Consider the following 112,885-nt stretch of genomic DNA (forward strand, 5'->3'; position numbering starts at 1 on the left):
CGGCTCGGCGCGCGGGGAGGGCAGAGCCGTGCAGGCCGCGCAGAAGGCGATCAACTCGCCGCTGCTGGAGGCCTCGATGGAGGGCGCGCACGGCGTGCTGCTGGCCATCGCGGGCGGCTCCGACCTCGGCCTGTTCGAGATCAACGAGTCGGCCTCGCTGGTGCAGGAGTCCGCGCACCCCGAAGCGAACATCATCTTCGGCACGGTGATCGACGACTCGCTCGGCGACGAGGTGCGGGTCACCGTGATCGCCGCCGGTTTCGACGCGGGTGCGCCGACCCACAAGAAGCTGGAGCCGACCAGGGTCGGCGGCAGAGACGCCGTCGCGGGCGGTGAAGCGGGTCAGGTCACGGAGGGACAGGTCGTCGACAGCACGGCCGAGGCCGCTCCCGAGCAGCCCGCCGCGCCGCAGCAGCAGGCCCCCGCGGAGCAGGCACCGCCCGCTCCGGCCCCGCAGCCCGAGCCGTACACCCCGCCGCAGAGCTACGAGCCGCAGGCCCAGAGCTACGAGCGGCGTCCCGCGTACGGCGAGGGCGGCACGCCCGGAGTCTCGGTGCCGACCCGCTCCGGCGGCGGCTACCCGACGCACACCGGCACCCAGGGCATGAGCGGTCAGCTGCCGTCGCGGCCGGTGCCGGTCTCCGACGACAACGACGACGACGTGGACATTCCTCCGTTCATGCGACGCTGATCGCCTTTGAGCGTGAGCCAGAATGGGCACCGGGACGGACTTCGTCCCGGTGCCCGCTCATGTGCGGGCACCGGTGCTCCGGGACGCCGCCCCGCCAGTCGGCAACGACCCTTCGAGATCGGGAGTGATGGAGTGCGGATCCGGCGCGTGATCACCACGCGGGAAGGCGGCAGCTCGAAGCCGCCGTTCGACTCGTTCAACCTCGGCGGCCGGGTCGGCGACGACCCCGAGGCGCTCGCGGCCAACGAGCGCAAGCTCGCCGCCGGCATCGGGCTGGACCCGTCGCGGCTGGTGTGGATGGAGCAGATCCACGGCAAGAACGCCGAACTCGTCGACGGCCCGCGCCCGGAACCGGTGGAGGCCACCGACGCCCTGGTGAGCGCGCAGCCCGGGCTGGCGCTGGCGGTGCTCACCGCGGACTGCGTGCCGGTGCTGCTCGGCGACCCGGTGACCGGCGTGGTGGCCGCGGTGCACGCGGGCCGGGTCGGCGCCCGGGTCGGCGTCCTCGTCGAGGCGCTGAAGGCGATGCGCGGCGCGGGCGCCCGCATCGACGACATCGAGGCGCTGCTGGGACCCGCCGCCTGCGGCCAGTGCTACGAGGTGCCCGAGTCGATGCGCGACGACGTCGAGGAGTACCTGCCCGGCAGCGCCTGCCGCACCCGCAAGGGCACGCCGGGGCTGGACCTGCGCGCGGGGCTGTGGGAGCAGCTGGCGGGCGCCGGGATCGCGAAGATCGGCATCGATCCGCGCTGCACGATGGAGAGCCGCGAGCTGTTCAGCCACCGCCGTGACGGGCCCCGCACGGGCCGGTTCGCCGCCGTGGTGTGGGCGGAGCGGGAGGAGTCGTGAGCGAGGACGACGAGCGCCGCGCGGAGCTCGCCGAGTCCCTGAGCTCGATCCGGCAGCGCCTCGCGGCGGCCTGTGCGGCCGCTGGGCGGCCGGTGGCGGACGTGCAGCTGCTGGCGGTGACCAAGACCTTCCCGGCGCGGGACGTGGCGCTGCTGGCCGATCTGGGCCTGGTCTCGTTCGCGGAGAACCGCGAGCAGGAGGCCCGGCCGAAGGTCGCCGAGCTGGCCGCCCTGCGCCCCGCCGCGGAGGCGCGCTGGCACATGGTCGGGCAGCTGCAGCGGAACAAGGCGCGCTCGGTCGCCCGCTGGGCGGACGTCGTGGAGTCCGCGGACAGCCCGCGGCTGGTGGAGGCGCTGGCCGGTGCCGTGCGCAACGCGCTCGACGCGGGAGAGCGGACACGCCCGCTCGAAGTTCTCGTTCAGGTGAACCTGGACGAGGCGGCCGGCCGGGGTGGCTGCCCCGCCGCCGAGGTGCCCGCGCTCGCCGCCGACATCGCCGCGCGGGATGAGCTCAGGTTGCGCGGAGTCATGGCCGTGGCGCCTCAGAACACCGCGCCGGACGTGGCCTTCGACACACTTTCGGCGATCTCCGCCCGGCTCCGCCGGGACCACCCCGAAGCTGGGGAGATCTCGGCGGGGATGAGCGGCGATCTGGAGAGTGCTGTGGCCCACGGCTCCACCAGGGTGCGTGTCGGAACAGCGCTGCTGGGAGGGCGGCGGTTAATCTCGCCGTAGCCTGGGCGGAGGGTCGAACGCCGGTCGAACCGCGCTCGGCTCCGGAGGAGTCGCGGAGGAAGGGCACGCCGATGAGCACGATGCACAAGCTGAAGGCCTACTTCGGCATGGTGCCCGCCGACGAGGTCGACGACTTCGACGACGAGCCCTACGGCGACCGGTACGGCGATGCGGGCGAGTACGACGCGCCGGCCGACCGGGTCGGACGGCGGCGCGTCGGAGTGCGCGGCGGCTACCAGGACGAGGCGGCCGCCGACGAGGGATTCGACGATCACGGGCACCGCGAGGCCGCGCACCGGGACACCGGTCACCGCGGCGAGGAGTACCGCGACGTCAAGCCGTCGCGCAGGCAGTGGACACCGGAGACCGCGGCGCGCACGGCCGCCGAGCGGGAGTCCGTCTCCCGGTTGCGGGCCGTCACCGACACCGGCAGCCACTTCAACTTGAGCAAGATCACAACTCTGCATCCTCGCAGCTACAGCGAGGCCCGCACGATCGGGGAGCAGTACCGGGACGGCACTCCGGTGATCATGAACCTGACGGAGATGGACGAAGCGGATGCCAAGCGTCTGGTCGACTTCGCCGCAGGTCTGGCCTTCGCGATGCGCGGTTCGATCGAGAAGGTCACCAACCGGGTGTTCTTGCTCTCACCCCCGAACGTGGACGTCGCAGCCGAGGACAAGCGCCGCTTGGCCGAGGGTGCCTTTTTCAACTACGGGTGACCGGTGGCAGAGTTGAGCTGTGGAACTGGCGCTGATCGTCCTTTACTACGCGGTCTTCTTCTTCTGGCTGCTGCTCACGGCCCGTATCGTGATCGAGCTCGTCCGGGTGTTCGCCCGCGACTGGCGCCCCGCTGGAGGGGTTGCAATCGCGTTGGAGAGCATCTACACAGTGACCGACCCGCCGATCCGGCTGCTGCGTCGGGTGATCCCGACGGTCCGGATCGGCGGTGTAGGGCTGGACCTATCCATTATGGTGCTGCTGCTGGTTGTGTTCATACTGATGCAGCTGCTGTTGAGACTATGGGCGCAGTCCGGGTAACGGGGAACCCGGGTGACCCGCAGCCGAAGAGTGCGTGAGGTGATCTTGTGGGCTTGACCCCCGCCGACGTGCATAACGTCGCGTTCAGTAAACCGCCGATCGGGAAGCGCGGTTACAACGAGGACGAGGTGGATGCTTTCCTCGACCTGGTTGAAGCCGAGCTCGCCCGGTTGGTGGAGGAGAACAACGACCTGCGGAGCCAGATGGAGCAGCTGGAGGGCCAGCTGCAGACCGCGCAGGTCGATCTCGACGATGCGCGCAGTCAGGCGTCCGCGGTTCCCGCCGCCCCCGCTCCGGTGGAGGAACCGCGTCGGCTCGCGCCGGTCCCGGCTCCCACCGCGGCCGAGCAGACCTCGCCGGGTGGTGACCACCACGTGCAGGCCGCCAAGGTCCTCGGGCTCGCCCAGGAGATGGCGGACCGGCTGACCGGCGAGGCGAAGGCCGAAGCCGACGGCATGCTCTCGGAGGCCCGGACCAAGTCCGAGCAGTTGCTCTCCGACGCCCGGTCGAAGTCGGACAGCATGGTCAACGAGGCGCGCACCCGCGCCGAGACGATGCTCAACGACGCCCGGACCAGGGCCGAGACGCTGGAGCGGCAGGCCAGGGAGAAGGCCGCCGGTCTGGAACGCGACGCGCAGCGCAAGCACGCCGAGGTGATGGGCAACATCACCCAGGAGAAGAACGCGCTGGAGAAGAAGATCGACACCTTGCGCACCTTCGAGCGCGAGTACCGCACCCGGTTGCAGACCTACCTGGAATCGCAGCTGCGTGAACTGCAGGACCGCGGATCGGCGGCACCCGCCGAGAGCGGGAGCCGCGCTGCCGGCCAGCAGAACACCTACAGCTTCGGAGCTCGGGCCGCCGAAGCCGGCTGAGCGGGCCGGTGACCGGATCCGCCGGTCGTGAGCCATCGCGCGGCCCCAGGGGCCGCCGGTGGTCGGCTGCGGAGGGGACAAGGGGGTCCCCGCACGGTGCGGTGAAGGGAAGTTCGGCGTGTTGTTGGTAGTGCTGTTCCTGGTCCTGGCGGCCGGTGGCGTGCTGGTGACGTCGGTGCTGGTCCAACGCCCGGAATGGGCGTGGTTGTCGGTGCTGCTCAGCGTGCTGGCCGCGGCACTGCTCGTGGTGGAACGGTTGCGGCGGCGGAGGGAAGCGAGCTCACCGCCGCGGCAACCGGTCTCCGCGGGCGAGGCGGGGCAGGACCCGGCGGCACCGGCCGGCGAGGTCGACGTCGACGAGGAACCGGACGAGGAGGACACCGACGCGGCGGACGCGCTGCTGGTGTCCGAATCGGACGACGAGGTCGTGGTCGTCGACGAACGCCCCCGGTACCACTTGGCGAGCTGCGACTGGCTCGGCGAGCGGGAGGTGCAGGGACTGCCGGCGAAGGAGGCCCGGGAACTGGGCTTCACGGCCTGCTCCCGCTGCACCCCGGACGCGGTGCTGGCGGGACGGGCGCGCGCCGCGCGCTAGCACGGCCACCGGGAACGCGGAGTCCACCGCGGAGCGCTCAGGGCCCTGGGCGCGGACCGCGGTGGCCGCGGAAATCCGGTGGCGTCGAATGGTTATGCTGAATGCGGGCTGGTCGCCGGGGAGCGACCGGCCCGCATCGGCGTTGATCCGGCCATCACCGGGGAGCCTCCGGAAGAACGGGCGCCGCGCTCCAGCAGGAGCAGCGTCCCAGTAGAACCGGACGGGTCCGGCCCGTGACAGCCGGCAACGAGTGGCCGTCGCGTTCTGCGGTGGCAAGCGGGGTGGTACCGCGGGACGCGGGCGGCCGGATCGGTCGCGCGCCGTGTCGTCCCCGTGTGGGCATCGAGTCCGGATGCCCGTGCGGCTGCTGACGACACACCGGCGAGGAGAACACCCGCGATGGCTTACCCGAAGGTCCGATTCGGCGGAACGACCGCCCCGGAGGGCGCGGATCGAGAGGCCCCCCAGGAGCGCGGGGTGGCCGCGCAACCGTCGTTCCCGCAGGTCGAGCGGGAAGTGCTGGACTTCTGGTCCGCGGACGGGACGTTCCGGGAGAGCGTGCAGGCCAGGGACGCGGGCGTCAACGGCTCGAACGAGTTCGTCTTCTACGACGGGCCGCCGTTCGCGAACGGCCTGCCGCACTACGGCCACCTGCTCACCGGGTACGTCAAGGACGCGGTGCCGCGCTACCAGACGATGCGCGGCCGCCGGGTGGAGCGCCGCTTCGGCTGGGACTGCCACGGGCTGCCCGCCGAGGTGCAGGCGGAGAAGCAGCTCGGCATCACCTCGAAGTCCGAGATCGAGTCGATGGGCGTCGCCGAGTTCAACGACGCCTGCCGCGCCTCGGTGCTGCGCTACACGCGGGAGTGGGAGGACTACGTCACCCGCCAGGCCCGCTGGGTGGACTTCGAGAACGACTACAAGACGCTCGACGTGGACTACATGGAGAGCGTGATGTGGGCGTTCAAGACCTTGTGGGACAAGGGCTTGGTCTACGAGGGCTTCCGGGTGCTCTGGTACTGCTGGCGCTGCGAGACGCCGCTGTCCAACACCGAGACGCGGATGGACGACACCTACCGCCAGCGGCAGGACCCGGCGGTGACGGTGGGCCTGCGGCTCGTCGCGCCGGGCAAGGCGTTCGACGGGGCGCTGGCCCTGGTGTGGACGACGACCCCGTGGACGCTGCCGTCGAACCTCGCGGCCGCCGTGCACCCCGAGGTGGACTACGCGCTGGTCGAGCCCGGCGAGGGCGGCGAGCGCTACCTGCTGGCCGAGGCCCGGCTGGGCGCGTACGCGCGGGAGCTCGGCGAGGACGTCGCGGACCGCGTCGTCGCCCGGTTCACCGGCGCCGAGCTGGTCGGCACGAGCTACCGGCCGCCGTTCGACTTCTTCGCCGGGCGGCCCAACGCCCACCAGGTGCTGCCCGCCGACTACGTCACCACCGAGGACGGCACCGGTGTCGTGCACATCGCGCCCGCCTTCGGCGAGGACGACAAGGCCGTCACCGACGCGCACGACATCGAACCGGTCGTCCCGGTCGACGCGCGCGGCCGGTTCACCGCCGAGGTCGCGCCGTACGAGGGCCAGCAGGTCTTCGAGGCGAACAAGCAGATCATCCGGGACCTCAAGGAATCGGGCCTGCTGCTGCGGCACGAGACCTACGACCACCCGTACCCGCACTGCTGGCGCTGCGACAACGCGCTGATCCAGCGGGCCCTGTCGTCCTGGTTCGTGGCCGTCACCCGGTTCCGGGACCGCATGGTCGAGCTCAACCAGCAGATCAACTGGGTGCCGGGGCACATCCGGGACGGCCAGTTCGGCAAGTGGCTGTCCAACGCCCGCGACTGGAACATCTCGCGGAACCGGTTCTGGGGTTCGCCGATCCCGGTGTGGACCTCGGACGACCCGGCGTACCCGCGCACCGACGTGTACGGCTCGCTGGACGAGCTGGAGCACGACTTCGGGGTGCGGCCCGCCGACCTGCACCGCCCGAACATCGACGAGCTGACCCGGCCGAACCCGGACGACCCGACCGGCGCGTCCACGATGCGGCGGGTGCCGGAGGTGCTGGACTGCTGGTTCGAGTCCGGGGCGATGCCGTTCGCGCAGGTCCACTACCCGTTCGAGAACTCCGACTGGTTCGAGCACCACTACCCGGGCGACTTCATCGTTGAGTACAACGGCCAGTCCCGCGGCTGGTTCTACCTGCTGCACGTGCTGGCCACCGCGCTGTTCGACCGGCCCGCGTTCTCCAACGTGGTCGCGCACGGCATCGTGCTCGGCGACGACGGCATGAAGATGTCGAAGTCGAAGAACAACTACCCGGACGTGAACGAGGTCTTCGACCGCGACGGTTCGGACGCGATGCGCTGGTTCCTGATGGCGAGCCCGATCCTGCGCGGCGGGGACCTGGTGGTCACCGAGCGCGGCATCCGGGACGCGGTGCGCCAGGCGGTGCTGCCGCTGTGGAACTCCTGGTACTTCCTGGCGTTGTACGCCAACGCCGAAGGAGTCGAGGGCCGGTTCCGGGTGGACAGCGAGCACGTGCTGGACCGCTACGTGCTCGCCAAGGCGCACGAGCTGGTCGGCGACGTGCAGGCCGCGATGGACGTGTTCGACCCGGCCGGGGCGTGCGCCGCTGTCCGCGACTTCCTGGAGGTGCTGACCAACTGGTACGTGCGCCGCTCCCGGGACCGGTTCTGGGCCGGGGACGCCGATGCCATCGACACCCTGCACACCGTGCTGGAGGTGACCTGCCGGGTGGTGGCGCCGCTGCTGCCGCTGACCGCGGAAGCGGTGTGGCGCGGGCTCACCGGCGGCCGCTCGGTGCACCTGGCGGACTGGCCGCTGGTCGACGAGCTGCCTGCCGACGCGGCGCTGGTCTCCGCGATGGACCGGGTGCGGCAGGTGTGCTCCTCGGCGCTGGCGCTGCGGAAGTCGAACTCGCGCCGCGTCCGGCTGCCGCTGGCGAAGCTGGTCGTGGCCATGCCGGAGGCCGAGTCGCTGCGGCCGTTCGTCGACCTGGTCCGGGACGAGGTGAACGTCAAGGAGGTCGAGCTGACCACCGACGTCGCCGCGCACGGCCGGTTCGAGATCGCGGTGAACGCCCGCGCCGCCGGACCTCGGCTGGGCAAGGACGTGCAGCGGGTGATCAAGGCCGTGAAGTCCGGTGACTGGACCCGCAACGCGGCCGGGGGCGTGGTCGCCGACGGCACCGAACTGCAGGAGGGCGAGTTCACCGAGCGGCTGGTGTCCACCGACTCCGGTGCCGCGGCCGCGTTGCCGGGCGGCGCCGGGATGGTGGTGCTGGACTGCGACGTCACGCCGGAGCTGGCCGCCGAAGGCGTGGCCCGCGACCTGGTGCGCGTCGTGCAGCAGGCGCGCCGGGACGCCGGTTTCGAGATCTCCGACCGCATCCGCGTCGAGGTCTCCGCGCCGGCCGAGGTGCTGGCGGCCGTGGACGCGCACCGCGAGTTCATCGCCGCCGAAACCCTCGCGGACGCCGTGTCCGAGGGCGCGGCCGCGGGTGGTTCCGCGGGCAGCGTCGGGGACGGCGTGGACGTCTCGGTCGCCGTCGAACGGGTCTGATCGGCCGCCGCCGGGCGGGTCCGCGGGAACCACCGCGGATCCGCCCGGACGGGCGTGGCGCACCTCCCACTTCGCGCGGGGTGGTTGCGCGCGGCGGGGGCGATCCCTAGTCTTCTCCGTCGAAGGTCATGAGTGCCAGCGGGAAACCCCGGTTTGCTGGCCGGCAACCCTCCTACCGCGGTGGGGTGCCCCGGGTGAGGACCTGGCCGATCGCGCAGGGCGATCGGCAAGCGCGGGCCCCGAATGCTCCGGGCCCGGTGAGGCCCCAGGAGGCATCGTGTCGTCAGCCGTCCGCTCCGCCACCGGCGAGATCGCCGAAACCCCGATCTGGTCCGTCGTGGACTCCGTTCCCGCGGTCCCCGCGGTCGTCGGCGCGCAGCTGCGGGTTCCGCTGGTCACCGGCGGTTCCGCCGAGTACGCCAACCTGGACCACGGGGCCAGCGCGCCTTGCCTGAACGCGGTGCGGGACGCCGTGAACGAGCTGCTGCCCTGGTACGCCAGCGTGCACCGCGGCGCCGGGTTCGCCTCCCAGGTGTGCACCCGGGTCTACGAGGGGGCGCGGGAGACGCTGCGCCGGTTCGTCGGCGCCCGCCGCACCGATTCGGTGATCTTCACCCGGAACACCACCGACGCGCTGAACCTGCTGGCCGCCGCGCTTCCCGCGGACACCTCGGTGGTCGTGTTCGACACCGAGCACCACGCGGCGCTGCTGCCGTGGGCGGGGGAGCGGGTGCACCACCTCGGCATCCCGGAGAGCCCGCAGGAGGCGGTGCGGCTGCTCGACGCCGCGCTCGCCGAGTGCGCCGACGGGCCGAAGCTGGCCGTGCTCACCGGGGCGTCCAACGTGACCGGCGAGCTGTGGCCGGTCGCCGAGCTCGCCCGCGTCGCCCGCGAGCACGGCGCCCGCACCGTGCTCGACGCCGCCCAGCTCGCCCCGCACCGCCCGGTGCGCATCGCCGACCTCGGCGTGGACCACGCCGTGCTGTCCGGGCACAAGCTCTACGCCCCGTTCGGCGCGGGAGCGCTCATCGGCCGCGACGACTGGCTGGACCGGGCCGAGCCGTACCTGGCCGGCGGCGGCGCCACCCGATCGGTCCCCGACGCGGGCGAGATCGACTGGAACACCGGTCCGGAGCGGCACGAGGCCGGTTCGCCGAACACCGTCGGGGTGCACGCGCTCGCCAAGGCCTGCGAGGTGCTCGCCGAGCACGCCGAGGCGATCGAGGGGCACGAGGACCTGCTGCTGCGCAGGCTCCGCGCCGGGCTCGCCACCGTGCCCGGGCTGCGCGAGCTGGGCCTGTTCGGCCCCGAGCACGACCGGGTCGGCGTGGTCAGCTTCACCGTGGACGGCCAGGACCCCGGGCTGCTGGCGGCGGCGCTGTCCGCGGAGCACGGCATCGGCGTGCGGGACGGGCTGTTCTGCGCCCACCGGGCCGTGCGGCACCTGCTGGCGGGCACCGACGCGCAGCGCGCCGTGCGGATCAGCCTCGGTCTCGGCACCACCGTCGAGCACGTGGACCGGATCGTCACCGCGCTGCGCGGGCTCGTCGCCCACGGTCCGCAGTGGAGCTACGAACTGGACGGCGGCCGCTGGGTGCCCGTCGACGACCCGCGCGAGTTCCCCGCCGCGTTGGCGTGAGCCGCTGCGAACGACCGATCGGCGGTCGGGGAGAATGGGCCGGGTGAACACCGAGCAGTCCGACTCCGAGCAGCCCGGATCGAACCCCGCGACCGGCGAGGGCTCGTCCTCAGAACCGGAAGCGCGACCCGCCGCGAGCGGGGACGGCGGTACCGCCGCGAGCGAGCCGGACCCGGGTTCGGACGGCGACGGTTCGACCGCGGTCGGGGCGGCCGGTGGCCGTGCCTCGCGGAAGCTGCTGGCGCTGCTGTTCGGGGTGGCCGCGCTGCTGCTCGCCGCGGACGTGGTGACCAAGATCGCCGCGGTCGCGCGGCTCGACGGGCAGCCGCCGCTGGAACTGTTCGGCGGGGCGGTGTACCTGGTGCTGGTGCGCAACCCGGGGGCGGCGTTCTCGCTGGCCACCGGCATGACCTGGCTGCTGGCGCTGCTGGCGATCGTCGTGGTCGGCGTCATCGTGTGGCTGGCGCCGAAGCTGCGCTCCACCGGGTGGGCCGTCGGGCTCGGCCTGGTGCTGGGCGGGGCGTGCGGGAACCTGGTCGACCGGTTGTTCCGGGAGCCCGGGCCGCTGCGCGGCCACGTCGTGGACTTCGTGTCGCTGTTCGCGCCGGACGGCAGCGTGTGGCCGGTGTTCAACGTCGCCGACTCGTCCATCGTGTGCGGCGGGATCCTCGTGGTGCTGCTGTCGCTGCTCGGCCGCGACTACGACGGCACCGTGCACACCCGGAAGAAGCGCGAGGACCGGGCATGAGCGATCTGCGGATGCTCCCGGTCCCCGACGGCCTCGAAGGGATGCGGGTCGACGCGGGCCTGGCGAAGTTGCTCGGGTTGTCCCGGAACACGGTGGCGGGGCTCGCCGAATCCGGCGAGGTGCTGCTCGACGGCGCTCCCGTCGGCAAGTCGGACCGGCTGATCGCGGGCGGGCTGGTGGAAGTGACGCTGCCCGACGCGCGGCCCGAACCGGAAGTGGTCGCGGTGCCCGTGGAGGGCCTGCGGATCCTGCACCAGGACGACGACATCGTCGTGGTCGACAAGCCCATCGGCGTCGCCGTGCACCCCAGCCCCGGTTGGGAGGGCCCCACCGTGATCGGCGGGCTCGCCGCCGCGGGCGTGCGCATCGCGACCTCGGGCGCCGCGGAGCGCCAGGGCGTGGTGCACCGGCTCGACGCGGGCACCACCGGCGTCATGGTCGCCGCGAAGAGCGAACACGCCTACACCGCGCTGAAGCGGGCGTTCAAGGAGCGCACCGTGGAGAAGCGCTACCACGCGCTGGTGCAGGGCCACCCCGATCCGAGCAGCGGCACCATCGACGCGCCGATCGACCGCCACCCCAAGCACGACTACAAGTTCGCCGTGGTCAGCGGCGGCAAGCCCAGCATCACCCACTACGAGACGGTGGAGGCGTTCCGCGCCGCGTCCCTGGTGGACGTGAAGCTGGAGACCGGGCGCACGCACCAGATCCGGGTGCACTTCTCCGCGGTCCGGCATCCGTGCGCGGGCGACCTCACCTACGGCGCGGATCCGGTGCTGGCGCGGAGGTTGCAGCTCGGCAGGCAGTGGCTGCACGCGCGGATGCTCGGCTTCGAGCACCCCGCCGACGGGCAGTGGGTGACGTTCACCAGCGACTACCCGGACGACCTGCAGCACGCACTGGACACCCTCCGCGAACAGGACTCCTGAGCCGCCGGCCGCCCGCTCCCGCCGCCGGGACGCGCGTTGCGGCGATCGTCGTCCGGACGGGTCCGGCCGGTCGCGTAGCGTGGTCGTGCTGATCCAGGAACAGCGGGGGGAGTGGCCGATGACCCAGGCCGGAGCGAGCGGGACGTTCGACGGGCGTCGCGCGGAGTTCACCGACGACACGCCGACGCCGCCGACGGGTCTGCCGCTGGGCGGTGCACCGCCGTCCGCGCCCGCGCGGCGGGACGAGCGCGCGGAGGTCGAGGAGCGGTGGCCCACCACCGACGCGGAGCGGACCGATCCCGGCCAGCAGGGGCTCGCGGAGCTGCTGGCGGCGGAGGACGTCGGCCGCGCGGGCCCGGCGGTGCTCGGCGCCGATCCGGAACCCGGCCCGTCCGCGGACGCGGGTGACTGGCCGACCCTGCAACGCCGCGAACGCCGCCCGGAGCGCCCTCGCGGCGGTCCCCTCGACTGGGTTCGCCGCCGCGGCAACTGAGAGTCCGAAGTGGACGGACCGGCTGCGGGCTCCCGCGGCGGGTCCGGTGTCTTCCCGTCACCGGCGACCACCTGGGCAAGCCGCCCCGCGCGAGTCCTCGGCCGTCTTCCAGCGAGGACGGCGCTCTCCCGGTGGCGCAGAGCCACCGGTGCGAACGATCCCCCTCGGCGAGCGGGCGGCCGAGGCCCCACCACCGCCCCGCTCAGCAGCGCGAGCGCGGAATCAGAGATCGGTGATGTCCCAGTGGAGGGTGCGCTGGTCGTCCCCGGGGCGCATGGCCCAGCGGACCGTGGACAGCTCGGTGTCCTCCGGCAGCACGTACACGGTGTGCCCGCCCGCGGTCTCGCCGGGCGGCACGCCGATGCGGTGCGGCGGCCGGGAGGACAGGGCGACCGGTGCCTTGCCCACGGTGGACCCGTCCTCGGCGACCAGGACCAGGTAGAGGTCGGGCAGCGAGGTGAACGGCATCGGGCTGCGGTTGGTGAGCTCGGTGTGCACGACGACCGAGCGCTCGCCCTCCTGCAGCTGGTAACCGGCCGCGGTGAACAGGAAGTCGGCCGGGTCGACGACCTCGACGAGCTGGATGGTGATCCGCTCGCCTTCGGGGCCGTCCACGTCGAGCTTGCTGCCGACCTTGCCGGTGCGGGCCGCGGCGGGCACCGGGGTCTTGGCGGTCGGCGCGTGCGGGTTCGCCGGCTGCTGCGCCGGTTGCGGCCCGGACTGCGGTCCGCTCGCGGGCTGGCCGGGCTGCGGGGGCCGCTGCTGGTCGCCGCGCGCCCACGCGGCTGATCCGGGCGGGCCCCACGGGTTCGGCTGCGCCTGCTGCGGTGCGGGCGGCGGCGCGGGCCTGGCCTGCTGCGGCTGGCCGAAGGAGGCGGGCGGGCCCGCGGGGGTGAACGGTTGCGGGCCGCTGGGCGGGTTGGGCACCTGGTAGCCGCCGCTGGCCTGGGTCCAGGCGTTCGCGGCGGCGACCGCGTTGCGGATGCCCACCGGGTCGCACTCGACGCCGACGACCATGGGCAGCCCGGTGGTGGAGAGCACCGCGAGCCGGGCGGCCACGTCGCGGACGTCCATCCCGAGCCGCGACGCGATCTCGTGCACCGCGGCGCGCCCGGATTCGGCGACGGCGGTGAGCAGACGTACGTCCACGGGATCAGGTGCGGTCACGTCAGGCCACGCTACCCCCTAGGGACGATCACCGTCCGCAAGGGCGGGATGTTCGCCGGAACCCGGTCCGCCGAGCTCGTCGAGCTCGGGATCGATCCGGCCGGGCGCGGATCCGCGGCACGTCCGGGAGGGTCGCCGACGGCGCCGGGTAGTGGCGTCAGGCCGTCCCGGCCCGGCACCGCCGCGGCCGCCCCTTCGCACCGAGAACGGGAGGTGCGGGGCGAGCCGACGGGCCTGGCACCTGCTGATCGGATGAGCGGAGCGGGGCCGTTCGGGCGGCCCCTCCCGCGTCCGCGGCGGTACCCGCGGAGCACCTCGGATGGTGGTCTCGGGACCGCCCTGGGAGCTGAGAATCCTCTCAGACAGCGGCGAGTTGACTGTCCCGCGACAGCCTCCGACCCGAGAGGACGCGATGCCCGCCACCACGGAGGACGCCGAGCCGACCGTCCTCGACGACGCGTTCATGCAAGATCCCTACCTGCGCTACGCGCGGCTGCGCGCCGACGCCCCCGCGCAGCGGGTGATCAGCCGGTCAGGCATCCCGGTGTGGGTCGTGACCCGCTACGCCGAAGCACGGCAGGCGCTCTCCGACCCGAGGCTGCAGAAGAACGTCGAAGGCACCAAGAAGGCCATCGACAACCAGCTGGGGGAGGGCGCGCACCGCGCCGAGTTCATCGACGACCTCAACGCGCACCTGCTCAACACGGATCCGCCGGACCACTCCCGGCTGCGCAAGCTCGTGCTCAAGGGCTTCACCCCGCGCCGCGTCGAAGACCTCCGGCCCCGCGTCGAGCAGCTCACCGGCGAACTCCTCGACGAGCTCGCCGGCCGCGGCGAGATCGACCTGCTGCACGAGTTCGCGTTCCCGCTGCCCATCACCGTGATCTCCGAGATGCTCGGCGTGGAGCAGGAACGGCACGAGGACTTCAAGCGGTGGACCACGGCGCTGGTCAACGGCGCCGACGCCGAGACGATCAACTCGGCCGGGGCCGCCATCGGCGAGTACATCACCCGGCTCGTCGCCCGCAAGCGCGAAGAACCGGGCGACGACCTGATCAGCGCGCTCATCGCGGCCGCCGACGGCGCGGACCGGCTCAGCGAACCCGAACTGATCTCGATGGCGTTCCTGCTGCTCGCAGCCGGGCACGAGACGACGGTGAACCTCATCGGCAACTGCGTCCACGACCTGCTCGGCAACCCGGAGCGGCTGGCCCAGGTGCGCGCCGACCCGGACCTCGTCGACGACGCCGTCGAGGAGACGCTGCGGCACGAGAGCCCGGTGAACCTGGCGACCATGCGGCACACCGCCGAACCGGTCCGGCTCGGCGACGTGGACATCCCGGCGGGGGAGCTGGTGCTGGTATCGCTGGGTTCGGCGAACCGGGACGAGCGGCGCTTCGACCGGCCCGACGAGTTCGACCTGAGCCGCCCCAGCACCGGGCACCTCGGCTTCGGGCACGGCATCCACTTCTGCCTCGGCGCCTCGCTCGCCCGGCTCGAAGCGCGGATCGCGGTGCGCGGACTGCTGGAGCGCTTCCCGGAGCTGAGCCTGGCCGTGGACCCGGCGGAACTGCGGTGGCGGCCCAGCACCCTCGTGCACGGGCTGGAAGAACTGCCGATCAGGTTGTCCTGAAACGCACCGCGCCCCCGGGGCGATCCCGGGGGCGCGGTGGTCGTGCGGGTCAGCGCGCGTCGCGCAGCGCGATCACCGTGTACGGGCCGACCTCGCGGCGCTCGAACCGCGGGTCGTCGAACGCGGCCGGGTCGAAGAACACGTCGTAGTCCCGCACGTTCGGCAGCTGCGGGAACGCGTCGCCCTTGAGGTTCAGCGCCAGCTTCCGGCCGTTCTCGTCCGACGGGTCCGCGGCGCGTTCCTGGTCCGCTTCCGAGGCGACCGGGCTGTCCTGGTTGCGCAGGACGAACACGTTCGGCGTGGTGAACGGGCTGCGCTGCAGCATGTCCAGCAGTTCCTGGCCGCTGCGGGCCTTCGTCCAGCGCTCGATCTCCGCGGTCCGCCCGTCGTAGTCCGCCAGCGGGTTCGCGTAGTGCGGCGTCTCCTGCTGGAAGCTCCAGTACGGCTGGAACGACAGCAGCTTGTAGTCGGTGGTCAGCAGCAGGTTCCGCTGCGGCGGGCGGCCGGTCAGCTGCGACACCGCCCGGTACACGTCGTCGGCCCACGAACCCGTCTGCTCCGGGTCGCGGGCGCCCTTCGCGTTGTCGCCCGTCGGGTAGTAGTCCTCGTAGGCCTGCGTCGCGGACGGTGCCAGCGCGCTGCCGATCGCGCCCTGCGTCAACGTGATCGCGCCGAGCAGCCCCAGCGCGCAGGACAGCACCGTGATCCGCGCGGCGTAGGCGGCGTCCACCCGTTCCCGCAGCCAGCCGATGAACTCCAGCACCGCGAACACCCCGGCGACCGCCAGCACCACGCCCAGGATCACGTTCAGCCGGAACGCGAGCAGCGTCGTCTTCGCGACCAGCGCCAGCGTCGAGAGGCCGAACCAGGTGTAGATCGCGACCACCACGGTCAGCATCGCCGCCGCGACCTCGCTGCGCCGCGCGCGCAGCACCAGCCAGGCGAACCCGGCCAGGCACAGCGCGCCGACCGGGCTCGCGTCCGTCATCGGCACCGGCAGGAACGAACCGTCCTCCGGCAGGTAGTGCAGCGCCGCGCTGCGCGGGTTGTCGGTGAACACGTGCGTGGCCAGCACGTACGGCAGCCACACCAGCAGCGAGATCAGCCCGCTGACCACGCCGATCGGCAGCAGCCGGAAGAACATGCGCTGGACCGTCGGCCACACCCGCTCGCCGCGGCGGACCCGGAACACGCCGACCACCACGGCCATCGCCACGATCAGCAGCACCGCGAAGCCGAAGTGCAGCGTGTAGGTGATCGCCGCGAAACCGACGTACCCGCCGACGCACACCAGCGTCCAGCGCGGGGCGCGCTCCTCGCGGCGCAGGGCGTGCCAGGCCAGCACGGCGATCGGCGCCAGCCACGCCGCCGACGGCCACGCGTAGGGCTCCTCGATGCCGTGCAGCATCCCCGCCAGCGAGGTCGCGATGGCCGCCAGCAGCGCCAGCCGCCTGCGCACCACGACGCTCCACAACGTGAACGCGACGACGCTCGTCACCGCCACCCAGATCAAGGCGTACGGCTTGTAGGCGGCCCAGCCCTCCCAGCCGAGCAGGTTCGCGAACCTGCCCCCCAGCCAGAACCAGCCGCCCGGGTAGTACGGCGCGACACCCGCGTAGTTCATGTCGGACAGGCCCCACGTGGAGGCCGCCCGCGTCATGTACTGCAGGCGGAACGCGTTGTCCGTCGAGGAACCGCCGAAGTAGTACCGCGTCGCCTGCAGCGGGATCGCCAGCGCCAGCGTGGTGAACGTGGACAGCGCGGCCCACGTCCCCGCCAGCCGCACCGGCCGCGGCAACCGCGTGGGGCCGACCGCCAGCAGCACGAACGTGATCAACAACACCAGCGCGGCGCCGAGCGAGGCCAGCGCCTCCGGCGCGAAGCTCGGTTCGCTGATGCCCAGCCGCGCCGCCGCGAACTGCAGGACGAGGCTCACCGCGGCGGCGACGACCGATCCCGCGACCAGCTCGGAAACGGTGCTGCGCAGCGGAAGTCGCACGGCGGAACTCCGGCGCGGCGCATCGATCGATCGGGGCCCGGTGAGCACCGGACTCGGCAAGGTTCCCGCCACGTGGGTTCGATCCTTCGGAAGTGGGGGACAGGACGCCCGCGCAGAATAGAGGATGGCCACCCGGCGCCCGCGCCGCGCCTGGGCGGGTGCCGACGATCACCCGCTAGGGTGCTGGAGGCGTCGACTTCGTGCTCCTGCCGCGAGGGGCCGATGGCGGGACCCCGGCGTCCCCCCCGCTGCGGAACCGCTCGGTGCACGGGACGAGCCGTCCCCGCGAGGAGCCGCCGCCGGTGGCGTGCGCGGCGGCCCCGCCGCCGACGGAACCGACGAACAACCCACCGCGCAGGCCCCGAGGCGGGCCAGTGCCTGCCACACCACCGAGGAGGGTCGGCTGTTGCCACCAGGAGCGGTCGAGACCAGCGGAACACCCGAACCCGCAGGTGCGGTGCGCGTGCCCGGACCGGAGGAGCGGACCGGGCGGCCGGCGGTGCGCGCCGACCTGCTGCCCGCGCTGAGCGCGCTGTCCCTGGTGGCGCTGCTCGGGATGCCGCTGGGGTGGGTGTGGTCCCGGATCGCGCCGCCGCAGGCGAGCCTGCTCGGCCGCACCGGGACCCCGGTGCCCGCGCAGATCGTGGAGAGCTACCACGACTTCGACGCGCTGGCGCTGTTCCTGCTGCTGTCGTTCGCGACCGGCATCGTCACCGCGGCCGTGCTGTGGACGTTGCGCAGGCGGCGCGGGCCGGTGCTGCTGGTCGCCGCCGCGCTCGGCTCGCTGGTCTCGGCGTGGCTGGCGATGCGGATGGGGGCGACGTTCGCGTCCGAGCTGTACCCGTGGCCGGCGGACCTGGGCTTCGGCTCCGCGCTCACCGTCCCGCCCGCGGTCGGCACGCCGTGGGCCGTGCTGGTGCAGCCGTTGGGGTTGGCGCTCGGCTACGGCCTGGCCGCTTCCTGGAACGGCTTCGACGACCTGGGCCGCCGCAGCTGATCGGCTCGGTCGCCCGGCGGCACCGCTCAGCCCGCGGGCCGGTTGGGGGTCGTTCGGCCCGCGGGGCGGGGCGGGCTCCGCTCAGCCCGCGGGGCGCACCGAGGCCGTGATGCCGTCGAGGACGTCGGGGGTCACGGCGCCGGGCACCTCCTGGTCGGCACCGACGACGTGCACCACCGAGCTCTCCCCGTTCCCGTTGGTGGCGAGCACGTTGACCACCGCGCTCGGCGCGCCGCACGCCGCGGGCGCGGGGAACGCGGTGGCGACCACCTTGGTCCCCGGCAGACCACCGGGAAGCACCACCGGCTGCGGCGGCCCGAGCTCGATCCGGGCGTCGGCGCCGTAGGCGAGTTCGGCGAACCGGCGGGCCGTGTCGGTGGCGACCGTCGCGTCGTCCGGGCCGCGCCGCGCGGTGGCGCCCGCGAGCGCGCGGAAGCTGCCGCCGCGGTCCGGGCAGTAGCCGCGCTGGTAGATCGCGACCCCGGTCATGGTCACCGGGTCGTCCTGCTCCCCGAAGCCGATCACGTTGTCCGGGGTCTCCAGCCGCCACTCCGGCGGGACGTCGTAGGCGGCCTGCCGCTTCGGCACCGCCACCGCCTGCCAGCCCGGTACCAGCGGTGCGGGCGCGGGTGCGGTGGGCGGGGACGAGCCGGGGGAGGTCTCGGCGGAGGTCTGCGGCGCCGCGAGCGACTCCGAGGCGGGGGCGGGTGCCGTCCCGGCCTGCGCGTCGTCGTCCCCGCCCGAGCCGCCGAAGAGAACCGCGGTGATCACCACGACCAGCACGACGGCCACCGCGGCGGACAGCGCGACCAGCGGGCCGCGGTTGCGCTTCGGCGGCGGCGGGGAAGGAGGCGGTGGTGGCGCGGCGGCCGGTTGCGGCGCGCGGTCGAAGGTGCCGAAGCCCTGGTAGCGCATGCCGCCCTGGTACGGCGGTCCGCCGACGTGCTGCCCGGGCTGCGCGCCCCAGTTCTCGCGCCTGCCCCAGGCGTCCCCGTTCTCCGGGGAACCCCAGGTTCCCGGCCCGCCAGGTGATGACATGGGCGAGATCCTAGCGAGTGATCGCGGCGCTCCGGACGGCGTTGCGCGCAGTGGTCAGTTCACGCTGGTCTGCTCGGCGAACTCCGCGAACGGTGCCGGGACGGCCCGCAGTTCCCGCAGGAACTGCGCCTCCCGCGCCAGCAGCCGCCGCACGAGCCGCAGCCGGGCCAGCGGATCGGTCTCGGCGAGCAGCGCCTGGCGGTCCTCGGTGCTGAGCACGCAGTCCTCCGCCAGCGCGTAGGAGAGCTCGCCGGGTTCGAGGTCGGCCGCCGCGGGTTCGTAGTGGTCGCCGCGGAGGCCGGTGCCGTGGTAGCGCTCGTGGGCTTCGCGGGCGGCTTCGTCGAGCCTGCTGACGAGCCGCGGGTCCTCGTCGGGTTCGTCGTCGGGGAGCCATTCCACGCGGGCCATCAGGTACGGCGCGGCCTCCCGGTCGATCTGCAGCAGCCGGAACCGGGCCCCGCCCTCCGCGGTGATGTCGTACCGGCCCTGCGGCAGCTGCTGCACCTGCCGCAACCGCGCCGAGCACCCCACGTCGTACATCGAGTCGACGTTGTCGTCGCCGACCTCCCAGCCCTGGCGGATGCCGACGACGCCGAACCGGCGGTCCGGGACGACCTCGTCGACCAGGTCGAGGACCAGCTGCCGGTAGCGCGCTTCGAAGACGTGCAGCGGCAGGTCGGCGCCGGGGAGCAGCACGGTGCTCAGCGGGAACAGCGGGAGCGTGTCGGTCACGACCGCCAACCTACGTCCCGGCCCCGCCGATCGGCCACCACGGCGCACCGGTGAGCTCGGTCGGCGGGGCCGCCGGTCAGGTCCGCTCGGCCGGCGGGCGCAGCACCGCGAACGGATCGGTGATCTCCAGGTCGGGTTGGGTGAAGCGGAACAGCGCGGGCGGCCGACCCCCGGCGGGTCCGGCGGGCAGGGTGCGGCCGGTGGGTCGCAGCGCGCCGCGGCGGGTGAGGACCCGCTGCAGGTTGGTGGCCGCGACCTCGTAGCCGAGCGCTGCGGAGTAGATGCGGCGCAGTTCGGAGATGGTGAACTCGGCGGGCGCCAGCGCGAACCCGATGTTGGTGTAGGAAAGCTTGGCGCGCAGCCGGTCCCGCGCGGCGCGGGTGATGCGCTCGTGGTCGAAGGCGGTGTCGGGGAGGCCGTCGAGCGGGTGCCAGGCGGTGTCGTCGGGGATCTCCGGGTCGACGTCGGCGGGGACCAGCCCGAGGAAGGCGGTCGCGACCGTCCGCCGCCCGGGCACGCGCGCCGGCTCGCTGAACACGGAGAGCTGCTCGACGTGGCTCAGCTTGTGCACGTCGACCTTCTCGGCGAGCTGGCGGCGGATGGAGGTCTCCACGTCCTCGTCGTCGCGGAGCCTGCCGCCGGGCAGCGACCAGCGGTTCCGGTGCGGTTCCCGGGCGCGCTGCCACAGCAGCACGTGGAGCACGCCGTCCTGCGCGCGCAGCACTCCGGCGAGGACTTCGTGAGCGGTATCTCTCCCGTCCGCATGACCTGCGGTGTTACGATGAGGCACGTTTTCGACCTTAAGGCGAAAACTGCTGGGGAGCAAACGGGGGCGCGCGCGCCGCGGCGCGCACCGCCGGTGAGGAGGAGAAATGGTGGCCGCCGAACAGCTCGCGCCGTACGCGGGCGTCGAACCGGACCAGGCGTGGGCGCAGGAGGTCCGCAGGCTCGCCGACGAACGCGGCGCCGTCCTGCTCGCGCACAACTACCAGCTGCCCGCGATCCAGGACATCGCCGACCACACCGGGGATTCCCTGGCGCTGAGCCGCATCGCGGCCTCCAGCGACGCCTCGACGATCGTGTTCTGCGGCGTGCACTTCATGGCCGAGACCGCGAAGATCCTCAGCCCTGAGAAGAAGATCCTCATCCCGGACGAACGGGCCGGCTGCTCGCTCGCCGACTCGATCACCGCCGAGCAGCTCCGCGCCTGGAAGGCCGAGCACCCCGGCGCCGTCGTGGTCTCCTACGTCAACACCACCGCCGAGGTGAAGGCGGAGACCGACATCTGCTGCACCTCCTCGAACGCGGTGGACGTGGTGCGCTCCATCCCCGCGGACACCGAGGTGCTGTTCTGCCCCGACCAGTTCCTCGGCGCGCACGTCCGCCGCGAGACCGGGCGGGAGAACGTGCACGTGTGGGCGGGGGAGTGCCACGTGCACGCGGGCATCAACGGCGCCGAGCTCGCCGACCGCGCCGCGGCGAACCCGGACGCCGACCTGTTCATCCACCCGGAGTGCGGCTGCGCGACCTCCGCGCTGTACCTCGCGGGGGAGGGCACGTTGCCGCCGGAGCGGGTCAAGATCCTCTCCACCGGCGGGATGCTGGACGCCGCGCGCGGCACCGGTGCCGAGTCGGTGCTCGTGGCCACCGAGGTCGGGATGCTGCACCAGCTGCGCCGCGCCGCCCCCGAGATCGACTTCCGGGCGGTGAACGACCGCGCCTCCTGCCGCTACATGAAGATGATCACTCCGGCCGCGCTGCTGCGCTGCCTGCGCGAGGAGGCCGACGAGGTGCACGTGCCCGCCGACGTCGCCGAACGGGCCCGCGCCTCGGTGCAGCGGATGATCGGCATCGGCAAGCCCGGAGGCGGCGAATGACCTGGGAGGCGCGCGCCGACCTCGTCGTCGTCGGTACCGGGGTCGCGGGGCTCACCGCCGCGCTGCGCGCCCGCGAGCTCGGCCTGCGCACCCTCGTGATCACCAAGGACGCCGCGGCGGCGGGCGGTACCGGCTGGGCGCAGGGCGGCGTCGCGGTCGTGCGCCCCGACGAGCACGACGAGGGCGACAGCGTGCAGCGCCACGTCACCGACACGCTCACCGCGGGCGCCGGGCTCTGCGACGAGCGTGCGGTGCGGGAGATCCTCGCCGACGGGGCGGCCGCCGTGGCGCGGCTGCGCGCGGCGGGCGCGCGGTTCGACGGCACCGGCGGCGCGCTGGCCCGCACCCGGGAGGGCGGGCACACCGCGTTCCGCGTGATCCACGCGGGCGGGGACGCCACCGGCGCCGAGGTGCAGCGGGCGCTGTCCGAGGCGGTCGGCACCGGCGGGATCCCCGTGCTGGAGCGGCATTGCGCGGCGGAACCGGTGCGCGGCGACGGCGGCACCCTCGCCGGGGTCCTCGCGCTCGACCCGCACGGCAACCCCGGAGTGGTGCGCGCCCCCGCCGTGCTGCTCGCCACCGGCGGGCTCGGCAGGCTCTACGCCGCGACCACGAACCCCGAGGTGGCCACCGCCGACGGGATCGCGTTCGCGCTGCGGGCCGGGGCCACCGCGGCCGACCTCGAATTCGTCCAGTTCCACCCGACGGCGCTGCACGTGCCCGGCGCTCGCGGCCGCCGCCCGCTGGTCACCGAGGCGGTGCGCGGCGAGGGCGCGGTGCTGCTGGACGCCCGCGGCGACCGGATCATGGCCGGGGTGCACCCGCTGGCCGACCTGGCGCCGCGGGACGTGGTCGCCGCGGAGATCGACCGGCGCATCGCCGAGACCGGTGCCGAGTGCGCCTACCTGGACGCCACCGGCATCCCGGAGTTCGCCGCCCGGTTCCCCACCGTCTTCGGGTCCTGCCGCGCCGTCGGGGTCGACCCGCGCCGCGAACCGATCCCGGTGACCAGCGCCGCGCACTACTCCTGCGGCGGCGTGGTGACCGATGTGGACGGTCGGACCGGGGTGGCCGGGCTCTACGCGGCGGGCGAGGTGGCGCGCACCGGCCTGCACGGGGCGAACCGGCTCGCGTCGAACAGCCTGCTCGAAGGCCTGGTCGTGGGCGGCAGGGCCGCCGAGGCGGTGGCCCGCGACCTGCGCGGCGGGCTGATCGCGGCCCGCAGGCCGGTGCTGCCGCCGGTCCCGGCCGCCGCCGTCGTGGACCGCGAGCTGCTGCAGCGCACCATGACCGCGCACGCGGGGATCGGCCGCACCGCGGACGGTCTCGCGGCGGCCCGCGCGACGCTGGACAAGGCGGGCATCGTCCGTCCACTGCGGACTCGCGAGGCGGTGGAGGACGCCGCTCTGGCGCTCACCGCGCAGGCGCTGCTCGCCGCCGCCGAGGCCCGCACCGAATCCCGCGGCAGCCATCGCAGGCGTGATCATCCGGCGCGCGACGACGTACGCTGGCGGCGCAGCGTCGCGCTGCGCCTGGACGTGTCCGGCTGGCTGTTCCGCACCGACCGAGAACCCCCGAGGAGCGTGGCATGACCCTGTCCGAGGTGACCACCGGCCACCTGCGCGCCGCCGGACTCGACCCGCAGGAGGTCCGGACCCTGGTGCGGGCCGCGCTCGCCGAAGACCTGCGCTACGGGCTCGACGTCACCACCGAGGCCACCGTGCTCGTCGACGCCATCGCCGAAGCCGCCTTCCGGGCGCGCCCCGCCGGCGTCGTCGCCGGGATCCCCGTCGCCCGCGCCGTGCTCGACGAGGTGCTCGGCGCGGACGGCTACAAGGTGCTGCACAGCCGCGGCGACGGGGACATGATCATGCCGGGGGAGAGCGCGCTGAGCGTGCACGCGCCGGTGCGCGGGCTGCTCACCGCCGAGCGCACCGCGCTGAACCTGCTCTGCCACCTCTCCGGCATCGCCACCGCCACCGCCGAGTGGGTCCGCGCCGTGGAGGGCACCGGTTGCCGCATCCGGGACAGCCGCAAGACCCTGCCCGGGCTGCGGGTGCTGCAGAAGTACGCGGTGCGCTGCGGCGGCGGGGTGAACCACCGGATGGGCCTCGGCGACGCCATGCTGATCAAGGACAACCACGTGGTGGCCGCCGGATCGGTGGTGGAGGCGCTGCGGGCCTGCCGCGACCACGCGCCGGAACTGCCCCTCGAAGTCGAGGTGTCCACGCTGGAGGAGCTGGACGAGGTGCTGGAGGAGGGCGCCGAACTCGTCCTGCTCGACAACTTCACGCCGCAGGACTGCGCCGACGCGGTGCGCCGCACCGAGGAGATCTCGCCCGGCACCGAGCTGGAGGCCTCCGGCGGGCTCACCCTCGACGTGGCCCGCACCTACGCCGAGACCGGGGTGCACTTCCTCGCCGTCGGCGCGCTCACCCACTCCTCGCCCGCGCTGGACATCGGCCTGGACATGTGACCGGCCGGGCCGCCCCCGGCGCGCCGATCAGCACCGCCGGGCGGCCCCGGGACCTGATCGGAACCGCCGGGGCGGTCCGCGGCCGATCAGCACCGCCGGGCCGCCCCGCGGCCGATCAGCACCGCCGGTGCGGCCTGCAACCGGTCAGCACCGCCGGTGCGGCCCGAGCCGGTCAGAACCGCCGGTTCGCCAGCACCGGGATGCTGGCCCGCGCCTGCTCGACCGCGGCCGGGTCCAATTCGGCGACCAGCACGTCCGGGGCGTCGCCGAGCTGCGCGTGCACCGTCCCGACCGGCGTGGCCACGGTGCTGAACCCGATGCCGGTCGGCGCCTTGCCGCTGGGCTCGACCCCCGCGGTGCGCGGATCGCCCTGGCCGCACGCCACCACCCAGGAGGTGCTGTCCAGCGCGCGGGCCCGCACCAGCAGCTCCCACTGCTCGCGCTTGCCCTCGCCGGCGCCCCAGGAGGCCGCGGTGACGATCACCGAGGCACCCCGGTCGGCCAGCGCCGCGTACAGCCCGGGGAAGCGCACGTCGTAGCAGGTCGTCACACCCACACCGGTGCCGCCGATGTCGACCACCAGCGGCTCCGCGCCGGGCGCGACCGTGCGCGACTCGGCGAAGCCGAACGCGTCGTAGAGGTGGATCTTGTCGTAGTGCGCGTCCACGCCCGGCCCGGTGACCAGCAAGGTGTTCGCCACCCGCCCGTCGTCGGCCGGGGTGAACATGCCCGCGACCACGACGAGGCCGGCGTCCGCGGCCAGCCGGCGCACCTCGGTGGCCCACGGGCCGTCCAACGGCTCCGCGATCGGCCCCAGCGGGATGCCGAAGCAGGCCATGGTGGCCTCCGGGAAGACCGCGAGCTCCGCGCCCGCCTCCGCCGCCCGGCGGACGCCGTCGGCGACCAGCTCCAGGTTCGCCGCCGGATCAGGGGTGGACACGATCTGGCACAGCGCGACGCGCATGGGTTCCGCCTCTCTTCGCCTCTGCCTGGTTGTATACCAAGGATATGCAAGACTGGGACGGCATCGTCCCGCCGCGCAAGGAGCCGCCGTGACCTCGGGCCGCCAGCTCGCCTACGACCACCTCAAGGACACCGTGCTCAGCGACCCCGCGATGCAGGGCAGCTTCGTCAACGAGCAGTCCCTCGCCGACGCCATCGGCGTCTCCCGCACCCCGATCCGGGAGGCCCTGCTGCTGCTCGCCGCCGAGGAGCTCGTGCAGCTGGTCCCCAAGCGCGGCGCCTACATCGCGCCCGTCGCCGGGCGGGAGATCCGCGAGCTGTTCGAACTGCGCGGGATGATGGAGCGCTACGCCGCGCAGCGCACCCTCGAACTCGGCACCGCCCCGGTCCAGGAGATGAGCGGCGAACTCGACCGGCAGCGCGAGCTGCGCGCCGCCGAGGACGCCAGGGCCTTCATCGACCTCGACCACCGCTTCCACGCCGCGCTGGTGCGGGCCGTCGGCAACGAGATGCTCACCAAGAACTACGACGGGCTGCGCGCCCGCCAGGTCCGCGCGGGCATCGTGGCGCTGTTCTCCGCGCGGAACCGGCGCGAGGCCGTCGTCGACGAGCACGACGCGATCCTCGCCGCGCTCGCCGACGGCGACACCGCGGCCGCGCACGCCGCGATCACCGCGCACCTGGACGCTACGCAGCACGTGCTGCTCGCGGGCTGATCGCCAACCCGAGCAAGGTCACCGCGCAGGTCGCGAACAGGTAGCAGGCGGGCGCGACCCAGCTGTCGAAGTACGCGAACAACGAGGTGAACAGCAGCGGCGCCAGCGCACCGCCGATCACCCCGGCCAGCGTGTACGCCAGCGAGCAGCCGGTGTAGCGCAGCCGGGTGCTGAACTGCTCCGACACGAACGCCGCCTGCGGCCCGTACATCAGCGAGTGCCACAGCAGGCCGACGACCACGCCCAGCACCAGCAGCGGCGCCGAACCGCCGCCGATCAGCGGGAAGAAGGCGAACGGCCACACCGCGCCGCCGATCGCGCCGATCGCGTACACCCGCCGCCTGCCCCAGTGGTCCGACAGCCACCCCGCGGCCGGGATCAGCGCCAGCTGGCAGGTCGACCCGAGCATCACGCCGGTGACCGCCCAGCTCTGCGGGAGCCCGAGCTCCTTCGTCACGTAGGTCAGCACGAACACGGTGAACAGCGCGTAGAGCACGTCCGGGCCGACCCGGGACAGGATCGCGGAGATCAGCGCTCGCGGTTCCTCGGTGAACACCTCGCGCAGCGGCGCCGAGGCCTGGTCGCCGGAGCGCTGCAGCTCGCGGAACACCGGCGTCTCCTCCAGCTTCACCCGGATCCACAGGCCGAAGACCACCAGCACCGCGGAGAGCAGGAACGCGACCCGCCAGCCCCAGGACAGGAACTGCTCCGAGGTGAGGGTGGCGGCCAGCACCGCCAGCACCCCGTTGGCCAGCAGGTTGCCCGCGGGCGGTCCGACCTGGGCGGCGGAGGCCCAGAATCCGCGCCGCTTGTCGTCGCCGAACTCGCTGGACAGCAGCACGGCGCCGCCCCACTCGCCGCCGATGCCGACGCCCTGGGCGAAGCGCAGCACCACCAGCAGCACGGCACCCCACGCACCGACCTGGCCGTGCGTGGGCAGCAACCCGATGAGCACGGTCGCGATCCCGGTGAGCAGCAGCGTCGTGACCAGCACCTGCTTGCGGCCGAGGACGTCGCCGAGCCTGCCGAACACGAACCCGCCCAGCGGCCGGGACAGGTACCCGACGGCGTAGGTGGAGAACGCCAGCAGCGTGCCGGACAGCGGGTCGTGGCTGGGGAAGAACAGGTCGCCGAACACCAGCGCGGAGGCCACCGAGTAGGCGGCGAAGTCGTACCACTCCAGGGAGGTCCCGGACAGCGCGGCGATGAACGCCTTGGCCAGGTCCTTGCGCGGTGGGCGGGCGGGTGCGTCGGGGAGCGCTTGACTCATCGGCGGTCCTTGTCGAGGGGGTTCGTCACATCGGTCGTGTCGTCCGGCGAATCGGTGATACGAACTGTATACAAGACGTATGCTGATCGGGAGGGTCTGATGTTTCCGCTTCGTTTCGATGTGGCAGGCACGTCCGTCGAGGTGCCGGTGCGCACCCTGCTCAACGCCGGGTACGCCGGGCGCAGCCAGGACGACGTGGCCGCGCACGTCGCCGAACTCGCCGAGCTCGGCGTGCCCGCGCCCACCCGCACGCCCTGCCTCTACCCGGTCGCGCCGTACCTCGCCATGCAGACCGGCGAGGTGCCCGCGCAGCACGGCCGCACCTCCGGCGAGGCGGAGTGGGCGCTGGTCATCGCCGGTCCCCGCGAGGAGGACGTGCTGCTCACCGCCGCCTGCGACCACACCGACCGGGCGCTCGAAGTGCACGGCGTGGCCTGGAGCAAGCAGGCGGGGCCGGACGTGCTCGGGTCCCGGGCCTGGCGGCTCGTGGACGTCGCCGACCGGATCGACTCGCTGACCCTCAGCGCGCACGTCGGCGGGCGGCGCCTCCAGCACGGCTCGCTCGGCGAGCTGCTCACGCCCGCGTACTGGCTGGACGAGCTGCGCGGGCTCGGCCTGGCCGAGGAGGGCACGGTGCTGCTGTCCGGCACCATCCCGATGGACGCCGAAGTGGACCAGTTCGCGGACCCGTGGCGCGTCGAACTGGCGGACCCGGCGACCGGTGACGTGCTGACCTGCGAGTACACCGTCCGGCAGCTGCCGGAGCCGATCGCCTAGCGCGCCACTCCCGAGCGCGGTCGCACGATCGTGCCCGATCTCGCGGACCGGCCGGCCGGTGCCGCCGCCCGGTCGCCGCGGGAGCCCCGCCGGGTGCGCTGGCTGCTTGCCCTGCGGGGGTGTCCGCCGTCATGCTCGGCGGCACCGCGGCGGCCCGGGGCCGGTGAAGCCCGAGGTGCCGCGGAGCCGGGCCGCCACCGGGCACGTGGTCGGAATGTGATCCGGCCGATGTGGCATCGTGACTCCCTGCAAGTTCACGACGCCCCGTCGTGAACGGTGCCAGGAGCAGCACACGAAGAGGGAGACAGACGTGAGCGACAGCGGCGAGGGCACCACTTTCATGCAGTGGCGCGAGCGGGCGCAGTCGGAGGTCCAGGAGGAGCGGCCGCAGCTGCGGGCCGTGCTGATCACGGCCGCGGTCGTGGTCCTGGTCGGCATCCTCGTGGGTGTCGTCGTGCTTCTGCTGTCCTGATCGTTCGTCCGGGCGTTTCGGGGGCGCCCGGATGGTCGGAGCCGGTGTGGGCGCGGTTCTCGGAACCCGCCCGCCGGTCTCGATGGGCCGGGAGGCCGCCTCCGATGCTCGGATGCCGTGAGAATTCTTGGCGGTCGTGGCTGATTCCCACTGGATGCAGCCCGATCAAGTGATGACGAACCCGTGTTCGAATCGGAACACTGGGTGTCATGGAATCCACGATCTCGCCCTCGGCGGTCGGCCACCGGCCCGCACCGCGCTCTTCCGCGCTGCCCGGGCTCCGCGGGTCCGGTTCCGCCTGCCGGTCCGCCGCGCTCAGATCCGCCGCGCTCGTGTCGGCCGCACTGCTGTCGGCCGCGTTCCGGGCCGCCGCCCTCCACACCGCGATGCCCCGGTGCACGGCGTGCCGACGTGGCGCCGTGCGGCTCGTGCCGCCCGCCGGACCGGACCGGATGAGCGGAAGCGGCGGTCTCCCGCCGCCCGGATCACGACCGTGCCGACGGTCGCACGCCCACCGCGGACCAGCCGCTGCCGACGGCGGCGCGGACCTCCGCGCCCACCGGGACGTCCGGTCGCCAGTCGACCACCGGCACCACTCCCGGCGGGACCAGCGCCCAACCGGCCATCAGCTCCCCGGCCTGCTCCGCGGGCCGCAGGCTCAGCGGGGTCGGGGTCCGGTCGTAGATGCGCAGCCCCTCCACCACCTGCGTCGAGGTCAAGCCCGCGCCGGAGGCGTGGCTGACCGCCAGCACGCTGCCCGGGGCGCAGGCGTCCCGGTAGGTCGCGAGCACCCCGGTCGGGCCGGACTCGTCCGGGATGAAGTGCAGCACCGACAGCGCCAGCACCGCCACCGGCTCGCGCAGGTCCAGCAGCCGCCGCACCCCGGCGGCGGCGAGCACGTCCGCCGGGTGTGCCAGGTCGGCCTGCGTGACGCTCACCCGCGGCTCCGCCTGCAACAGCCGACGCGCGTGTGCGACGGCCACCGGCTCGTGGTCCACGTAGGCGATCACCGCGTCCGGATCCCCCTGGTGCGCGACCTCGTGCACGTTGCCGACCGTCGGGATCCCGGAACCCAAGTCCAGGAACTGGCGGATGCCGCGCTCCACGCAGAACCGCACGACCCGGCGCAGGAAGGACCGGTTCTCGAGGACTCCGACGCGGGTCTCGGGGAGCAGTTCCAGCTGCTTGCGGGCGGCCCCGCGGTCGGCGGGGAAGTTCTGCGTCCCGCCGAGGAAGTAGTCGTACATGCGTGCCGCGTTCGGCCGATGCAGGTCGAGCTCGCCGTGGATGTCGGCCAGCTCCCCGCCGCGTTCGTCCTCGGTGATCGCGAACTCCTTCCCGGCCGGGCCGGTGCTCGTGCGCGTACCGCTCGGCCCCTCGAACGGGAAGAGCCCGGACGCCCCACGGGCATCCGGGCTCTCCAGCACCGTGCGAACCGCGGCTCAGACGCCGGCTTCGCGGAGCACGATGTCCACGGCGCCGTCGTTGCGGGCGGTCTCCCGCTCGATCACGTCACCCGGCGGGTAGAACCCGTCGAGGCCACCGTCGGAGGGGTACATCTCCAGGGTGAACGCGAGGATCTTGTGCTTGCCCCACATCCAGTCGAGGCTGTCGCCGTCGGTGGTGTAGAGGTCGCTGGACTGCTGCGGGGTGTAGCCGTTGGTCTCCGCCATCTCGGTGCCGACCTTCTCGAACCGGTCGAACTCCTCCTGGGTCATCCCCTCGGTCACGTCGTCCTGGGTGTGCCCGAACGGCCACAGCACCAGCTCCGAGAAGGTGTGGAAGTCGATCGCCGACTTGATCTGCTGCTCACCGCCGATCACGCGGGAGTCGATGAAATCGGCCAGCGCCTTCGTCTCCGGCGCGGAGAACGCCTCGGTGCCGCGGTAGGTCTCGTCCTGCGGGTCGTCGCTGGCACCGCCGCAGCAGCCCCACAGGTAACCCCAGTTGCGGTTCAGGTCGGTACCGCTGTCCTGCCGGTTCTTCCGCCAGCCCTGGTACTCGCCGGACTCCACGTCGTAGGTGGAACCGTCCACGTTCACCGACGGGACGATCCACACCTCGCGGCTGTCCACGTTCTCCTTGACCGCGGGGTCGTCGGCGTAGCCGTCGGTGAGCCGGTTCGCGATCTGCAGGCACATCTCGGTGGTGAGGTGCTCGCGCGCGTGCTGGTTGCAGTCGAACAGGACCTCCGGCTCGTCCTCGTCCTCCGCGACGTTGCCGCTGATCTTGAGCAGCGGGATGTCCCGGCCCTCGAAGCTCTCGCCGAGGCTGGACTTGGCGGCGATGTCCGGGTGGTCCGCGACGATCGCGTCGAGCTCGGCGACCATCTCGTCGTAGTTGTGGTACGCCTCGTCGCCGGGCGGGAAGTCCCGCGGCGTCGCCTTCTGCCGCAGCTCGAAGCCCTGCGCGCGCAGCTGTTCCGCCTGCGCCGCGGTGGCCTCCACCGTCGCCACGCCGTCCTTCGCACCGAGGACCTGGGCGCCGGAGGCGTTGATGTCGGTACGGGTCCGGCTGTCGGTGTTCGGTACCGAGTACACCCCGCTCGCCGCCGCGGCCGCGGATGCGGGGCCCGAAGCGGGTGCGGCGACGCTCGCCTGGACGGGAAGGAGCAGGGCCAGGGATGCGGCGGCGGCCACCGCCGTTGCTCTGCGCCGTGCGCTGGACATCGGGCCTCCCGATCGATCACGGATGGTGATCACGCGAGCCTCCCCGAGTCACGCACGGTTGGCAACCCACTTACGTCGGAAGCGGCGGATCACCGTTTACCGTTCGTCCGCGGACGTGCGTCGGACGTCGCCGAACAGGGCGATTACCCTGGTGACCGAGCTAGTAGCCGACATCCGCCCGCACTGAGAGGACGCCCATGCTCACCCGTACCGACCTGCGCGGTCGTGTTCCGTCCACCGCCGAGCTGCGCGCCACGCTGCCGCGTGCCGACACGGACGTGGAGCACGTGCTGCACCAGGTTCGGCCGGTGGTCGAGGCGGTCCGCGAGCGCGGTGTCGACGCCGTGCTGGAGTACGCCGAGAAGTTCGACGGCGTGCGGCCCGAGCAGGTGCGGGTGCCCGCCGCCGAGCTGGCCGATGCGCTGGAGCGGCTCGACCCGGCGGTGCGCGAGGCGCTGCAGGAGTCCATCGACCGCGCGCGCCGCGTGCACGGCGACCAGCGGCGCACCGACGTCACCACCCAGGTCGTGCCGGGCGGCACCGTCACCGAGCGCTGGGTGCCGGTCGCCCGCGTCGGGCTGTACGCGCCGGGCGGTCTCGCGGTGTACCCGTCGAGCGTCGTGATGAACGTGGTGCCCGCGCAGGCCGCCGGGGTGGAGTCGCTGGTGGTGTGCTCGCCGCCGCAGGCCGAGTTCGGCGGGCTGCCGCACCCCACCATCCTCGCCGCGGCCGCGCTGCTGGAGGTCGACGAGGTGTGGGCGGTCGGTGGTGCCCAGGCGGTGGCGCTGCTCGCCTACGGCGGGCGGGACACCGACGGGGCCGAGCTGCTGCCCGCGGACCTGGTGACCGGGCCCGGCAACGTCTACGTCACCGCCGCGAAGCGGCACCTGCGCAGCGTCATCGGCATCGACGCGGAAGCCGGGCCGACCGAGATCGCGGTGCTGGCCGACGGCACCGCCGACCCGGTGCACGTGGCCGCCGACCTGATCAGCCAGGCCGAGCACGACACGCTGGCGGCGAGCGTGCTGGTCACGACCTCGCCGGAGCTCGCCGACGCGGTGGACGCGGAACTGGACCGCCAGGTGCCGCTGACCAAGCACACCGAGCGGATCCGCACCGCGCTCACCGGTGAGCAGTCCGGCTGCGTGCTGGTCGGCACCCTCGACGAAGGCCTCACCGTCGTCGACGCCTACGCGGCCGAGCACCTGGAGATCCAGACCGCGGACGCCGAGGCGGTGGCCGCGCGGGTGCGCAACGCGGGCGCGATCTTCGTCGGGCCGCACGCTCCGGTGTCGCTCGGCGACTACTGCGCGGGTTCGAACCACGTGCTGCCCACCGGCGGCTGCGCGCGGCACTCCTCCGGGCTGAGCGTGCAGAGCTTCCTGCGCGGCATCCACGTCATCTCCTACGACGAGCGGGCGCTGCGGGAGGTCGCCGGCAAGGTCGTCGCCCTGGCCGACGCCGAAGACCTGCCCGCGCACGGACAGGCCGTCACGGCCCGCTTCCCGTCCGGACTCGACCGCTGATCCACACCGCGAAGAGAGAACCATGAGCGACGTGCTCGGCGCCGACGTGGCGCTGACCGACCTTCCGCTGCGCGATGACCTGCGCGGCCGCAGCCCGTACGGCGCCCCGCAGCTGGACGTGCCGGTGCGGCTGAACACCAACGAGAACCCGTACCCGCCGCCGCCCGAGCTGGTGGCCGACGTGGCCGAAGCGGTCCGGGAGGCGGCCGGGACGCTGCACCGCTACCCGGATCGGGACGCGGTGGCGCTGCGGGAGGACCTGGCCGCGTACCTCAGCGGTGCCACCGGCGTCGCGGTCTCGCACCGCAACGTGTGGGCCGCGAACGGCTCCAACGAGGTGCTGCAGCAGGTGCTGCAGGCGTTCGGCGGGCCGGGGCGCAGCGCGCTCGGCTTCGAACCGTCGTACTCGATGCACCCGATCCTGGCCGCGGGCACCCGCACCGACTGGTTGCCCGCACCGCGCCGCGCCGACTTCGGCCTGGACGCGGCGCGGGCCGCCGCGATCGTGGCCGAGCGGCGTCCGGACGTGGTGTTCGTGACGAGCCCGAACAACCCGACCGGCCAGGTGGTCCCGCAGCAGGACCTGCGCGCGGTGCTCGACGCGGCCCCGGGGATCGTGGTGGTCGACGAGGCCTACGTCGAGTTCTGCACCGAACCGAGCGCGATCGAGCTGATCGACGAGTACCCGGCGAAGATCATCGTCAGCCGGACCATGAGCAAGGCGTTCGCGTTCGCCGGCGGCAGGCTCGGCTACCTGGCGGCGGCGCCCGCGATGATCGACGCGTTGCTGCTGGTGCGGCTGCCGTACCACCTCTCGGCGCCGACCCAGGCCGCCGCCCGCGCCGCGCTGCGGCACGCGAAGGCGACGCTCGGTTCGGTGCGGGCGCTGGCGGACGAGCGCGACCGCGTCGTCGCGCGGCTGCGCGAACTCGGGTTCGGCCCGGTGCGCAGCGACGCGAACTTCGTGCTGTTCGGCCGGTTCTCGGACGCGCACGCCGCGTGGCAGCGCTACCTGGACGCGGGCGTGCTGATCCGCGACGTCGGCATCGAAGGGCACCTGCGGGTCACCATCGGCACCCCCGAGGAGAACGACGCGTTCCTGGCCGCGAGCAAGGGCCTGGTGGACGCGGTGAACGAGGAGAACACGCGATGACGGCGACCGAGGCGGCGTTCGCGCCGGGCACCCGCACCGGCAAGGTGGAACGCACCACGAAGGAATCCTCCGTGCTGGTCGAGCTGGACCTCGACGGCACCGGGCAGGTCGACATCGACACCACGGTGCCGTTCTACGACCACATGCTCACCGCGCTCGGCACGCACGCCGCGTTCGACCTGACGGTGAAGGCGTCCGGTGACATCGACATCGACGCCCACCACACCGTCGAGGACACCGCGATCGTGCTCGGGCAGGCGTTGCGCCAGGCGCTCGGCGACAAGAAGGGCATCCGCCGCTTCGGCGACGCCTGGATCCCGATGGACGAGACGCTCGCGCACGCGGCGGTGGACGTCTCCGGCCGCTCGTACTGCGTGCTGACCGGGGAACCGGAGCAGTACAACAGCTTCACCATCGGCGGGAACTACCCGTTCGTGCTGAACCGGCACGTGTTCGAATCGCTGGCGTTCCACTCGCAGATCAACCTGCACGTGCGGGTGATCCACGGGCGGGACCCGCACCACATCGCCGAAGCCCAGTACAAGGCGATCGCCCGGGCGCTGCGCGCGGCGGTGGAACCCGATCCGCGGTTCGCCGGCGTCGTGCCCTCCACGAAGGGCGCGCTGTAGATGCAGGCCCTCGGCCCGATCGTGCTGCTGGCCGTCGCGGGTTTCCTCGTCGGCGGCGTCGCCGCGACCTGGAAGACCGCACGCCTGGCGGCGGTGGTGCTCGGCGTGCTGGCCGCGCTGGCGGCGGCGGGCGGGATCGCCTGGTTGCTGTGACGGGGACGTGAACAGCAACCAGGCGAAGACTGTGGCCGCATCGGCTTGCTCGGGGGTGGGGTGGCGGAACCTCAGCGGTTCCCTCGCTGCGGGATCCTCCGCCACAGGAGAAATCGCTGTCCTCGCGAGGGAACCGCTGAGAACCCGCGGGTGGTTCTGTTGCTCTGGTGGTCGGCGGTTCAGCGGTTTCGCCGCTGACGGGACGACATCGGACTCCGCCGCCGGGTTCTGGTTCTTGTTCAGGCGTTCAGCGGGTGCTGCTGAAAGAACTTCCAGATCAGCGGGGTCGCTTCGATGACGGTCGGATCGTCGGAGTCCGGATTGGACGAACGGCTCGGCCAGTCGTGCCCCAGCTCGTCGATGCGGTAGTGCACCAGCGCGCCCCGGTCGGCGCAGCCCTCCCAGCGCTGCTGGGTGACCAGGTCCTGCGGGTGCTCGGTGACCGGGTCGGGCGAGCACTCGTCGCGCTCGGCCCACCCGTCGAGCCAGTCGGGGATGGCGGGCAGGCCCTTCTCCGGGTTCCCGTCGTAGGGGATCGTGTCGTCGGCGGTGCCGTGGAAGGAGATCATCGGCACCGGCTCGGACGGCGAGCACTTCCCGCCCTGCGGGTAGTAGGCCCCGGCCACCGGGGCGAATGCGGCGATGCGGTCACCCAGGCGGCAGGCCAGCACGTTGGTGAAGCCACCGCCGTTCGACTTCCCGGCCGCGTACACCCGGTCGGTGTCCACGCAGAAGTCGTCCTCGACCCGGTCGAGCAGGTCCTCGGTGAACCGGACGTCGTCGGCGTCCGCCGAGTACGGGGCGCCCTGCCACGCGGTGCCGCCGTCGGTGCCGACGAGGCCCTGCGGGTAGACGGCGATCGTGTCCAGCTCGGAGAACCGGGACAGCCGCTCCTGGTACTCGGCCGTGCGGTTGTGGCCGTGGAAGGACAGCACCACCGGCGTGGCGCGGTCCGGGTCGTAGTTCTCCGGGACGTGCACCAGGAACTCCCGGGTGCGGCCGCCGGAGGTGAGTTCCCGGTGCTCGGTGGTCCCCGGTTCGACATCGGGGGTGGTGCCGCAGCCGCCGCGCGGCGCGGGCCGCTCCGGCGCGGCGAGGGCGGGTGCGCCGGTGGCGGCGACCGCGCCGAGGGCGATCAGCAGGCTCAGCACTGCTCTGTGCATCGTCGACTCCTGTCTCGGCGCGGCCCGCCGCTGCGCGGCCGCGCGGTCCTCACTTCGCGGCGACGGGTTCCTTCCCGGAATCGCCGCCGGCCGCGGAGGATTCTTCCTCGTCGAGGAAGCTCTGCTCGTTGAACGGGTCCTCCTTGGCGAAGACCCGCTGCATCTGCTCGCGGTCGATCTCCTTGGTCCAGGAGCCGATGATGACCGTGGCGATCGCGTTGCCCGCGAAGTTGGTGAGCGCGCGGGCCTCGGACATGAACCGGTCGATGCCGACGATGAGGCCGACGCCGTCGACGAGCTCGGGGCGGTGCGACTGGAGGCCGCCCGCGAGGGTGGCGAGCCCGGCGCCGCTGACGCCCGCGGCACCCTTCGACGCGATGATCATGAAGACGAGCAGCGAGATCTGCTCGCCGAGCGCCAGCGGTTCACCCATCGCGGAGGCGATGAACAGCGAGGCCATCGTCAGGTAGATCGCGGTGCCGTCCAGGTTGAACGAGTACCCGGTGGGCACGGTGATGCCGACGACGGGCTTGCTGACGCCGAGGTGCTCCATCTTCGCGATCAGCCGCGGCAGCGCCGCCTCCGACGAGGACGTCGACAGGATCAGCAGGAACTCCCGGCCTAGGTAGCCGAGCAGCTTGAACACGCTGACCCGCGCGAACGCCCACAGCAGCGGCCCCAGCACCAGGAAGATGAACAGCAAGCAGGTGATGTAGAAGCCGGCCATGATGACGCCGAGGCCCTTGAGCGCGTCGACCCCGGTGGCGCCGACGACGGCGGCGATCGCGCCGAACGCGCCGATCGGGGCCACCCACATCACCATCGCGAGGATCTTGAACACGAGCCGCTGGATGTGCTCGATGCCGCGCAGGATCGGCGTGCCCTTGTCGCCCAGTGCCTGCAGCGCGAACCCGGCGAGCAGCGCCACCAGCAGCGTCTGCAGCACTTCACCTTCGGTGAGGGCGGAGACCAGGGTGTTCGGGATGATGCCCATGAGGAACCCGGACAGGCCCTCCGCCTCGCCCGGCGCCTGGTCGCTGCCGCTGGCGCGCAGCTCGTCGGTGAGCTGCAGGCCCTCGCCCGGGTGCAGCACGTTGCCGACGAGCAGCCCGACGACGAGCGCGACGAACGACATCACGAGGAAGTAGCCCAGTGCCAGGCCGCCGACCTTGCCGACCTTCGCGGCCTGCCGCACGCCGCCGACGCCGAGCACGATGGTGCAGAAGATGACCGGGGAGATCATCATCTTGATCAGGTTGACGAACCCGGTGCCCAGCGGTTTCAGTGCGGTGGCGAAGTCGGGGAACGCGAACCCGACGGCGATGCCCGCCAGGACCGCGACGATGACGAAGATGTACAGGAAGTGGGTGCGGTCCCGCTTCTTCGGCGGTGCACCGGCGGCCTCGGGTGCAGCGTCTTTGCTTGCCACGGGTCAACTCCTACGGGAAGTACCGATCACGCGGGTCGGCGCTCACTCATTCGGTCGTGTCTCAGGTCACGAGTATGTCGGGGGAGACTATCGGACTCACTGGTGGTGACCGTCACGGTTGTGTTCATTGAGTTCATGCGGGAGCAACAGCAACGTCATGTCCTATTTCCGGCGGATCGGCCGCGCCAGCCTCGCGGCCAGGTTGTTCGTGCTGCAAGTGGTCGTGGTCGCGGTGGTGGTGCTCAGCGGGGTGGCGTTGGGCTACGTCGAGGCGGAGCGCCGCACCGAGGAGGCCGCCGCGGACGAGGTCGCCGCGGTGGCGAACACCCTGGCGGTGGACCCCGGAGTGCTGGCGGCCGTCACCGGTGGCGATCCGCCGCGCACCTTGCAGCCGTGGGCGGAGCGGGTGCGGACGGCGACCGGCGTCGGGTTCATCACGATCATGGATCCCTCGGGGATGCGCTACACGCACCCGAACCCGGAGCTGATCGGGAAGCGGTTCGTCGGCAACATCGGTGCGGCTCAGCACGGCAGGCCGCTCACCGAGACCTACGAGGGCACCCTCGGCCCGTCGGTGCGGGTGGTGGTCCCGGTGCTCGACGACTCGGGCCGGGTGCGGGCGCTGGTGTCGGTGGGCATCACGGTGCGGGTGCTCACCGCCGAGCTGAGCGGGCAGCTGCTGGTGCTGGCCGGGGTGGGCGCGGTGGCGCTGCTGTTCGGCGGCGTGGCCGGGTACCTGGTGTCGCGCCGGCTGCGCAGGCACACGCACGGGTTGACCCCGGCGGAGCTGAGCCGGATGTACGAATACCACGACGCGATCCTGCACGCGGTCCGCGAGGGCCTGCTGCTGGTGGCGCCGTCCGGTGTGGTGACGCTGTGCAACGATGGCGCGGCGGTGCTGCTGGGGTCGGACCCGGCCGAGGCGGAGGGCACCCGCTTCGCGGACCTCGGTTTCCCGGAGCCGCTGGTGGAGGCGCTCGCCGAGCGGGAGCCGGTGCGCGACGAGGTGCACGTGACCGAGGACCGGGTGCTGCTGGTGAACGTCTCCGCGGTGCGCAGCGGCGACCGCGACCTGGGCAGCGTGGTGACGTTGCGCGACCACACCGAGTTGCAGGCGTTGACGGGGGAACTGGATTCGATGCGCGGGTTCTCCGAGTCGCTGCGCTCGCAGGCGCACGAGTCGGCGAACCGGTTGCACGCGGTGGTGTCGTTGATCGAACTGGGGCGGGTCGAGGAGGCGGTGGGGTTCGCGACCGCGGAGCTGGAGCTGGCGCAGCAGCTGACGGATCGCGTGGTGGGCGCGGTGGGGGAGCCGGTGCTGGCGGCGGTGCTGCTCGGCAAGAGCGCGGAGGCGCGGGAGCGGGGTGTGGAAGTGGTGCTGTCGGAGGGCAGCGCGGTCGACGATCGCGCGTTGGACCGGGTGGGTTCGCGCGATCTGGTGACGATCTTGGGGAATCTGATCGACAACGCGGTGGAGGCGACGTTCGAGGTGCCCGCCCCGCGGGTCGAGGTGAGCATCCGCTCCGACGAGGAGGAGCTGTCCATCGTGGTGTCGGACAACGGGCCCGGGGTGGATCCGGCGGTGGCCGGGTCGGTGTTCGAGCGCGGCTGGTCGACGAAGCGCCCGGGTCGCGGGCTGGGCCTGGCGCTGGTGGGGCGCAGCGTGCGCCGCTACGGCGGGTCGGTGCGGGTCGGTGCCGGTCCGGGCGGCAGGTTCGAGGTGCGGATCCCGTTGACCGAGGTGCGCTCGTGATCTCGGTGCTGGTGGTGGAGGACGACCCGGTCGCTGGTGAGGCGCACGAGCTGTACGTGTCCAGGGTGGACGGTTTCGAGGTGGCCGGCCGCGCCCGCACCGGGCAGGACGCGCTGCGGTTCCTGGAGCACACCCAGGTGGACCTGGTGCTGCTGGACCTGCGGTTGCCGGACATGGACGGGCTGGCGGTGGCGCGGGCGCTGCGCAACGCGGGCAGCAACGCCGACGTGATCGCGGTGACCTCGGCGCGGGACCTGCGCGTGGTGCGCGCTTCGGTGGCCAGCGGCGTCGTGCAGTACCTGCTGAAGCCGTTCACCTTCGCGGCGATGCGGGAGAAGCTGGAGCACTACGCCCGCTTCCGGCAGAGCCTCGGGCACGACCGGGAGGCCAGCGGGCAGAGCGAGATCGACCGCGCGTTCTCCACGCTGCGCGGGGTGGACCGCGCGTCGCTGCCGAAGGGCATGGGGGAGGAGACGCTGGCCGCGGTGGTCTCGGCGCTGCGGGCGCACCGGGAGGGCGCCGCCGCGGGTGCGGTGGGCGAGCTGGCCGGGGTGTCGCGGGTGACGGCCCGGCGCTACCTGGAGTACCTGGTGGACAACGGGATGGCGGGCCGCGAGCCGCGCTACGGCGGGGTGGGGCGCCCGGAGATGTTCTACCGCTGGGCCGAGGATTCCGGTTAGGACCGGTCGGCGGACGGTGTGAGCAGCGGCGAGCCGGGACCCTGCGCGGCCATCTGGTCGTCGGCGTTGTTCAGGGTGCAGGTGCGCAGCGACAGGCAACCGCAGCCGATGCAGCCGCTGAGCCGGTCGCGCAGCCGCTGCAGCCCGTCGATGCGCGCATCGAGCTCGTCGCGCCAGGAGCGGGACAGCCGCGTCCAGTCGGCCTTGGTGGGCGCGTGGTCGGTGGGCAGCGTGGCGAGCGCGTCGGAGATCTGCTCCAGGCTGAGCCCGACGCGCTGGGCGGCGCGGATGAACGCGAGCCTGCGCAGCACGGGACGCCCGTAGCGGCGCTGGTTGCCGCTGGTGCGGGTGGAGGTGATCAGGCCGCGCTGCTCGTAGAAGCGCAGCGCGGTCTGGGCGACTCCGCTGCGGTGGGCGACCTCGCCGATGGTGAGCAGCGCGGGAAGTGCGGACATGCTCCCAAGGTAGCCGCGGAGTTCACCTTAGGTCGAACTCCTGCCGTTCCCGGCCGGCTCCGGGACGAGCGCGCCGTAGCTGAGCAGGCGTCCCGCGGCGCGCAGCGCGATCTCCAGCTCGAACCGCGCCTGCGGGTCGGTGAGCGCGTCGCCGAAGAGGTCTTCGAGCTGGTGCAGGCGGTAGCGCACGGTCTGCGGGTGCACTCGCAGGCGGTGCGCGACCTCGGGGGCGCCGCCGCGGGTCTGCAGCCACGCCAGGAGGGTGTCGGCGAGCCGGACCTGCTGCTTCGGCTTGAGCCCGCCGAGCGGGGCGAGCCGGGTGTGCACGACCTGCCGGGTCAGGTTCTCGTCGCTGAGCAGCAGCAGGTGCGAGAGGTGGTCCTCGCAGCGCAGCACGGGGCGTTCCGGCACGAGTCCGGCGTGCGAGAGCTCCAGGAGCTTGCGCGCCCAGCGCAGCGCGTGCGGTGCGCGGTGCAGTTCGACGCGGGGCCCGAGCGCGACCCGCCAGCCCGCGAGCTGCTGCTCCCACGGCGGTTCGTCGTCCGCGTCGTCGTCGGGACACGGCACGAGCAGGTGCGGGTGGCCGCTTTCGAGGTCGAGGAGCGCTTCCCGGCGGCTGAGCGGGTTGCTGCGCTGCTCCTGCCCGTCGACGCGTTCGAGGGCGGCGACGACGAGGGTGCGCGGCAGCGTCCAGTGCGCGGCTTCGGCGGCTTCGGCGAGGATCCGGCGCGGTGGTTGCGGATCGGTGAGCAGCAGTTCCAGCAGCCGCCGCCGGCGCCGGGCGCGGGTGCCGGCGGCGCGGGCCTGCGCTTCGGCGAAGCCTTCGACGGACCGGGCGGCCAGCTCGTCGATGTGCGCGTAGATCGCTTCGCCGAGCAGCAGCATGGTGCGGGGCGCGATGCGGGCGCGTTCGCCGATGCGGGCGGTGCGCCGCCAGGCGAGGCGGGCGCCGAGCCGGTAGGCGGCCTGCAGGCTGTCGAGGCTGCGGCCTTCGTGCATCTCGGCCTTGCCGAGCGCCCGGTGCACCTCGGCGCAGCGTTCCTGCGGTGCGGTGGGATCGGCGATCTGGTCGACGAACTGGCCGAGGGCCTCTTCGACGCCGCGGCGGATGGCGTGCACGTACTTCTGGTCCATGGGCCGGGCGTATTCGGGGATCCGGAGTTGGATCTCGGTGAGGATCTGCGTGGCGAGGCTGCTCATCTCGGGCCGCAGGATGGGGGCGAGTTCGCTGGGCAGTGCCGCCCACGGATCCGGTGCGCCGGTGCGGGCCGCCCTCGTCAGCATGATCTTCTTCTCCTGTCGGGTGGCGCCGGTCGGGTCCGGGAGGCGCCGCCGGAAAAGTTACTACTAATGAGTAGGAACTGTAATGAGCGGCTCCGCTCGACCCCAACCGGCAATTCGGGTGAATACGAAGGTGGGCTGAATCCGGTTCAACGTGAAGAAAATTCGTTTTCAATCGGTGAATCGGGGACACCGCCGCCGAGCGCCGCTTGACTTCGAGCTAACTCGAAGTTCGAGGCTGTCCGCATGACCACCTCCACCCCAGCGGGAACCGGGCTCGGCCACCCGGAGCTGCCCGCGCTGCTCGCCCGGATGTCCGGCGACGAGAAGCACTCGCCCGCCGCCACCTCCACCCTCGACGTGCTCTGGGTGCTCTACGACCGCGTCCTCGACGTCGACCCCGCGCACGCCGACGACCCCGACCGGGACCGCTTCCTGCTGTCCAAGGGGCACGGGCCGATGGCCTACTACGCGGTGCTCGCCGCGAACGGCTTCCTCGACCCCGCCGAACTCGACGGCTGGAGCAGCTTCGACTCCCGCCTCGGCCAGCACCCGGACCGGCTGCTCGTGCCCGGCGTGGAGATCGGCAGCGGCTCCCTCGGCCACGGCCTGCCGCTGGCGCTCGGCACCGCCCTCGGGCTGCGCGCGCGGGGCCGCACCCGCCCGCGCGTCGTCGTCCTCGTCGGCGACGCCGAACTCGGCGAGGGCAGCAACCACGAGGCGATCGCCGTCGCCGGCCGCTTCGGGACCGGGCAGCTGACCGCGGTCGTGGTCGACAACGCCTCCGACTCGCACGGCTGGCCGGGCGGCATCGCGGAGCGCTTCTCCCGCGAGGGCTGGGCCGCGCACTCCGTCGACGGCCGGGACCACGAAGCCCTGCACCGCGCCCTCACCGACACCCGGCCCGACCAGCCGCTCGCCGTCATCGCCCGCGTGGAACCGAAGGAGTTCGCATGACCGCCCCGACCGAACCGCGCACCCGTCCGATGCGCGAGGAGTTCACCGACCTCGTCGGCGCCGCCCTCGACGTGGACCCGCGGCTCGCGGTGGTGCTCGCCGAGATCTCCGCCGACCGGTTCACCGCCGCCGCCTCGCGGCACCCCGACCGGGTGATCAACGTCGGCATCCGGGAGCAGGCGCTGATCGGCGTCGCGGGCGGGCTCGCGCTCACCGGGATGCGGCCCGTCGTGCACTCGATCGCGCCGTTCCTGGTGGAGCGGCCGTTCGAGCAGCTCAAGCTGGACCTCAACCACCAGGGCGTCGGCGCGGTCCTGGTCAGCACCGGCGCGTCCTACGACTACCCGGCCGCGGGCCGCACCCACATGGCGCCCGGCGACGTGGCTCTGCTCGACACGCTGCCGGACTGGACGGTGCACGTGCCCGGGCACCCGCGGGAGTTCGCCGAGCTGCTCAGCGCGGCGCTGCTCACCGACGACCTCGTGTACCTGCGGATGAGCGAGCGCACCAACGCGGCGCCGCTGCCGGTGGGCCGCCGGTTCCGGGTGGTGCGCGAGGGGCGAGGTGGGGTGGTGCTCGCGGTGGGGCCGATGCTGCGGCCGGTGCTCGCGGCGACGGCCGAGCTGGACGTGGCGGTGCTCTACGCCTCGACCGTCCGGCCCTTCGACGCCGCGGGCCTGCGATCGGCGGCGCTGGCCGCGACCCCGGACGTGGTGCTGGTCGAGCCCTACCTGCGGGACACCTCCACGGCGGCCGCGAACGCCGCGCTCGCCGACCTGCCGCACCGGGTGCTCGGGCTGGGCGTGCGGCGGGACGCGGAACTGCGCGCCTACGGCACCGCCGACGAGCACGAGGCCGCGCACGGGCTGGACCCAGCGGGCCTCGCCCGGTCGATCCGCGGATTCCTCGCCACGAGCGGCCGGTAGCCTGGCGGCGTGGCACGCGTCGTCGTTTTGGACTATGGCTCCGGCAACCTGCGATCCGCCGAACGCGCTCTCGAGCACGCGGGCGCCGACGTGCGGGTGACCTCGGACGCGCACGCCGCCGTCGAGGCCGACGGGCTCGTCGTGCCCGGCGTCGGCGCGTTCGGGGCCTGCATGGAAGGTCTGCTCGCCGCGGGCGGGGACAAGATCATCGATCGGCGGCTGGCCGGCGGGCGCCCGGTGCTCGGCATCTGCGTGGGCATGCAGGTGCTGTTCGACCGCGGCGTGGAGCACGGCGTGCAGGCCGACGGCTGCGGCCAGTGGCCCGGCGACGTCGAACGGCTCCAGGCGGACGTGCTGCCGCACATGGGCTGGAACGAGGTAGCGCCGCCCGCCGACTCGGTGCTGTTCGCCGGGATGGAGCCGGGCACCCGGTTCTACTTCGTGCACTCCTTCGCCGCCCGGCGCTGGGAACTGCCCGAGTCGGAGACGATCGCCCCGGCCAAGGTGACCTGGTCCGAGCACGGCGAACCGTTCGTCGCCGCGGTGGAGAACGGCCCGCTCTCGGCGACGCAGTTCCACCCGGAGAAGTCCGGCGAGGCGGGCTCCCGCCTGCTGCGCAACTGGCTCGGGACGCTGTGACGTGCGCCGCCACGGATTGATGAACCCGCGCGGCACCCGGGTCGTGGCCCTGGTCCTGGCCGTGGGCGTCGTCGCGGGCTTCAGCTCCACGTACCTGGTCGAGGCGGGCGTGCCCGCGTGGCTGGTGCTGGTGCTCGCGGTACTGGCGCTGCTGGTCCCCGTGATCGCCGCGGCCCGCTCCGGCGACCGGCACCGCTGACCCCGCGCCGCACGGCCCGCACCAGGCCGCCAGATACAGTTGCCGCGTGACTTTCACGCTTCTTCCCGCAGTTGACGTGGCCGATGGCCAGGCCGTCCGCCTGGTCCAGGGCGCCGCCGGAACCGAGACCTCCTACGGCGATCCGCTGGAGGCCGCCCTCGCCTGGCAGCGCGCCGGGGCCGAGTGGATCCACCTGGTGGACCTGGACGCGGCGTTCGGCCGCGGCTCCAACCGGGAGCTGCTGGCCGACGTGGTGCGGCGGCTCGACGTGCGGGTGGAGCTCTCCGGCGGCATCCGGGACGACGACTCGCTGAAGGCGGCGCTGGCCACCGGCTGCCACCGGGTGAACCTGGGCACCGCGGCGCTGGAGAACCCCGAGTGGGCGGACCGCGTGGTCGCCGAGCACGGCGAGCAGGTCGCCGTCGGCCTGGACGTGCGCATCACCGAGGAGGGCCACCGGCTCGCGGCCCGCGGCTGGACCCGCGACGGCGGCGACCTGTGGGAGGTGCTGGCCCGGCTGGACGCCGCGGGCTGCCGCCGCTACGTCGTCACCGACGTGAGCAAGGACGGCACGCTGCAGGGTCCGAACACCGAGCTGCTGCGCGAGGTCTGCGCCCGCACCGAGGCGCCCGTGGTCGCCTCCGGCGGGGTGTCCAGTGTGGACGATCTGCGAGCGCTGGCGGAACTGGCGCCGCTGGGCGTGGAGGGCTCCATCGTCGGCAAGGCCTTGTACGCCGGGAACTTCACCCTCGAAGAGGCCCTCGCCGCGGTGTCCTGATCGGGCCGGACCCGGCGGTGCGGCACCCGCGCCGCCGGGCGACCCGGTGCCCCGGCGGGTGCCGCGCACGGCCTACGCTGGAGGCATGGGCGTCGCGGTACGAGTGATCCCCTGCCTGGACGTCGACGCCGGGCGGGTCGTCAAGGGTGTCAACTTCACGGACCTGCGGGACGCGGGCGATCCGGTCGAACTGGCGAAGACCTACGACGCGGAGCACGCCGACGAGCTCACCTTCCTCGACGTCACCGCGTCCTCCGGGGACCGGGAGACCACGTTCGAGGTGGTGCGCCGCACCGCCGAGCAGGTGTTCATCCCGCTGACCGTCGGCGGCGGGGTCCGCAGCGCCGAGGACGTGAACCGGTTGCTGCGCGCGGGCGCCGACAAGGTGAGCGTGAACACCGCCGCCATCGCCCGCCCCGAACTGCTGCGGGAGGCCTCGCACCGGTTCGGCGCGCAGTGCGTCGTGCTCTCCGCCGACGCCCGCCGCGTGCCGGAGGGCGGGCAGCCGACCGCGTCCGGTTTCGAGGTCACCACGCACGGTGGCCGCCGCGGCACCGGGATCTGCGCCGTCGAGTGGGCCGAGCGCGCCCAGGAGCTCGGCGTCGGCGAGATCCTGCTGAACTCCATGGACGCCGACGGCACCAAGGCCGGTTTCGACCTGGAGCTGATCCGCGCGGTCCGCTCCCGCGTCGACGTCCCCCTCATCGCCAGCGGTGGCGCGGGCGCCGTCGAGCACTTCGCGCCCGCGGTGCGCGCCGGCGCGGACGCGGTGCTCGCGGCCAGCGTCTTCCACTTCGGCCAGCTGCGGATCGGCGAGGTGAAGGACGCGATGCGCGCGGAAGGGATCACCGTCCGATGAGCGAGCTGGACCCGGCGATCGCCGGGCGCCTCAAGCGCAACGCCGACGGCCTGGTGGCCGCGGTCGCGCAGCAGCGCGGCACCGGCGAGGTGCTGATGATGGCGTGGATGGACGACGAGGCGCTGCACCGCACGCTCACCACCCGCCGCGGCACCTACTTCTCCCGCAGCCGGGGGGAGTACTGGATGAAGGGCGAGACCTCGGGACACGTGCAGCACGTGCACGAGGTGCGGCTGGACTGCGACGGCGACACGGTGCTGCTGGTCGTCGACCAGGTCGGCGCGGCCTGCCACACCGGTGACCGCACCTGCTTCGACGCGGACGTGCTTCTTGATTGACCGTTCGGGTCTTGTTGTTTAGCACTGGGGTGGCGGAACCTCAGCTATTCCCTCGCTGCGGGATCTTTTTCACCGGTGGCTCCGCCACAGGAGAAAAAGCTGTCCTCGCGAGGAAACAGCTGAGAACCCGCGGGTGGTCCTTTTGCTCTGGTGGTCGGCGGCTCAGCGGCTTTGCCGCTGACAGGACGAGGAAACCGGCCTCCGGTGCTGGTGTTGCGATGTCCCTCGTGGTCAGTCCTGGGGGGTCAGGTCGCCGGTGAGGTAGCGCTGCAGGTTGGGGGCCACCGCGGCCACCACGGTGTCGTGGTCGGCGGAGGCCAGCGGCTCCAGCTCCACCACGTAGCGGGTGATGCCGAGCCCGATGATCTGCGAGGCGCTGAGCGCGGCGCGCAGCTCCGGGCGGTCCATCCGCAGCTCCCGGACCAGCCGGTCGATGATCACGGTGGCGACGAACTCGCGCAGCATCCGCACCGCCGAGCGGTGCGAGGCGACGCTGCGCACGAGTGCGGCGAACGCCCGGCCGCCCGCCGCGTCCCACGCGCCGAGGAACCGGCGCAGCACGCGCTCGGCGAGCTGCTCCCGGTCCCCGGCCAGCAGTTCCGGGATGACGGTGGTGGGGTCGACGGGGATGTGCACGGCCGCGGTGAACAGGGCCTCCTTGCCGCCGAACCAGTGGTTGACCATCGCCGGGTCGACGCCGGCCCGGGTCGCGATCACGCGCACGGTCGCGTCGTTGTAACCGGATTCGGCGAAGACCTCGCGGGCCGCGGCGACCAGCGCGGCCCGGGTGTCCTGCCCGCCCGCGCGGCGCCCGCGCCGCTTCCGGCCGTCGTGCTCGCCGCGAGGACCCGGCGCGCCGGGGTCACCGCTGTCCCCGGAGCCGCCGTGCTCCCCGAGGTCGGCGTGGTCGAGGTCGTCGTCGTGGTCCCCGAGGTCGGCGTGGTCGTCGTGGTCGCTCCCACGGCCGGTGCCGCCGGGATCGCCGGTGCCGCTGTTCATCCCCGCCATCTTCGTCGCTGCCGGGTGCGGGCCGCAAAAGCCCGCCGCCCGACCGCTGCGACGCGCCCGGTGCGGGGTCGGCACAATGTGGACATGGTTGGCGACGGCGACATCGGCAGCATCACCCCGGACCGCGCGGAGTTCCGCGACCTGGCCGCCGGGCGGCGGGTCATCCCCGTCGTGCGGCGGTTGCTGGCCGACGACGAGACCCCGCTGGGGGTGTACCGGAAGCTCGCGGGCGACCGGACGGGCACGTTCCTGTTCGAGTCGGCGGAGAACGGGCGCTCCTGGTCGCGCTGGTCGTTCATCGGGGTGCGCAGCGCGGCCGCGCTGACCGCGCGCGACGGCGAGGCCTGCTGGACGGGCACGCCGCCGGTGGGCCTGCCGACCGGTGGTGACCCGCTGGAGGCGCTGCGGGAGACGGTGCGGCTGCTGCGCACCGACCCGCTGCCGGGCCTGCCGCCGCTGACCGGGGGCATGGTGGGCTACCTCGGCTACGACGCGGTGCGCCGCCTGGAGCGGCTGCCGGAGCTCACCGAGGACGACCTGCGCATCCCCGAACTGGTGATGCTGCTGGCCACCGACCTGGCCGCGCTGGACCACCACGAGGGCACGATCACCCTGATCGCGAACGCGGTGAACTGGGACGACAGCCCGGAGCGGGTGGACGCCGCCTACGACGACGCGGTCCGCAGGCTGGACGAGATGACCGAGCGGCTGTGCACGCCGTCGGCGCCGACGGTGGCCGCGTTCTCCCGCCCCGCCCCGGAGTTCACCCGCCGCCGCACCCCCGAGGAGCACCACCGGGCGGTGGAGGCGGCGAAGGAGGCGATCCGCGCGGGCGAGGCCTTCCAGGTCGTCGTCTCGCAGCGCTTCGAGATGGAGACCAGCGCCGACGCCCTCGACGTGTACCGGGTGCTGCGCACCACGAACCCGAGCCCGTACATGTACCTGCTGCGGCTGGCCGACCCCGAGGGCGGCAGCCCGTTCGACATCGTCGGATCCAGCCCCGAATCGCTGGTGACGGTCCGCGACGGCCAGGCGACGACGCACCCGATCGCGGGCACCCGCTGGCGCGGCGCCGACGAGGACGAGGACGCGCGGCTGGAGAAGGAGCTCAGCAACGACGAGAAGGAGCGGGCCGAGCACCTGATGCTGGTCGACCTGGGCCGCAACGACCTGGGCCGGGTGTGCCGCCCGGGCTCGGTGCACGTGGTCGAGTTCTTCCGGATCGAGCGCTACAGCCACGTCATGCACCTGGTCTCCACGGTCACCGGCACCCTGGACGAGGGCCGCACCGCGTTCGACGCGGTCACCGCGTGCTTCCCGGCGGGCACCTTGTCGGGCGCGCCGAAGCCGCGGGCGCTGGAGCTCATCGAGGAGCTGGAGCCGACGCGCCGCGCCCAGTACGGCGGGGTGGTGGGCTACCTGGACTTCGCCGGGGACGCCGACACGGCGATCGCGATCCGCACCGCGCTGGTGCGCGACGGGATGGCGTACGTGCAGGCGGGCGGCGGCATCGTCGCCGACTCGGACCCGGTGGCGGAGGACCAGGAGTCGTTGAACAAGGCGAAGGCGGTGCTGACCGCGGTCGCGACCGCGCAGACGCTGCGCGCCCCGGACACGCGCCCGGCGGACGTCGCGGAGCGGGTGTGACGGCGCAGCGCGAGACCTCGGCGCGGCTGCTGTGGTCGGTGGTGCTGCTGCTGGTGGCGGCCGCGGGGCTGCTGTGGGGTGCGAGCGCGCTGACCTGGGCGTCGCGGCAGTACCGCACCCCGTTCTCGGGCGAGGTGGACGCGGTGGCTTCGGGCGCGGTGGCGCGTCCGGAGCTGGTGCCGTTGGCGCTGGCCGCGCTGGCCGCGGTGGCGGCGGTGCTGGCGACCGGTGGCCTGCTGCGCCGCGTCGTCGGCGCGTTGACGCTGTTCGGCGGCGCGCTGCTGCTGTGGCGGGCGGGCACGTGGTGGTTCGCCGCGGCGGCCGAGTTCGTGCCGCCGGGGGTTCCGTCGGGCGGTGAGCCGGTGGGCGAGCCGTCCGCCGCGCCGTTCGGGCCGCTGCTGGTGGTGCTGGCCGGGCTGGCGCTGCTCGCGGCGGGAGCGCTGGTGGCGGTGCGCGCCGGCCGGATGCCCGCGATGGGCGCGCGGTACTCGGCGCCGGGTGCGGAGAAGCGGAAGTCCACCGATCCGGACAAAAGGCTGTGGGACGCCCTGGACGAGGGAGCCGACCCGACGGACGAGCGCTAGCGGCGCGCGCACCGTGGTCCCGGCACCGGTTCGGGTACGTCCGGGTGGCGGTGGGGAGTCCTGCGATCGGAGTCGGCAAGGGACGAAGGTCCTTGCTGTGCAGGGACGTTGTACCGACCCCTTGGGCGGAGGCCGCACCGCGCGGGGTTAGCATCGGCCATGCGAACGGCACGGCGGGAAGGGGAGTGTCGTGATCGAGCGCGATGAGTTCGTCTGCGTCATTGACGATTTTCGAGACCTGCGGGCGAGTGTTCGGGGCACGCGTGGCGAGGTGTTCGAGTGAGCGTTCTGGAATCCATCATCGAAGGCGTTCGCGAGGACATGGCCCTCCGCGAATCCGCCGTTCCGTTCGACGAGATCAAGCAGCGTTCGGCTGCGGCGCCACCGCCGCACGACGCGCTGGCCGCGCTGCGCGCGCCCGGTGTCGGCGTGATCGCGGAGGTGAAGCGGCGGAGCCCGTCCAAGGGTGAGCTCGCGGAGATCGGTGAACCGGCCGATCTGGCCGCGGACTACTCGGAGGCGGGCGCGCGGGTGATCAGCGTGCTGACCGAGCAGCGCCGCTTCGGCGGTTCGCTGGCGGACTTCGACGCGGTGCGCCTGAAGGTCCCGGCGACTCCGCTGCTGCGCAAGGACTTCGTGGTCAGCCCGTACCAGGTGCACGAGGCGCGCGCCCACGGCGCGGACATGGTGCTGCTGATCGTGGCGGCGCTGGAGCAGAACGCGCTGGAGGCCCTGCTGGACCGGGTCGAGTCGCTGGGCATGACCGCGCTGGTCGAGGTGCACACCGCCGAGGAGGCGGACCGCGCGCTGGAGGCCGGGGCGAAGGTCATCGGCATCAACGCCCGCAACCTGCACACCCTGGACGTGGACCGCGAGGTCTTCGGGCGGATCGCGCCCGGCCTGCCGCCGGAGGTGCTGAAGGTGGCGGAGTCCGGGGTGCGCGGCCCGAGCGACCTGATGGCGTACGCCGGGTCGGGCGCGGACGCGGTGCTGGTCGGCGAGGGCCTGGTGACCAGCGATAACCCGCGCGTCGCGGTGACCCAGCTGGTGACGGCCGGCTCGCACCCGGCCTGCCCGCGGCCCAGCCGCTGATCGAGCCGGGCCCGGCCACCGGTCGGGTTCGGCGCACCGCCCGGGCGCGGCCGGTGTCGCGGCGCCCGTGCCGGGAACCCGGGGTGGGTGACGCGCGGTGCGGTGCCGCCGCGGCGCGCGGCCGGATCCCCGGCGGCTGAGGACTACTAGAGAGGTGACCTAGATGGCGACGGTGCACGACGCGCAGCACGACCGCGCGCATCGGCCGGGCCGTCCGGTGCCCGAGGGGCATGACCCGGATGAGCGGGGCCACTTCGGCCCCTACGGCGGCCGGTTCATGCCGGAGGCGTTGATCGCCGCGCAGGACGAGCTGGCCGCGGAGTACGAGAAGGCGCAGCTGGACCCGGAGTTCGTGGACGAGCTGGCGCGGCTGCTGCGGGAGTACGCGGGCCGCCCGTCGCTGCTGACCGAGGCGAAGCGGTTCGGCGAGCGCGCGGGCGGGGCGCGGATCCTGCTCAAGCGCGAGGACCTGAACCACACCGGTTCCCACAAGATCAACAACGTGCTGGGGCAGGCGCTGCTGGTCAAGCGGATGGGCAAGCGGCGCGTCATCGCCGAGACCGGCGCCGGCCAGCACGGCGTGGCCACGGCGACCGCCTGCGCGCTGCTCGACCTCGACTGCGTGATCTACATGGGGAAGGTCGACACCGAGCGGCAGGCGCTGAACGTGGCGCGGATGCGGTTGCTGGGCGCCGAGGTGCGGCCGGTGGCGAACGGCTCGGCCACGCTGAAGGACGCGATCAACGAGGCGCTGCGGGACTGGGTCGCCAACGTCGAGGACACCCACTACCTGCTGGGCACGGCGGCCGGGGCGCACCCGTTCCCGGTGATGGTCCGCAACTTCCACAAGATCATCGGCGAGGAGGCCCGCGAGCAGTCGCTGGCGCAGTTCGGCGGCCTGCCGGACGCGGTGGTGGCGTGCGTGGGCGGCGGCTCCAACGCCATCGGCATCTTCCACGGCTTCATCGACGATCCGGGCGTGCGGCTGGTCGGTTGTGAACCCGCCGGGCACGGGCTGGACAGCGGCGAGCACGGCGCCACGCTCACCAAGGGCACGCCGGGCACGCTGCACGGCGCCCGCTCCTACCTGCTGCAGGACGAGGACGGGCAGATCACCGAGGCCTACTCGATCTCCGCGGGCCTGGACTACCCGGGCGTCGGGCCGGAGCACTCGTACCTGAAGGACGCCGGCCGCGCCGAGTACGTCGCCGTCACCGACGACGAGGCGATGCAGGCGTTCCGGCTGCTCTCCCGCACCGAGGGCATCATCCCGGCCATCGAGTCCGCGCACGCCCTCGCGGGCGCGCTGCGGCTGGGCCGCGAGCTGGGGCCGGACGCCACCTTGCTGGTGAGCCTGTCCGGCCGCGGCGACAAGGACATGGACACCGCCGCGAAGTACTTCGGCCTCGTCGACGAGTCGGGCGAGCCGGTGGCGGACGACGCAGACGGGGAGGCGGAGCGGTGAGCCTGCACGAGGTGTTCGCGGCCTGCCGCGCCGAGGACCGAGCGGCGCTGATCGGGTACCTGCCCGCCGGCTACCCCACGGTCGAGGGATCGAAGGAGCTGCTGGCGGGCATGCTCGCCGGTACCGACGACGCGCCCGGCTGCGACGTGGTGGAGGTCGGCGTCCCGTTCTCCGACCCGGTGATCGACGGGCCGACCATCCAGGCCGCCGGGGACGTGGCGCTGCGCGCCGGGTTCCGCATCCGGGACCTGTTCGACGTGGTGTCCTCGGTCGCCGACGCGGGCAAGCACGCCGTGGTGATGACCTACTGGAACCCGGTGCACCAGTACGGGCCGGACGCGTTCGCCCGCGACCTGGCCGCCGCGGGCGGGCTCGGCGTGATCACCCCGGACCTGGTGCCGGACGAGGCCGACGACTGGATGTCCGCCAGCGAGGCGCACGGCGTGGATCGGATCTTCCTGGTCGCCCCGTCCTCCACGGAACAGCGGCTGGCGATGACGGCGAAGGCCAGCTCCGGGTTCGTCTACGCCACCTCGGTGATGGGCGTGACCGGGGCGCGCGACACCGTGGGCGACCAGGCGGAAGGGCTCGTGCGGCGCACCCGCGCGCACACCGACCTGCCGATCGGGGTCGGCCTCGGTGTCCGCTCCGGCGAGCAGGCCGCGCAGGTCGCGAAGTTCGCCGACGGCGTCATCGTCGGCTCCGCGTTCATCAACCGCGCCGAGCAGGACGGTCCCGCGGGCGTCCGCGAGATCGCCGCCGAACTGGGCCGGGGAGTCCGCTCCCGCTGAAGCACCCGGGGTGAACGGCCCACCGGCTCGGACGGGCGGGCCGTTCACCTGGCGATGGGGGTGGCGCGGCGGACCGATACGGTGTTCGGGTGAGCGCGCACAACCTCGCTGCCCCGGCGACCTCGTTCCTGGCGAACATCCCGAGCCCCCCGCAGGGGGTGTGGTACATCGGCCCGGTGCCGCTGCGCGCCTATGCGCTGTGCATCATCGCCGGGATCGTGGTGGCGATCCTGTGGGGTGACCGGCGCTGGCAGGCGCGCGGTGGCCGCAAGGGCGTGGTCACCGACATCGCGGTGTTCGCGGTGCCGTTCGGGCTGGTCGGCGGTCGGCTCTACCACGTCGCGACGGACTGGTACAAGTACTTCGGCCCGGGCCGGAACCCGCTGGACGCGTTGAAGATCTGGGAGGGCGGCCTCGGCATCTGGGGTGCGGTGGCGCTCGGCGCGGTCGGTGCGTGGATCGGCTGCCGCAGGCGCGGCGTGCCGCTGGCGGCGTTCGCCGACGCGATCGCCCCGGCGCTGATCACGGCGCAGGCCATCGGCCGGTTGGGGAACTGGTTCAACCAGGAGCTCTACGGCAGCCCGACCTCGGTGCCCTGGGGCCTGGAGATCTACCGCCGGGTCAACGAGGACGGCATGGTCGACCAGATCTACGGCCGCGCCGTCGACCAGGGGGCGCCGCTGGCGGTGGTGCACCCGACGTTCCTGTACGAGCTGCTGTGGAACCTGCTGGTCGCGGTGCTCGTGGTGTGGGCGGACCGGCGGTTCCGGATGGGGCGCGGCCGGGTGTTCGCGCTGTACGTCGCCGGGTACACGGCGGGCCGGGTGTGGATCGAGATGATGCGCACCGACGCGGCCACGCACCTGCTCGGCATCCGCATCAACGTGTTCACCTCGCTGGTGGTGTTCGCGCTGGCGGTGATCTACCTGCTGGTGGTGCGCGGGAAGCGGGAGGACCCGGAGCTGTTGCGCGGCAGGCCGCTGCCGGGCGACGACGACTACGACGGGGAGACCGGCGCGGCCGGTTCCGGCGGGGCGACGCGGGTCGACGCGAAGAACCGGGACGACGAGCCCGATGCGGCGAAGCCCGAACCCGCGCAGCCGGACGAAGCGCAGCCCGACGAAGCGCAGCCCGACGAAGCGAAGTCCGAACCCGCGGAGTCCGGCGATGCCGAGCCGGACGAGAAGGCCGCCGCCTCGAAGCCGGCGGACGAGAAGGCCGACCGGCCCAAGGAGACCTCCGCCGCCACGAGCGAGAAGAGCTCCGAGGACTCCGACCGCGACGAGTGACCCGCACCGTTCGACGACGGCCGCGCCACCGGTTCCCCGGGGCGCGGCCGTCCTCGTACGAGCGGATCGCCCGTTCTCGGGCAGCGGTGCCGCCGACGAGCACCACCCGCCTCGGGAGAGGTCAGCCGCCCCGCACCGGCGCGATCACCGGTGTTCCGTCGGGAGCGGTGAGCACCACGACCCGCGCGTCGTAGTGCTCGGTGAGCACCGCCGGGGTGAGCACGTCGGCGGGCGGTCCGTGCGCGGCGGTGCGGCCGTCGGCGAGCAGCAGCAGCCGATCGGCGTACTGCGCGGAGATGGTCAGGTCGTGCAGCGTCGTGACGACGGTGGTGCCCAGTTCGCGCCGCAGCTCGTCGACCAGGTCCAGCAGCGCCTGCGCGTGCCCGAGGTCGAGGCCCGTGGTCGGTTCGTCCAGCAGCAGCACCCCGGACCGCTGAGCCAGCGCCCGCCCGAGCACGGCCCGCTGCCGCTCGCCCCCGGACAGCTCCGCCAGCGGTCGCCGCGCCAGCCCGGCCAGGTCGAGCCGTTCGACGACGTGCTCGACCACGGCGAGGTCGCCGCGCCTCTCCCGCCCGAGCGGTCCGAGGTGCGGGGTGCGGCCGAGCAGCACGTAGTCGGTGACGGTGAGCCCGGGCGGCAGCTGCGGGGTCTGCGGCGAGTAGGCCAGCAGCCGGGCCCGTTCGCGGCGACCCGCCCGGTGCAGCGGCCTGCCGCCGACGAGCACGTCCCCCCGGTGCGGCAGCAGCCCGGCGACGGCCTTGAGCAGCGTGGACTTCCCGGACCCGTTGGGCCCGATGACGGCGAGCCAGCCACCGGCGGGCACCTGCGCCGACACCCCGGTCAGCGCGGTGCGCCGCCGGTACCCGGCGGTCAGGTCGCGCACCCGCAGCTCGGTCATGCGCGCCTGCTCCGGTGCAGCAGCAGCGCGAAGAACGGCGCGCCGGTGAACGCGGTGATCACCCCGATGGGCAGTTCGGCGGGGGCGAGGACGCTGCGCGCGAGCACGTCGGCGAGCACCAGGAACGCCCCGCCGAACAGCAGCGACAGCGGAACCACGATCCGGTTGCCGCCGCCGAAGGCGAGCCGGACCAGGTGCGGGACGACGAGCCCGACGAACCCGATGAGCCCGGCGACGGACACGGCGGCGGCGGTGGCCAGCGAGGCGGCGAGCAGCACGACGGCGCGGACCCGGCCGGGGTGCACGCCCAGCGAGGCGGCCTCCTCGTCGCCGGTGCCGAGCACGTCGAGCAGCCGGGCGCACGCCCACAGCACCCCGCCGGAGACCACGAGCAGCGGCAGCACCAGCAGCACGTCCCCCCAGCCCGCGGTGCTCAACCGCCCGAGGATCCACATGTAGACCTGCTGCAGGCTCTCCAGCCGCAGCTGCTGCAGGAAGGTCTGCCCGGCGGACAGGAACGCGCCGACGGCGACTCCGGCGAGCACGAGCGTCGCGGCCCCGCCGCCCGCGGCGCGGCCCAGCAGCCAGGTGGTGGCGACGCCGCCGAGCGCACCGGCGAACGCGGCGGCCTGCGCGGCCCCGGGCACCCCGGCGGCGCCCGGCAGCACCGTGATCACGAGGGTGACGGCGAGCCCCGCCCCGCTGGCCGCGCCGAGCAGGTACGGGTCGGCGAGCGGGTTGCGGAACACGCCCTGGAAGGCGGCGCCGGACACGGCGAGCGCGGCCCCGACGAGCGCCCCGAGCACCGCGCGCGGCACCCGCAGCCGCCACAGGATCGCCGCTTCCCGCTCGGACAGCGGGGAGTGCCCACCGGTGAGCTGGGCGCCGAGCTCGGCGAGCACCCGGGTCCAGCCGAGGTCGGCGGCCCCGAGCAGCACCGAGACCAGCAGGGCCAGCAGCAGCGCCGCGACGCCCGCCAGCAGCGGGACGGGCCGCAGCCGCGTCGTGCCGCGCACCCGGCTCAGGGCCGCTGGGCGCGGGACACGGAGTCGGCGACCGCGCGCACCAGGTCGACCACGCGCGGTCCCCAGCGCCCGGCGACGTCCTCGTCGAGCGTCACGACGCGGCGCTCCCGCACGGCGGTGAGGGTGTTCCAGCCGGGGCGGGCGGCGACGGCGTCCGCGGTGGCGCCGCAGCACTTCGAGTCGGCGAGGAAGATCAGGTCGGGGTCGGCCTGCACGATCCGCTCCTGCGCGAGCTGCGGGTACTCGCCCTCGGCGTCGTCGGCGATGTTGCGGAGCCCGAACAGGCCGTAGACGTCGCCGATGAAGCTGCGCGAGGTGGCGGTGTAGAAGTCGGGGCTGAGCTCGTGGAAGTAGGTCAGCGGTTCCGGCGCCTTCGGCGTGTCGGCGACGATCTTCGCGATGTCGGCGCGCATCCGGGCCGTGACGTCCCGCGCCTGCCTGCTGTGCCCGGTGGCCTGGCCGAGGGTCTCGATCTGCGCGTAGGCGTCGTCCAGCGACGTCGCGGCGGGCGTCACGAGCACCGGGATCTCCAGCTCGCGCAGCCCCTCGACGAGCTTCCCGGCGCCGTCGGGCGCGATCACCAGGTCCGGGTCGTGCCCGGCGACGGTCGCGGCGTCGCTGCTGAGCGCGTTCAGCTCGGTGCGGGGGGCGTCGGCGGGGAAGGAGGAGGACCGGTCGGCGGCCTCCACCTGGTCGCCCGCGCCGATGGCGTAGAGCGATTCGGTGGCGGTGGGGCTCAGCGACACGATGTGCTTGGGCTGCTGGGGCAGCGTGATCGGTTCCTGGCCGTCGAGGGCGATCTGCGCGGGGAACGCGGCCGCCGGGTCCTCGACGGGGGCTTCGGGTGCCGGGGAGGGCGTGCGCGTGGCGCACGCGGTGCCTGCGAGCAGCAGGGCCAGCACGGTCAGCAGCAGGGCGGGGAGGCGGCGGAACCCGAGCATGGCGTCCTCGTGGTCGGGCCGGTGCGCCACGGGTGCGCACCGGGTGCGGTGGCGGACGGCGACGCCCGCGCGAACGCACCGGAATTCGCTGCCGCGAGCGCCCCGAGCTGGAAAGGTACCAGGAGCTGATCGTCCTGCCCGGTCGCCGGGTGCCCAGGGGTTCCGCGGGCCCGCGGGGTTGACGCGGTTCGGTCGGACGTCGGAATATTCACGCGGGCCGAGAGCTGACTTGCGGTGCTGCTGCCGGGTATCGTGCTTGTTAAGGTTCGTCGAAATCCGGGGTCGCGGTCTCAATCCTGGGTTGCGGTTCCAACCCGGGGTCGCGGTCCCAGGCGCTCGTGGCCTTCCCCGGTTCCGCACCGCTCGCGGGACCGAGTCCCACGAGCCCGGTCGCCACCGGTGCCCGGTTCGGCCGCCGAAGGTCTCGTTTCGCCGAGTGCGGTGCCGCTGCCCGGCTCGGCCGACCACCCGTCCAGCGCCGGACGCCCACGCGGGCCAGCGTCGTCCCGTGCCCAGAAGAGATCAACGCGAGTGCGCGGTGGTCTTTCCGCACGAGTACCGACGAGGGAGGTTTGCGCAGTGGTCTTCTCTGCCTTTCCCGCCGCTCAGGGTCTGTACGACCCCGCTTCCGAGCACGATTCCTGCGGGGTCGCCATGGTGGCCGACGTCCAGGGGCGCCGCTCGCACGGCATCGTGTCCGATGCGATGACCGCGCTGGCGAATCTCGACCACCGCGGGGCCGCCGGCGCGGAACCGACCAGCGGTGACGGCGCCGGGGTGCTGCTGCAGCTGCCGGACGAGCTGCTGCGCTCCTGCACGGGCTTCGACCTGCCCGAACCGGATGCGGCCGGCCGCGCGCGCTACGCGGCGGGCATCGCGTTCCTGCCCGCCGATCCCGAGCTGCGCGCCGCGGCGGTGGCGCTGGTGGAGCGCATCGCGATCGAAGAGGACCTGCGCGTGCTGGGCTGGCGGGAGGTGCCGATCGCACCGGATGCCGCCGGGGTGGGCACCACCGCGCTGGAGTGCATGCCGCACTTCGCGACGTTGCTGGTCGAGGGCTCCGCCGGGCAGGCCGGGCTGGAGCTGGACCGGCTGGCGTTCTGCCTGCGCAAGCGCGCCGAGCGGGAGTCCGCGCGGGAGGGCGCCGAGCTGTACTTCGCGTCGCTGTCGGCGCGCACCTTCGTCTACAAGGGCATGCTGACCACCGAGCAGCTGCCGCTGTTCTTCCCGGACCTCACCGACGAGCGCCTGGTCTCGGCGATCGCGGTGGTGCACAGCCGGTTCTCCACGAACACCTTCCCGTCGTGGCCGCTGGCGCACCCGTTCCGCTACATGGCGCACAACGGCGAGATCAACACGATCCGCGGGAACCGGAACCGGATGCGGTCCCGGGAGGCGCTGCTGGAGTCCGACCTGATCCCGGGCGACCTGTCCCGGCTGTACCCGATCTGCGCCGAGGACGGCTCGGACTCGGCCTCGTTCGACGAGGTGCTGGAGCTGCTGCACCTGGGCGGGCGCTCGCTGCCGCACTCGGTGCTGATGATGATCCCGGAGGCGTGGGAGAACCACGCCGAGATGGACCCGAAGCGCAAGGCGTTCTACCGCTTCCACGCGGGCCTGATGGAGCCGTGGGACGGCCCGGCCTGCGTCACCTTCACCGACGGTTCCCTGGTGGGCGCGGTGCTGGACCGCAACGGGCTGCGCCCGGCGCGCTGGTGGCGCACCTCCGACGACCGGGTGGTGCTGGCCAGCGAGTCCGGGGTGCTCGACCTGGACCCGGCGGAGATCGTCGCGAAGGGCCGGCTGCAGCCGGGCCGCATGTTCCTGATCGACACCGAGCAGGGCCGCGTCGTCGACGACGACGAGATCAAGACCGAGCTCGCCGAGCAGCACGCCTACGAGGAGTGGCTGCACGCGGGCCAGCTGAACCTGGGGCAGCTCGCGGACCGCGAGCACGTGGTGCAGAGCCACGAGTCGGTGGTGCGCCGCCAGCTGACGTTCGGCTACACCGAGGAGGAGCTGTCGCTGCTGCTGGCGCCGATGGCCTCCGGTGGGGGAGAACCGCTGGGCTCGATGGGGTCGGACACCCCGCAGGCCGCGTTCTCGCAGCGCTCCCGGCTGCTCTACGACTACTTCGTGCAGCACTTCGCGCAGGTCACGAACCCGCCGCTGGACGCGATCCGGGAGGAGATCGTCACCTCGGTGGCGCGGGTGATGGGCCCGGAGCAGAACCTGCTGGAGCCGGTCGCGGCCTCGTGCAGGCACGTGGTGCTGCCGACGCCGGTGATCGACAACGACGAGCTGGCGAAGCTCATCCACATCAACTCCGACGGCGACCTGCCCGGTTTCGCCTGCACCGTGCTGTCCGGCCTGTACGAGGCCGACGGTGGTGGCGCGGCGTTGGCGGAGGCGGTCGAACGGGTGCGCGAGGAGGCCTCCGAGGCGATTCGCGCGGGCGCCCGGGTACTAGTGCTCTCGGACCGGGACTCGGACCACCGGATGGCGCCGATCCCGTCGCTGCTGCTGGTCTCCGCGGTGCACCACCACCTGGTGCGCACCAAGGAGCGGCTGAAGGTGGCGCTGGTGGTGGAGAGCGGGGACGCCCGCGAGGTGCACCACATCGCCGCGCTGCTCGGCTTCGGTGCCGCCGCGGTCAACCCGTACCTGGCCTTCGAGACGATCGAGGACATGATCGCGACCGGCCAGATCACCGGGATCCGGCCGCGGGTGGCGGTCCGCAACTACGTGCAGGCGCTGGTCAAGGGCGTGCTGAAGGTGATGTCGAAGATGGGCATCTCCACCGTCGGCGCCTACACGGCCGCGCAGATCTTCGAGGCCGTCGGCCTGTCGAAGGAACTGGTCGCCGAGTACTTCACCGGCACCGGCACCCAGCTCGGCGGGGTCGAGCTGGACGCGCTGGCCGAGGAGGTCGCGCAGCGGCACCGCCGCGCCTACCCGGACAACCCGACGGACCGGGCGCACCGCAGGCTGGAGGTCGGCGGCGAGTACTCGTACCGGCGCGAAGGCGAACTGCACCTGTTCTCCCCGGAGATGGTGTTCCTGCTGCAGCACGCCACGAAGACCCGCAAGGTCGAGGCGTACCGCGAGTACACCGCCGAGTGCGACCGGCTGGCCCGCAAGGGCGGCACGGTGCGCGGCATGTTCAAGTTCGACAGCGGCCGGGCCCCCATCTCGATCGACGAGGTCGAGCCGATCTCGGAGATCATGAAGCGGTTCGCGACCGGCGGCATGAGCTACGGCGCGATCTCGGCGGAGGCGCACGAGACGCTGGCGATCGCGATGAACCGCATCGGCGGCCGCTCCAACTCCGGCGAGGGCGGTGAGGACGCCGACCGGCTCTACGACGACGAGCGCCGCTCCGGCATCAAGCAGGTCGCCTCCGGCCGATTCGGCGTCACCAGCGAATACCTGGTCAACGCGACCGACGTGCAGATCAAGATGGCGCAGGGCGCGAAGCCCGGCGAGGGCGGCCAGCTGCCCGCGCACAAGGTGTACCCGTGGATCGCGAAGACGCGGCACTCCACGCCCGGCGTCGGGCTGATCTCGCCGCCGCCGCACCACGACATCTACTCGATCGAGGACCTGGCGCAGCTGATCCACGACCTGAAGAACGCCAACGACCGGGCGCGGGTGCACGTGAAGCTGGTCAGCTCGGTCGGCGTGGGCACGGTCGCGGCCGGCGTGAGCAAGGCGCACGCGGACGTGGTGCTGGTGTCCGGGCACGACGGCGGCACCGGTGCGGCGGCGCTGACCTCGCTCAAGCACGCGGGAACCCCCTGGGAGATCGGGCTCGCCGAGACGCAGCAGACGCTGCTGCTCAACGGGCTGCGGGACCGGATCACCGTGCAGGTCGACGGCGGCATGAAGACCGGCCGCGACGTGGTGGTCGCCGCGCTGCTCGGCGCCGAGGAGTACGGCTTCGCGACCGCGCCGCTGGTGGTGGAGGGCTGCGTGATGATGCGCGTCTGCCACCTGGACACCTGTCCGGTGGGCGTGGCCACCCAGAACCCGGAGCTGCGCAAGCGCTACAACGGCCAGGTCGAGCACGTGGTCAACTTCTTCGAGTTCGTCGCCGAGGAGGTCCGCGAGCACCTGGCGCAGCTGGGCTTCCGCACGCTGGACGAGGCGATCGGCCAGGTCGGCGCGCTGCGCACCGACGAGGCGGTGGAGCACTGGAAGGCCACCGGCCTGGACCTGACGCCGCTGTTCGCCGAGCCGAAGACCCCGTACTCGGCGGTGCGCCGCCGCGTCCGCGAGCAGGACCACGGCCTCGACCACGCCCTGGACCGCACGCTGATCCAGCTGGCCGAGGCCGCGCTGGAGGACGCGCACCCGGTGCGGCTGCGGCTGCCGGTGCGCAACGTCAACCGCACCGTCGGCACCCTGCTCGGCGCCGAGGTCACCCGCCGCTACGGCGGCGCGGGCCTGCCGGACGACACGATCCGGGTGGAGCTGGAGGGCTCGGCCGGGCAGTCGCTGGGCGCGTTCCTGCCGCCGGGCGTGACGCTGGAGATGGTCGGCGACGCGAACGACTACGTCGGCAAGGGCCTCTCCGGCGGCCGCGTCGTGGTGCGCCCGCACCGGGATTCGGCGTTCGCCGCCGAGGACCAGGTGATCGCGGGCAACGTGATCGGCTACGGCGCCACCTCCGGCGAGCTGTTCCTGCGCGGCCAGGTCGGGGAGCGGTTCTGCGTGCGGAACTCGGGGGCCACCGCGGTCGCCGAGGGCGCGGGAGACCACGCCTTCGAGTACATGACCGGCGGGCGCGCGGTGGTGCTTGGCGGCACCGGGCGCAACGTGGCCGCGGGCATGTCCGGCGGCATCGCCTACGTGCTGGACCTCGATCCGGTGCGGGTGAACACGGCGATGGTGGACGTGCAGCAGCCGACGGCGAAGGACCTGAAGTGGCTGCACGAGGTGGTCCGGCGCCACCACGAGCTCACGGGTTCCACGGTGGCGGCGTCGCTGCTGGGGGACTGGACGCGGCGTTCCGCGGCGTTCTCGAAGATCATGCCCCGCGACTACGCGCGGGTGCTGGAGGCGATGCGGCTGGCCCGCTCCGAGGGCCGCGACGTGGAAGAGGCGATCATGGAGGCGTCCCGTGGCTGACCCGAAGGGTTTCCTGAAGTTCTCCCGGGCCGAGGCGCCCAAGCGCCCGTACGACGAGCGGCTCGGCGACTGGCGCGAGGTCTACGCCGCGCTGTCCACTTCGGACCAGAAGGCGGAGGTGTCCACGCAGGCCGCGCGCTGCATGGACTGCGGAATCCCCTTCTGCCACTCGGGTTCCGCGGGTTGTCCGCTGGGCAACCTCATCCCGGAGTGGAACGACCAGGTGCGCCGCGGCCAGTGGGACCGGGCGAGCGACCGGCTGCACGCGACGAACAACTTCCCGGAGTTCACCGGGAAGCTGTGCCCCGCCCCGTGCGAGGCGGCGTGCGTGCTGGCGATCTCCCCGGACGCCGGTGGCGCGGTGACGATCAAGCGCGTCGAGGAGACCATCGCGGAGGTCGCCTGGGACCAGGACCAGGTGCACCCGAGCCCGCCCGAATCGCACACCGGCAACCGGGTCGCCGTCGTCGGCTCCGGCCCGGCGGGCTTGGCCGCCGCCCAGCAGCTGACCCGCGCCGGGCACGAAGTGACGGTGTACGAGCGGGACGACCGCATCGGCGGCCTGCTCCGCTACGGCATCCCCGAGTTCAAGATGGAGAAGTCCGTCCTGGACCGGCGGCTGGCCCAGATGCGCGCCGAGGGCACGAAGTTCGTCACCGGCTGCGAGGTCGGCGTGGACCTGACCGTGGAGCAGCTGCGGGCCGGGCACGACGCCGTGGTGCTCGCGGTGGGCGCGCTGCGCGGCCGCGACGACCGCACCGTGCCGGGCCGCGAGCTGGCCGGCGTGCACCTGGCGATGGAGCACCTGGTGCCGGCGAACCGCGAGGTGGAGGGCGACGGCCCCACCCCGCTCTCCGCGCACGGCAAGCACGTCGTCGTCATCGGTGGCGGCGACACCGGCGCCGACTGCTACGGCACCGCGACCCGGCAGGGCGCGCTGAGCGTGACCCAGCTCGACCAGTACCCGCAGCCGCCGACGCGTCGCGACGACGACCTGTCGCCGTGGCCGACCTGGCCGTACGTGCTGCGCACCTACCCGGCGCACGAGGAAGCGGGCGAGCGGAAGTTCGCGGTCGCCGTGGAGGAGTTCGTCGGCGACGACGAGGGCCACGTGCGCGCGGTGCGGCTGCGCGAGGTGCGCGTGGAGCGGGACGCCGACGGCAGGCGGCAGGTGGTGCCGGTGTCCGCGGAGGCCGAGGAGGTGCCGTGCGACCTGGCGCTGTTCGCGATCGGCTTCGAAGGCGTGGAGCACATGCCGCTGCTGGACGGGCTCGGCATCGAGCTGTCCGGGCGCGGCACCATCGGCTGCGGTTCCAGCTGGGAGACCGAGGCCCCCGGCGTGTTCGTCTGCGGTGACGCGCACCGCGGCGCCTCGCTGGTGGTGTGGGCGATCGCGGAGGGCCGCTCGGTGGCGAACGCGGTGGACGCGCACCTGACCGGTGCCTCCGACCTGCCGTCGCCGGTGCACCCGACGGCGCTGCCGCTGGCGGTCTGATCCGTTCGCGGGGTTTCGCACGATTCGCCCCGCGCCGCACGACTTCCGCGTGGTCCGGTTCACGGGACCGTCCCGCCGAACCGGCCACGCGCGAGCCGGTTGATCTTTAAGCTCCCCCTCCGGGTCGCGACCACGGCCCGCATAGGTCCACAGTGGATGGGGAGGGAACGTGGATTTCCACCGGAGCCTGAACAGGGCGATCGGCGGCGGATTCCTGATCGCGATCGGGGCGGTCATGACCGTGGTGCTGATCGGCGGGTTGACCGCGGACACGGCCGTGCGGATCAACTACGTCTTCTTCGCAGCGCCGGTCGGTGTCGTGGCCGGAGTGGTCATGCTGATCAACGGGCTGCGGCCGATGACGATGCGCATCGACGAGCGCGGCATCCTGATCCAGCACCCGGCGCGGAAGGTGCGGGTGGCGCTGGGCTGGCAGAACGTCGCCGGGGTCTCGCTGAGCACCCTGCGCAAGCCCAAGGACGAGCGCAGCACCGCCACCTACCTGACGGTGTGGCCGCGGGACGGGCACAACCCGGGAGTTCCGGCGGCGTGGGTGGTCCAGCAGAACGGCTGGACCGGCTACCGGTTGGTCGACGTCGGCGACGTCCGCGAGACCGAGGACCAGTTCGGCCAGGCGCTGGGCCGGTACGCGGGGCCCGCGTACCGGTGACGGTTCTCGGACGACCGCGCCGGTGCCGGCGGCCGGTGGCCGGTCGCCGGTGGCCGGTGGCCGGTGGCGGGTCTCCGGTCGCGGGGCGCCCGGTGCGCTCGGCCCGGGTCCCGGCTCGGCTCAGTTCGGGATGAGCCTGCCGGTGTAGCCCGCGTCGACGAGCCGCAGGTAGGCCTCGTGCACCTCGGTGGGCACGGGTTGCGGGGCGGCGAACCCGAGCTCGGCGTAGCGGGTGATGCGCTGCGTGTCGCCCACCAGCATGGTGATCACCCGGTCCGGGTCGCCGATGCTCTCGACGTACTCCGCCAGCGACTGCCGGGTCGCGGCGCACCGGAACTCCGCCTCGGGCCACCGCTTCTTCGCCGTCGCGTACGCCCGGCGCTGCTGGTACGGGCGGGAGATCAGCGTGATCGTCGCGTGCAGCAGCCCCTGCTCGGCCAGCAGCGCGCGGGTGAAGTCGATGTTCTCGCCGGTGTTCGTGGCCGCGGTCTCGACCGCGATGGCCGCGTCGGGCACGCCGAGCTCCAGCGCGTGCTCCCGGAAGTGCACCGCCTCGCCGCGCGGGAACCGCTCGACGGTGGTGGGCGCGTTCGCGCCGGTGAACACGATCCGCGGGAACCAGCCCTCGTGGTACAGCTCGGCGGTGCGGGTGGCGACCCCGAGGTCGTGGCTGCCGAGCCCCACGCCCACGTCGCACCGGCGCGGCTCGTGCCGCAGGTCGTGGTAGTCCCACAACGTCCGCACGTCCGCCGGCAAGTCGGTCGGTAGCACTGGATTCCCCCTAGTCGCGAGATCAGTCCGGGATCGTGAACGTGTACGACCAGTGGAACCGGCTGGCCGCGTGCACCCCTCGGGCGAATTCGATCGGGCGACCGTCGGCGGTGCAGACGGTTCGCTCCAGGATCATCACGGGTTCGCCCGCGGGAAGTTCGAGCATGGCGATCTCGTCGGGTGCGGGCATGCGCGCGTGCACCGATTCGGTGATGCGGTCCGGTTCCAGGCCTTGTGCGGTGAGGACGGCGAAACCGCCGCCGCGCCCGGCCGGGCCGACGGCCGGGTCGACCAGCGCCGTGCCTTCCACGTCTTCGACGCGGTAGTAGCTGGTCAACGTGTGCGTGGGGGAGCGTTGGTCCCTGACCAGGCGGGCACGTTCGTACACCTCGGTGCCGGGTTCGATTCCGAGCGCGGCGGCGGTGTCGTCGTCGGCTTCGGTTCGGCGCACGGTGTTGCTTTGGTCCGTCGCCTGCCAGGGTCTGCCGGAGGCTTCCCGGTCGGCGGCGAAGGCGACGACGTCGCCGTGCTTCCACTTGCTCTTCGCGTAGCGGTCCGCGCCGAGCCGTCGCATCGGTGGCTGGGAGCGCACGACCGTGCCGCGTCGCCGGATCGGCGTGACGAGTCCTTCGGCTTCCAGCAGGGCGATGGCGCGGCGCACAGTGCCGAGGTTGACGTCGAACGAGGCCGCCAGGTCGGCCTGCTTGGGCAGCGTGGTGTCCGGCGCGTACTCGCCGGAGATGATCTTTCGGCGGAGGGTGTCGGCCACGAGTCCGTAGCTGGTCTGCATGGCCCTCCCGTCGGTTCGTCACGCGCCGCGACTGGAACGCTACCGTGCCGACTCATTCGGGCATTGATCATACGATAGATGGACACCTATTGACCGGTCAAGATCAAGGAGGCGAAATAGAAGTACATCTAAAAGAGGAGGCTGAACATGACGACCCTTGTTCCGGGAATCGACGACGAACCGCAGCGGGAATGGCTCTGCCGGTGCTCCGTCGGATCGGCGGACGTCGCGATGTGCGAGATCGGTGTCATCGCGGGTGACGTCGAACTGCGCGTGCCGGACGGAGAAGCCCAGTTCCGCTTGAGCGGCAACGAGATTGCGGTGTTCCGCCGGTCGCTCGACGAGGCGATCGAGGTCGCGGCGGCCGACCGCGCGCGCAGGCGCACGGGGGGCTGACGGCGGACGAGTGGCGGCGGCCCACGACGGGGCCGCCGCCGTCGACATCACCGTCCGCCGAGCCCCGCCAGGACGTCCGGGAGGGCATCGCCGGTGTGGACCACGCCGAGGCGCTGGGTGGCGCGGGTCAGGGCCACGTACAGGTCGTTGAGCCCGCGCGCCGACTCGCCGAGGATCCGGTCCGGGTCGGCGACCAGCACCGAGTCGAACTCCAGGCCCTTCGCCTGCTCCACGGTGAGCACCACGGCCCGCGCTTCGAGGCCTTCCTCCTGCGCCCCGACCTCCGCTTCCGGCACCTGCTCGGCGATGCGGCCGCCGACCTCGGCGAGGTGCTCCGGCGGCAGCAGCACCGCGAGGGTGCCCTCGACGGCGGCGAGCTCGTCGCGCACCAGGCCCGGCAACGCCGCGGCCAGCTCCGCCTCCGGAACCCGCCGCGTCCACGGCTGGTGCCCGCTGGTGCGCACCGAGGTCGGCGCCTCCAGATCGGTGTCGAGCTCGTCGAGCACGTCGGCGGCGACCGCCATGATCTCGGCGGGCGTCCGGTAGTTGACGGTCAGCTCGGCGAGCTTCCACCGGTCCATCACGTACGGCGACAGCACCTCGTCCCACGACGCCGCGCCGCCGAGCGCCCCGGTCTGGGCGATGTCGCCGACGAGCGTCATCGACCGGCTGGGGCAGCGGCGCATCAGCACCCGCCACGCCATCGTGGACAGCTCCTGGGCTTCGTCGACGATGACGTGCCCGAAGGTCCAGGTGCGGTCCTCGGCGGCGCGTTCGGCGGCGGTGAGGTCGCTGCGGGTGCGGTGGCGCTGCGCGAGCAGTTCGGCGTCGAGCACGTCGGAGACGCGGAGCCGTTCCTCGTCGGCGATCTCCTCGTCCTGCTCCATGATGTGCAGCACGCCCTGGGCGTAGGCGAGTTCCTCGCGCTCCTGCCGCGCCTGCTCCTCGCGGGCCTTGGTGTCGTCCTCGCCGAGCAGTTCGGCCAGCTCGTCCAGCAGCGCGGCGTCCGCGGGCGTCCACGCCGACCCCGGCGCGCGCAGCAGCAGTTGCCGCTCCTGGTCGGTGAGGTGCTTGCGGGCGGCGGTGGTGAGCCGCTTCGGCACGCTGAGCAGGTCGTCGAGGAGCTGCTGCGGCGTCAGCTGCGGCCACAGCGAGTCGAGCACCTCGGTGACTGCGTCGTCGGCGCGCAGCTCGGCGCCGATGTCGTCCAGGTCGCGGCGGTCCAGCAGGTCCCGGCCGAGCCGGTCGGCCACCTGCCTGGTCAGCCCGGAGACCATCTCCTTGCGGAAGATCTTGCGGGCGTGGTTGTGCGGCTTGCGGGACCGGCGCGCGCGGCTGCGGGCGTGCGAGACGAGGTTCTTGCCGATGGTCAGCGGCTCCCGGTCGAACAGCACCTCGATCGGTTCCCGCGGCACCCGCTGGCGGTCCCGCACGGCCGAGTTCAGCACCTGCACCATCGCGCCGCGGCCCTTGATCTCCGCGGCCTCCGCCGGTTCGAGGGCGGTGGCGTCGATGCCGGGGAACAGCTGCCCGGCGGTGGACAGCAGCACGCCGGTCTCGCCGAGCGACGGCAGCACCTGCCCGATGTAGCGCAGGAACGTCGAGTTCGGCCCGACCACGAGCACGCCGCGCTTGGTCAGCTGCTCGCGGTAGGTGTAGAGCAGGAACGCGGCGCGGTGCAGCGCGACCGCCGTCTTGCCGGTGCCCGGCCCGCCCTGCACCACCAGCACCCCGTTCATGGGGGCGCGGATGATGCGGTCCTGCTCGGCCTGGATGGTGGCGACGATGTCGCCCATCTGGCCGGTGCGGCGCGCGTCGAGCGCGGCCAGCAGCGTGGCCTCCCCGGCGAGGCCGAGGTCGCTGCCCTGCTCGCCGGCGTCCAGGTCGAGGATCTCGTCCTCGAGGTCCACCACGGTGCGCCACTTGCTGCGCAGGTGGCGGCGCCGCCACACGCCTTCGCGGGCGGCGGCGGTGGCCAGGTAGAACGGGCGTGCCGCCGGGGCGCGCCAGTCGATCAGCAGCGGCTCGTACTCCCGCTCCTCGTCGAACAGGCCGATCCGTCCGATGTGGAAGACCTCGTCGCTGTCCAGGTCCAGGCGCCCGAAGCACAACCCGTGCTCGACCGCGCTGAGCTGGGTCAGCTTGTCGGTGTACATGGTGGTGGAGATGTCGCGCTCGGTCCGGGCCTGCGGCGTCCCGCCGGTTTCGCGCAGCGTGTCGGTGAGCCGCTTCGTGGCGTCCCGGCGGAGTTCGTCGAGTTTGTCGTAGAGCGTCGAGACGTACTGCTGCTCGGCGGCTAGGTCGTCGGTGCGGTCGGGTCCCCGATCAGCTCGGGCATTGGACAACTTGGTTCCACCTCGTGCTCAACCGTGATGTGCCGGACGGATGTGCCGGACGGGTGCGATGCGTCCCTGGCGAAAGTCCGACCAACCATCATACCGGCCGCGGGAGCGGTCCCTCCGGCTACAGCAGCAGCTCCAGGAGGCAGATCACCGCGAACGAGACGACGGACAGGATGGTCTCCATCGCCGACCAGGTCTTGAGGGTCTGCCCGACGGTCATCCCGAAGTACTCCTTCACGAGCCAGAACCCGGCGTCGTTGAGGTGCGAGAAGAACACCGAACCGGAGCCGATGGCCAGCGCCACCAGCGCCCCGTGCACCGGGTCCAAGCCGGTGACCAGCGGCGCGACCATCCCGGCGGCGGAGATGGTGGCGACGGTCGCGGAACCGGTGGCGACCCGGATGCCGACGGCGATCAGCCAGGCCAGCACCAGCGGCGACAGGTGGGCGCCCGCGGCCAGGTCGGTGATCATCGTGTTGACGCCGGATTCGACGAGGGTCTCCTTAAACCCGCCGCCCGCGCCGACGATGAGGATGATCCCGGCGACCGGCGGCAGCGAGGAGCCGACGATGCCGGAGAGCCGCTCGCGCCCGAGCCCGGAGCGCGGCCCGAGCGTGCCCATGGCCAGCAGCACGGTCAGCGCCAGCGCCACCACCGGCGTGCCGAGGGTGTCCAGCACCGCGTAGGCGCCCGTGCCCTCGGTCAGCGCCAGGTCGGCGACGGACTTGCCGAGCATCAGCAGCACCGGCAGCAGCAGCATCAGCACCGACAGCGCGAACCCGGGCCGCCTGCCCTCGCTGTCCGGGCCGGGTGCCTTGCCGAGCAGCGTGGCCGCGGCGGGCAGCTCGACCCGCTTCGCGATGAACGAGCCGAACACGGGTCCGGCGACGACGGCGGTGGGGATGGCCACCACGATGCCGAGCGCGAGCGTGGTGCCCAGGTCGACGCCGAGCGCGTCCACCGCGGCCAGCGGTCCCGGGTGCGGCGGTACCAGCCCGTGCAGGATGGACAGCCCGGCGAGCGCGGGGATCCCGATCCGCAGCATCGGCTGCTCGGAGCGGGCGGCGACCATGACCACGACCGGCACCAGCAGCACGACGCCGACTTCGAAGAACATCGGCAGGCCGAGCAGCGCCGCGATGAACACCATCGCCCACGGCAGCGTGCGACGGGTGGTGCGCGCGAGCACGGTCTCCACGATCTGCTCGGCGCCGCCGGTGTCGGTGAGCAGCCTGCCGAGCATGGCGCCGAGCGCGACGAGCAGCCCCACGTCCCCGACGGTCGAGCCGAGCCCTTCGGTGAAGGTGTCGACGAGGTCGGCGAACGGCATCCCGGCGGTGACGCCGAGGGTGGTGGCGCCCAGCGCGAGCGCCAGGAACGGGTGCAGCTTCACCCAGCTGATCAGCACGACGATGACGGCGATGCCGGCGACCGCGGCGGCCAGCAGGCGGGTGTCGTGGCCGGTCCAGGCTGCGGGCGGGGCCTGCGCGAGCAGGGCTGCGGTCGGGTGCGGCAATGGCATGGGGGCTCCTCGCTGAGCTCGGTCGCGGCCCAGCCTAGGAGCAGATCCCCAATAAGTATGACTTTTGGGCCGAGTGAACCGATTAAGTCGGCTCTGTTAGCCGAGTCACCGGCATAGTGCGGTCAGGCGCCCGCGACCTCCGGGGCGTTGCTGGAAGAGTGGGCCGTCGACGGAAGGAGCCCGGTGAGCGGCGGATTGCACGGGCAGGTGGTCGACGTGCTCGGCCACGAGATCAGCGCGGGAGTGCACCCGCCGGGCAGCGTGCTGCGGATCGACGGGCTGGAGGAGCGGTTCGGCATCTCCCGCAGCGTCGCCCGCGAAGTGGTGCGCACCCTGGCCTCGATCCGGCTGGTGGTCAGCCGCAAGCGCGTCGGCGTGGTGGTGCGCCCGCGCGCCGAGTGGAACACCTTCGACCCGGCGCTGATCCGCTGGCTGCTGGCGGTGGACCGGTCCGCGCAGGTCCGCACGCTGGCCGAGCTGCGCACCGCGGTCGAACCGGTCGCCGCGGCCGCCGCGGCCCGCAACGCCGGTCACGAGCAGGCGGCCCGGCTGGTCGCGCTCGCCGAGCGGATGGTCGCCACCGCCCGCGCCGGCGACCTGGAGACCTTCCTGGAGGCCGACGTCGCCTTCCACGGCCTGGTGCTGGCCGCCTCCGGCAACGAGATGTTCGCGCAGCTGGAGGACGTCTTCGGCGAGGTCCTGCGCTGGCGGACCGGCCGCGGTCTCATGCCGGAGCACCCGAAGCCGGTCGCGCTCCGGCTGCACTGCGAGATCGCCGAGTGCGTCCGCGGCGGGGATCCGGCGCGCGCCGAAGCGGCGATGCGCGAACTGGTGGAGGAGGCGTTCGAAGGCACCCTGGAGAGCCTCGACGCCGAACGGCGCGCCACCGGAACCGCTCAGTAGCCCTCGTACGAGCCGCCGGAGCTCACGCCCTGCACGCCGGGCACGTTCGAGATCGAGCCGTACCGGTCGATGGAGTAGCGGGTGGCGGCGACGATGTTGTCCACCGGGTTCCAGATGTCCTGGTGCCCCGGCACCGCGTACGAGTGGAACGTCGGGTCGATCGTCTGCATCAGGCCCTTCGACGGGGTGCCCGCCGCGGCGTTCGAGTCCCAGCCGTTGGCCGCGGCCGGGTCGCCACCGGACTCGTGCAGGATGATCGTGCGCAGCGCGGACGGGTCGATCTGCTCGCGGGGGACGCCGTTCGCTTCGAGGACCGCGGTGGCCTGGCTGATCCAGCCGTCGACGGGGTCGGTGGGCGCGCCGTCCAGCCCGGGACCGGTGTTCGGGGGACTCACCGGTCCGGGCTGGACGTGCCCGGCAGCCGCTTCGGGAGCGGCGCGGACCTGGGGGGCGTGCTCGACCGCGGGGTCCTCGGCGGGGGATCCGCCGAGGACGGTGCTGAGCACGCCGGTGGCGACGATCGCGGCACCGATCTGGGCCGTCCGCATCCGGGGGTGAGGCGGTGCGGGCCGATGGCGGTGCCGACGTTCCACAACTCGCGCAGCTGCGGGACCGTCTTCTCCTGCAGGCGCCGCAGCGTCGCCGGAGTCTTGCGCTCGGGGGTGGGCAGGGCTTCGGGGAAGGTGTGGTCGGGGGAACTCACGAGAACCCACCGTCCATCACCGGCCGTGTACCTGCATCGCGGTTTCCACGTAGGCGGGTACCTACTTTGGTAGATCGGAGCGACCGATTCGCGGGGTCGTCGTCACTCCGCGTGCACCAAAGCCCGGCATTCCCTGAGTTCGACTCAGCACCGGCGTGATCCGTCCCGACCCTGCCGACCACCCGCCGCTCCCGTCAAGGACCCGCTCGTCTCGGCTGAAGCCCACAGCTGCGGCGAGCACGAGACGGATCACGTCGCCCCGCCCGCTTCCGTTCGCCCGCCGGCGGAGCCGCTGAGCCGACGATCACCAGCGCGGCAGGACCCCAGCCGAGGCTCCACCACCCCGCCGCGGCAGGAGCGGAGCCCTCAGGCCCGGCGCCCCGCCAGCCAGCCCGCGATCTGGGCCCGCGACGAGAAGTCCAGCTTCGTCAGGATGTGCTGCACGTGGCCTTCCACGGTGCGCTGCGCGATCACTAGCGACTCCGCGATCTCCTTGTTCGTCCGGCCCTGCGCGACGAGCTCGGCGATCTCCCGCTCCCGCTTGGTCAGCGTCGTCGCCGACAGCTCGTCCGGCGCCACGCTGCGGGTGGCCCGCTTGAGCTCCAGCGCGTAGTCCACCGCGGCCTCCGGCGACATCTGGTAGCCGCGGTCGTAGGCCTCCCGGAAGGCGCGGTCGCCGAGGGCCTGCCGGGTCCCGCGCTCGTGCTCGTCGTGCGCGTTGCGGAAGCTCGCGTAGAACTCGGGCGCCGCGCGGACCGCGTCCCACACCGCCGAGGCCGCCCCGAACAGCCGCGCCGCCCGCTCGTCGCGGCCGAGGCCGTGCGCGATCCACGCCAGGATGTCCATGGTGAAGGCGCTGGAGAGCCGGTTGTCCAGCCTGCGCTGCAACCGCAGCGCCTCCTTCGCCGCGGTCTCGGCGCGGGCCGAGGCGCCGCGCAGGATCTCGATGTGCGCGCTCGCCCACAGCGCAGTGGAGCGCCAGAACAGCTCGCCGCGCCCGGTGGTGGCCTCGATGCACTCCCGCAGCAGCGCGATCCCGCCGTCGTGGTCGCCGCGCACCCCCTTGACCAGTCCCAGCGCGAACGACCCGAACCACTCGCCGTGCGGCGCGGCCAGGTCCTGGAACCGGGCGAGCGCGTCGGTGAGCAGCCGTTCCGCCTCGCCGAGGTCGTTGTGGAAGAACGCGGCCATGCCGCGGATCTGGGTGACGTAGGCGACCTCGAACTCGTCGTCGTGCTCGGCGGCGAGGTCGGCGGCCTCGGCCAGCAGCGGTTCCGCGGTGGCCGCGTCGCCCTGCACCAGCGCGAACCAGGCGTTCGCCCGCAGCCCCTCGGACCGCTCCGGGGAGTCCGCCGGGACGTGCGCGAGCGCGGTCTCCAACCAGTGCCGGGCCTCCCCGTTGAGCCCCCGGATGCCCCAGAACGGGGTGAGCCGCGCCGCCAGCCGCAGCGCCTGCGGAGCGGTCTCCTCCCGGTGCGCGGCCGTGTCCAGCGCGAGCCGCACGTTGTCCAGGTCCAGCCGCAGCTCCCGCACCCACGACACCTGGTCGGGGCCGAGCCATTCGGCGGCGAACCGCTCGGCGACCTCCGCGTACCAGTCGCGGTGGCGGCCCAGCACCCGCTGCCGCTCGCCCGCGGCGTCCAGGCGTTCCTGCCCGTAGTCGCGCAGCGCGTGCAGCAGCCGGAACCGCACCTCGTCGCCCTCCTGCTCGCGCACCAGGACCGACTGGTCCACCAGCGAGTGCATCGCGCCGAGCACGTCGACGCGGCTCAACCCGTCGCTGGCGACGTGCTCGGCCGCGGCGAGGCCGAAGCTGCCCGCGAACACCGACACCCGCGCCCACGCGACCCGGTCCTGCTCGGAACACAGCTCGTAGCTCCAGTCGATCAGCGCGCGCAGGCTCTGCTGCCGGGTGGGCGCGCCGCGGCGGCCTTCGCTGAGCAGCTGGTACCGCTCCACCAGCCGCTCCTCCAGCTGGTGCAGGGACAGCGACCGCAGCCGCACCGCGGCGAGCTCGATGGCCAGCGGGTTCCCGTCCAGCCGCGCGCACAGCCGCATCAGCACCGCGCCGTCCTCCTCGGTGACCTCGAAGTCCGGCACGGTGGCGCGGGCGCGGTCGAGGAACAGCCGCACCGAGGAGAACTGCTCGTAGGACTCGGGAGGCGGCGGGTCGTCCAGGTCGGGGACCTGCAGCGGCGGCACGACGACGGTCGCCTCCCCGGCCACGCCGAGGGACTGCCTGCTGGTGGCCAGCACCCGCACCCCCGGGCACCAGCGCAGCACCGAGTCGACGAACAGCGCGGCGTCCTCGATGACGTGCTCGCAGTTGTCGACGACGAGCAGCATCTCGCGGTGCTTGAGGTGTTCGACGACGGCGTCCACGTCGGTGCCGGAGGACGGCCCGCCGAGGCTGAGCTGCTCGATGGCGGCTTCGGCGATCAGCGTTCCGTCGCGGAGCTCTTCCAGGCTGACGCACCACGCCTTGTCCCGGAAGATCCGCCGCATGCCGGAGGCCACCCGCAACGCCAGCCGCGTCTTGCCGACTCCGCCGTGGCCGGTGAGGGTCACCAGCCGGGATTCGGCGAGCAACCGCTTCGTCCGGGTGATCTCGTGCCGCCGGCCGACGAAGCTGGTGACGTCGACCGGTAGGTTGCCCGCCGACTCGCGGACGCGGGCCGAGCGCGCACTGGAGACCACACCCCGAGCCTAACCCGGCTCGCCCCCGCAGTCGGGGCGATCTTGCAGGTCAGCGGCCCGCGCAGGTGAGGCGCTCGCGCGCGAGATCGACGAATCGCCGTTGCCCGGTGCGCAGTCCGTGCAAACCCAGCGAGACGGTCCGACGGAACGTGGTGAGCGCCGCGACGTGCTCTCGTCGTGGCCGTTCCGGGTCCCCGCCTGCCGCGCGGTAGGCGGCCAGCAGCCGGTCCAGCGCTCTCGGGCCGAACGCGGCGAGCGGGGCGACGAAGTCGCTCACCGGGTCGTCGACGCCGGCATCCGCCCAGTCGAGCAGGCCGGTGAGGACTCCCGAACCGTCCACCAGCGTGTGGTTGGGGCTGAGATCGTGGTGCACCGGTACGCCCTCGCCCCGCCAGCACCGGTCGTCGTCGAGCCACCGCCGCCACCGGTCCGCGCAGCGCTCCGGTACGGCCAGCTCGGCGACCCCCTCGGCGAGCCGGTCGGCGACGTCGGTGCGCAGCGCTTCCGGTCCGGCGATCTCGATGCCGGTGGGTGCGACCTCGGCGCTCGGGGTGCTGTGGAGCGCGGCGATCACCGCGCCGAGCCGCACCAGGTGCCCCTCGCTCGCCGTGATCAGCGGCATCGCCACCGCGATCGGATCGTCGGAGGCCAGCGGTTCCCCGGCCAGGCGTCGATAGGCGACCAGATCCGGGGCGGTGATCTTCCACTCGGGCAGCTCCACCGGCAGCCGCGGGCGCAGCACGGCCAACATCCGGGCCTCCACCGGGATGCGTTCGGCCACCTCCGGGCGGCGAGGTTCGCGCAGCACCCAGCGGCTGCCGTCGCCATCGGTGGCGAAGTGCACCCGGAAGTCCCACCCGGTCTCGTCGACCCCGTCGATCCGCACGTCGAGACCGTGCGCGCGGGCGACCTCGTCGATCATGCCTGCACGGTAGCCCGGTGGCGTGCACCACGTCTCTCGGATTTCGCCCGCCACGACCAGCGAGAACCGTGCCGGGCGCGGCCCTACCGTGGGAGGTGGCCGTCGTCCGCGCCGATGCGCAGGGGGTGCCCGATGCGGGGGAACGATGCGAGCAGGGGAGCCGCGGCGCTGCTGGGAACGGCGGCGCTGGTCGCGGGGCTGTGCGGCGGGGCGTCCGCGGCCGCCGCGGCACCGGCCGCGCCACCACCGGCGCCCGCCGCGGCCGAGCAGCCGGCCCGGCACGTGCTGGTGACGATGGTCGACTACCGGCTGCTGCTGCCCGCGCACCTCCCGCCGGGGCGCTACACCTTCCGCGCGGTGAACCGGGGGATCGCGCCGCACGCGCTGGAGATCAAGGGCCCGGGGGTGGCGGACGAGCGCACGATCACGGTCCGGACGGGTGCCTCCGCCGATCTCACCGTCACGCTGACCCGCGGCACCTACGACTTCTGGTGCCCGGTCGGCAACCACCGCCAGGTCGGTATGCAGCGGTACGTCCACGTCGGCTGACCGGCTCGCGGGCCCACCAGCCCGCGGGACGGAACGCCCACCGACCGGGAATTCACGCGCGCTCCGTCGGTGCCCGGTGCCACGCTGCGCGCATGACCGACCACAAGGACGACCTGCACCAGTACCTGCGCGACGCCCGCGACGCGTTGCTGTGGAAGCTCGACGGGCTCTCCGACCAGGACGTGCGGCGGCCGCTGACGCCGACCGGCACGAACCTGCTGGGGCTGCTCAAGCACGTGGCGAGCGTGGCGGTGGGCTACTTCGGCGAGGTGTACGACCGCCCGTTCCCCGAGCCGATGCCGTGGATCGAGGACGGCGGCGAGCGCAACGAGGACATGTACGCCACCGCCGACGAGTCCCGCGAGCAGATCATCGGCTTCTGGCACCGCGCCTGGGCGCACGCGGACGCGACCATCGCGGCGCTGCCGCTGGACGCCGCCGGCCGGGTGCCGTGGTGGCCGCCGGAGCGCGGCGAGATCACCCTGCACCGGCTGCTGTGCCACATGCTGGAGGAGACCGCCCGCCACACCGGTCACGCCGACGTGGTCCGCGAGCTCATCGACGGTGCGGTGGGCAGGCGCGCGAACGCGGGCAACCTGCCGCAGCAGGACGAGCGCTGGTGGGCGGACTACCGCGACCACCTGGAGGAGATCGCCCGCACCGCCCGCTAGCCGGCGCCGCGACCGGGTTCGACGTCGAACGCGACCGCGCTCGGCCCGAACCCGGGTTCGTCGACGCGCTCGACGCCCGGGCCCCGATGGCGCGATCGGCGGTCTCCTAAGCTGACCGGATGCGGTTCGAGGGGTTCGGGGACGGGGCGGTCGAGTTCTACGAGGGCTTGGCGGCCGACAACTCCAAGGCCTACTGGAGCGACCACCTGGCCGTGTACCGGGAGCAGGTGCGCGCCCCGATGGAGGCGCTGCTCGCCGAGCTGGAACCCGAGTTCGCCGCCGAGGTCGACTCCGGCGGGGCGACCGGCAAGGGCAAGGTGTTCCGCCCGCACCGGGAGGTGCGCTTCAGCAAGGACAAGTCGCCGTACAAGACCCACTGCGGCGCCGTCGTGGAGGCGGGGCGCGGCGGTGGCGCCTACTACGCGGAGATCAGCGCGGACGGGCTGCTCGTCGCGGGCGGCTGCTTCCACGCCGAACCCGACCAGCTGGCCCGCTACCGGGCGGCGGTGGACGAACCGCTGCACGGGAAGGCGCTGGAGGAGATCTTGGCCGCGCTGGGGAAGCGCTGGGAGCTCGGCGGCGACGTGCTCGCCACCCGCCCGCGCGGCGTGGCCGCCGACCACCCGCGGCTGGAGCTGCTGCGGCACCGCTCGCTGCACGTGGCTCGCCGCTGGGCGCCGGACGACGTGCTGCACGAGCGCGGCTGCCTCACCCGGGTCCGCACGGCGTGGCGGGAGCTGCGCGAGCTCAACCGGTGGTGCGCCGACCACGTGGGACCCAGCGACCGGCGGCGCTGACCAGCAGGCCGAGCAGCGCGCCGAGCACGTCCACCAGCGCGTCCAGCACGTCGCCGCTGCGCCCCAGCGGCAGCACCGCCTGCAGCACTTCCGAGAGCCCCGCGTACGCCACGAGACCGGCGGCCAGCGGCAGCAGCGGCAGGCGCGCGAGGCGACCGGACCACGCCAGCGCCGCGAACAGCACCAGGTGCACGACCTTGTCGGTGCCGGCCGGCGCCGAGGGCACCCCGGACTCGGGGGTGAACAGGATGATCAGGCTGCCTCCGATGATCATTCCGAAGAGCAGCTGACCGGGCCGTGGCCTGTAATGATTCAGCACCGCAAGATCCCGATCGGTTCGTTTCCAGGTGGCTGCGTATTCGACGCGCGCCCGGAGAGACTAGGCTGACCCAACGTGAGTCGACGAGCCAAGATCGTTTGTACCATGGGCCCCGCCACCGCCTCGCCGGAGAAGGTGGCCGAGCTCGTCAGCAGCGGAATGGACGTCGCCCGGTTGAACTTCAGCCACGGCAGCCACGGCGACCACCAGCAGGTCTACGACCTGGTGCGTACCGCCGCCAAGGAAAGTGGCCGTGCCGTCGGCATCCTCGCCGACCTGCAAGGACCTAAGATCCGCCTCGGCAAGTTCGCGGAAGGTCCGGTCGAGTGGAACACCGGCGACGTCGTGCGAATCACGATCGACGACGTGCAAGGCACCCACGATCGTGTTTCCACCACCTACAAGGGGTTGGCGGCCGACGCCAAGGTCGGTGACCGAGTCCTGGTCGACGACGGCAAGGTGGGTCTGACCGTCTCCGCCGTCGAGGGCAACGACGTCGTCTGCGACGTCGTCGAGGGCGGCCCCGTCTCCGACCACAAGGGACTGTCCATGCCGGGCATGGACGTGTCGGTGCCCGCGATGTCCGAGAAGGACGTCGCGGACCTCGAGTTCGCCCTCCAGCTCGGCGTGGACTTCATCGCGCTGTCCTTCGTGCGCAGCCCCGCCGACATCGACCTGGTGCACCAGGTGATGGACCGGGTGGGCCACCGGCTCCCGGTGATCGCGAAGCTGGAGAAGCCGGAGGCGGTGGACAACCTGGAGGCCATCGTGCTGGCCTTCGACGGCGTCATGGTCGCCCGCGGTGACCTCGGCGTGGAACTCCCCCTCGAGCACGTGCCGTTGGTCCAGAAGAAGGCGATCCGGATCGCCCGGGAGAACGCGAAGCCGGTCATCGTGGCCACCCAGATGCTGGACTCGATGATCCACAACTCGCGGCCGACCCGCGCCGAGACCTCCGACGTCGCCAACGCCGTCCTGGACGGCACCGACGCGGTGATGCTCTCCGGCGAGACCAGCGTCGGCGACTACCCGATCGAGACGGTGCAGACGATGGCCCGCATCGTCGAAGCCGTCGAGGACGGATCGCCCACGCCGCCGCCGCTGAGCCACGTGCCGCGCACCAAGCGGGGCGTCATCTCCTACGCGGCCCGCGACATCGGGGAGCGGCTCAGCGCGAAGGCGCTGGTCGCGTTCAGCCAGTCCGGCGACACCGTGCGGCGGCTCGCCCGGCTGCACACCCGGTTGCCGCTGCTGGCGTTCACCCCCGAGGAATCGGTGCGCAGTCAGCTCGCTCTCACTTGGGGGACGGAGACGTTCCTCGTGCCTAAAGTGGACACGACCGACCAAATGGTCCGGCAGGTGGACCAGGCGATGCTGTCGCTCGGCCGATCGCAGCGCGGTGACATGGTGGTCGTGGTCGCCGGTTCCCCGCCGGGCACCGTGGGTTCGACGAACCTGATCCGGGTGCACCGCCTCGGCGAGGAAGACCACGTCTGATCCGCGCTGCGCGCGGAGGTGGGGTCGGTCGACGTTGACCGGCAGGGCGGGAACCACCGGAGTTCCCGCCCGGTGAACCACCCGACATCGCCCGAGGAGCAGAAGTGACCGAAGCGGCACGAGCCGCGGCCGCCGACCCGGCGGGCCTGCACATCGACAGCTCGGTCCCGCTGGACGTGAACGGGGTGCCGCACGGGCAACCTGTGCTGGACCGGCTGATCGCACTGCTCGACCTGGAGCGGATCGAGGAGAACATCTTCCGCGGGGTCAGCCCCGCCGAATCACCGGTGCGGGTCTTCGGCGGCCAGGTCGCCGGGCAGGCGCTGGTCGCCGCCGGGCGCACCGTGCCGGAGGACCGCCCGGTGCACTCGCTGCACGCCTACTTCATCCGGCCCGGCGACCCGAGCGTGCCGATCGTCTACGAGGTGGACCGCACCCGCGACGGCCGGTCGTTCACCACCCGCCGGGTCGTGGCGGTGCAGCACGGCAAGCCGATCTTCTCGCTGTCGGCCTCGTTCCAGCTGGTCGAGGACGGCATCGACCACGCCGAGCAGATGCCCGACGTGCCCGACCCCGAAACGCTGCCCACCTACGGGGAGCAGGTCGGCGGGCTGCTCGGCGAGATGGGCGGCACGCCGTACCAGCCGCGGCCCATCGACGTCCGCTACGTCACCGACCCGCCGTGGGTCCGCAAGGAGAACGGCGAGCGGGAGGCGCGCAGCCAGGTCTGGATGAAGGCCGACGGCGTGCTGCCGGACGACAAGCTGCTGCACGTGTGCATGGCGGCGTTCGCGTCCGACCTGACCTTGTTGGATTCGGTGCTGGTGCGCCACGGCGTGTACTGGATGCTGGACAAGGTGTCCGGGGCGAGCCTGGACCACGCCATGTGGTTCCACCGGCCGTTCCGCGCCGACGAGTGGCTGCTCTACGACTGCGCCTCGCCCAGCGCCTCCGGCGCCCGCGGGCTGGCCACCGGCCGCTTCTTCTCCCGCGACGGCCGACTGGTCGCCACGGTCGTCCAAGAAGGTCTCCTCCGGGTCCTGGACTGAACTGCGTACCCGCTGCTTCTGCTGCTCAGTACTGGGGTGGCGGGTGGTCACCTTGCTCTGGTGGTCGCTGCTCAGCGGCTTCGCCGCTGACAGGCGAAAGGCGCCGCTTCGCGGTGTTCGCGGGTTGATGTGTCAGGTGCGGGGGCGGGGTGCTCAGCCCGCGGTGGTGAGCTCGGTCAGGCGGGTGTGGTCGGGGGTGCCGGGGGCGGCGGTGAAGACGAGGGCGCGCAGGTCGCCGTCGCGGATGTCCACCACGTCGCAGTCCAGCGCGATCGGGCCCGCCACCGGGTCGTGCAGCACGAACCGGAGGTCGCGGCGGGCCGCCTCGGCGGTGCCCGTCCACATCGACTCGAACTGCTCCCCGGTGCCGCGCAGCGCGGTGACGAGTTCGGACAGCTCCCGGTCGGCGGGGTAGCGGCGCGCGGCGGCGCGCAGTTCGGCGACCAGCAGCCTGCGGAACGCCAGCTCGTCCGCCTCCGCCCGCGCGACCCGGCTCGGGGCCGCGCCGAACACCCGCCAGGCGACGTTCTCGTCCCACCGGTCGTCGGTGGGGTCGCCGCAGCGCAGCGCCCGCCACGCCGGGGTCCCGCCGACCACCGACCAGGTCGCGTCGCAGACGCACACCGCGGTGTCCGCGAGCCGGTCCAGCAGCCGCCGCGCGGCGGGCACCAGCTCCCGCGGCACCCACCCGGCCGCGGGGCTGTACCCGGCGAGCGCGCACAGGTGCTCGTACACCGCCTGGTCGGCGCGCAGTGCGCGGGCCAGCGCGTTGAGCACGGCGGGGGACGGGTGCCTGCGGCCCTGCTCCACGCGCTTGAGGTGGTCGGCGGACATCCCGGCCAGCTCGGCGAGCTCCTCGCGGCGCAGGCCGCGGGTGCGGCGCCGCCCGAAGCCGCGCACGCCCACGTCCTCCGGCGCGGTGCGCTCCCGCTGTTCCCGCAGGGCGGCGCCCAAGCCGTCGAGATCTGCCACGGCACCGAGTATGCCCGCCCGCGGTGATCCCCCGGCGCCGTCGACGGGGGGACAACTCGGCCCAGGCTCCGCCGCTGCTCGGCTGGAACCGTCGGGGGTGGCGGCGCACCACCGGGGTGCGCCCCGACGAGGCGGGAGCGCGTCCGATGGGACTGGAACTCGACGCGGGCGGCGCGCGATGAGCGCGGCGGGGGTGGGCGTGCTGGGCACCGGTCCGGTGGCCCGGCTGTTCGCGGGACGGTTGACCGAGCTCGGCCGTCCGGTGGTGCTCGGCTCGCGCGATCCGGCGGCGCACGCCGGAACCGGGTTCCGGGTCGTGCGGCTCGCGGAGGCGGTGGCGGACAACCCGGTGCTGATCAACGCGACGCCGGGCGCGTCGTCGGTGGCGGCGCTGACCGCGGTCGGCCCGGCGGCGTTCGCCGGGAAGGTGCTGATCGACGTGGCGAACGCGGTGACCCCCGAGTTCGACCTGGCGTATCCGAACGCCAGCCTCGGCGCGGCGCTGCAGGCGGCGCTGCCGGACGCGCGGGTGGTGAAGGCGATGAACACCGCGCCGATCGAGGACGTCGTGCGTCCCGGCGAGCTGGCGGCAGCCGACCTGTTCCTGTCCGGCGACGACGCCGCGGCGAAGGAGTCGGTGGCGGAGCTGCTGGTGTCCTTCGGCTGGCCGCGGGAGCGGCTGCTGGACCTGGGCGGCATCCGCACCGCCCGCGGCCCGGAGCACTTCTTCCTGCTGGCCCCGGCGCTGGCGGGCGCGGTCGGCACGCCGCACTTGACGCTGCGGGTGGTGCACCGCGAGCCGGCGTGACGGACGCCGACAGGACGGGGCACCGGCCCGAGCGTGACGGGCGCGGCCCGGCCCCGGTCGGTCTGCGACCGGAGCCGGACCGCTCTCGGAGCGGGTTCCCGGCGCGAGGTGACCCGCCCGGCCCGAGTTCAGGCGGCGATCGCGTCCGCGATCGCGGTGGTTCCGCTGGTGAGGTCGAAACCCCGGCACCGGCTGGACGGTTCGTCGAGCACGGCGGCGGTGACGGCGGCGACGTCCGCCCGCGGGATGGTGCGCGGGATGCCCGGCGCGATCGTGAGCCGGTCCGCGATCCGCACCAGCCCGGTGCCGGGGTCGTCGGTGAGACCGCCGGGGCGCACGATCGTCCAGGCCAGCGCGGACTCGGCCAGTGCCAGGTCGGAGGCCTGCTTGGCGCGCAGCACCCGGTGCAGGAACTCGGGCCCTTCGTCCGGCCGGTCGGCGAACAGCGAGGAGACCTGCACGAACCGGTCCGCACCCGCCTTCTCGGCGGCCTTGACGGCGTTGATCGCACCGTCGCGGTCGACGGCTTCGGCGAGCCCGGGCTGCGGGTCGCTCGCGGCCGCCGCGTTGATCACGACGTCCGATCCGGCGAGCGCGGCGGCCAGCGCCCCCGTGTCGGACCGGAGGTCGGCGAGCACGGCCTCGGCGCCGCGCGCCCGCAACTCGTCGGCGGCTTCGGGGCGGCGCACCGCGCCGCGCACCGGAAATCCGCGCGCGAGCAGTTCCGCCACGATCAGCGAACCGGTCTTCCCGGTCGCGCCGAGCACGGTCACCAGCATCGTCATCGGCTCCTTCACATCGGCCCGGTGGCCGCATCGAGGTGCGGGTCCAGCAGGGACAGGTCGAGTTCGGGCGGGAACGGCCCGTAGGCGTTGGCGCGGGCGGCGCGGTGGCGCACGGCGGGGATCCGCAGCACGGCGCGCAAGAGCCGGTTCGGCCGGAAGTCGCCGTCCCCGGCGAGGGCGGCGGCCACCCGCTGCTCGGTGCGCACCTGCTGGCGCTGCACCTGCTCGACGGCCGGTTCGCGGCGCCGCTGCACCTCGGCCAGCACCTCCTCCTCGGGAGTCCCGGTGCGCCGGAACGCGGGGACGAGCACGTTGGCGGCGGTGACGGCGTCCTGGACCGCCATCAGGATCCCGTTGCCGCCGACCGGGGAGATCACGTGCGCGGCGTCGCCGATGAGCAGCACCCCGGGCCGGTGCCAGCGCTGCGCGCGGGAGATCTCCACCGACAGCAGGGTGATCTGGTCGAACCCGGTGAGCTTGCCGACCCGGTCGGCGAGCCACGGCACCCGCGCGGTGAGGAAGTCCCGGATGGGACCGGCCCCGGCCCGCTTCGCCTCCGGGTAACCGCCCTTCGGGATCGTGTAGCCGACCTGCCAGCCGTGGTCCTGGCCGAGGGTGGACACGTAGTGCCCCGGCCCGAAGTAGAGCTCGGCGTCGGCGGCGGGCGGGTCCTGGTGGTGCCGGGGCAACCGGAACCACAGGATGTCCGAGCCCGAGCCGAGCGGTCGGGTGGGCAGGTCGGCGAGCCGCCGCAGCCGGGAGTACCTGCCGTCGGCGCCCACCACCAGGTCGGCGTCCAGCCGGTGCTCCCCGTCGTCGTCGCGGTAGCGGACGCCGGTGACCCGGCCGGATTCCGCCACGAGCCCGGTGACCTTGGAACCGAGCAGCAGCCGGAAGCCCGGCAGTTCCGCGGCCCGCTCGGCGAGGAAGTCGAGGAACCGCGCCTGCGGCATCAGCGCCACGTAGGGGTAGGGGCCGCGCAGCCCGCGGTACTCGGCGGTGGTGACGACCCCCGAGCTGGTGTGGAAGCGGAACGTGGTGGCGCGGTTGTGCTCCAGTCGCAGCAGGTCGTCGGCGAGCCCCAGCCGCCGCATGAGCTCCAGCGTGTACGGGTGCAGCGAGTCGCCGCGGAAGTCGCGCTGGAAGTCCCGCTGCGACTCCAGCAGCGTCACGCGCACACCGGCTCGGGCCAGCAGGTAGGCGAGCAGCACGCCTCCCGGCCCGCCGCCCGCGATCGCGCAGTGCGGCCGCGTCTCGTGCGGCATGGGATTCACCTTCGTCTCACCGTCCGCCCGGCCCTAGGAGCGGGACCGGGGTTCCCGGAACGTCTCACTTCAAACTAATGACGGTCGTCGACTGTGTCAATCGTTGAGATAATAGACCATTGGTATGATCCGACTACGGCGCGTTCCGGGGGGAGGCGAGCGGTGGAACCACCGATCGAGAGCCAGGTGCTGGAGCTGCTGCACCAGCAGGGGGTCGAAGGGGAGCGGATCTCGCAGGCCTTCGCGGCCAGGCACGGCATGCACCCCACGGACGTGCGCGCCCTGATCCTGATCATCGACGCGGAGCAGCGCGGCACTCCCGCCACGCCGCGCGCGCTGCGCCAGGACCTGGTGCTCACCTCCGGGGCGGTCACCGCCATCGTCGACCGGCTCGAAGCGCGGCGGCACGTGCGGCGCAGCCGCGAAGGCAGCGATCGCAGGCAGGTCCAGCTGCACCCGACCGAGTCGGCTCGCGCGATCGCCGGGGAGTACTTCGGCGCGCTGGCCGGCCGCGGCCGCGAGGTGCTGTCCGAGTTCGACGCCGCGGAGCTCGCCGTGGTGCACCGGTTCCTGCACCGGATGCAGCAGGCGATGCGGGACTTCGCCGCCGGATCCGCCACCGAGCCCGTCCCCGAGGAGCCCGCCGGTTCCGTCTGATGGTCGTTGACCCCGCCCGGCCGGTCGCCTAGGTTTCGCCTGGTGCGGGCGGGTGCGTCCTCGTCCGGACCATCCCTTCCCGCCGCTAGGGGGCGCGATGCGTCGCTGGGTCCCGGTCCTCGTGCTGATTCTCTTCGGCGTGCTCGCCGGCCCGCTCGCCGCCGCCCCGCCGAGCGCGGCGCCCACCGGGTCCGACGCGCTGCGGGCGGACCTCGACCGGATCCTCGCCGACCCGCGGCTGGCCGGATCGCACGCCGGGGTCGTGGTGCGGGACCCGGACACCGACGAGGTGCTCTACAGCAGGCAGCCCGCCGCGCGCGCCACCCCCGCGTCCACCGCGAAGCTGTTCACCGCAGCGGCCGCGCTCGACGAGCTGGGGCCCGGCCACCGGTTCCGCACCGAGGTGCGCACCGCCGCGCCGCGAGATGGGTCGCTGCTGCTCGGCGACCTGCACCTGCGCGGCACCGGGGACCCCACGATGCTGGCCACCGACTACGACCGGCTGGCCGCGCAGGTCGCGGACAGCGGGGTGCGGGTCGTGCGGGGTGCGGTGCGCGCCGACGCGACCTGGTTCGACGACGTGCCGCTGGGCACCGGCTGGGCCTGGGACGACGAGCCCTACTACTACTCGGCGCCGGTGTCCGCGCTGACCGTCGCGCCCACCGAGGACTACGACGCGGGCACCGTGCTGCTGCGGGTGTCCCCGTCCGCGCCCGGCCGGCCGGTGCGCGTCGAGGCGCGGCCCGCAACCGGCGCGATCCGGGTGGACGTGCGGGCCACCACCGGCGATCCCGGCTCCGAACCGGCGCTGTCGGTCACCCGCGAGCACGGCGGGGACCGGGTCGTGGTGTCGGGCTCGCTGCCCGCGGACGCCGAGCCCGTCGAGGAGTACACCAGCGTGCGCGACCCCGCCGCGTACGCCGCCGACGTGTTCACCCGGGCGCTGCGCGCGCACGGCGTGCGGGTCGACCGCACCGGGACCGGTGCGACCCCGGACGGAGCGCGGCTGCTCGCCGAACGCGAGTCGATGCCGCTGCGCGAGCTGCTGGTGCCGTTCCTGAAGCTGAGCAACAACGGGCACGCCGAAGTGCTGGTGAAGGAGATGGGCAGGCACGCCCGCGGCACCGGCTCGTGGCCCGCGGGGCTCGACGTGCTCACCGGGCGGCTCGCCGAGCTCGGCGTCGACCCGGCGCGGCTGCGGCTGGTGGACGGGTCGGGGCTCTCCGCGGTCGACGGCATCCCGCCCGACCAGCAGGCGCTGCTGCTGGACCAGGTCCGGAGCAGGTCGTGGTTCCCGGATTTCAAGGCGGCGCTGCCGCTGGCGGGGGTGCCGGACCGCATGGTCGGCGGCACGTTGCGCAACCGGATGGCCGGCACTCCCGCCGAGCGGAACGTGGCCGCGAAGACCGGTTCGCTGTCCGGGGTGAGCTCGCTGGCCGGGTACGTGACGGCGGCCGACGGTCGCGAACTGGTGTTCTCCGTGCTGTTCAACGATTTCCTCGGCGGCGCGCCGACCGATCTCGAGGACGCGATCGCGGTCCGGTTGGCGCAATACCCGGGTACCGCGCAGCGGGCCCCCGCCGTGGCCAGGAAGGACACCGGCGGATCGGGTGCGGAATCGGGCGCGGAGTGTTCTTGGACGAAGTCCTGCTGAGCCTGATCGCCATTGCCGGATTTGTGCGGAAGACCGCGGAAAGGTCGTCTCTTCGCGTTGTCACCGGAACCGGGGGTTATCCCGATTCGGTCTCGGGAACGGCTCAGGGGGCGACCCGGGTCACGCCGGGGTTGCCGTAGGGTCGAGGAAGCTAACGTGGCATCCGTTGGTCGACCATCCCGCCCGAACCGGTGAACTGGGGAGTTCCACGTGTCCTTCGTCAGCGAATTCCTGGCCATGGTCGCCGGGCTGCCGCGCCCGCTGCTGATCCTGGTCACGGGTGCTCTGGTGCTCGGCGAGTGCACGATCGGACTGGGCTTCCTGGTGCCGGGGGAGAGCGGTCTGCTGGTCGCTTCGGCCGCGGTGACCGATATCGGATTCTTCTTCGGCCTGTCACTGACCGTGGCGGCGTGCGCGGTGGTCGGTGACAACATCGGCTATTTCCTGGGGCGTCGATACGGTGCGCGGGTCCGGGAAACCCGAATGGTCGCGAAGCTGGGCGTCCGGCATTGGGACCGGGCGTGCCGGATGTTGCGGAAGTACGGCATCGGGGCGGTGTTCGTCGCGCGTTTCCTGCCGGTCGTGCGCACGTTGGTGCCGGTCTCGGCGGGAACCAGCGGACTGGGGTATTGGCGTTTCCTGGCCACGTCGGTCGTGGGGGCCACGACGTGGTCGATGCTGCACGTGGGCATCGGCTGGGCGGCCGGGACCTCGGCGAAGTACATCGAGCACCTGCTGGGCCGCGCGAGCGGCATCGTGCTGGGGGCGCTGGTGCTGATCGGCGTCGGCGCGTGGCTGTGGCGCCGCCGGTCCAAGAAGCTGAAGGCCGCCTCCGCGCAGCCCACCGACGTCGCCGAAGAACCCGTCGACGCCGAACGCGCCGCCTGACCCGCGCCGCTTGACCGCTCCGGCCGGCCGAGCGGCGGTCAGCGGCGGGCGTCGAGCCGGTACCGGCCGGGAGCCCGGCCGCGGACCCGGCTGAAGGCGCGGCTGAACGCGTGCACCGAGGTGTAGCCGACCGATCGCGCGATCGCCTCCAGGGTGTCGTCGCCGTCGCGCAGCCGCGCCGCCGCCAGGTCCATCCGCCACCGCGTGAGGTAACCGCCGGGCGGTTCGCCCGCGGCGTGCAGGAACCTCCTGGTCAGCGTGGCGCGGGATACCGCGACGCGGGACGCGAGCAGGTCGGTGGTCCAGGGCCGCGCGGGGTCCTCGTGCAGCGCGGTGATGGCGTCCCGCACCACGGGGTCGCAGAGCAGGCCGAGCCAGCTGCCCGCCGCTTCGGCCGGGGACCCCGCGATCCAGTCCCGCAGCAGCTGGATGAGCAGGACGTCGATGAGCCGGTCGAGCAGCACGCTGGAGGCCATTCCGGGCCGTTCGAGCTCCCGGCCGAGCAGCCGCAGCGCGTCGTCGAGCCCGCCGCCGCGTTCGGCGTGCACGTGGACGGCGCCGGGCAGCGCGGAGAGCACCTGGGTGGAGGCGGCGGTGTCGGAGCTGAAGGTCGCGGACAGCAGGTGGGTCTGCGCGGCGCCCCGCCCGAGGTGCACTTCCGCCCCCGCCTCCTGCGCCCGCCGGGCGTTGGCGCAGTCGTGAGTGTCGATCGTGGCGTCCGGCGAGCCGAGCAGGGTGTGCGCGGTGCTGTCGGCCAGCAGCAGCACGTCGCCCGGGACGAGCTGGCGCGGTCCGTCACCGGGCACGCCGACCCAGGCGGTGCCCGCGGTGAGCGCGTACAGCGCGGGTCCGTCGGGGCCGGCCCAGGACACGCCCCAGTCCTGTCCGGCGCTGATCCGCGCGCCCGCGCTGCCGCGGACTCCGGTGCGGGCGAGTACGTCGGCGAGCAGGTCCACCCGCCCGAGATTACTCGGCGGTCCGGGCGCCCGTGCAACGATCGGACAATTCCTTGCGCTCGTCAGGCATCGTTCGAATCACCCGCTGCGCCATACGCTCGTCGCAGGGCCGCCCGTCGGGGGCGGCGGAGCGGGAGGAGCGCGCGATGGCGCGGCAGAGCGACGAAGCCGACTTGGACCGGCGGATGGCCGGCGAGCAGACCGAGCAGACCGAGCAGGACCGGCAGGCCCTCGCCGAGTTCGGCAGCGCGGCCGAGATGAACCGCCGGGTCATCGCCGAGTTCCGCGAGCGCGGCGGCGTGGTCGGCGGCATGTTCGAGGGCCTCCCGCTGGTCCTGGTGCACCACGTGGGCGCCAAGTCCGGTGCGCCTCGGGTGTCGCCGTTGGCGCCGCTGATCGAGGGCGATCGGATCTTCATCTTCGCCAGCAAGGGCGGCACCCCGGAGCACCCGGCCTGGTACCACAACCTGGTGGCGAACCCGCGGACCGAGGTCGAGCTCGGCTCCGAGGTGATCGACGTGGAGGCGACGGTGCTGACCGGTGCGGAGCGCGACGAGGTGTACGCGCGGCAGGTCGCGGTGGCTCCCCAGTTCGGTGCGTACGAGCGCCGCACGGACCGGGTCATCCCGGTGGTGGAGTTGCGGCGCGTCTAGTTCAGCGCCGCTCGGCCGCCTCGGGGCGCCCGGTGCCTGCGAAGGCGGGTCCGGCCAGGAACCACACCGCGGTGACGATGCCGAGCAGCGCGGGCACGCTCCAGTACGGGTGGCGCGCGAGCTCGTCGAGGGACCGGGGGAGGGCGACCCCGCCGACGGCGGCGAGCGCCAGCAGCACGACGCCCGCGATCACGTCCGCGAGCAGCACCCGCAGCCATTCCCGCCACAGCGCGACCACCTCGGCCCGCGAGCCCTTCGCCGGTGTCGCCGGGCGCGGGCCACCGGCGAACCGGTGGTGGAACCAGGCGTCGGCCCAGGCGATCGTGGCGCGGCCGAAGGCGACGGTGAAGCCGAGGTAGACGGCGGCGAACGCGTGCGCGCGGGAGGGTTCGGCGCCGCCGGCGAGGTCGGCGGCGACCAGCACGACGAGCGCGAGGTCGACGAGCGGCACTGCGCGCAGCAGCAAGGTGCCCAGCCGGTCCTGCCGGGCCGGGTAGCGGGCGGCGAGGCCGGCGGCGAGCACCGCCCAGAACGCGATCTCGGCGGCGAAGATGGCGGTGACCACGGGGTTCTCCTCCGGTCAGCGGGGTGTCGTGCCGAACAGCCGCTCCTCCAGCAGCGCGGCGGCCTGCTCGCGGTCGAGGAGACCGGGCGCGGTGAGCAGCTGGAAGGTGAGCCCGTCCACGAGCGCGCCCAGCCCGGCGGCGGTCCGCTCGGGGTCGGTCCCGGCGGGCAGCTGCCCGAGCTCGACGAGTCCGCGCACCACGTGCAGCAGGAACCCCCGCACTTCGCGCGCCTGGTCGCCGATGATCTCGGCGAGCGCGGGGTCGTGCCGGGAGCGGTGCACGAACTCCAGCCAGATGCCGAGTTCGCGAGTGGTCTCGTCGCGCAGCGGCAGCAGCTCGCCGAGCATCGCCAGCGCCCGGCGGCGCACGTCGGGCTCGGCTTCGGCCCGGCGCACGCGTTCGCCGACCCGCTCGGACAGCGAGCGCAGCGCGAAGGCGTGCAGTTCGGCCTGGGTGCCGAAGAAGTGGCGCACGGAGCCGGTGGCGAGCCCGGCTTCGGCCGCGACCTTGCGGACGGAGGCCTCGGCGAGCCCGCCGCGTTCGAGGGTCCGCCACGTGGCGGCGACGATGTCCCGCCGCCGCGCCTCCTGATCGATCCGCCGCACCACCAACCCAAACTAACACACCTGTGCTAGTGGGAGGGCGCGGCTGAGCGGCCCGTTCGAGCCGCGAGTTCGGACGGTCGGGGTCAGTTGCGGGTGGTGACCTGGCCGCCGCTGAGCTGGTGCACCGCGCGGCTCACCTCCCGCGGCCGCAGCCCGGTGCCGGTGAGGGTCAGCGCCAGCCGGTCGGTCCCGGCGCACTCGCTGAGCGGGCCGCCCCAGCCGTCCACGTCGATCACCACGTACGGGGACCGGGCGCGGTGGGTGCGCAACCGCACCTGCCGCACCGCCGACCACGGCGCCGAGTACGTCCCGGCGGCGGAGGCGTAGGTGACGCCGGCGTCGGTCAACGCCACCTGCAGGTGGAACATGTCCCGGTTGATCCGCCGCCAGCGCAGCTGCGCCCGCGCCACGTAGCAGCTGCACGCGACCGCCACGACCGGCACCGCCACCAGCCAGCGCGACGGGCCCGGCGTCCACGTCCACCACAGCACCGCGGCCCCGGAGCACATGACGGCGTTGGCGATCTGGGTGAGCACCACGAGCAGGCCGTCCCGCTGGATGCTGCGTTCTTGCTGCGCGCTCCGGCTGATCACCAGCACGCGGGAGGCCGGGTGCATGGCGACGATCTTCCCCCGGGCGGCCCACCCGGTGAACCCGGCGGAAGCACCAATTTCACCCGGCGGAACGGCGACGGCGGAGGTGCCCCGCGTCGAGGGGGCGCCTCCGCCGTCGAGGAGCGGGCCGGCTCAGGTGCGGGCGACGGTCTCCCGATCGCCGGTGCCGCTGCCGCGCCGCCGGGACACGGCGTAGCCGATGGCGAGCGCGATGACCAGCGGCGGCGTGATGTACAGCGCGATCCGGGTCTCCGAGTCGAACGCCAGCAGCACCACGACCATCGCCAGGAACGCCAGCACCACGTAGTTCGAGTACGGCGCCAGCGGCATCCGGAACGTGGTCGACTCGATCTCGCCGCGCGCGATCCGGCGGCGGAACCCGAGGTGCGCGATCACGATCATGCCCCAGGTGAACAGGGCGCCGACGGTGCTGGCGCTGGTGATGTAGGTGAACGCCTGCTCCGGCGCCACGTAGTTGAGCACTACGCCGATGAGCATCGAACCGAAGGTGATCGCGATGGCCCGCGACGGCACCGCCCGCGAGGACAGCTTGCCGACGGCGCGCGGCGCGTGCCCGTCCTCGGACAGGGTGCGCAGCATGCGGCCGGTGGAGAAGATACCGCTGTTGCAGGAGGACAGCGCCGCGGTGGTCACCACGAAGTTGATGACCCCGGCGGCCGCCGGGATGCCGATCAGCGTGAAGGCCTGCACGAACGGGCTGGTGTCCGCGTTGAACCTGGTCCACGGCACGAGCGCGGTCAGCGCGGCCAGCGCGCCCACGTAGAAGATCAGGATCCGCAGCATCACCGCGTTGATGGCCTTCGGCAGCACCGTCTTCGGGTTGGCGCTCTCGCTGGCGGTCTGGCCGACCATCTCGACGCCGATGAACGCGAACATGACGATCTGGAACGCCAGCAGCGCCGAGACCGGGCTGGTGGGGAAGAAGCCGCCGTGCGACCAGATGTTGCTCACCGCGGCGGTGTCGCCCGCGTCGCTGAAGCCGAACACCAGGATGAGCGCGACCAGCACGATCATGCCGACGATGGCCACGACCTTGATCAGCGCGAACCAGAACTCGAACTCGCCGAACAGCTTCACCGCGATCAGGTTGACGCCGCTGAGCACGATGAGCGCGCCGAGGGCGGGGATCCACTGCGGCAGCTCCGGGAACCAGAACTGGAAGTACTTGCCGACGGCGGTGATCTCGGCCATGCCGGTCACGATCCACACCAGCCAGTAGCCCCAGCCGGTGGCGAACTTGGCCCAAGGACCGATGAACTCGCCCGCGTACTCGGCGAAGGAACCGCTGACCGGCCGGTACATCAGGAGTTCGCCGAGGGCCCGCATCACGAAGAAGATCATCACGCCGGCGATGGCGTAGATCAGCATCAGGCCGGGACCGACCTGGCTCAGCGCCTTGCCGGACCCGAGGAACAGGCCCACGCCGATCGCCCCGCCGATGGCGATCATGTTGATGTGCCGGTTGCTCAGGTCCTTGCGGTATTCCTCGGGGACGGGTTCGCTCATCGCCGTGCTCCTGCGGAGGGAAGGAGGATTCATTCTTGTGGACCGGTACTGTGCCACGTTCGGTCCTGCTCTTCCCGACAGGGGCTGGAATCGTGATCGATTCTTCCAGCGGTGGCGATCTGCGAGCTTTGTCCGTTGATATTCGCCTGTGACCTGCCGTTACGGCGGAGATGAATCGTTTTTTGCTCCGACTGGTGGTACCGGGAACGGCGAACGCCGCATTTCCGGAGGAAATGCGGCGTTCGCGTCGGGCCGATCAATGCGGAGGACATCTCCGCGAAACGGTTCGCTTACAGATCGGCGTAGAGCGGGAACTTCTCGGCGAGTGCGCGGACGCGGCCGGCGAGCGCGGTCGTCGTCTCCTCGTCGATGGTGGGTTGGAGTGCTGTGGCGATGATGTCGGCGACTTCGGTGAATTCGGTGGTGGTGAAGCCGCGGGTGGCCAGGGCGGGGGTGCCGATGCGCAGGCCGCTGGTGGTCATGGGGGGTCGGGGGTCGTTCGGGACGGCGTTGCGGTTGACGGTGATGCCGATGGTGTGGAGGCGGTCTTCGGCCTGCTTGCCGTCGAGTTCGGAGTGGCGCAGGTCGACCAGCACGAGGTGGACGTCGGTGCCGCCGGAGACCAGCGACACCCCCGCGGCGCGGGCGTCGTCTTGCAGGAGGCGCTCGGCGATGATGCGGGCGCCGTCGAGGGTGCGCTGCTGGCGGTCGGCGAACTCCGGGGTGGCGGCGAGTTTGAACAGCACGGCCTTGCCCGCGATGACGTGTTCCAGCGGGCCGCCCTGCTGGCCGGGGAAGACCGCGGAGTTGAACTTCTTCGCGAACTCCTCGCTCGCGGAGAGGATCACCCCGCCCCGGGGCCCGCCGAGGGTCTTGTGGGTGGTCGTGGTGACCACATCGGCATAGGGCAGCGGGCTCGGGTGCAACCCGGCGGCGACCAGACCCGCGAAGTGGGCCATGTCGACCATCAGATAGGCGCCGACCTCGTCGGCGATCTCGCGGAACCGCGCGAAGTCCAGCTGCCGCGGATACGCCGACCAGCCCGCCACGATCAGCTTCGGCCGGTTCTCCCGCGCCAGGCGGGCCACCTCGTCCATGTCGACCCGGTGGTCGTCCTCGCGCACGTGGTAGGGGACGACGTTGTAGAGCTTGCCGGAGAAGTTGATGCGCATCCCGTGCGTCAAATGCCCGCCGTGGGCCAGGTCCAAGCCCATGATCGTGTCACCCGGCGACAACAACGCGTGCATCGCCGCGGCGTTGGCCTGCGCACCCGAATGCGGCTGCACGTTCGCGAACGACGCCCCGAACAACGCCTTCACCCGATCGATCGCCAACTGCTCGACCACGTCCACGTGCTCGCACCCACCGTAATACCGGCGGCCCGGGTACCCCTCGGCGTACTTGTTCGTCAACACCGAACCCTGCGCCTGCAACACCGCCTGCGGCGCGAAGTTCTCCGACGCGATCATCTCCAACGTGTTCTGCTGACGACCCAGCTCCGCCCCCACAGCAGCGGCCACCTCCGGATCCACCACCGCAAGCCGGTCGTTGAACAGGTCCGGTGTCGACATGAGCAATTGCCTCCTGGTGTTCGATCTGGGCTGCGCCGGACGGGTCCGGCGCGGTCCGGTCAAGGTTTCGAGAGCCCGTTGCGGGCGTTCGTCAGGCCTTGCGGCGGTAGAACGGCAGTTCCACGACTTCGGCGTCGATGGACTTGCCGCGGATGTCGACCTGCACCGCGGTACCGGGCGCGCTGTGCGCGCGGTCCACGTAGGCCATCGCGATCGGGTGGCCGAGCGTCGGGGACGGGGCGCCGCTGGTGATCTCGCCGATCTCGGCGCCGTCGGCGAGCACCGGGTAGCCGTGCCGGGGCGCGCGGCGCGCGTCCGTGCGCAGGCCCACCAGGGTGCGCTCGGTCGGCGCCTCCGCGACGGCCGCCAGCGCGGCCCTGCCGACGAAGTCGCCGGGCTTGTCCAGCTTCACGACGCGCCCCAGGTTCGCGTGGAACGGGGTGAGCGAGGCGGACAGCTCGTTGCCGTACAGCGGCATGCCCGCCTCCAGCCGCAGCGTGTCGCGGCAGGACAGCCCCGCCGGGACCAGTCCGCGCTCGGCCCCGGAGTCGGTCAGCGCGCGCCACACCGCGGGCGCGTCCTCGGGCGCGGTGAACAGCTCGAAGCCGTCCTCGCCGGTGTAGCCGGTGCGCGCCAGCAGCACCTGCTTCCCGGCGACCTCGCTGGGATACCCGGCGTAGTACTTCACGGTGGACAGGTCGGTGCCGGTCAGCGGCGCCAAGATCGACACCGACTCCGGTCCCTGCACGGCGATCAGCGCGTACTCGTCGGAGACGTCGCGGTGCGCGGCGTCGAACTCGGCGATGCGCTCGGCGAGCTCGGCGGAGACCACGGCCGCGTTGGCCGCGTTGGCGACCACCAGGAACCGCTGCTCGTCCAGCCGGTAGACGATGAGGTCGTCGAGCACGCCGCCCTCGGTGGTGCACAGCATGGTGTAGCGGGCGCGACCCACCGTGATCGCGGACGCGTTCGCGACGAGCGCGTGGTCCAGCGCGGCGGCCGCCTCCGGGCCGCTGATCTCGATCTCGCCCATGTGCGAGAGGTCGAACAGCCCGGCCGCGGTCCGCACCGCCTGGTGCTCGGCGGTGTCCCCCGAGTAGCGGACCGGCATCCGCCAGCCCGCGAAGTCGGTGAAGTGCGCGCCGAGGGACTCGTGGACCTCGTGCAGCGGTGTCCGTCGCGGAGCTGGGGGCGACGACGTCATGGTGCGGAACTCCTCCTGGTGGGCACCGATCACGTCCGAGGGGGACCGGTTGCGGCCACTTCCAGCAGAAACCATATCCGGGGTCCTCCGACGGCGATGGGCGCGGGCGTGCGCTGCCGGTCTCCCCGGAGTCATTGGCCTGAGAGTTTCACCGCGCACGAGGGCGGCTTGCACCGTGGGCGAGGGACACGGGTCCCTGCTTTTCTCCGTGATCGCCTGCTGTCGCGCGGTAGCGGGGCCTGAGAGTTTGGTGGGGAGGATTGCTCCTTCGGCGCTGCACCCAGGAATCGCATCCTGCACGGACCAGGGGCTCCTGGCGGGGCGCAGACTCTCCCGCACGACGTCGTCGGCGTTGTAGTCCGGTGTTGTGTTGTGCTCCGGAACGCTACGGAGATCACACAGCGCAGTCAACCGAACGTGAGCGTGATCCCGTCGCCGCGCGCGGAGTTCAGCGCTGCGGGAACAGCCGGGCGTGCTGGGCGCGGAGGCCGTCGACCAGCGCCCGCAGCGCCAGTTCGAAGCTGTCGTCGTCGATCTCGGCGGCGTGCTCGCGCAGCAGGTGGGCGCCGTGCAGGTGCGGGAACCGCTCGTCGTAGACCTCGGCGTCGTCGACGAACCCGCCCGCGAACGAGCCCATCGCCGCACCGAGCACCAGGAACTTGGTGGAGGCGCCGATCATCGTGGCGTACCGCTGCGGCCAGCCCGCGCTGGTCAGCCCGCCGTGCACGGCGTCGGCGCGGCGCAGCGAGGTCTCCCGGCGGGCCGGTCCGGACGCCATGAACGGCACCAGGTTGGGGTGGGCGGCGAGCGCGGCCCGGTAGGAGCGGGCCCAGCGGGTGAGGCCGGTGGGCCAGTCGATGTCGAACCCGCTGGTGTCGACGGTGCCCATCACGCCGTCGGCGACGTCGTGCAGCAGCGCTTCCTTGGTGGCCACGTGGTTGTAGAGCGAGGCGGCGCGGACGCCGAGGGAGTCGGCGAGCCTGCGCATGGACAGCGCTTCGAGGCCCTGGTCGTCGATGATCGCCAGCGCGTGTTCGCGGATGCGTTCGCGGGTGAGTTGGGGGCTCTTGGGTCTGCCCATGCCGCGCTCCTGCCTGCTGCCCGCTGCCGGTCGGCGCCCCCTCGGTGGGCGCCGTGCCCGTCCGCGTCCGCTGCGGATCGTGTCGATCAGTGTCCGGTGCGCGGCTCTTGCCGCGGTGCGCGGGGTGGTCCTAGAGTCCAAAACTAACGACGTTAGTCGTCAGGTGTCCAACGGCGGACGACCGTGCCGCCCGCACCGGCGGCATCCTCACGGAGGTGGACGATGGTCAACGACGACGAGTCCCCGGAGCGGGTCGAGCCGCACACCACGCTGTCGCTCGCCTCGGTCCTCGCCGAGCCGGCGCGGCTGCGCCCGGCGCACCCCGCGGTCGTCGAGGGCGAGCAGCGGGTGACCTACGGCGAGCTGTGGGAGCAGGTCCGGGCGCACGCGGCCGCGCTGCGCGCTCGCGGGATCGAGCCGGGCGACCGGGTCGCGATCGTGGCGCCCAACGTGATCGATTTCGTGCGCGCCTACTACGCGGTGCTCACCGCGGGCGCGGTCGTGGTGCCGGTTCCGCTGCTGCTGGTCCCGGACGAGGCGGCGTATCTGCTGCGCAACTCCGGCGCGAAGCTCGTCGTCGGGCACACGAGCCAGCTGGCGCTCGCCGCCGAATCGGCGCGCCGCGCCGGCATCCCGCTGGTCTCGATCGGCCCGTCGGTGCCCGGCCCGGAGACCCCGGACTCGCTGAGCGAGGCGGCGGCCGCGGCCGAACCGGAACGCTCCTTCGCCACCCGCGCGCCCGACGACCCCGCGGTGATCTTCTACACCAGCGGCACCACCGGCAGGCCGAAGGGCGCGGTGCTCACCCACCTGAACCTGGTGCTCAACGCGACGGTGAACGCCTTCGACGCCAACGACACCCGCCGCGAGGACCTGGTCCTCGGCTGCCTGCCGCTGTTCCACGTCTTCGGGCAGACCGTCTCGCTGAACACCACGTTCCGGGCGGGCGCGACGCTGGTGCTGCAACCCAAGTTCGACCCGGCCGAGGCGCTGCGGCTCATCCGGGACCACCGCATCACCCAGCTCAACGGCGTGCCCACCATGTACATCAGGATGCTGGAGGCCGCCGGGGACGACGACGACCTGTCCTCGCTGCGGATGTGCGTGTCCGGTGGCGCGGCGCTGCCGGTGGCGGTGCTGGAGCGGTTCCAGCGGCGCTTCGGCGCCCCGATCCACGAGGGCTACGGGCTGTCCGAGACCTCGCCGACGGCCACCGTGAACCAGCCCGCGTTCGGGCCGCGCGCAGGCACCGTCGGGCACGCGCTGTGGGGCATCGACGTCGAGATCGCCGAACCGTCCGTGGAGGACCGGATCGAACTGCTGCCCGCCGGGGAGACCGGCGAGGTCGTGGTCCGCGGCCACAACGTGTTCGCCGGGTACCTGGACGACCCGGAGGCCACCTCGGCGGCGCTCGTCGACGGCTGGTTCCGCACCGGCGACATGGGCGTCAAGGACGCCGAGGGCTACCTGGCCATCGTGGACCGCAAGAAGGACCTGATCATCCGCAACGGCTACAACATCTACCCGCGCGAGGTGGAGGAGCTGCTGATCCGGCACCCCGCCGTCGCGCAGTGCGCGGTGATCGGCCTGCCCGACCCGGGGCGTGGCGAGGAGGTGTGCGCGGTCGTGGTGCCCGAACGCGGTGAGGACCCGGACGAGGCGCTGGGCAAGGCCATCATCGCCTGGGCCGCGGAGCAGACCGCGCACCACAAGTACCCGCGCCGCGTCGTGTTCGTCGACGAGCTGCCGCTGGGTCCCAGCCACAAGGTGCTCAAGCGGGAACTGCGCAGCCGCATCGCCGAATCCTCCTGACCCCCGACCTCGCCACACCGACCTCGCCACACCGACCTCGCCACACCGGCCTCGCCGAAAGGACCCGCCACCGATGGTCGACTTCTCCCTGTCCGAGACCGAACGCGACATCCGCGACTGGGTGCGCACGTTCGTGCAGCGCGAGCTGGTGCCGCTGGAGCCGGAGGTGCTGCGCCGCGAGCGCGACCACGAACGCGGCCTCACCCGCGAGGAGCTGGCCGAACTGCGCAAGAAGGCGCGCGACGCCGGGTTCTGGGGCGTGCAGACCCCCGAGGAGTACGGCGGGATGAACCTCTCCGCCGTGCTCACCGCGCTGATCGAGATCGAGCTGGGCCGCACCTTCGTGCCGTTCAGCTTCGGCGGCTACGCGGACAACATCCTCTACCACGCCAACGAGGAGCAGAAGCAGCGCTACCTGGTGCCCACCATCGAGGGCGAGCGCAAGTCCTGCTTCGCCATCACCGAGCCGGGCGCGGGTTCGGACGCCAAGAACCTCCGCACCACGGCCCGCAAGGACGGCGCGGAGTGGGTGATCGACGGGGAGAAGACGTTCATCACCGGCGGCATCGACGCCGACTTCACCATGGTCTTCGCCGTCACCGACAAGGAGAAGGGCGCCGACGGCGGCGTCACCTGCTTCCTCGCGGACCGGGACGCCGGCTGGAAGTCGGAACCCATCGAGATCATGGGCGAGTGGGACCGCCAGCCCGCCGCGCTGGTCTTCGACGGCGTCCGGGTGCCGGAGGAGAACGTGCTCGGCGAGGTCGGCGGCGGGTTCAAGCTGGCCATGCAGTGGATCGGCCGCGGCCGTTACCTGCTGCCCGCCCGCGCCCTCGGCGGCTGCGAGCGGATGATGGAGATGTCGATGGACTACGCCCGCACCCGGCAGACGTTCGGGGCGCCCATCGCCGACCGGCAGGCCATCCAGTGGATGATCGCGGACTCGGCGGTGGAGATCGAGGCGCTGCGCTGGCTGGTGCTGCAGGCCGCGTGGCAGGTCGACCAGGGCGCCGACTCCCGGCACGCGCAGTCCATCGCGAAGCTCTACGGCGGCACCAGGGCGAACGAGATCGTGGACCGGATGCTGCAGATCCACGGCGGCATGGGTTACACCCGCGAGCTGCCCATCGAGCGCTGGTACCGGGACATCCGGCTGCTGCGCATCTTCGAGGGCACCGACGAAATCCAGCGCCGCACCATCGCCCGCAACCTGCTCAAGGGGCACGCCCAGGTCGGCGGGGTGCTCGGCTGATCCGGCGACGCGGCGGATCGGCCCGGTCACACCCTCGATCGGATGTCCGATTCGCCGGTAACCTGGGTGCAGCGTGATCGACCGGCCCGACTGGGAGCTGCTATGTCGTTGTTCAAGAAGGTGACCGACTTCGCCAAGAGCCCGCAGGGCAAGAAGGCGATCGACCAGGCCAAGCGGTACGCGAGCGACCCGAAGAACAAGGCCAAGATCGAGCAGGTGAAGAACCGCTTCCTCGGCGGTGGCAAGAGCAAGTGACGCACCCCCACGACGGCCCCCGGCGCAGCACCGGCCCGGGGGTCGTCGTGCGGGGACCCGGTGCTCGGATCGTGCCGCGCCGGTGGCGGACCAGGCCGGTGAACCGTGATCAACGGGCTGTGCCGGGGCCGGATCGGCAGTAGGGTTCTCGCGGGCTGATTCCGGGAGCAGGGGCGGTGCGATGGGCCGGGCTTACGTGGTGGGCACGTTCGACACGAAGGCCGCCGAGCTGCGCTACGTCGCCGGGCTCGTCGCCGACGCGGGCGTCGAGGTGATCACCGTCGACGTGGGCACGTCCGGCGCGGAGTCCGCCGATGCCCCCGACGTGTCCGCCGCCGAGGTGGCCGCCGCGCACCCGCGCGGGGCCGCGGCGGTGTTCACCGGTGATCGCGGCACGGCCGTGGTGGCGATGGCGCTGGCGTTCGAGCGGTGGCTCGGCGCGCGGCGCGGTGTGGGCGGGGTGCTGGGCCTGGGCGGTTCCGGCGGCACCGCGCTGATCACCCCGGCGCTGCGGGCGCTGCCGGTCGGGGTGCCGAAGCTGGTGGTCTCGACGGTGGCCTCCGGTGACATCTCGTCCTACGTGGACGCGTCGGACATCGCGATGTTCCCGGCGGTCACCGACGTCGCCGGGCTCAACCGGATCTCCCGCCAGGTGCTCGGCAACGCCGCGCACGCGCTGGCCGGGGCCGTGCGCAACACCGTGCCGGCCGTGGAGCAGCTGCCCGCGGTGGCGCTGACGATGTTCGGGGTGACCACGCCCTGCGTCACCGAGGCCGCGAACCGGCTCGCCACCGACCACGACCCGCTGGTGTTCCACGCGACCGGCACCGGCGGCCGCGCCATGGAGAAGCTCGTCGCCGACGGGCTCGTCGAAGCGGTCCTGGACATCACCCCCACCGAGGTGTGCGACCTGATCGCCGGGGGAGTGATGAGCGCGGGCGAGACCCGGCTGGACGCGATCGCGCGCAGCGGCGTGCCCTACGTCGGCTCCTGCGGCGCGCTCGACATGGTCAACTTCGGGGCGCCGGACACCGTGCCGGAGCGGTACCGGAACCGGTTGTTCTACGAGCACAACCCGCAGGTCACGCTGATGCGCACCACGGCGGACGAATGCCGCGAGATCGCCCGGTTCCTGGCCGCGAAGCTCAACGCCTGCACCGGCCCGGTGCGGTTCCTGCTGCCCGAGGGCGGCGTCTCGCTGCTGGACGTCCCGGGGCAGCCCTTCCACGACCCGGCCGCCGACCGGGCCCTGTTCGAGACCCTGGAGGCGGAGGTGCACCAGACCGAGCAGCGGCGCCTGGTGCGCGTCCCGCACGACATCAACGACGACCGCTTCGTCGAAGCGCTGCTCGGCGCCTTCGACGAGGTCCGCGCGCGAGGAGGACGGGCATGACGCGGTTCGACCGGGAGACCCTGGTGCGCCGGTTCCGGGGCATGGCCGATCGGGGCGAACCGATCATCGGCGGCGGCGCGGGCACCGGGCTGTCCGCCAAGTGCGAGGAATCCGGCGGCATCGACCTGATCGTGCTGTACAACTCGGGCCGCTACCGGATGGCGGGGCGTGGTTCGCTCGCCGGGCTGCTGGCCTACGGCAACGCCAACGAGATCGTCGTGGAGATGGCGAGCGAGGTGCTGCCGGTGGTGCACCGCACCCCGGTGCTCGCCGGGGTCAACGGCACCGACCCGTTCCTGCTCACCGGGCCGTTCCTGGCGCGGCTGCGGGAACTCGGCTTCGCCGGGGTGCAGAACTTCCCGACCGTCGGGCTCATCGACGGCACCTTCCGGGAGAACCTGGAGGAGACCGGCATGAGCTACCGGCTGGAGGTCGACCTGGTCGCCGCGGCCCGGGAAGCGGATCTGCTCACCACGCCGTACGTGTTCTCCGCCGAGGACGCCCGCGCCATGACGGCCGCCGGAGCCGACATCGTGGTGTGCCACCTCGGCCTCACCACCGGCGGATCGATCGGCGCGGAGACCGCGAAGGACCTCGACGACTGCGTGGCGCTGATCGACGAGTGGTCCGTGGCCGCCGCCGACGTGCGGGAGGACGTGCTGGTGCTGTGCCACGGCGGTCCCATCGCCACCCCGGCCGACGCGGCCTACGTGCTGGGCCGCACCAAACGCTGCCACGGCTTCTACGGGGCCAGCAGCATGGAACGGCTCCCGGTCGAGCAGGCGCTGACCGAACGCACCAGGGAGTTCAAGAACCTCAAGCGCTGACGGCGCACGACGACGAGGAGGACGTGATGGCGCGGTCCTACGCGAGCAGGGTGGTCCCGGCGGCGGCCGACGAGGTGTGGGCGCTGGTGCGGGACTTCGGCGGGCTGCCCCGCTGGCACCCCGGCATCGGTTCCAGCGAGGTGGAGAGCGGCGCGTCTCCGGCGGAGCTCGGCGCCGTGCGCAGGCTCGTCGTCGGGGACGGCGGAGTGGTGCGGGAACGGCTCGTGGGCCTCGACGACGCCGCCCGCTCCTGCACCTACGAGATCACCGAGGGCCCGTTCCCGGTGCGCTCGTACCGCAGCACCATCCGGGTGCTGCCGATCACGGCGACCGGCGAGTCGTTCGTGGAGTGGTACGCCGACTACGACGCCGAGGCGGCGCACGAGGCGCAGCTGGACGAGATCTTCGGCGGTGGGGTCTTCGGCGCGGGCCTCAAGGCGCTGGCCGACCACTACGCCGGCTGACCGCCCGGCGCCGGACCGCGGCGCTCCCGCTGCGCACGGACGGGCGTCGCGCAAGCTGCCATTCGGTGGACGACCGGTGTGGGCTAGCCGACAGCTCTCGGCGGCGGCCCGTTAGAGTTCAGCCGTGCCAAGCGAGGAGACAACCCCCGAACGAGCGACGGCCCCCGAGATTTCCGGGACGCAGAGTAACGGCAGGGTGGTGGTCACCGGCGGCTCCGGCTTCGTCGGCCGCGCCGTCGTCCGCGCGCTGACCGGACGCGGCACCCCGGTCACGATCGTCGACGTCCAGGAACCCGCGGAACCCGGCGAGCTCATCACCCACGTGGCGGGCGACCTCACCGACCCCGCGGTCCGGGACGCCGCCGTCACCGAGGGCACCACCGCGATCGTGCACCTCGCCGCGATCACCTCGGTGCTGCGCTCCGTGGACCAGCCCGCCGAGACCTACCGGGCCAACGTCGAGGTCACCCAGGAACTGCTGGAACTCGCGCGGCGGCGCGGCGTCGGCCGGTTCGTGCTCGCCTCCACCAACGCCGTCGTCGGCGACATCGGGCACGGCACCATCTCCGAGGACCTCCCGCTGCGCCCGCTCACGCCGTACGGGGCGACGAAGGCCGCCTGCGAGATGCTGCTGTCCGGTTACGCGGGTTCCTACGGCATCGCCACCACCGCGCTGCGGTTCACCAACATCTACGGGCCCGGCATGGGGCGCAAGGACAGCTTCATCCCGCGGCTGATGCGCGCCGCGCTGGCCGGCGAGGGCGTCGAGGTCTACGGCGACGGTGCGCAGAGCCGCGACTTCGTGCACGTCGACGACGTGGTGCAGGGCATCCTCGCCGCCTGCGACGAGGAGTGCGCCGGGACGGCGATCATCGGCTCGGGGCGCTCCATCTCGGTGCTGGAGCTGATCGACGCCGTGCGCGCCGCCACCGGCGCACCGCTGCCCGTCACGCACGTGCCCGCCAAGAACGGCGAGATGCCCGCGGTGATCGTGGACATCGCCAAGGCGGGCCGCGAACTCGGCTACGCGCCCGCGGTGGACCTGACCGACGGGCTGCGGACCGTGTGGGACGACTTCCGCGCGGCCACCGGGGCGCCGTGACCGCCGCGCCGGCGCGGCACCTCCGCGCGCACTGGCTGCTCGCGCTGCTGCTGCTGCTCGGCGGCGTGGTGCTGCGCGTGCTCGCGCAGCTGGCCTACCGCCCGGCGCTGCTCTACATCGACTCGTTCCGCTACCTCGACGACCTCGGGGTGTTCTACCCGGGCGGCATCAACCCGATCGGCTACGAAGTCCTGCTGCTCGGGCCGCTGCTGCTGATGGGGAACCTGGCGCTGGTGGTCGCGGTGCAGCACCTGCTGGGGCTGGCGCTGGGCGTGGCGATCTACGTGCTGCTGCTGCGGTTCGGGGCCCGGCGCTGGATCGCGGCGCTCGCCACCGCGCCGGTGCTGCTGGACGCCTACCAGGTGCAGATCGAGCACAACATCATGTCGGACCTGCTGTTCCAGGTCCTGCTGCTGGCCGTGATCTTCGTGCTCGCCTGGCGCGGCGTGCCCGGCCCGCGCACCGCCGCGGTCGCCGGGCTGCTGCTGGCCGCCTCGGTGCTGGTGCGGCTGGTGGGGCTCACGCTGGTGGTCCCGGCCGTGGCGTTCGTGCTGCTGGCCGCCGGGCTGCGGCCGCGGGACGGCTGGCGGCCGCGGCTGCGCGCCGCCGGAGCCCTCGCCGGGGTCTTCGCCGGAGTGCTGTTCGGCTACGCGATGTACCACCTGGCGTGGACCGGGAGCCCCGCGCTGGGCGGCTCCACCGGCAGCGTCGTCTTCGGGCGCACCGCCGCCGTCGCCGACTGCGACGCGCTCGGGCTCACCCCGGAGGAAGCGGTGGTGTGCCCGAAGGAGCCGGTGTCGGCGCGGGCCGCGAACGGCATCGACTTCTACATCCACTTCTGGCACGTGCCCGCCAACACGCGCACCCTGCCGGACGCCTTCGACCTCAACGCCGCGCAGAGCGGGATGGCGCGCAAGGTGCTGCTGCACCAGCCGTTCGACGTGCTCGGCGGCTTCGTGCACGACTTCCTCAAGGGCTTCGCGCCTACCCGCACCCAGTCCCCGGGCGACGTGCCGCTGCACCGCTGGCAGTTCAAGACCGAGTACCCGATGTACGCCGACCCCTGGTACGTCACCGAGTGGGCCGAGCTGCACGGCGACGGCACGCTGCGCGCCGATCCCGGGATCGCCGGGTTCCTGCGCGCCTACCAGCTCGGCGGTGGCTACACCCCGGGCATCGTGCTCGGCGGCTGCCTGCTGCTGTCCGCGGCGGCCGTGCTCGGGGCGGGCCGCGCCCGCCGCAGCGGGCTGCGCGCCGTGGTGCTGCTGCCCGCGGGGCTGGCCGCGACGGTGCTGGCCACCGCCGCGGCGATGGAGTTCTCGTGGCGCTACCAGCTGCCCGGCCTCGTCCTGCTGCCGCTGGCGGCCGGGCTCGCCCTCACCGCGATCACCGGCCCGACCCGCTCGTCCGACTCGACGAACACCTGAAGGAGATCACCATGTCCACGACCTTCCCCGACGAGGTCGACCGGGCCGCCCTCGACGGCTTCGCCGAGCGCTACGGCGACCGCCGGTTCGCCACGGTGGTCGTGCTCATCGCCGCCTACGACGAGCAGGACGCGCTCGGCGCCGTGCTCGACGGGATGCCCGCCGAGAGCTGCGGGCTGGACGTGGACACCCTCGTCGTCGTGGACGGCGCCACCGACGACACCGCCGAGGTCGCGCTGCGCCACGGCGCGCTGACCTGCGTGGCCCCCCGCAACCGCGGGCAGGGCGCGGCGCTGCGGCTGGGCTACCGGCTCGCCGCCGAACGCGGCGCCCGCTACCTGGTCACCACCGACGCCGACGGCCAGTACGACATCGCCGAGCTGCCCGAGCTGCTGCAGCCGCTGATCGACGACGAGGCCGACTTCGTCACCGGCTCCCGCACCCTCGGCCGCACCGAGAGCACCGACCTGGTGCGCCGCGCCGGAACCCACGTGTTCGCCTGGCTGGTCAGCGCCCTGACCCGGCAGAAGATCACCGACACCTCGTTCGGCTTCCGGGCCATGAAGATCGAGGTGCCGAACTCGGTGCGCCTGGAACAGCGGCAGTACCAGTCCTCGGAGCTGCTGGTCGGCGTCCTCGCCCGCGGCTACCGGGTGCTGGAGAAGCCGATGACGATGCTGGTCCGCGCCGCCGGGCAGAGCAAGAAGGGCGGCAACCTGCTCTACGGCTACAGCTACGCCAAGGTCGTGCTGGGCACCTGGCTGCGCGAGCGCCGCTCCGCTCCGCAGCCGCAGGACCGCCCGGCCGCCGAGCGGATCAGCGAGCCCGCGGCGGCCGTCCCCGAGCGGTGAAGATGAACCGGTCGATGATCAGGAACTTCACCACGAACATCACCAGGTAGGTCCCGAGGAACGCGCCCCACACGATCGCCACCTGCGGGAGGCGGTCGTGCGGGAACGCGTGCACCGCGAGCCGTTCCGCGCCGCTGGTGGCCAGCGCCGCCAGCAGCGCGGTGCCGATCGACAGCGCCGCGTAGCGCAGGATCTCGCCGCGCAGCGCCGCGCGGCCCCCACCGCCCCAGGTGCGGCGGTTGAGCACGAAGTTCGGCACCGCCCCCGCCAGCCACGCCAGCACCGTGGCGACCACCGGCTGCGCCCAAGCCGCGTAGGAGCCGACGAACACGAGCTGGCTGATGCCGGTGGCGACCACCGAAGCCGCGGCGAACCTGCTGATCAGCCGCCAGTAGTGGCCGCGCCGCGAAGCTGCGCTGTCGGTGGCCTGCTGCACTGCCGCGTCCTTCCCGCCGTGCCTCCGCGTCCGGGGCGGGGCTTCGGGCCCGCACGATACCGGTGCGGTCCCCGTGCTCTCGCTCTCCGCCCGGCGGTGCGTTCGGCTCTTCGTTCCCGGGCCGAAGGATGAGAGCATTCCCGATGTTGTCGGGGCGGGCTCGTGCAGCGCGCCTGGCAGCGCATTCCTACCGTGCCGATCGGTTCCGGGCGTTCGGGTGCCCGGAGAAGAACTGCCACCGCGGTCCTCCCACCGGCGGTGGCGCTGCGATGAACGTAGAGGAGAAGAAGGCGTGCGAATCCTCGTCCTCGGGGGCGACGGCTACCTTGGCTGGCCGACCGCTCTGCACCTGTCCGACCGCGGCCACGAGGTGGCGGTGGCCGACAACTTCGCCCGGCGCGGCTACGACCACGAGATGGGCGTGCAGAGCCTGGTGCCCATCGAGCCGATGCAGACCCGCATCGACGCGTGGCACGAGGTGTCGGGCAAGAGCATCAAGTCCTACTACGGCGACCTGGTCGACGCGGACTTCACCTACGAGATGGTGCGGGACTTCCGCCCGGACACCATCGTGCACTTCGCGGAGCAGCGCGCCGCGCCGTACTCGATGATCGACCGCAAGCACGCGGTCTACACCCAGCAGAACAACGTGGTCGGCAACCTCAACGTGCTGTTCGCGATCCAGGAGATCGACCCGTCGATCCACCTGGTGAAGCTGGGCACGATGGGCGAGTACGGGACGCCGAACATCGACATCGAGGAAGGCTGGCTGGAGGTCACGCACAAGGGGCGGACCGACCGGATGCTGTTCCCGAAGAAGCCGGGCTCCTTCTACCACCTGAGCAAGGTGCACGACAGCCACAACATCGAGTTCGCCTGCCGCATCTGGGGCCTGCGCGCCACCGACCTCAACCAGGGCGTGGTGTACGGGCAGGAGACGCCGCAGACGGCGCGGGACCCGCGGTTGGCGACGCGCTTCGACTACGACGCGATCTTCGGCACGGTGCTGAACCGCTTCGTCATCCAGGCGGTGCTGGGCCACCCGCTGACGGTGTACGGCAGCGGTGGGCAGACCCGCGGGCTCATCGACATCCGGGACACCGTGGAGTGCATCCGGCTGGCGGCGGAGAACCCGGCGGACGCCGGCGAGTTCCGGGTGTTCAACCAGATGACGGAGAGCTTCTCGGTCGGGGAGATCGCGAAGGTCGTCGCGAACTGCTTCGACGGCGGCGTCGAGGTCGAGCACCTGGAGAACCCGCGCGTCGAGCAGTCCGAGCACCACTACAACGTGGTGCACACCGGGCTGGTCGAGCTGGGCCTGGAGCCGCACCTGCTGTCGAACACGCTGATCGACTCGTTGTTCGGGATCGCGAAGGCGCACGTGGACCGGGTGGACCTCGCGGCGATGCGCCCGACGGTGCAGTGGCGGACCGGTTCCAGCCCGATGCGCGCGGACGGCTGAGCGGGCGGAGCCGTCACGGTGACGGAGGCGCGCGGGGCCGCCGTCCCCCGGTTCGTAGCCCAACTGTGCACTGAAAGGCCTGGAATATTCCAAGTTTCGCGTGCACACTGAAGCCACGCGTCGTTGATGCTTCATCGGTGGTGCCGGTCGCCCGCCGATGGGGGTTCAACCGGCCGTTCCCCCGGTTCCCGGGTGGAGATGACGCGGCCATGTCGGTGGCCGCAGGTACGGGGAGCGGCGTCCCGGGCGCGGGAATGCACGGCACTCTCGCACCCGGGGCGCCTACCGCGTGTCGGGGGGCTTCCACACGGCCTACCGAACCGTAGCCCTTTCGTATGACTCACGCGATACGACACGTGGGTAAAGCTGACGCTCCGTGTGTCACCGGTAGCCGCACAACCTCTGGTCGAGAGCCCCGCATGACGACGCCCGCCCGCGAACCCCTGTCGCGGACGGGCGTCGTGCTGCGCGCGCTCAGCTGCCGACCGGCTCGCTCGCCTCTTCCTCCGGCAGCTCCTCCCGCCGGTCGCGCACGATCTGCGCCACCGTGAACGCCAGCGCGGCGACCCAGGCCACCACGATCACCGCGTAGATCACCGCGGGCGCGGGCAGCTCGAACGCCTTGATCAGGGTGCGGGCGTTGGTGAGCACGATCAGCCCGCCCGCGCCCACGCCGATCAGCCGCATCGGCACGATCCGCACCAGGTAGGCCGCCAGCGGCGCGGCGATCACGCCGCCGATCAGCAGCGCGCCCACCGTCGCCCAGGACAGCGGCTCGTCGGCCAGCGAGATGATGAAACCGAGGCTGGCCGCCACCGCGATGAGGAACTCGCTGGTGTCGACCGAGCCCACGACCTTGCGCGGTTCGACCTTGCCGGTGCTCAACAGCGTGGGGGTCGCCACCGGACCCCAGCCACCGCCGCCGGTCGCGTCGACGAAGCCCGCGACCAGCCCGAGCGGCGCGAGCAGCTTCGAGCTCACCCCGGTGAGCTGCTTGCGGCGCAGCGGGCGCAGCGCGAAGCGCAGCAGCACGTACAAGCCCAGCACGAGCAGGATGGTGGACATCCACGGCTCGGCCGCCTCGGTGGACAGGTTGCTCAGCGCGGTCGCGCCGAGGAACGCGCCGACGGCCCCGGGCACGCCGAGGATGAGCACGACCCGCCAGTCGACGTTGCCGAACTTCCAGTGCGAGAGGCCGGAGACGGCGGAGGTGCCGATCTCGGCCAGGTGCACCGAGGCGGAGGCCACGGCGGGCGTGAGCCCGGCCGTGAGCAGGATGGTCGTGGAAGTCACCCCGTAGGCCATGCCGAGGGAACCATCGACGAGCTGGGCGATGAATCCGCCGAGCGCGAAGATCAAGAAGGTCTGCACGATCTCTCCGTGGGTGGCGTGCGCGAGCACCCCGTTCTTCGCGCGCGGGCGCCGGGGTGGTGCGGTGGGTCGGTTCGGGCGCGGGCGGACGCGTCGGGAGGCCCGCGGGCAGGGGAGACGCCGTCGCCGGGGCTCAGCGCGCCCGGATGCGGGCGGCGGCCGTGCGGGTGTTCAGCTGCGGGGTCGACATCCCGCGGAGCTGACGCGCAGCAGGTCGACGTGCAGGCGCTGGACAAGCAGGCCCCACTGGTCACCACGCGTCATGCAGTCAGTGAATCAGATCAAACCTTCGTGCGATACGAGCTTCCCAGAGTGCGGGAGGTTCCGGGCTCGTGGTTACTCGCCGGTTACTTGAGGTCGACAGCCGGGTGAGGGGCCCTGGTGGCGGTGCTTGTGCGCAAGACCACTTTCGGGGCTTCGCGGTCTTGGTCGGTGACCCACCGGGCCTTCGGTGCCGGGGTCGGTGCGCCCTTCTCGCTGCTGGGTCGCGGGGCGCCCGCGGTTCCGGGCGGTCCGCGGCGGACCTCCGTGACCGATGGGCTGCGCTGCGTGGTCGCCGGCTCCGTGCCCAGGGGGAATCACCGATCGCGCGGACGTGATCGCGGCGAGTCGTCGATCTTCTGCCGCCGGTGCCTCGCCGGAGTCGGTGATCGGCCCCGGAAGATCACGGACGTTATCGGATGGTCATCTATTTCAGTCACGCAAAGTGTGCGACTTGCGGCTGATTGCGAGCTGTACATCCACCTAAAGGGCTATCGCTTGATGCTGCCGATGACCCGCAGCTACCTTTTTCGCTGAGAACGTCACGGTTCGATCACGAACAGGACTCGCCCCCGAAGAGTCCACCCGCACCCCCGGCGGGAGTGATCGGACCACCCCCCGAAGACGGAAAGGCGACCATGGCCAAGCACCGGCAGGAGAGCGGCCACACCCCGAAGCCCGCTCTCCGGGAGTCCTTGCTGAACTCCTTCCGGCCGCGTTCCGAGCGCGGCAACTCCCGGGTCCCCGCCCGGAACAAGATCGCCGCGGCCGTCGTCGCGGCAGGCGCGTTCGCCGCCGTCGGCCAGCCGCTGGCCGCCAACGCGGACAAGAGCGACGAGAACCAGGCCGTCCGCCCGGTCGCCGAACAGCACGCCGCCGCGCAGCAGCAGCTCGCGGCCGCCGTGAACGGCACCCCCGAGACCGAGGCCGCGGTCCGGCTGCTCCCGCAGCAGTCCCCCGAGCCCGCGCAGGACGAGGCGCAGAAGGTGGCCAAGGGCCGCGAGATCGCCCAGCAGCGCGCCCAGGCCGCCGCCGACCAGAAGGCGGCGAAGGAGGCCGCGGACGCGAAGGCCGCCGCGGCGAAGAAGGCCGAGCTGGCGAAGGAGGCCGAGGTCCCGGCGAAGCCGGCCGCGGCTCAGCCCGCCAAGGCGGGCGGTGGCTACGTCAAGCCCGCCGACGGCACCTTCACCTCCGGTTTCGGCTCCCGCTGGGGCAGCACCCACAAGGGCATCGACATCGCCAACAGCATCGGCACCCCGATCGTCAGCGTCAGCGACGGCGAGGTCATCAACGCGGGCCCCGCCAGCGGCTTCGGCCAGTGGGTGCGGGTGCAGCACAACGACGGCACGATCACCGTCTACGGCCACGTGAACACGATCGACGTGAGCGTCGGCGAGCAGGTCAAGGCCGGCGACAAGATCGCCACGATCGGCAACAAGGGCCAGTCCACCGGCCCGCACCTGCACTTCGAGGTCATCCAGAGCGGAAGCAAGATCAACCCGCTGCCGTGGCTGCAGCAGCACGGGATCTCCGTGAAGTGAGCCCCGGGGCCGGGCGGCACCACCGCCGCCCGGCCCGCCGGGCACCAGACCGGCCGCCCGAGGTTCGGAGTCACCCCCGACCGTGCCTCGGGTGGCCTTCCCACCGGGAAGACCGGCCCCCGTCAGTCCGTCGTGGACTCGGCGGGGGTTTCGGCGTTCTCCAGCCGTTCGCGCAGCCAGCCGAGGGTGCGCGAGAGCAGCCGGGACACGTGCATCTGGGAGATGCCGATCTGCTCGGCGATCTGCGTCTGGGTCATCGAGCGGAAGAACCGCATCACCAGGATCCGCCGTTCCCGTTCGTCGAGCTCGGCCAGCAGCGGCCGGATCGTCTCCCGGTTCTCCACTTCGGCCAGTTCGGCGTCATCGGACCCGATGGCCGCGCCCAGCGGGATCTCGTCGGTCGCGGTGAGCAGTTCGTCCAGCGAGGCGCTGCGGTAGGCGTTGCCCGCCTCCAGCCCGCGGAACACGTCGTCCCGGCTGATGCCGAGGTGCTCGGCGAGCTCGCTGGGCGTGGGCGCCCGCCCGAGCTCCTGGGACTGCCGGGCGATGGCCGAGGACACCGACAGGTGCAGCTCCTGGAGCCTGCGCGGCATCCGCACCGCCCAGCCGGTGTCGCGGAAGTGCCTGCGGACCTCGCCCATGATCGTGGGCACCGCGAAGGACAGGAAGTCGACGCCGCGGTCCGGGTCGAACCGGTCCACGGCGTTGATCAGTCCGAGGGTGGCGACCTGGGTGAGGTCCTCCTGCGCCTCGCCGCGATGGCTGAAGCGGCGAGCGATGTGCTCGGCCACCGGCAGGTGCTCGGTGACCAGCCGGTCCCGCAACCGGTCCCGGCGCGGGTCGTCCTTCCCCACACCCGCGAGTTCGGCGAACAGGGGCGCCAGTTCGTCGTAGCGTTGATGTCGCGAGTGGGAGGCGTGATCGGAATCCGCCTGCTTCACTCGTGGGCCCGTCCCTTGGTCAGATCGATGCGGACCAAGTGGCCGGTGCCGGAGTCCGCGTCGGATTCCACCGAGGTTGACACACTGTCGGTCAGCGCGCTGAGCACGCGCCAGCTGAAGGTGTCCTCGCGGGCGCCTTGCGCGCGGTCGCTGACCACGGAGGCGGACAGGCTCAGCCCGAGCTCGTCGGTCTGGAACCGGCACACCAGCTGCCTGCCGTCCGAGGCGAGCCGGATCAGCGAGGAGCACGCCTCGTCCACGGCCAGCCGCAGGTCCGCGATCGAGTCGACGTCGAAGTCGGCACGCATCGCCAGGTCCCCGGTCACCGCCCGCAGGACCGACAGCTGGGACGCGTCCGCGGCCACCCGCACTTCGACGACGGATTCGGCCGGGGCGGAGTCGGATCGCGGCGGCGGAGCGGTCCGCTCACCGCGGGCGGGCTGTGGTGCTGACACTGATACACCTCGCTTTGCGCTGGGAGATCTCGTTCCGGGATCGGAGCCCGGCACTGCCTGCCGCACTCCCGATCCCGTTCGCGCACCGGGTTCTGATCGCATCACGCGCCCCCGCGCTCGGGTGCGGCCGGTGCCGCCGCGCGGCGCAGCCGCCTCGCGAACGCCGCCGGCCGCCCGGTCGGGTGCTTGCGATTACCACTACTCACCGTCACCTCATACCCGGTGCGGTGGCCGGGCAAACGGGTGTTCCAGCCCGCCGCCCGTGCAGCGGTTAGACCAGGCTGATCCAGTAGGACCAGAACGCCTGCAGCACGAGTACCACGATCACCAGATACCACACCAGCAGCGCGAAGCTGTGGAACTTGGCCAGCGCCGCGCCCAGCGCCCGCCCGCCACCGAGGTGGCCGGAGCGCAGCACGTGCAGCGTGGTGTACCAGAAGATCGGGATGGTGACGGCCCACACGACCATGCAGTACGGGCACAGCGCGCCGATCTCGTACAGGCTCTGCACGATCAGCCAGTGCACGAACACGACGCCGAGCGTGCTGCCCAGCTGGAGGCCCAGCCAGAACCAGCGCGGAGCGGTCAGCCCGGCCAGCAGCGCCGCACCGGCGGCCATCAGCGCCGGGAACGCGGCCACCCCGATCAGCGGGTTGGGGAAGCCGAACAGCGCGGCCTGCGCGCTGTCCATCACCGAGCCGCAGGAGATGATCGGGTTCAGGCTGCACGACGGGACGTAGTTCGGGTCGCCCAGCTTGTTGATCTTCTCGATGGTGAGCGCGAACGCGCTGACCAGACCGATCGCGCCGCCGATCACGTACAGCCAGCCGAGCCCGCGCGCGGGGGCGGGCGCGGGAGCGGGGGCGGCGGCGCGGGCCTGCTCGGTGGCGGTCACTTCGCCAGCTCCTGGTTCAGCTTGTCCCGCAGCTGGTTGACCACGTCGGCGTAGGTGGTCCCCTTGTCCGTGGTGGGCTCCCACTTCTGGCCGTTGATGAAGAAGCTGGGCGTGCCCTCGACCCCGGCGGTCTTGGCGTCGGCCTGGTCCTTCTTGATCCGGTCGGCGACCTGCTGGGAGTCCTGGTCGGCCTTGAACTTCGCGACGTCGAGCCCGATCTGCTGGGCGTGCTGGTCGAAGACCTTCTCCGCGCGGGCTTCGTCGTCGCTCACGTTCTGCCCGTCGGGCGCGACGGCCCAGGCGGAGTAGTCGTCGTAGAGGGCGTGGTACATCTCCTTGTACTTGCCCTGCACGCCCGCCGCTTCGGCGGCCTTCGCGGCGGATTCCGCGAGCGGGTGCGCCTTGGCGATCGGGAAGTGCCGGTTCACGAAGGTGATGCGGCCCGCGAACTCCTCCTCGATCTGCTTCGTCACGCCCGTGTAGTA

The 112,885-nt window shown here is 72.8% G+C and carries 108 protein-coding genes and 3 riboswitches (2 of these 111 only partly in view); of the genes, 65 read left to right on the forward strand and 43 right to left on the reverse strand.

Annotated elements, in window-relative coordinates; all coding sequences use genetic code 11:
* The 12 genes from ftsZ to H1226_RS07120 form a co-directional block, all read left to right on the forward strand.
* A protein-coding gene (gene ftsZ, locus H1226_RS07065) for a cell division protein FtsZ (protein ID WP_224959325.1) crosses the window boundary here: on the forward strand, nt 1-691 show its 3' portion. It extends 674 nt beyond the left edge of the window; the window shows 691 of its 1,365 coding nt (coding positions 675-1,365); its start codon lies beyond the left edge, outside the window; the stop codon is at nt 689-691.
* Between the two features lie 132 nt (nt 692-823).
* Nucleotides 824-1,540: a peptidoglycan editing factor PgeF gene (gene pgeF / locus H1226_RS07070; RefSeq protein WP_224959329.1), complete on the forward strand. Its 717-nt coding sequence runs from the start codon at nt 824-826 to the stop codon at nt 1,538-1,540.
* The gene (locus tag H1226_RS07075) at nt 1,537-2,274 is read left to right on the forward strand and encodes a YggS family pyridoxal phosphate-dependent enzyme (RefSeq protein ID WP_258347968.1); all 738 of its coding nucleotides are present in this window, start codon (nt 1,537-1,539) and stop codon (nt 2,272-2,274) included. Before pgeF ends, H1226_RS07075 begins: the two co-directional genes overlap by 4 nt.
* Before the next feature lie 71 nt (nt 2,275-2,345).
* Nucleotides 2,346-2,996, forward strand: coding sequence for a cell division protein SepF (locus H1226_RS07080; protein ID WP_224959331.1), 651 nt, complete (start codon nt 2,346-2,348; stop codon nt 2,994-2,996).
* 19 nt (nt 2,997-3,015) lie between these two features.
* Entirely contained in the window at nt 3,016-3,315 is a 300-nt protein-coding gene (locus H1226_RS07085; protein WP_224959332.1) for a YggT family protein, read from the forward strand.
* 47 nt (nt 3,316-3,362) lie between these two features.
* A complete protein-coding gene (wag31, locus tag H1226_RS07090) occupies nt 3,363-4,190 on the forward strand; it encodes a DivIVA-like cell division protein Wag31 (protein WP_224959333.1) in 828 nt (275 codons plus the stop codon).
* 118 nt (nt 4,191-4,308) lie between these two features.
* Entirely contained in the window at nt 4,309-4,785 is a 477-nt protein-coding gene (locus tag H1226_RS07095) for a hypothetical protein (protein ID WP_258347969.1), read from the forward strand.
* 399 nt (nt 4,786-5,184) lie between these two features.
* Nucleotides 5,185-8,373, forward strand: a complete 3,189-nt coding sequence (gene ileS / locus H1226_RS07100; RefSeq protein WP_258347970.1) for an isoleucine--tRNA ligase — start codon at nt 5,185-5,187, stop codon at nt 8,371-8,373.
* 124 nt (nt 8,374-8,497) lie between these two features.
* A riboswitch (SAM riboswitch) is annotated at nt 8,498-8,612 on the forward strand.
* Nucleotides 8,613-8,683: 71 nt separating this feature from the next.
* Nucleotides 8,684-10,012, forward strand: coding sequence for an aminotransferase class V-fold PLP-dependent enzyme (locus tag H1226_RS07105; RefSeq protein ID WP_224966952.1), 1,329 nt, complete (start codon nt 8,684-8,686; stop codon nt 10,010-10,012).
* A gap of 34 nt (nt 10,013-10,046) precedes the next feature.
* Nucleotides 10,047-10,760 (forward strand): signal peptidase II, encoded by a 714-nt coding sequence (gene lspA / locus H1226_RS07110; protein WP_224959336.1) that lies wholly within the window; start codon nt 10,047-10,049, stop codon nt 10,758-10,760.
* 11 nt (nt 10,761-10,771) lie between these two features.
* Nucleotides 10,772-11,689, forward strand: a complete 918-nt coding sequence (locus H1226_RS07115; protein WP_373690067.1) for an RluA family pseudouridine synthase — start codon at nt 10,772-10,774, stop codon at nt 11,687-11,689.
* A gap of 118 nt (nt 11,690-11,807) precedes the next feature.
* Nucleotides 11,808-12,182, forward strand: a complete 375-nt coding sequence (locus H1226_RS07120; protein ID WP_258347971.1) for a hypothetical protein — start codon at nt 11,808-11,810, stop codon at nt 12,180-12,182.
* Between the two features lie 222 nt (nt 12,183-12,404).
* Here H1226_RS07120 and H1226_RS07125 read toward each other — a convergent pair whose 3' ends face one another.
* On the reverse strand, nt 12,405-13,349 hold the full coding sequence (locus H1226_RS07125; RefSeq protein WP_258347972.1) for an AsnC family protein: 945 nt from the start codon (nt 13,347-13,349) through the stop codon (nt 12,405-12,407).
* A gap of 412 nt (nt 13,350-13,761) precedes the next feature.
* Between H1226_RS07125 and H1226_RS07130 the strand changes: the two genes are divergently transcribed.
* Complete coding sequence (locus tag H1226_RS07130) at nt 13,762-14,982, forward strand: cytochrome P450 family protein (protein WP_258347973.1); 1,221 nt, start codon at nt 13,762-13,764, stop codon at nt 14,980-14,982.
* A 49-nt stretch (nt 14,983-15,031) separates the two neighbouring features.
* On the opposite strand, the gene H1226_RS07135 is transcribed toward H1226_RS07130, so the two are convergent.
* Entirely contained in the window at nt 15,032-16,981 is a 1,950-nt protein-coding gene (locus H1226_RS07135) for a galactan 5-O-arabinofuranosyltransferase (protein ID WP_258347974.1), read from the reverse strand.
* Nucleotides 16,982-17,387: 406 nt separating this feature from the next.
* On the opposite strand from H1226_RS07135, the gene H1226_RS07140 reads away from it, so the two are divergent.
* Complete coding sequence (locus tag H1226_RS07140; protein WP_224959344.1) at nt 17,388-17,978, forward strand: DUF2567 domain-containing protein; 591 nt, start codon at nt 17,388-17,390, stop codon at nt 17,976-17,978.
* A gap of 81 nt (nt 17,979-18,059) precedes the next feature.
* Here H1226_RS07140 and H1226_RS07145 read toward each other — a convergent pair whose 3' ends face one another.
* From H1226_RS07145 to H1226_RS07155, 3 genes are all read right to left on the reverse strand, one after another.
* The gene (locus H1226_RS07145; protein WP_258347975.1) at nt 18,060-19,016 is read right to left on the reverse strand and encodes a hypothetical protein; all 957 of its coding nucleotides are present in this window, start codon (nt 19,014-19,016) and stop codon (nt 18,060-18,062) included.
* 54 nt (nt 19,017-19,070) lie between these two features.
* Nucleotides 19,071-19,748, reverse strand: coding sequence for an LON peptidase substrate-binding domain-containing protein (locus H1226_RS07150; protein ID WP_258347976.1), 678 nt, complete (start codon nt 19,746-19,748; stop codon nt 19,071-19,073).
* Nucleotides 19,749-19,824: 76 nt separating this feature from the next.
* Nucleotides 19,825-20,538, reverse strand: coding sequence for an NUDIX hydrolase (locus H1226_RS07155; protein ID WP_309148788.1), 714 nt, complete (start codon nt 20,536-20,538; stop codon nt 19,825-19,827).
* Nucleotides 20,539-20,620: 82 nt separating this feature from the next.
* Here H1226_RS07155 and nadA point away from each other — a divergent pair, with 82 nt between their 5' ends.
* Genes nadA through nadC form a run of 3 tightly spaced genes read left to right on the forward strand, consistent with a single transcriptional unit; the run spans nt 20,621 to nt 24,101 of the window.
* A complete protein-coding gene (nadA, locus tag H1226_RS07160) occupies nt 20,621-21,625 on the forward strand; it encodes a quinolinate synthase NadA (protein WP_258347977.1) in 1,005 nt (334 codons plus the stop codon).
* A complete protein-coding gene (locus H1226_RS07165) occupies nt 21,622-23,217 on the forward strand; it encodes an L-aspartate oxidase (RefSeq protein ID WP_258347978.1) in 1,596 nt (531 codons plus the stop codon). The genes nadA and H1226_RS07165 overlap by 4 nt, the downstream gene beginning before the upstream one ends.
* Nucleotides 23,214-24,101, forward strand: coding sequence for a carboxylating nicotinate-nucleotide diphosphorylase (gene nadC / locus H1226_RS07170; RefSeq protein ID WP_224959595.1), 888 nt, complete (start codon nt 23,214-23,216; stop codon nt 24,099-24,101). The genes H1226_RS07165 and nadC overlap by 4 nt, the downstream gene beginning before the upstream one ends.
* A gap of 172 nt (nt 24,102-24,273) precedes the next feature.
* Here nadC and H1226_RS07175 read toward each other — a convergent pair whose 3' ends face one another.
* Nucleotides 24,274-25,065, reverse strand: a complete 792-nt coding sequence (locus H1226_RS07175; RefSeq protein ID WP_258347979.1) for a carbon-nitrogen hydrolase family protein — start codon at nt 25,063-25,065, stop codon at nt 24,274-24,276.
* Nucleotides 25,066-25,153: 88 nt separating this feature from the next.
* Between H1226_RS07175 and H1226_RS07180 the strand changes: the two genes are divergently transcribed.
* The gene (locus tag H1226_RS07180; protein WP_258347980.1) at nt 25,154-25,780 is read left to right on the forward strand and encodes a GntR family transcriptional regulator; all 627 of its coding nucleotides are present in this window, start codon (nt 25,154-25,156) and stop codon (nt 25,778-25,780) included.
* On the opposite strand, the gene H1226_RS07185 is transcribed toward H1226_RS07180, so the two are convergent.
* Nucleotides 25,752-27,050 carry an MFS transporter gene (locus H1226_RS07185; protein ID WP_258347982.1) on the reverse strand — a complete coding sequence of 433 codons (1,299 nt, stop codon included), beginning with the start codon at nt 27,048-27,050 and terminating at the stop codon, nt 25,752-25,754. The genes H1226_RS07180 and H1226_RS07185 overlap by 29 nt on opposite strands.
* Before the next feature lie 99 nt (nt 27,051-27,149).
* Here H1226_RS07185 and H1226_RS07190 point away from each other — a divergent pair, with 99 nt between their 5' ends.
* Together H1226_RS07190 and H1226_RS07195 are read left to right on the forward strand one after the other, a co-directional pair.
* On the forward strand, nt 27,150-27,827 hold the full coding sequence (locus H1226_RS07190; RefSeq protein ID WP_258347983.1) for a DUF2848 domain-containing protein: 678 nt from the start codon (nt 27,150-27,152) through the stop codon (nt 27,825-27,827).
* A gap of 310 nt (nt 27,828-28,137) precedes the next feature.
* Nucleotides 28,138-28,299, forward strand: a complete 162-nt coding sequence (locus tag H1226_RS07195; protein WP_224959588.1) for a hypothetical protein — start codon at nt 28,138-28,140, stop codon at nt 28,297-28,299.
* Between the two features lie 485 nt (nt 28,300-28,784).
* Here the strand turns inward: H1226_RS07195 and H1226_RS07200 are convergent, their stop codons facing one another.
* Both H1226_RS07200 and H1226_RS07205 read right to left on the reverse strand, forming a co-directional pair.
* On the reverse strand, nt 28,785-29,726 hold the full coding sequence (locus tag H1226_RS07200; protein WP_258347985.1) for an SAM-dependent methyltransferase: 942 nt from the start codon (nt 29,724-29,726) through the stop codon (nt 28,785-28,787).
* 15 nt (nt 29,727-29,741) lie between these two features.
* Nucleotides 29,742-30,968: a M14 family metallopeptidase gene (locus tag H1226_RS07205; protein WP_258347986.1), complete on the reverse strand. Its 1,227-nt coding sequence runs from the start codon at nt 30,966-30,968 to the stop codon at nt 29,742-29,744.
* Between the two features lie 197 nt (nt 30,969-31,165).
* On the opposite strand from H1226_RS07205, the gene hisD reads away from it, so the two are divergent.
* The 4 genes from hisD to H1226_RS07225 are packed head-to-tail and all read left to right on the forward strand — an operon-like array spanning nt 31,166 to nt 34,429.
* A complete protein-coding gene (gene hisD / locus H1226_RS07210) occupies nt 31,166-32,494 on the forward strand; it encodes a histidinol dehydrogenase (RefSeq protein ID WP_225044388.1) in 1,329 nt (442 codons plus the stop codon).
* A gap of 22 nt (nt 32,495-32,516) precedes the next feature.
* Nucleotides 32,517-33,647, forward strand: coding sequence for a histidinol-phosphate transaminase (locus H1226_RS07215; RefSeq protein WP_258347987.1), 1,131 nt, complete (start codon nt 32,517-32,519; stop codon nt 33,645-33,647).
* A complete protein-coding gene (gene hisB / locus H1226_RS07220) occupies nt 33,644-34,276 on the forward strand; it encodes an imidazoleglycerol-phosphate dehydratase HisB (RefSeq protein WP_224959578.1) in 633 nt (210 codons plus the stop codon). Before H1226_RS07215 ends, hisB begins: the two co-directional genes overlap by 4 nt.
* Nucleotides 34,277-34,429, forward strand: a complete 153-nt coding sequence (locus tag H1226_RS07225; protein ID WP_258347988.1) for a hypothetical protein — start codon at nt 34,277-34,279, stop codon at nt 34,427-34,429.
* Nucleotides 34,430-34,668: 239 nt separating this feature from the next.
* Here H1226_RS07225 and H1226_RS07230 read toward each other — a convergent pair whose 3' ends face one another.
* Nucleotides 34,669-35,592, reverse strand: coding sequence for an alpha/beta hydrolase family esterase (locus H1226_RS07230; RefSeq protein WP_258347989.1), 924 nt, complete (start codon nt 35,590-35,592; stop codon nt 34,669-34,671).
* A gap of 49 nt (nt 35,593-35,641) precedes the next feature.
* Nucleotides 35,642-37,021 (reverse strand): cation:dicarboxylate symporter family transporter, encoded by a 1,380-nt coding sequence (locus H1226_RS07235; protein ID WP_258347990.1) that lies wholly within the window; start codon nt 37,019-37,021, stop codon nt 35,642-35,644.
* Between the two features lie 157 nt (nt 37,022-37,178).
* Between H1226_RS07235 and H1226_RS07240 the strand changes: the two genes are divergently transcribed.
* Entirely contained in the window at nt 37,179-38,774 is a 1,596-nt protein-coding gene (locus H1226_RS07240) for a sensor histidine kinase (protein WP_258347991.1), read from the forward strand.
* Nucleotides 38,771-39,454, forward strand: coding sequence for a response regulator (locus tag H1226_RS07245; RefSeq protein ID WP_258347992.1), 684 nt, complete (start codon nt 38,771-38,773; stop codon nt 39,452-39,454). Before H1226_RS07240 ends, H1226_RS07245 begins: the two co-directional genes overlap by 4 nt.
* On the opposite strand, the gene soxR is transcribed toward H1226_RS07245, so the two are convergent.
* Together soxR and H1226_RS07255 are read right to left on the reverse strand one after the other, a co-directional pair.
* Nucleotides 39,451-39,909, reverse strand: coding sequence for a redox-sensitive transcriptional activator SoxR (gene soxR, locus H1226_RS07250; RefSeq protein WP_224959564.1), 459 nt, complete (start codon nt 39,907-39,909; stop codon nt 39,451-39,453). The two genes, H1226_RS07245 and soxR, sit on opposite strands and share 4 nt — an antisense overlap.
* Nucleotides 39,910-39,936: 27 nt before the next feature.
* Nucleotides 39,937-41,193 (reverse strand): helix-turn-helix domain-containing protein, encoded by a 1,257-nt coding sequence (locus H1226_RS07255; protein WP_258347993.1) that lies wholly within the window; start codon nt 41,191-41,193, stop codon nt 39,937-39,939.
* Nucleotides 41,194-41,436: 243 nt separating this feature from the next.
* On the opposite strand from H1226_RS07255, the gene H1226_RS07260 reads away from it, so the two are divergent.
* The 7 genes from H1226_RS07260 to hisI all read left to right on the forward strand — a co-directional run bounded on the left by H1226_RS07260 (nt 41,437) and on the right by hisI (nt 45,886).
* Complete coding sequence (locus tag H1226_RS07260) at nt 41,437-42,147, forward strand: thiamine pyrophosphate-dependent enzyme (RefSeq protein WP_258347994.1); 711 nt, start codon at nt 41,437-41,439, stop codon at nt 42,145-42,147.
* Nucleotides 42,144-43,073 (forward strand): transketolase family protein, encoded by a 930-nt coding sequence (locus H1226_RS07265; RefSeq protein WP_373690024.1) that lies wholly within the window; start codon nt 42,144-42,146, stop codon nt 43,071-43,073. The genes H1226_RS07260 and H1226_RS07265 overlap by 4 nt, the downstream gene beginning before the upstream one ends.
* A gap of 9 nt (nt 43,074-43,082) precedes the next feature.
* Complete coding sequence (gene hisH / locus H1226_RS07270; protein WP_258347995.1) at nt 43,083-43,712, forward strand: imidazole glycerol phosphate synthase subunit HisH; 630 nt, start codon at nt 43,083-43,085, stop codon at nt 43,710-43,712.
* A 19-nt stretch (nt 43,713-43,731) separates the two neighbouring features.
* Nucleotides 43,732-43,911, forward strand: coding sequence for a hypothetical protein (locus tag H1226_RS07275; protein WP_224959556.1), 180 nt, complete (start codon nt 43,732-43,734; stop codon nt 43,909-43,911).
* Nucleotides 43,912-43,957: 46 nt separating this feature from the next.
* Complete coding sequence (gene priA, locus H1226_RS07280) at nt 43,958-44,689, forward strand: bifunctional 1-(5-phosphoribosyl)-5-((5-phosphoribosylamino)methylideneamino)imidazole-4-carboxamide isomerase/phosphoribosylanthranilate isomerase PriA (RefSeq protein WP_224959554.1); 732 nt, start codon at nt 43,958-43,960, stop codon at nt 44,687-44,689.
* 85 nt (nt 44,690-44,774) lie between these two features.
* Nucleotides 44,775-45,548 carry an imidazole glycerol phosphate synthase subunit HisF gene (gene hisF, locus H1226_RS07285; RefSeq protein WP_258347996.1) on the forward strand — a complete coding sequence of 258 codons (774 nt, stop codon included), beginning with the start codon at nt 44,775-44,777 and terminating at the stop codon, nt 45,546-45,548.
* Nucleotides 45,545-45,886, forward strand: a complete 342-nt coding sequence (hisI, locus tag H1226_RS07290; protein WP_258347997.1) for a phosphoribosyl-AMP cyclohydrolase — start codon at nt 45,545-45,547, stop codon at nt 45,884-45,886. The genes hisF and hisI overlap by 4 nt, the downstream gene beginning before the upstream one ends.
* A gap of 231 nt (nt 45,887-46,117) precedes the next feature.
* On the opposite strand, the gene H1226_RS07295 is transcribed toward hisI, so the two are convergent.
* Complete coding sequence (locus H1226_RS07295) at nt 46,118-46,885, reverse strand: TetR/AcrR family transcriptional regulator (RefSeq protein ID WP_258347998.1); 768 nt, start codon at nt 46,883-46,885, stop codon at nt 46,118-46,120.
* Nucleotides 46,886-46,978: 93 nt separating this feature from the next.
* Here H1226_RS07295 and H1226_RS07300 point away from each other — a divergent pair, with 93 nt between their 5' ends.
* The 6 genes from H1226_RS07300 (at nt 46,979) to lgt (ending at nt 53,762) form a co-directional block, all read left to right on the forward strand.
* Nucleotides 46,979-48,541 carry an anthranilate synthase component I gene (locus H1226_RS07300; RefSeq protein WP_224959546.1) on the forward strand — a complete coding sequence of 521 codons (1,563 nt, stop codon included), beginning with the start codon at nt 46,979-46,981 and terminating at the stop codon, nt 48,539-48,541.
* Nucleotides 48,538-49,125, forward strand: a complete 588-nt coding sequence (locus H1226_RS07305) for a Trp biosynthesis-associated membrane protein (protein WP_258347999.1) — start codon at nt 48,538-48,540, stop codon at nt 49,123-49,125. The genes H1226_RS07300 and H1226_RS07305 overlap by 4 nt, the downstream gene beginning before the upstream one ends.
* Nucleotides 49,126-49,404: 279 nt before the next feature.
* Entirely contained in the window at nt 49,405-50,217 is an 813-nt protein-coding gene (gene trpC / locus H1226_RS07310; RefSeq protein WP_224966855.1) for an indole-3-glycerol phosphate synthase TrpC, read from the forward strand.
* Between the two features lie 163 nt (nt 50,218-50,380).
* Complete coding sequence (gene trpB, locus H1226_RS07315; RefSeq protein WP_258348002.1) at nt 50,381-51,682, forward strand: tryptophan synthase subunit beta; 1,302 nt, start codon at nt 50,381-50,383, stop codon at nt 51,680-51,682.
* Nucleotides 51,679-52,473: a tryptophan synthase subunit alpha gene (trpA, locus tag H1226_RS07320; RefSeq protein ID WP_258348004.1), complete on the forward strand. Its 795-nt coding sequence runs from the start codon at nt 51,679-51,681 to the stop codon at nt 52,471-52,473. The genes trpB and trpA overlap by 4 nt, the downstream gene beginning before the upstream one ends.
* An 89-nt stretch (nt 52,474-52,562) precedes the next feature.
* Nucleotides 52,563-53,762, forward strand: coding sequence for a prolipoprotein diacylglyceryl transferase (gene lgt / locus H1226_RS07325; RefSeq protein ID WP_258348006.1), 1,200 nt, complete (start codon nt 52,563-52,565; stop codon nt 53,760-53,762).
* 121 nt (nt 53,763-53,883) lie between these two features.
* On the opposite strand, the gene H1226_RS07330 is transcribed toward lgt, so the two are convergent.
* From H1226_RS07330 to H1226_RS07340, 3 genes are read right to left on the reverse strand one after another with little or no spacing between them, the layout of a single operon-like run.
* Nucleotides 53,884-54,660 (reverse strand): ABC transporter ATP-binding protein, encoded by a 777-nt coding sequence (locus H1226_RS07330; protein ID WP_258348008.1) that lies wholly within the window; start codon nt 54,658-54,660, stop codon nt 53,884-53,886.
* Nucleotides 54,657-55,676: a FecCD family ABC transporter permease gene (locus H1226_RS07335; RefSeq protein WP_258348009.1), complete on the reverse strand. Its 1,020-nt coding sequence runs from the start codon at nt 55,674-55,676 to the stop codon at nt 54,657-54,659. Before H1226_RS07335 ends, H1226_RS07330 begins: the two co-directional genes overlap by 4 nt.
* Nucleotides 55,677-55,681: 5 nt before the next feature.
* Nucleotides 55,682-56,656 (reverse strand): ABC transporter substrate-binding protein, encoded by a 975-nt coding sequence (locus H1226_RS07340; protein ID WP_309148789.1) that lies wholly within the window; start codon nt 56,654-56,656, stop codon nt 55,682-55,684.
* A 549-nt stretch (nt 56,657-57,205) separates the two neighbouring features.
* Between H1226_RS07340 and gltB the strand changes: the two genes are divergently transcribed.
* The 3 genes from gltB to H1226_RS07355 all read left to right on the forward strand — a co-directional run bounded on the left by gltB (nt 57,206) and on the right by H1226_RS07355 (nt 63,921).
* Nucleotides 57,206-61,756 (forward strand): glutamate synthase large subunit, encoded by a 4,551-nt coding sequence (gene gltB / locus H1226_RS07345; RefSeq protein WP_258348010.1) that lies wholly within the window; start codon nt 57,206-57,208, stop codon nt 61,754-61,756.
* On the forward strand, nt 61,749-63,251 hold the full coding sequence (locus H1226_RS07350) for a glutamate synthase subunit beta (protein WP_258348011.1): 1,503 nt from the start codon (nt 61,749-61,751) through the stop codon (nt 63,249-63,251). Before gltB ends, H1226_RS07350 begins: the two co-directional genes overlap by 8 nt.
* A 169-nt stretch (nt 63,252-63,420) precedes the next feature.
* Complete coding sequence (locus tag H1226_RS07355) at nt 63,421-63,921, forward strand: hypothetical protein (protein WP_258348012.1); 501 nt, start codon at nt 63,421-63,423, stop codon at nt 63,919-63,921.
* Nucleotides 63,922-64,041: 120 nt separating this feature from the next.
* On the opposite strand, the gene H1226_RS07360 is transcribed toward H1226_RS07355, so the two are convergent.
* Both H1226_RS07360 and H1226_RS07365 read right to left on the reverse strand, forming a co-directional pair.
* Nucleotides 64,042-64,692 carry a YdcF family protein gene (locus H1226_RS07360; RefSeq protein WP_258348013.1) on the reverse strand — a complete coding sequence of 217 codons (651 nt, stop codon included), beginning with the start codon at nt 64,690-64,692 and terminating at the stop codon, nt 64,042-64,044.
* A 22-nt stretch (nt 64,693-64,714) separates the two neighbouring features.
* A complete protein-coding gene (locus H1226_RS07365) occupies nt 64,715-65,482 on the reverse strand; it encodes a GntR family transcriptional regulator (protein ID WP_258348014.1) in 768 nt (255 codons plus the stop codon).
* Nucleotides 65,483-65,629: 147 nt separating this feature from the next.
* Between H1226_RS07365 and H1226_RS07370 the strand changes: the two genes are divergently transcribed.
* Complete coding sequence (locus H1226_RS07370) at nt 65,630-65,878, forward strand: hypothetical protein (RefSeq protein WP_258348015.1); 249 nt, start codon at nt 65,630-65,632, stop codon at nt 65,876-65,878.
* A gap of 47 nt (nt 65,879-65,925) precedes the next feature.
* On the opposite strand, the gene H1226_RS07375 is transcribed toward H1226_RS07370, so the two are convergent.
* A complete protein-coding gene (locus H1226_RS07375) occupies nt 65,926-68,223 on the reverse strand; it encodes a HelD family protein (protein WP_258348016.1) in 2,298 nt (765 codons plus the stop codon).
* 118 nt (nt 68,224-68,341) lie between these two features.
* Nucleotides 68,342-69,742 (reverse strand): GntP family permease, encoded by a 1,401-nt coding sequence (locus H1226_RS07380; RefSeq protein ID WP_258348018.1) that lies wholly within the window; start codon nt 69,740-69,742, stop codon nt 68,342-68,344.
* 183 nt (nt 69,743-69,925) lie between these two features.
* On the opposite strand from H1226_RS07380, the gene H1226_RS07385 reads away from it, so the two are divergent.
* Complete coding sequence (locus tag H1226_RS07385) at nt 69,926-70,645, forward strand: FadR/GntR family transcriptional regulator (RefSeq protein WP_224961889.1); 720 nt, start codon at nt 69,926-69,928, stop codon at nt 70,643-70,645.
* Here H1226_RS07385 and H1226_RS07390 read toward each other — a convergent pair.
* From H1226_RS07390 to H1226_RS07400, 3 genes are all read right to left on the reverse strand, one after another.
* Nucleotides 70,639-71,193, reverse strand: coding sequence for a lytic transglycosylase domain-containing protein (locus H1226_RS07390; protein WP_255615515.1), 555 nt, complete (start codon nt 71,191-71,193; stop codon nt 70,639-70,641). The genes H1226_RS07385 and H1226_RS07390 overlap by 7 nt on opposite strands.
* A gap of 521 nt (nt 71,194-71,714) precedes the next feature.
* Nucleotides 71,715-74,045: an ATP-binding protein gene (locus tag H1226_RS07395; protein WP_258348021.1), complete on the reverse strand. Its 2,331-nt coding sequence runs from the start codon at nt 74,043-74,045 to the stop codon at nt 71,715-71,717.
* 49 nt (nt 74,046-74,094) lie between these two features.
* A complete protein-coding gene (locus H1226_RS07400; protein WP_258348023.1) occupies nt 74,095-74,967 on the reverse strand; it encodes a macrolide 2'-phosphotransferase in 873 nt (290 codons plus the stop codon).
* Nucleotides 74,968-75,099: 132 nt separating this feature from the next.
* Between H1226_RS07400 and H1226_RS07405 the strand changes: the two genes are divergently transcribed.
* The 3 genes from H1226_RS07405 to H1226_RS07415 all read left to right on the forward strand — a co-directional run bounded on the left by H1226_RS07405 (nt 75,100) and on the right by H1226_RS07415 (nt 76,984).
* Nucleotides 75,100-75,516 carry a hypothetical protein gene (locus tag H1226_RS07405; protein WP_258348025.1) on the forward strand — a complete coding sequence of 139 codons (417 nt, stop codon included), beginning with the start codon at nt 75,100-75,102 and terminating at the stop codon, nt 75,514-75,516.
* Between the two features lie 92 nt (nt 75,517-75,608).
* The gene (locus H1226_RS07410; RefSeq protein WP_258348027.1) at nt 75,609-76,187 is read left to right on the forward strand and encodes a DinB family protein; all 579 of its coding nucleotides are present in this window, start codon (nt 75,609-75,611) and stop codon (nt 76,185-76,187) included.
* A gap of 119 nt (nt 76,188-76,306) precedes the next feature.
* Nucleotides 76,307-76,984: a DUF2461 domain-containing protein gene (locus tag H1226_RS07415; protein WP_258348028.1), complete on the forward strand. Its 678-nt coding sequence runs from the start codon at nt 76,307-76,309 to the stop codon at nt 76,982-76,984.
* On the opposite strand, the gene H1226_RS07420 is transcribed toward H1226_RS07415, so the two are convergent.
* Entirely contained in the window at nt 76,935-77,258 is a 324-nt protein-coding gene (locus H1226_RS07420) for a VanZ family protein (protein ID WP_258348029.1), read from the reverse strand. The two genes, H1226_RS07415 and H1226_RS07420, sit on opposite strands and share 50 nt — an antisense overlap.
* A gap of 120 nt (nt 77,259-77,378) precedes the next feature.
* Between H1226_RS07420 and pyk the strand changes: the two genes are divergently transcribed.
* Entirely contained in the window at nt 77,379-78,800 is a 1,422-nt protein-coding gene (gene pyk, locus H1226_RS07425; RefSeq protein WP_258348030.1) for a pyruvate kinase, read from the forward strand.
* A gap of 104 nt (nt 78,801-78,904) precedes the next feature.
* Complete coding sequence (gene tesB, locus H1226_RS07430; protein ID WP_373690025.1) at nt 78,905-79,849, forward strand: acyl-CoA thioesterase II; 945 nt, start codon at nt 78,905-78,907, stop codon at nt 79,847-79,849.
* Between the two features lie 153 nt (nt 79,850-80,002).
* Here tesB and H1226_RS07435 read toward each other — a convergent pair whose 3' ends face one another.
* A complete protein-coding gene (locus H1226_RS07435) occupies nt 80,003-80,821 on the reverse strand; it encodes an MmyB family transcriptional regulator (protein WP_258348031.1) in 819 nt (272 codons plus the stop codon).
* A gap of 178 nt (nt 80,822-80,999) precedes the next feature.
* Between H1226_RS07435 and H1226_RS07440 the strand changes: the two genes are divergently transcribed.
* Nucleotides 81,000-81,629, forward strand: coding sequence for an NADPH-dependent F420 reductase (locus H1226_RS07440; RefSeq protein ID WP_258348032.1), 630 nt, complete (start codon nt 81,000-81,002; stop codon nt 81,627-81,629).
* Between the two features lie 128 nt (nt 81,630-81,757).
* On the opposite strand, the gene H1226_RS07445 is transcribed toward H1226_RS07440, so the two are convergent.
* Both H1226_RS07445 and H1226_RS07450 read right to left on the reverse strand, forming a co-directional pair.
* Nucleotides 81,758-82,414, reverse strand: a complete 657-nt coding sequence (locus H1226_RS07445) for an SDR family oxidoreductase (protein ID WP_258348033.1) — start codon at nt 82,412-82,414, stop codon at nt 81,758-81,760.
* 8 nt (nt 82,415-82,422) lie between these two features.
* A complete protein-coding gene (locus H1226_RS07450) occupies nt 82,423-83,679 on the reverse strand; it encodes an FAD-dependent oxidoreductase (protein ID WP_258348034.1) in 1,257 nt (418 codons plus the stop codon).
* Between the two features lie 162 nt (nt 83,680-83,841).
* Between H1226_RS07450 and H1226_RS07455 the strand changes: the two genes are divergently transcribed.
* The 3 genes from H1226_RS07455 (at nt 83,842) to H1226_RS07465 (ending at nt 86,878) form a co-directional block, all read left to right on the forward strand.
* On the forward strand, nt 83,842-84,336 hold the full coding sequence (locus H1226_RS07455) for a MarR family winged helix-turn-helix transcriptional regulator (RefSeq protein ID WP_258348035.1): 495 nt from the start codon (nt 83,842-83,844) through the stop codon (nt 84,334-84,336).
* Nucleotides 84,337-84,457: 121 nt separating this feature from the next.
* On the forward strand, nt 84,458-85,990 hold the full coding sequence (dacB, locus tag H1226_RS07460; RefSeq protein ID WP_258348037.1) for a D-alanyl-D-alanine carboxypeptidase/D-alanyl-D-alanine endopeptidase: 1,533 nt from the start codon (nt 84,458-84,460) through the stop codon (nt 85,988-85,990).
* A 210-nt stretch (nt 85,991-86,200) separates the two neighbouring features.
* A complete protein-coding gene (locus H1226_RS07465; protein WP_258348038.1) occupies nt 86,201-86,878 on the forward strand; it encodes a DedA family protein in 678 nt (225 codons plus the stop codon).
* A gap of 38 nt (nt 86,879-86,916) precedes the next feature.
* On the opposite strand, the gene H1226_RS07470 is transcribed toward H1226_RS07465, so the two are convergent.
* The gene (locus H1226_RS07470; protein ID WP_258348039.1) at nt 86,917-87,834 is read right to left on the reverse strand and encodes an AraC family transcriptional regulator; all 918 of its coding nucleotides are present in this window, start codon (nt 87,832-87,834) and stop codon (nt 86,917-86,919) included.
* 146 nt (nt 87,835-87,980) lie between these two features.
* On the opposite strand from H1226_RS07470, the gene H1226_RS07475 reads away from it, so the two are divergent.
* The gene (locus H1226_RS07475; RefSeq protein ID WP_373690026.1) at nt 87,981-88,487 is read left to right on the forward strand and encodes a nitroreductase family deazaflavin-dependent oxidoreductase; all 507 of its coding nucleotides are present in this window, start codon (nt 87,981-87,983) and stop codon (nt 88,485-88,487) included.
* 1 nt (nt 88,488) lies between these two features.
* On the opposite strand, the gene H1226_RS07480 is transcribed toward H1226_RS07475, so the two are convergent.
* The 7 genes from H1226_RS07480 to H1226_RS07510 all read right to left on the reverse strand — a co-directional run bounded on the left by H1226_RS07480 (nt 88,489) and on the right by H1226_RS07510 (nt 95,655).
* The gene (locus tag H1226_RS07480; RefSeq protein ID WP_258348040.1) at nt 88,489-89,052 is read right to left on the reverse strand and encodes a hypothetical protein; all 564 of its coding nucleotides are present in this window, start codon (nt 89,050-89,052) and stop codon (nt 88,489-88,491) included.
* A gap of 15 nt (nt 89,053-89,067) precedes the next feature.
* A complete protein-coding gene (locus tag H1226_RS07485; protein ID WP_258348041.1) occupies nt 89,068-89,661 on the reverse strand; it encodes a TetR/AcrR family transcriptional regulator in 594 nt (197 codons plus the stop codon).
* 80 nt (nt 89,662-89,741) lie between these two features.
* Entirely contained in the window at nt 89,742-90,275 is a 534-nt protein-coding gene (locus tag H1226_RS07490) for a PH domain-containing protein (protein ID WP_258348042.1), read from the reverse strand.
* A gap of 129 nt (nt 90,276-90,404) precedes the next feature.
* Nucleotides 90,405-91,799, reverse strand: a complete 1,395-nt coding sequence (locus tag H1226_RS07495) for an amino acid permease (RefSeq protein WP_258348043.1) — start codon at nt 91,797-91,799, stop codon at nt 90,405-90,407.
* A 290-nt stretch (nt 91,800-92,089) separates the two neighbouring features.
* On the reverse strand, nt 92,090-93,370 hold the full coding sequence (glyA, locus tag H1226_RS07500) for a serine hydroxymethyltransferase (protein WP_258348044.1): 1,281 nt from the start codon (nt 93,368-93,370) through the stop codon (nt 92,090-92,092).
* 91 nt (nt 93,371-93,461) lie between these two features.
* On the reverse strand, nt 93,462-94,574 hold the full coding sequence (gene gcvT / locus H1226_RS07505; protein ID WP_258348045.1) for a glycine cleavage system aminomethyltransferase GcvT: 1,113 nt from the start codon (nt 94,572-94,574) through the stop codon (nt 93,462-93,464).
* A gap of 118 nt (nt 94,575-94,692) precedes the next feature.
* Nucleotides 94,693-94,791, reverse strand: a riboswitch (glycine riboswitch).
* A riboswitch (glycine riboswitch) is annotated at nt 94,792-94,920 on the reverse strand.
* A 102-nt stretch (nt 94,921-95,022) separates the two neighbouring features.
* On the reverse strand, nt 95,023-95,655 hold the full coding sequence (locus H1226_RS07510) for a TetR/AcrR family transcriptional regulator (RefSeq protein ID WP_258348046.1): 633 nt from the start codon (nt 95,653-95,655) through the stop codon (nt 95,023-95,025).
* A 222-nt stretch (nt 95,656-95,877) separates the two neighbouring features.
* Between H1226_RS07510 and H1226_RS07515 the strand changes: the two genes are divergently transcribed.
* The 9 genes from H1226_RS07515 (at nt 95,878) to H1226_RS28095 (ending at nt 105,038) form a co-directional block, all read left to right on the forward strand.
* Nucleotides 95,878-97,467, forward strand: coding sequence for a long-chain-fatty-acid--CoA ligase (locus H1226_RS07515; RefSeq protein ID WP_258348047.1), 1,590 nt, complete (start codon nt 95,878-95,880; stop codon nt 97,465-97,467).
* A gap of 73 nt (nt 97,468-97,540) precedes the next feature.
* Nucleotides 97,541-98,719, forward strand: a complete 1,179-nt coding sequence (locus H1226_RS07520; protein ID WP_258348048.1) for an acyl-CoA dehydrogenase family protein — start codon at nt 97,541-97,543, stop codon at nt 98,717-98,719.
* Between the two features lie 102 nt (nt 98,720-98,821).
* Nucleotides 98,822-98,974, forward strand: coding sequence for a hypothetical protein (locus H1226_RS07525; protein WP_224959969.1), 153 nt, complete (start codon nt 98,822-98,824; stop codon nt 98,972-98,974).
* Nucleotides 98,975-99,155: 181 nt separating this feature from the next.
* Nucleotides 99,156-100,367 carry a Tm-1-like ATP-binding domain-containing protein gene (locus H1226_RS07530; RefSeq protein WP_258348050.1) on the forward strand — a complete coding sequence of 404 codons (1,212 nt, stop codon included), beginning with the start codon at nt 99,156-99,158 and terminating at the stop codon, nt 100,365-100,367.
* Nucleotides 100,364-101,194 (forward strand): phosphoenolpyruvate hydrolase family protein, encoded by an 831-nt coding sequence (locus H1226_RS07535; protein ID WP_258348052.1) that lies wholly within the window; start codon nt 100,364-100,366, stop codon nt 101,192-101,194. Before H1226_RS07530 ends, H1226_RS07535 begins: the two co-directional genes overlap by 4 nt.
* 26 nt (nt 101,195-101,220) lie before the next feature.
* The gene (locus tag H1226_RS07540) at nt 101,221-101,658 is read left to right on the forward strand and encodes an SRPBCC family protein (protein ID WP_224959966.1); all 438 of its coding nucleotides are present in this window, start codon (nt 101,221-101,223) and stop codon (nt 101,656-101,658) included.
* 196 nt (nt 101,659-101,854) lie between these two features.
* Nucleotides 101,855-102,760, forward strand: a complete 906-nt coding sequence (locus H1226_RS07545) for an NAD-dependent epimerase/dehydratase family protein (RefSeq protein WP_258348054.1) — start codon at nt 101,855-101,857, stop codon at nt 102,758-102,760.
* Nucleotides 102,757-104,187 carry a hypothetical protein gene (locus H1226_RS28090; protein WP_309148790.1) on the forward strand — a complete coding sequence of 477 codons (1,431 nt, stop codon included), beginning with the start codon at nt 102,757-102,759 and terminating at the stop codon, nt 104,185-104,187. Before H1226_RS07545 ends, H1226_RS28090 begins: the two co-directional genes overlap by 4 nt.
* A gap of 11 nt (nt 104,188-104,198) precedes the next feature.
* Complete coding sequence (locus H1226_RS28095; protein ID WP_309148791.1) at nt 104,199-105,038, forward strand: glycosyltransferase family 2 protein; 840 nt, start codon at nt 104,199-104,201, stop codon at nt 105,036-105,038.
* On the opposite strand, the gene H1226_RS07555 is transcribed toward H1226_RS28095, so the two are convergent.
* Nucleotides 105,004-105,474, reverse strand: coding sequence for a GtrA family protein (locus tag H1226_RS07555; RefSeq protein WP_258348056.1), 471 nt, complete (start codon nt 105,472-105,474; stop codon nt 105,004-105,006). The two genes, H1226_RS28095 and H1226_RS07555, sit on opposite strands and share 35 nt — an antisense overlap.
* Nucleotides 105,475-105,766: 292 nt before the next feature.
* On the opposite strand from H1226_RS07555, the gene H1226_RS07560 reads away from it, so the two are divergent.
* On the forward strand, nt 105,767-106,936 hold the full coding sequence (locus tag H1226_RS07560; protein WP_224959962.1) for an NAD-dependent epimerase/dehydratase family protein: 1,170 nt from the start codon (nt 105,767-105,769) through the stop codon (nt 106,934-106,936).
* Nucleotides 106,937-107,410: 474 nt separating this feature from the next.
* Here the strand turns inward: H1226_RS07560 and H1226_RS07565 are convergent, their stop codons facing one another.
* Entirely contained in the window at nt 107,411-108,307 is an 897-nt protein-coding gene (locus H1226_RS07565; protein WP_258348057.1) for a sulfite exporter TauE/SafE family protein, read from the reverse strand.
* 171 nt (nt 108,308-108,478) lie between these two features.
* Nucleotides 108,479-108,571 (reverse strand): putative leader peptide, encoded by a 93-nt coding sequence (locus tag H1226_RS28250; RefSeq protein WP_373690029.1) that lies wholly within the window; start codon nt 108,569-108,571, stop codon nt 108,479-108,481.
* Between the two features lie 635 nt (nt 108,572-109,206).
* Between H1226_RS28250 and H1226_RS07570 the strand changes: the two genes are divergently transcribed.
* The gene (locus H1226_RS07570; protein WP_258348058.1) at nt 109,207-110,109 is read left to right on the forward strand and encodes a M23 family metallopeptidase; all 903 of its coding nucleotides are present in this window, start codon (nt 109,207-109,209) and stop codon (nt 110,107-110,109) included.
* A 122-nt stretch (nt 110,110-110,231) separates the two neighbouring features.
* On the opposite strand, the gene H1226_RS07575 is transcribed toward H1226_RS07570, so the two are convergent.
* The 4 genes from H1226_RS07575 to H1226_RS07590 all read right to left on the reverse strand — a co-directional run.
* Nucleotides 110,232-111,050: a SigB/SigF/SigG family RNA polymerase sigma factor gene (locus H1226_RS07575; protein ID WP_258348060.1), complete on the reverse strand. Its 819-nt coding sequence runs from the start codon at nt 111,048-111,050 to the stop codon at nt 110,232-110,234.
* Entirely contained in the window at nt 111,047-111,505 is a 459-nt protein-coding gene (locus H1226_RS07580) for an ATP-binding protein (protein WP_308011308.1), read from the reverse strand. Before H1226_RS07580 ends, H1226_RS07575 begins: the two co-directional genes overlap by 4 nt.
* A 271-nt stretch (nt 111,506-111,776) precedes the next feature.
* Nucleotides 111,777-112,400, reverse strand: a complete 624-nt coding sequence (locus H1226_RS07585; RefSeq protein WP_258348061.1) for a vitamin K epoxide reductase family protein — start codon at nt 112,398-112,400, stop codon at nt 111,777-111,779.
* Nucleotides 112,397-112,885 carry the 3' portion of a DsbA family protein gene (locus tag H1226_RS07590; protein ID WP_258348062.1) on the reverse strand. Its footprint extends 273 nt past the window's final position, so the window shows 489 of its 762 coding nt (coding positions 274-762); the start codon falls outside the window, past its right edge — the gene reads right to left on this strand; the stop codon is at nt 112,397-112,399. The genes H1226_RS07585 and H1226_RS07590 overlap by 4 nt, the downstream gene beginning before the upstream one ends.

The sequence above is a fragment of the Saccharopolyspora gregorii genome, from assembly GCF_024734405.1.
In the GTDB taxonomy this organism is placed as follows: Bacteria; Actinomycetota; Actinomycetes; order Mycobacteriales; family Pseudonocardiaceae; genus Saccharopolyspora_C; species Saccharopolyspora_C gregorii.

Excerpts from the sequence above, each read along its gene's own strand:
- H1226_RS07415 (WP_258348028.1), top strand. The coding sequence starts at position 76,307 with ATGCGGTTCGAGGGGTTCGGGGACGGGGCGGTCGAGTTCTACGAGGGC.
- H1226_RS07205 (WP_258347986.1), bottom strand. The coding sequence starts at position 30,968 with ATGTCCAGCGCACGGCGCAGAGCAACGGCGGTGGCCGCCGCCGCATCC.
- H1226_RS07390 (WP_255615515.1), bottom strand. The coding sequence starts at position 71,193 with ATGCGGACGGCCCAGATCGGTGCCGCGATCGTCGCCACCGGCGTGCTC.
- H1226_RS07570 (WP_258348058.1), top strand. The coding sequence starts at position 109,207 with ATGGCCAAGCACCGGCAGGAGAGCGGCCACACCCCGAAGCCCGCTCTC.
- H1226_RS07405 (WP_258348025.1), top strand. The coding sequence starts at position 75,100 with ATGCGGGGGAACGATGCGAGCAGGGGAGCCGCGGCGCTGCTGGGAACG.
- H1226_RS07380 (WP_258348018.1), bottom strand. The coding sequence starts at position 69,742 with ATGCCATTGCCGCACCCGACCGCAGCCCTGCTCGCGCAGGCCCCGCCC.
- soxR (WP_224959564.1), bottom strand. The coding sequence starts at position 39,909 with ATGTCCGCACTTCCCGCGCTGCTCACCATCGGCGAGGTCGCCCACCGC.
- H1226_RS07540 (WP_224959966.1), top strand. The coding sequence starts at position 101,221 with ATGGCGCGGTCCTACGCGAGCAGGGTGGTCCCGGCGGCGGCCGACGAG.
- H1226_RS07130 (WP_258347973.1), top strand. The coding sequence starts at position 13,762 with ATGCCCGCCACCACGGAGGACGCCGAGCCGACCGTCCTCGACGACGCG.
- hisF (WP_258347996.1), top strand. The coding sequence starts at position 44,775 with ATGGGCGTCGCGGTACGAGTGATCCCCTGCCTGGACGTCGACGCCGGG.
- H1226_RS07490 (WP_258348042.1), bottom strand. The coding sequence starts at position 90,275 with ATGCACCCGGCCTCCCGCGTGCTGGTGATCAGCCGGAGCGCGCAGCAA.
- H1226_RS07295 (WP_258347998.1), bottom strand. The coding sequence starts at position 46,885 with ATGAACAGCGGCACCGGCGATCCCGGCGGCACCGGCCGTGGGAGCGAC.
- H1226_RS07265 (WP_373690024.1), top strand. The coding sequence starts at position 42,144 with ATGACCGCCCCGACCGAACCGCGCACCCGTCCGATGCGCGAGGAGTTC.
- H1226_RS07370 (WP_258348015.1), top strand. The coding sequence starts at position 65,630 with ATGACGACCCTTGTTCCGGGAATCGACGACGAACCGCAGCGGGAATGG.
- nadA (WP_258347977.1), top strand. The coding sequence starts at position 20,621 with ATGGTGGCCGCCGAACAGCTCGCGCCGTACGCGGGCGTCGAACCGGAC.
- trpB (WP_258348002.1), top strand. The coding sequence starts at position 50,381 with ATGGCGACGGTGCACGACGCGCAGCACGACCGCGCGCATCGGCCGGGC.
- H1226_RS07410 (WP_258348027.1), top strand. The coding sequence starts at position 75,609 with ATGACCGACCACAAGGACGACCTGCACCAGTACCTGCGCGACGCCCGC.
- H1226_RS07080 (WP_224959331.1), top strand. The coding sequence starts at position 2,346 with ATGAGCACGATGCACAAGCTGAAGGCCTACTTCGGCATGGTGCCCGCC.
- H1226_RS07175 (WP_258347979.1), bottom strand. The coding sequence starts at position 25,065 with ATGCGCGTCGCGCTGTGCCAGATCGTGTCCACCCCTGATCCGGCGGCG.
- H1226_RS07275 (WP_224959556.1), top strand. The coding sequence starts at position 43,732 with ATGAACCCGCGCGGCACCCGGGTCGTGGCCCTGGTCCTGGCCGTGGGC.
- H1226_RS07420 (WP_258348029.1), bottom strand. The coding sequence starts at position 77,258 with ATGATCATCGGAGGCAGCCTGATCATCCTGTTCACCCCCGAGTCCGGG.
- H1226_RS07240 (WP_258347991.1), top strand. The coding sequence starts at position 37,179 with ATGTCCTATTTCCGGCGGATCGGCCGCGCCAGCCTCGCGGCCAGGTTG.
- H1226_RS07520 (WP_258348048.1), top strand. The coding sequence starts at position 97,541 with ATGGTCGACTTCTCCCTGTCCGAGACCGAACGCGACATCCGCGACTGG.
- lspA (WP_224959336.1), top strand. The coding sequence starts at position 10,047 with ATGGGCCGGGTGAACACCGAGCAGTCCGACTCCGAGCAGCCCGGATCG.
- H1226_RS28095 (WP_309148791.1), top strand. The coding sequence starts at position 104,199 with ATGTCCACGACCTTCCCCGACGAGGTCGACCGGGCCGCCCTCGACGGC.
- H1226_RS07440 (WP_258348032.1), top strand. The coding sequence starts at position 81,000 with ATGAGCGCGGCGGGGGTGGGCGTGCTGGGCACCGGTCCGGTGGCCCGG.
- H1226_RS07185 (WP_258347982.1), bottom strand. The coding sequence starts at position 27,050 with ATGAGTCAAGCGCTCCCCGACGCACCCGCCCGCCCACCGCGCAAGGAC.
- gcvT (WP_258348045.1), bottom strand. The coding sequence starts at position 94,574 with ATGACGTCGTCGCCCCCAGCTCCGCGACGGACACCGCTGCACGAGGTC.
- H1226_RS07225 (WP_258347988.1), top strand. The coding sequence starts at position 34,277 with ATGCAGGCCCTCGGCCCGATCGTGCTGCTGGCCGTCGCGGGTTTCCTC.
- H1226_RS07515 (WP_258348047.1), top strand. The coding sequence starts at position 95,878 with ATGGTCAACGACGACGAGTCCCCGGAGCGGGTCGAGCCGCACACCACG.
- glyA (WP_258348044.1), bottom strand. The coding sequence starts at position 93,370 with ATGTCGACACCGGACCTGTTCAACGACCGGCTTGCGGTGGTGGATCCG.
- H1226_RS07120 (WP_258347971.1), top strand. The coding sequence starts at position 11,808 with ATGACCCAGGCCGGAGCGAGCGGGACGTTCGACGGGCGTCGCGCGGAG.
- H1226_RS07115 (WP_373690067.1), top strand. The coding sequence starts at position 10,772 with ATGCTCCCGGTCCCCGACGGCCTCGAAGGGATGCGGGTCGACGCGGGC.
- H1226_RS07450 (WP_258348034.1), bottom strand. The coding sequence starts at position 83,679 with ATGCCGCACGAGACGCGGCCGCACTGCGCGATCGCGGGCGGCGGGCCG.
- hisD (WP_225044388.1), top strand. The coding sequence starts at position 31,166 with ATGCTCACCCGTACCGACCTGCGCGGTCGTGTTCCGTCCACCGCCGAG.
- H1226_RS07190 (WP_258347983.1), top strand. The coding sequence starts at position 27,150 with ATGTTTCCGCTTCGTTTCGATGTGGCAGGCACGTCCGTCGAGGTGCCG.
- H1226_RS07300 (WP_224959546.1), top strand. The coding sequence starts at position 46,979 with ATGGTTGGCGACGGCGACATCGGCAGCATCACCCCGGACCGCGCGGAG.
- H1226_RS07525 (WP_224959969.1), top strand. The coding sequence starts at position 98,822 with ATGTCGTTGTTCAAGAAGGTGACCGACTTCGCCAAGAGCCCGCAGGGC.
- H1226_RS28250 (WP_373690029.1), bottom strand. The coding sequence starts at position 108,571 with ATGACGCGTGGTGACCAGTGGGGCCTGCTTGTCCAGCGCCTGCACGTC.
- H1226_RS07510 (WP_258348046.1), bottom strand. The coding sequence starts at position 95,655 with ATGGGCAGACCCAAGAGCCCCCAACTCACCCGCGAACGCATCCGCGAA.
- H1226_RS07260 (WP_258347994.1), top strand. The coding sequence starts at position 41,437 with ATGACCACCTCCACCCCAGCGGGAACCGGGCTCGGCCACCCGGAGCTG.
- H1226_RS07530 (WP_258348050.1), top strand. The coding sequence starts at position 99,156 with ATGGGCCGGGCTTACGTGGTGGGCACGTTCGACACGAAGGCCGCCGAG.
- nadC (WP_224959595.1), top strand. The coding sequence starts at position 23,214 with ATGACCCTGTCCGAGGTGACCACCGGCCACCTGCGCGCCGCCGGACTC.
- H1226_RS07495 (WP_258348043.1), bottom strand. The coding sequence starts at position 91,799 with ATGAGCGAACCCGTCCCCGAGGAATACCGCAAGGACCTGAGCAACCGG.
- H1226_RS07255 (WP_258347993.1), bottom strand. The coding sequence starts at position 41,193 with ATGCTGACGAGGGCGGCCCGCACCGGCGCACCGGATCCGTGGGCGGCA.
- H1226_RS07365 (WP_258348014.1), bottom strand. The coding sequence starts at position 65,482 with ATGCAGACCAGCTACGGACTCGTGGCCGACACCCTCCGCCGAAAGATC.
- H1226_RS07145 (WP_258347975.1), bottom strand. The coding sequence starts at position 19,016 with ATGTCATCACCTGGCGGGCCGGGAACCTGGGGTTCCCCGGAGAACGGG.
- H1226_RS07400 (WP_258348023.1), bottom strand. The coding sequence starts at position 74,967 with ATGATCGACGAGGTCGCCCGCGCGCACGGTCTCGACGTGCGGATCGAC.
- H1226_RS07165 (WP_258347978.1), top strand. The coding sequence starts at position 21,622 with ATGACCTGGGAGGCGCGCGCCGACCTCGTCGTCGTCGGTACCGGGGTC.
- ileS (WP_258347970.1), top strand. The coding sequence starts at position 5,185 with ATGGCTTACCCGAAGGTCCGATTCGGCGGAACGACCGCCCCGGAGGGC.
- H1226_RS07445 (WP_258348033.1), bottom strand. The coding sequence starts at position 82,414 with ATGACGATGCTGGTGACCGTGCTCGGCGCGACCGGGAAGACCGGTTCG.
- hisB (WP_224959578.1), top strand. The coding sequence starts at position 33,644 with ATGACGGCGACCGAGGCGGCGTTCGCGCCGGGCACCCGCACCGGCAAG.
- H1226_RS07215 (WP_258347987.1), top strand. The coding sequence starts at position 32,517 with ATGAGCGACGTGCTCGGCGCCGACGTGGCGCTGACCGACCTTCCGCTG.
- hisI (WP_258347997.1), top strand. The coding sequence starts at position 45,545 with ATGAGCGAGCTGGACCCGGCGATCGCCGGGCGCCTCAAGCGCAACGCC.
- H1226_RS07535 (WP_258348052.1), top strand. The coding sequence starts at position 100,364 with ATGACGCGGTTCGACCGGGAGACCCTGGTGCGCCGGTTCCGGGGCATG.
- H1226_RS07475 (WP_373690026.1), top strand. The coding sequence starts at position 87,981 with ATGGCGCGGCAGAGCGACGAAGCCGACTTGGACCGGCGGATGGCCGGC.
- H1226_RS07230 (WP_258347989.1), bottom strand. The coding sequence starts at position 35,592 with ATGCACAGAGCAGTGCTGAGCCTGCTGATCGCCCTCGGCGCGGTCGCC.
- H1226_RS07330 (WP_258348008.1), bottom strand. The coding sequence starts at position 54,660 with ATGACCGAGCTGCGGGTGCGCGACCTGACCGCCGGGTACCGGCGGCGC.